At 41.6% G+C, this 115,343-nt stretch carries 107 protein-coding genes, 4 pseudogenes and 1 other annotated feature (2 of these 112 cut by a window edge); of the genes and pseudogenes, 21 read left to right on the top strand and 90 right to left on the bottom strand.

What is annotated here, in order from left to right; genetic code table 11:
• The 3 genes from K1I56_RS00835 to K1I56_RS00825 form a co-directional block, all read left to right on the top strand.
• On the top strand, positions 1-181 hold the 3' end of the coding sequence (locus tag K1I56_RS00835; RefSeq protein ID WP_223324705.1) for an APC family permease. The gene continues 1,178 nt to the left of window position 1, outside the view; 181 of the gene's 1,359 nt are visible here — the last part of the coding sequence; its start codon lies beyond the left edge, outside the window; it ends in the stop codon at positions 179-181.
• Positions 182-220: 39 nt separating this feature from the next.
• Positions 221-1,333 (top strand): agmatine deiminase, encoded by a 1,113-nt coding sequence (gene aguA / locus K1I56_RS00830; protein ID WP_223324704.1) that lies wholly within the window; start codon positions 221-223, stop codon positions 1,331-1,333.
• A 102-nt stretch (positions 1,334-1,435) separates the two neighbouring features.
• Entirely contained in the window at positions 1,436-2,248 is an 813-nt protein-coding gene (locus K1I56_RS00825; RefSeq protein WP_223324703.1) for a glycoside hydrolase family 2 protein, read from the top strand.
• 331 nt (positions 2,249-2,579) lie between these two features.
• Here the strand turns inward: K1I56_RS00825 and guaA are convergent, their stop codons facing one another.
• Entirely contained in the window at positions 2,580-4,145 is a 1,566-nt protein-coding gene (gene guaA, locus K1I56_RS00820; protein ID WP_223324702.1) for a glutamine-hydrolyzing GMP synthase, read from the bottom strand.
• 128 nt (positions 4,146-4,273) lie between these two features.
• Between guaA and K1I56_RS00815 the strand changes: the two genes are divergently transcribed.
• The 12 genes from K1I56_RS00815 (at position 4,274) to xerS (ending at position 16,627) form a co-directional block, all read left to right on the top strand.
• Positions 4,274-4,972 carry a GntR family transcriptional regulator gene (locus K1I56_RS00815; RefSeq protein WP_003007291.1) on the top strand — a complete coding sequence of 233 codons (699 nt, stop codon included), beginning with the start codon at positions 4,274-4,276 and terminating at the stop codon, positions 4,970-4,972.
• Between the two features lie 237 nt (positions 4,973-5,209).
• Positions 5,210-6,487, top strand: coding sequence for a glycosyltransferase (locus tag K1I56_RS00810; protein ID WP_223324701.1), 1,278 nt, complete (start codon positions 5,210-5,212; stop codon positions 6,485-6,487).
• The gene (locus K1I56_RS00805; RefSeq protein ID WP_223324700.1) at positions 6,484-7,461 is read left to right on the top strand and encodes an NAD-dependent epimerase/dehydratase family protein; all 978 of its coding nucleotides are present in this window, start codon (positions 6,484-6,486) and stop codon (positions 7,459-7,461) included. Before K1I56_RS00810 ends, K1I56_RS00805 begins: the two co-directional genes overlap by 4 nt.
• Positions 7,436-8,263, top strand: a complete 828-nt coding sequence (locus K1I56_RS00800) for an MBL fold metallo-hydrolase (protein ID WP_070674135.1) — start codon at positions 7,436-7,438, stop codon at positions 8,261-8,263. The genes K1I56_RS00805 and K1I56_RS00800 overlap by 26 nt, the downstream gene beginning before the upstream one ends.
• Positions 8,229-9,494 (top strand): F390 synthetase-related protein, encoded by a 1,266-nt coding sequence (locus K1I56_RS00795; RefSeq protein WP_223324699.1) that lies wholly within the window; start codon positions 8,229-8,231, stop codon positions 9,492-9,494. Before K1I56_RS00800 ends, K1I56_RS00795 begins: the two co-directional genes overlap by 35 nt.
• A gap of 12 nt (positions 9,495-9,506) precedes the next feature.
• A complete protein-coding gene (locus tag K1I56_RS00790) occupies positions 9,507-10,451 on the top strand; it encodes a 3-oxoacyl-[acyl-carrier-protein] synthase III C-terminal domain-containing protein (protein ID WP_223324698.1) in 945 nt (314 codons plus the stop codon).
• A gap of 80 nt (positions 10,452-10,531) precedes the next feature.
• Entirely contained in the window at positions 10,532-10,864 is a 333-nt protein-coding gene (locus tag K1I56_RS00785; protein WP_003001435.1) for a putative DNA-binding protein, read from the top strand.
• Between the two features lie 2 nt (positions 10,865-10,866).
• Positions 10,867-11,082, top strand: coding sequence for a 2-oxoglutarate:acceptor oxidoreductase (locus K1I56_RS00780; RefSeq protein ID WP_223324697.1), 216 nt, complete (start codon positions 10,867-10,869; stop codon positions 11,080-11,082).
• Positions 11,083-11,099: 17 nt separating this feature from the next.
• On the top strand, positions 11,100-12,671 hold the full coding sequence (gene ffh, locus K1I56_RS00775; RefSeq protein ID WP_024055635.1) for a signal recognition particle protein: 1,572 nt from the start codon (positions 11,100-11,102) through the stop codon (positions 12,669-12,671).
• A gap of 66 nt (positions 12,672-12,737) precedes the next feature.
• On the top strand, positions 12,738-13,505 hold the full coding sequence (locus K1I56_RS00770; protein WP_223324696.1) for an alpha/beta hydrolase: 768 nt from the start codon (positions 12,738-12,740) through the stop codon (positions 13,503-13,505).
• A gap of 105 nt (positions 13,506-13,610) precedes the next feature.
• Entirely contained in the window at positions 13,611-14,594 is a 984-nt protein-coding gene (locus K1I56_RS00765; protein ID WP_223324695.1) for an acetylxylan esterase, read from the top strand.
• Between the two features lie 962 nt (positions 14,595-15,556).
• Positions 15,557-16,627 carry a tyrosine recombinase XerS gene (xerS, locus tag K1I56_RS00760; protein WP_223324694.1) on the top strand — a complete coding sequence of 357 codons (1,071 nt, stop codon included), beginning with the start codon at positions 15,557-15,559 and terminating at the stop codon, positions 16,625-16,627.
• Between the two features lie 87 nt (positions 16,628-16,714).
• Here xerS and K1I56_RS00755 read toward each other — a convergent pair whose 3' ends face one another.
• From K1I56_RS00755 to K1I56_RS00430, 67 genes and pseudogenes are all read right to left on the bottom strand, one after another.
• A complete protein-coding gene (locus K1I56_RS00755; protein WP_223324693.1) occupies positions 16,715-17,356 on the bottom strand; it encodes a hypothetical protein in 642 nt (213 codons plus the stop codon).
• Positions 17,357-17,465: 109 nt separating this feature from the next.
• The gene (gene lplA / locus K1I56_RS00750) at positions 17,466-18,455 is read right to left on the bottom strand and encodes a lipoate--protein ligase (protein WP_223324692.1); all 990 of its coding nucleotides are present in this window, start codon (positions 18,453-18,455) and stop codon (positions 17,466-17,468) included.
• Positions 18,456-18,523: 68 nt separating this feature from the next.
• Positions 18,524-20,230: a dihydrolipoyl dehydrogenase gene (gene lpdA, locus K1I56_RS00745; protein ID WP_223324691.1), complete on the bottom strand. Its 1,707-nt coding sequence runs from the start codon at positions 20,228-20,230 to the stop codon at positions 18,524-18,526.
• Between the two features lie 39 nt (positions 20,231-20,269).
• Positions 20,270-21,313: a dihydrolipoamide acetyltransferase gene (locus K1I56_RS00740; RefSeq protein ID WP_223324690.1), complete on the bottom strand. Its 1,044-nt coding sequence runs from the start codon at positions 21,311-21,313 to the stop codon at positions 20,270-20,272.
• A gap of 331 nt (positions 21,314-21,644) precedes the next feature.
• On the bottom strand, positions 21,645-22,637 hold the full coding sequence (locus K1I56_RS00735; RefSeq protein ID WP_003011072.1) for an alpha-ketoacid dehydrogenase subunit beta: 993 nt from the start codon (positions 22,635-22,637) through the stop codon (positions 21,645-21,647).
• A gap of 16 nt (positions 22,638-22,653) precedes the next feature.
• A complete protein-coding gene (locus tag K1I56_RS00730) occupies positions 22,654-23,622 on the bottom strand; it encodes a thiamine pyrophosphate-dependent dehydrogenase E1 component subunit alpha (RefSeq protein ID WP_003014979.1) in 969 nt (322 codons plus the stop codon).
• Positions 23,623-23,841: 219 nt separating this feature from the next.
• On the bottom strand, positions 23,842-25,008 hold the full coding sequence (locus tag K1I56_RS00725; protein ID WP_223324689.1) for an ATP-grasp domain-containing protein: 1,167 nt from the start codon (positions 25,006-25,008) through the stop codon (positions 23,842-23,844).
• Positions 25,009-25,029: 21 nt separating this feature from the next.
• Positions 25,030-25,770 (bottom strand): esterase family protein, encoded by a 741-nt coding sequence (locus K1I56_RS00720; RefSeq protein ID WP_223324688.1) that lies wholly within the window; start codon positions 25,768-25,770, stop codon positions 25,030-25,032.
• A 39-nt stretch (positions 25,771-25,809) separates the two neighbouring features.
• Complete coding sequence (locus K1I56_RS00715) at positions 25,810-26,637, bottom strand: alpha/beta hydrolase (RefSeq protein ID WP_031573204.1); 828 nt, start codon at positions 26,635-26,637, stop codon at positions 25,810-25,812.
• A gap of 93 nt (positions 26,638-26,730) precedes the next feature.
• A complete protein-coding gene (gene trmFO / locus K1I56_RS00710) occupies positions 26,731-28,065 on the bottom strand; it encodes a methylenetetrahydrofolate--tRNA-(uracil(54)-C(5))-methyltransferase (FADH(2)-oxidizing) TrmFO (RefSeq protein ID WP_223324687.1) in 1,335 nt (444 codons plus the stop codon).
• Between the two features lie 141 nt (positions 28,066-28,206).
• Positions 28,207-29,160 carry a hypothetical protein gene (locus K1I56_RS00705; protein WP_223324686.1) on the bottom strand — a complete coding sequence of 318 codons (954 nt, stop codon included), beginning with the start codon at positions 29,158-29,160 and terminating at the stop codon, positions 28,207-28,209.
• A gap of 142 nt (positions 29,161-29,302) precedes the next feature.
• Entirely contained in the window at positions 29,303-30,007 is a 705-nt protein-coding gene (locus K1I56_RS00700; protein ID WP_223324685.1) for a DUF3307 domain-containing protein, read from the bottom strand.
• The gene (locus K1I56_RS00695; protein ID WP_223324684.1) at positions 29,991-30,668 is read right to left on the bottom strand and encodes a SatD family protein; all 678 of its coding nucleotides are present in this window, start codon (positions 30,666-30,668) and stop codon (positions 29,991-29,993) included. The genes K1I56_RS00700 and K1I56_RS00695 overlap by 17 nt, the downstream gene beginning before the upstream one ends.
• A gap of 98 nt (positions 30,669-30,766) precedes the next feature.
• On the bottom strand, positions 30,767-32,848 hold the full coding sequence (gene topA, locus K1I56_RS00690) for a type I DNA topoisomerase (RefSeq protein WP_049522998.1): 2,082 nt from the start codon (positions 32,846-32,848) through the stop codon (positions 30,767-30,769).
• Between the two features lie 86 nt (positions 32,849-32,934).
• Positions 32,935-33,783: a DNA-processing protein DprA gene (dprA, locus tag K1I56_RS00685; RefSeq protein ID WP_070665760.1), complete on the bottom strand. Its 849-nt coding sequence runs from the start codon at positions 33,781-33,783 to the stop codon at positions 32,935-32,937.
• A 72-nt stretch (positions 33,784-33,855) separates the two neighbouring features.
• The gene (locus K1I56_RS00680; protein WP_223324683.1) at positions 33,856-34,773 is read right to left on the bottom strand and encodes an ROK family protein; all 918 of its coding nucleotides are present in this window, start codon (positions 34,771-34,773) and stop codon (positions 33,856-33,858) included.
• Between the two features lie 3 nt (positions 34,774-34,776).
• A complete protein-coding gene (locus tag K1I56_RS00675; RefSeq protein ID WP_070665753.1) occupies positions 34,777-35,544 on the bottom strand; it encodes a ribonuclease HII in 768 nt (255 codons plus the stop codon).
• Positions 35,531-36,382 carry a ribosome biogenesis GTPase YlqF gene (gene ylqF / locus K1I56_RS00670; protein WP_070665750.1) on the bottom strand — a complete coding sequence of 284 codons (852 nt, stop codon included), beginning with the start codon at positions 36,380-36,382 and terminating at the stop codon, positions 35,531-35,533. The genes K1I56_RS00675 and ylqF overlap by 14 nt, the downstream gene beginning before the upstream one ends.
• Before the next feature lie 112 nt (positions 36,383-36,494).
• Positions 36,495-36,833 (bottom strand): ATP cone domain-containing protein, encoded by a 339-nt coding sequence (locus K1I56_RS00665; protein ID WP_049514815.1) that lies wholly within the window; start codon positions 36,831-36,833, stop codon positions 36,495-36,497.
• Positions 36,834-36,976: 143 nt separating this feature from the next.
• Positions 36,977-37,591: a hypothetical protein gene (locus tag K1I56_RS00660; RefSeq protein WP_070665747.1), complete on the bottom strand. Its 615-nt coding sequence runs from the start codon at positions 37,589-37,591 to the stop codon at positions 36,977-36,979.
• Positions 37,592-37,612: 21 nt separating this feature from the next.
• Entirely contained in the window at positions 37,613-38,548 is a 936-nt protein-coding gene (gene dapA / locus K1I56_RS00655; protein ID WP_195423255.1) for a 4-hydroxy-tetrahydrodipicolinate synthase, read from the bottom strand.
• Positions 38,549-38,800: 252 nt separating this feature from the next.
• A complete protein-coding gene (locus K1I56_RS00650) occupies positions 38,801-39,877 on the bottom strand; it encodes an aspartate-semialdehyde dehydrogenase (protein ID WP_223324682.1) in 1,077 nt (358 codons plus the stop codon).
• A 144-nt stretch (positions 39,878-40,021) separates the two neighbouring features.
• Positions 40,022-40,573: a LemA family protein gene (locus K1I56_RS00645; RefSeq protein WP_195423257.1), complete on the bottom strand. Its 552-nt coding sequence runs from the start codon at positions 40,571-40,573 to the stop codon at positions 40,022-40,024.
• Positions 40,570-41,571 carry a DUF3137 domain-containing protein gene (locus K1I56_RS00640; protein ID WP_155199049.1) on the bottom strand — a complete coding sequence of 334 codons (1,002 nt, stop codon included), beginning with the start codon at positions 41,569-41,571 and terminating at the stop codon, positions 40,570-40,572. The genes K1I56_RS00645 and K1I56_RS00640 overlap by 4 nt, the downstream gene beginning before the upstream one ends.
• Before the next feature lie 286 nt (positions 41,572-41,857).
• Positions 41,858-42,517: pseudogene (locus tag K1I56_RS00635) on the bottom strand (DNA alkylation repair protein).
• Positions 42,507-43,037, bottom strand: a complete 531-nt coding sequence (locus tag K1I56_RS00630; RefSeq protein WP_223324681.1) for a GNAT family N-acetyltransferase — start codon at positions 43,035-43,037, stop codon at positions 42,507-42,509. The pseudogene K1I56_RS00635 and the gene K1I56_RS00630 overlap by 11 nt, the downstream one beginning before the upstream one ends.
• A 367-nt stretch (positions 43,038-43,404) precedes the next feature.
• A pseudogene (locus K1I56_RS00625) lies at positions 43,405-45,075 on the bottom strand (right-handed parallel beta-helix repeat-containing protein); the annotation flags it as partial.
• A gap of 21 nt (positions 45,076-45,096) precedes the next feature.
• Positions 45,097-45,177: pseudogene (locus K1I56_RS00620) on the bottom strand (YSIRK-type signal peptide-containing protein); the annotation flags it as partial.
• Between the two features lie 190 nt (positions 45,178-45,367).
• Positions 45,368-47,146 (bottom strand): ABC transporter ATP-binding protein, encoded by a 1,779-nt coding sequence (locus K1I56_RS00615; protein ID WP_155199054.1) that lies wholly within the window; start codon positions 47,144-47,146, stop codon positions 45,368-45,370.
• A gap of 13 nt (positions 47,147-47,159) precedes the next feature.
• Positions 47,160-48,896, bottom strand: a complete 1,737-nt coding sequence (locus K1I56_RS00610; RefSeq protein ID WP_223324680.1) for an ABC transporter ATP-binding protein — start codon at positions 48,894-48,896, stop codon at positions 47,160-47,162.
• A gap of 177 nt (positions 48,897-49,073) precedes the next feature.
• The gene (locus K1I56_RS00605; protein WP_223324679.1) at positions 49,074-49,496 is read right to left on the bottom strand and encodes a hypothetical protein; all 423 of its coding nucleotides are present in this window, start codon (positions 49,494-49,496) and stop codon (positions 49,074-49,076) included.
• A gap of 105 nt (positions 49,497-49,601) precedes the next feature.
• Positions 49,602-50,051, bottom strand: coding sequence for a hypothetical protein (locus tag K1I56_RS00600; protein ID WP_223324678.1), 450 nt, complete (start codon positions 50,049-50,051; stop codon positions 49,602-49,604).
• A 108-nt stretch (positions 50,052-50,159) separates the two neighbouring features.
• Positions 50,160-50,612 (bottom strand): hypothetical protein, encoded by a 453-nt coding sequence (locus tag K1I56_RS00595; protein WP_061455578.1) that lies wholly within the window; start codon positions 50,610-50,612, stop codon positions 50,160-50,162.
• 147 nt (positions 50,613-50,759) lie between these two features.
• Positions 50,760-51,203, bottom strand: a complete 444-nt coding sequence (locus tag K1I56_RS00590; RefSeq protein WP_223324677.1) for a hypothetical protein — start codon at positions 51,201-51,203, stop codon at positions 50,760-50,762.
• A gap of 250 nt (positions 51,204-51,453) precedes the next feature.
• The gene (rplL, locus tag K1I56_RS00585; protein WP_003016256.1) at positions 51,454-51,822 is read right to left on the bottom strand and encodes a 50S ribosomal protein L7/L12; all 369 of its coding nucleotides are present in this window, start codon (positions 51,820-51,822) and stop codon (positions 51,454-51,456) included.
• A gap of 74 nt (positions 51,823-51,896) precedes the next feature.
• Entirely contained in the window at positions 51,897-52,397 is a 501-nt protein-coding gene (gene rplJ / locus K1I56_RS00580; RefSeq protein WP_003001722.1) for a 50S ribosomal protein L10, read from the bottom strand.
• 38 nt (positions 52,398-52,435) lie between these two features.
• Positions 52,436-52,570: a sequence feature (ribosomal protein L10 leader region), on the bottom strand.
• A gap of 61 nt (positions 52,571-52,631) precedes the next feature.
• Positions 52,632-53,429, bottom strand: coding sequence for a formate/nitrite transporter family protein (locus tag K1I56_RS00575; RefSeq protein WP_049472301.1), 798 nt, complete (start codon positions 53,427-53,429; stop codon positions 52,632-52,634).
• A 168-nt stretch (positions 53,430-53,597) separates the two neighbouring features.
• Entirely contained in the window at positions 53,598-54,302 is a 705-nt protein-coding gene (locus K1I56_RS00570) for a glucosaminidase domain-containing protein (RefSeq protein ID WP_021153281.1), read from the bottom strand.
• A 149-nt stretch (positions 54,303-54,451) separates the two neighbouring features.
• Complete coding sequence (yihA, locus tag K1I56_RS00565; RefSeq protein ID WP_070662235.1) at positions 54,452-55,054, bottom strand: ribosome biogenesis GTP-binding protein YihA/YsxC; 603 nt, start codon at positions 55,052-55,054, stop codon at positions 54,452-54,454.
• 11 nt (positions 55,055-55,065) lie between these two features.
• The gene (gene clpX, locus K1I56_RS00560) at positions 55,066-56,298 is read right to left on the bottom strand and encodes an ATP-dependent Clp protease ATP-binding subunit ClpX (RefSeq protein WP_003001797.1); all 1,233 of its coding nucleotides are present in this window, start codon (positions 56,296-56,298) and stop codon (positions 55,066-55,068) included.
• 208 nt (positions 56,299-56,506) lie between these two features.
• Positions 56,507-57,016, bottom strand: a complete 510-nt coding sequence (locus tag K1I56_RS00555) for a dihydrofolate reductase (RefSeq protein ID WP_223324676.1) — start codon at positions 57,014-57,016, stop codon at positions 56,507-56,509.
• 146 nt (positions 57,017-57,162) lie between these two features.
• A complete protein-coding gene (locus K1I56_RS00550) occupies positions 57,163-63,600 on the bottom strand; it encodes an LPXTG cell wall anchor domain-containing protein (RefSeq protein ID WP_411575279.1) in 6,438 nt (2,145 codons plus the stop codon).
• A gap of 30 nt (positions 63,601-63,630) precedes the next feature.
• Positions 63,631-65,829 carry a CshA/CshB family fibrillar adhesin-related protein gene (locus K1I56_RS10000; protein ID WP_411575278.1) on the bottom strand — a complete coding sequence of 733 codons (2,199 nt, stop codon included), beginning with the start codon at positions 65,827-65,829 and terminating at the stop codon, positions 63,631-63,633.
• A 204-nt stretch (positions 65,830-66,033) separates the two neighbouring features.
• Positions 66,034-66,873: a thymidylate synthase gene (locus K1I56_RS00545; RefSeq protein ID WP_223324675.1), complete on the bottom strand. Its 840-nt coding sequence runs from the start codon at positions 66,871-66,873 to the stop codon at positions 66,034-66,036.
• A 90-nt stretch (positions 66,874-66,963) separates the two neighbouring features.
• Entirely contained in the window at positions 66,964-67,923 is a 960-nt protein-coding gene (locus K1I56_RS00540) for an ROK family glucokinase (protein ID WP_223324674.1), read from the bottom strand.
• Between the two features lie 86 nt (positions 67,924-68,009).
• Positions 68,010-68,528 carry a hypothetical protein gene (locus K1I56_RS00535; protein WP_049496218.1) on the bottom strand — a complete coding sequence of 173 codons (519 nt, stop codon included), beginning with the start codon at positions 68,526-68,528 and terminating at the stop codon, positions 68,010-68,012.
• A 9-nt stretch (positions 68,529-68,537) separates the two neighbouring features.
• Positions 68,538-70,406 carry an ABC-F family ATP-binding cassette domain-containing protein gene (locus K1I56_RS00530; protein ID WP_223324673.1) on the bottom strand — a complete coding sequence of 623 codons (1,869 nt, stop codon included), beginning with the start codon at positions 70,404-70,406 and terminating at the stop codon, positions 68,538-68,540.
• The gene (locus tag K1I56_RS00525) at positions 70,403-71,614 is read right to left on the bottom strand and encodes a CCA tRNA nucleotidyltransferase (protein ID WP_155198922.1); all 1,212 of its coding nucleotides are present in this window, start codon (positions 71,612-71,614) and stop codon (positions 70,403-70,405) included. Before K1I56_RS00525 ends, K1I56_RS00530 begins: the two co-directional genes overlap by 4 nt.
• Positions 71,611-72,378: a 4-hydroxy-tetrahydrodipicolinate reductase gene (gene dapB, locus K1I56_RS00520; RefSeq protein WP_049496226.1), complete on the bottom strand. Its 768-nt coding sequence runs from the start codon at positions 72,376-72,378 to the stop codon at positions 71,611-71,613. Before dapB ends, K1I56_RS00525 begins: the two co-directional genes overlap by 4 nt.
• 10 nt (positions 72,379-72,388) lie before the next feature.
• A complete protein-coding gene (locus K1I56_RS00515) occupies positions 72,389-73,237 on the bottom strand; it encodes a DegV family protein (RefSeq protein WP_049496229.1) in 849 nt (282 codons plus the stop codon).
• A gap of 3 nt (positions 73,238-73,240) precedes the next feature.
• The gene (locus K1I56_RS00510; protein WP_009731099.1) at positions 73,241-73,615 is read right to left on the bottom strand and encodes a DUF1149 family protein; all 375 of its coding nucleotides are present in this window, start codon (positions 73,613-73,615) and stop codon (positions 73,241-73,243) included.
• A gap of 224 nt (positions 73,616-73,839) precedes the next feature.
• Positions 73,840-74,277, bottom strand: a complete 438-nt coding sequence (locus tag K1I56_RS00505) for a hypothetical protein (RefSeq protein WP_049493031.1) — start codon at positions 74,275-74,277, stop codon at positions 73,840-73,842.
• A gap of 129 nt (positions 74,278-74,406) precedes the next feature.
• Positions 74,407-76,383, bottom strand: a complete 1,977-nt coding sequence (locus tag K1I56_RS00500) for a PTS fructose transporter subunit IIABC (protein ID WP_223324672.1) — start codon at positions 76,381-76,383, stop codon at positions 74,407-74,409.
• Positions 76,380-77,291: a 1-phosphofructokinase gene (pfkB, locus tag K1I56_RS00495; protein ID WP_223324671.1), complete on the bottom strand. Its 912-nt coding sequence runs from the start codon at positions 77,289-77,291 to the stop codon at positions 76,380-76,382. Before pfkB ends, K1I56_RS00500 begins: the two co-directional genes overlap by 4 nt.
• The gene (locus K1I56_RS00490) at positions 77,288-78,031 is read right to left on the bottom strand and encodes a DeoR/GlpR family DNA-binding transcription regulator (RefSeq protein ID WP_003001800.1); all 744 of its coding nucleotides are present in this window, start codon (positions 78,029-78,031) and stop codon (positions 77,288-77,290) included. Before K1I56_RS00490 ends, pfkB begins: the two co-directional genes overlap by 4 nt.
• 229 nt (positions 78,032-78,260) lie before the next feature.
• Complete coding sequence (locus K1I56_RS00485; RefSeq protein WP_223324670.1) at positions 78,261-80,582, bottom strand: CAP domain-containing protein; 2,322 nt, start codon at positions 80,580-80,582, stop codon at positions 78,261-78,263.
• A gap of 137 nt (positions 80,583-80,719) precedes the next feature.
• Positions 80,720-81,436, bottom strand: a complete 717-nt coding sequence (trmD, locus tag K1I56_RS00480) for a tRNA (guanosine(37)-N1)-methyltransferase TrmD (RefSeq protein ID WP_223324669.1) — start codon at positions 81,434-81,436, stop codon at positions 80,720-80,722.
• A complete protein-coding gene (rimM, locus tag K1I56_RS00475; RefSeq protein ID WP_223324668.1) occupies positions 81,426-81,944 on the bottom strand; it encodes a ribosome maturation factor RimM in 519 nt (172 codons plus the stop codon). The genes trmD and rimM overlap by 11 nt, the downstream gene beginning before the upstream one ends.
• Before the next feature lie 36 nt (positions 81,945-81,980).
• Positions 81,981-82,763 carry an alpha/beta hydrolase gene (locus tag K1I56_RS00470; protein ID WP_223324667.1) on the bottom strand — a complete coding sequence of 261 codons (783 nt, stop codon included), beginning with the start codon at positions 82,761-82,763 and terminating at the stop codon, positions 81,981-81,983.
• Between the two features lie 74 nt (positions 82,764-82,837).
• Entirely contained in the window at positions 82,838-83,170 is a 333-nt protein-coding gene (locus K1I56_RS00465) for a MazG nucleotide pyrophosphohydrolase domain-containing protein (protein ID WP_045759501.1), read from the bottom strand.
• Positions 83,171-83,213: 43 nt separating this feature from the next.
• Positions 83,214-83,453 (bottom strand): RNA-binding protein KphA, encoded by a 240-nt coding sequence (kphA, locus tag K1I56_RS00460; protein ID WP_003001620.1) that lies wholly within the window; start codon positions 83,451-83,453, stop codon positions 83,214-83,216.
• A gap of 20 nt (positions 83,454-83,473) precedes the next feature.
• Positions 83,474-83,746, bottom strand: a complete 273-nt coding sequence (rpsP, locus tag K1I56_RS00455) for a 30S ribosomal protein S16 (RefSeq protein WP_003007475.1) — start codon at positions 83,744-83,746, stop codon at positions 83,474-83,476.
• 123 nt (positions 83,747-83,869) lie between these two features.
• The gene (pynA, locus tag K1I56_RS00450; protein ID WP_045759502.1) at positions 83,870-84,559 is read right to left on the bottom strand and encodes a pyrimidine 5'-nucleotidase PynA; all 690 of its coding nucleotides are present in this window, start codon (positions 84,557-84,559) and stop codon (positions 83,870-83,872) included.
• Positions 84,559-85,053 carry a YkgJ family cysteine cluster protein gene (locus K1I56_RS00445; RefSeq protein WP_045759503.1) on the bottom strand — a complete coding sequence of 165 codons (495 nt, stop codon included), beginning with the start codon at positions 85,051-85,053 and terminating at the stop codon, positions 84,559-84,561. The genes pynA and K1I56_RS00445 overlap by 1 nt, the downstream gene beginning before the upstream one ends.
• A gap of 84 nt (positions 85,054-85,137) precedes the next feature.
• On the bottom strand, positions 85,138-85,782 hold the full coding sequence (locus tag K1I56_RS00440) for a hypothetical protein (RefSeq protein WP_223324666.1): 645 nt from the start codon (positions 85,780-85,782) through the stop codon (positions 85,138-85,140).
• Between the two features lie 155 nt (positions 85,783-85,937).
• Complete coding sequence (gene lepA, locus K1I56_RS00435; protein WP_009731117.1) at positions 85,938-87,764, bottom strand: translation elongation factor 4; 1,827 nt, start codon at positions 87,762-87,764, stop codon at positions 85,938-85,940.
• A 66-nt stretch (positions 87,765-87,830) separates the two neighbouring features.
• Positions 87,831-88,268, bottom strand: coding sequence for a GNAT family N-acetyltransferase (locus K1I56_RS00430; RefSeq protein WP_021153308.1), 438 nt, complete (start codon positions 88,266-88,268; stop codon positions 87,831-87,833).
• 195 nt (positions 88,269-88,463) lie between these two features.
• Here K1I56_RS00430 and K1I56_RS00425 point away from each other — a divergent pair, with 195 nt between their 5' ends.
• The 3 genes from K1I56_RS00425 to pepT are packed head-to-tail and all read left to right on the top strand — an operon-like array spanning position 88,464 to position 91,260.
• Positions 88,464-89,219: a LexA family transcriptional regulator gene (locus tag K1I56_RS00425; RefSeq protein WP_061455229.1), complete on the top strand. Its 756-nt coding sequence runs from the start codon at positions 88,464-88,466 to the stop codon at positions 89,217-89,219.
• Complete coding sequence (locus tag K1I56_RS00420) at positions 89,216-90,037, top strand: Cof-type HAD-IIB family hydrolase (protein ID WP_223324665.1); 822 nt, start codon at positions 89,216-89,218, stop codon at positions 90,035-90,037. The genes K1I56_RS00425 and K1I56_RS00420 overlap by 4 nt, the downstream gene beginning before the upstream one ends.
• Before the next feature lie 2 nt (positions 90,038-90,039).
• Positions 90,040-91,260 carry a peptidase T gene (gene pepT / locus K1I56_RS00415; RefSeq protein ID WP_223324664.1) on the top strand — a complete coding sequence of 407 codons (1,221 nt, stop codon included), beginning with the start codon at positions 90,040-90,042 and terminating at the stop codon, positions 91,258-91,260.
• A gap of 36 nt (positions 91,261-91,296) precedes the next feature.
• On the opposite strand, the gene K1I56_RS00410 is transcribed toward pepT, so the two are convergent.
• The 13 genes from K1I56_RS00410 to K1I56_RS00350 all read right to left on the bottom strand — a co-directional run bounded on the left by K1I56_RS00410 (position 91,297) and on the right by K1I56_RS00350 (position 101,561).
• Positions 91,297-93,036, bottom strand: coding sequence for an ATP-binding protein (locus tag K1I56_RS00410; protein ID WP_223324663.1), 1,740 nt, complete (start codon positions 93,034-93,036; stop codon positions 91,297-91,299).
• A complete protein-coding gene (locus K1I56_RS00405) occupies positions 93,033-94,124 on the bottom strand; it encodes a carbamoyl phosphate synthase small subunit (RefSeq protein WP_223324662.1) in 1,092 nt (363 codons plus the stop codon). Before K1I56_RS00405 ends, K1I56_RS00410 begins: the two co-directional genes overlap by 4 nt.
• Positions 94,125-94,249: 125 nt before the next feature.
• The gene (locus K1I56_RS00400) at positions 94,250-95,173 is read right to left on the bottom strand and encodes an aspartate carbamoyltransferase catalytic subunit (RefSeq protein ID WP_003001617.1); all 924 of its coding nucleotides are present in this window, start codon (positions 95,171-95,173) and stop codon (positions 94,250-94,252) included.
• Between the two features lie 46 nt (positions 95,174-95,219).
• Positions 95,220-95,738 (bottom strand): bifunctional pyr operon transcriptional regulator/uracil phosphoribosyltransferase PyrR, encoded by a 519-nt coding sequence (pyrR, locus tag K1I56_RS00395; protein ID WP_003001719.1) that lies wholly within the window; start codon positions 95,736-95,738, stop codon positions 95,220-95,222.
• A 262-nt stretch (positions 95,739-96,000) separates the two neighbouring features.
• Positions 96,001-96,636 (bottom strand): Pr6Pr family membrane protein, encoded by a 636-nt coding sequence (locus tag K1I56_RS00390; protein ID WP_223324661.1) that lies wholly within the window; start codon positions 96,634-96,636, stop codon positions 96,001-96,003.
• Positions 96,637-96,860: 224 nt separating this feature from the next.
• Positions 96,861-97,196, bottom strand: coding sequence for a zinc ribbon domain-containing protein YjdM (locus tag K1I56_RS00385; protein WP_003016288.1), 336 nt, complete (start codon positions 97,194-97,196; stop codon positions 96,861-96,863).
• Between the two features lie 128 nt (positions 97,197-97,324).
• A complete protein-coding gene (locus tag K1I56_RS00380; RefSeq protein WP_223324660.1) occupies positions 97,325-98,077 on the bottom strand; it encodes an HAD family hydrolase in 753 nt (250 codons plus the stop codon).
• Entirely contained in the window at positions 98,052-98,456 is a 405-nt protein-coding gene (locus K1I56_RS00375) for a PaaI family thioesterase (protein ID WP_003016342.1), read from the bottom strand. Before K1I56_RS00375 ends, K1I56_RS00380 begins: the two co-directional genes overlap by 26 nt.
• Before the next feature lie 83 nt (positions 98,457-98,539).
• Positions 98,540-99,637, bottom strand: a complete 1,098-nt coding sequence (locus K1I56_RS00370; protein ID WP_223324659.1) for a hypothetical protein — start codon at positions 99,635-99,637, stop codon at positions 98,540-98,542.
• A 3-nt stretch (positions 99,638-99,640) separates the two neighbouring features.
• On the bottom strand, positions 99,641-100,345 hold the full coding sequence (locus tag K1I56_RS00365; RefSeq protein WP_223324658.1) for an ATP-binding cassette domain-containing protein: 705 nt from the start codon (positions 100,343-100,345) through the stop codon (positions 99,641-99,643).
• Positions 100,342-100,482 carry a hypothetical protein gene (locus K1I56_RS00360; protein WP_003001697.1) on the bottom strand — a complete coding sequence of 47 codons (141 nt, stop codon included), beginning with the start codon at positions 100,480-100,482 and terminating at the stop codon, positions 100,342-100,344. Before K1I56_RS00360 ends, K1I56_RS00365 begins: the two co-directional genes overlap by 4 nt.
• Positions 100,483-100,635: 153 nt before the next feature.
• Positions 100,636-101,103 (bottom strand): 8-oxo-dGTP diphosphatase, encoded by a 468-nt coding sequence (locus K1I56_RS00355; protein WP_070466046.1) that lies wholly within the window; start codon positions 101,101-101,103, stop codon positions 100,636-100,638.
• Between the two features lie 26 nt (positions 101,104-101,129).
• Positions 101,130-101,561, bottom strand: coding sequence for a hypothetical protein (locus K1I56_RS00350; protein WP_223324657.1), 432 nt, complete (start codon positions 101,559-101,561; stop codon positions 101,130-101,132).
• A 208-nt stretch (positions 101,562-101,769) separates the two neighbouring features.
• Here K1I56_RS00350 and K1I56_RS00345 point away from each other — a divergent pair, with 208 nt between their 5' ends.
• Positions 101,770-101,952, top strand: coding sequence for a hypothetical protein (locus K1I56_RS00345; RefSeq protein ID WP_173018716.1), 183 nt, complete (start codon positions 101,770-101,772; stop codon positions 101,950-101,952).
• Between the two features lie 126 nt (positions 101,953-102,078).
• On the opposite strand, the pseudogene K1I56_RS09985 reads toward K1I56_RS00345, so the two are convergent.
• The 4 genes and pseudogenes from K1I56_RS09985 to K1I56_RS00330 all read right to left on the bottom strand — a co-directional run.
• Positions 102,079-102,195 (bottom strand): annotated as a pseudogene (locus tag K1I56_RS09985) (NAD(P)H-dependent oxidoreductase); the annotation flags it as partial.
• A 13-nt stretch (positions 102,196-102,208) separates the two neighbouring features.
• Positions 102,209-102,772, bottom strand: coding sequence for a hypothetical protein (locus K1I56_RS00340; protein ID WP_070466051.1), 564 nt, complete (start codon positions 102,770-102,772; stop codon positions 102,209-102,211).
• Positions 102,773-102,785: 13 nt separating this feature from the next.
• Positions 102,786-104,774 carry an excinuclease ABC subunit UvrB gene (gene uvrB / locus K1I56_RS00335; RefSeq protein ID WP_070466053.1) on the bottom strand — a complete coding sequence of 663 codons (1,989 nt, stop codon included), beginning with the start codon at positions 104,772-104,774 and terminating at the stop codon, positions 102,786-102,788.
• 133 nt (positions 104,775-104,907) lie between these two features.
• Entirely contained in the window at positions 104,908-105,864 is a 957-nt protein-coding gene (locus K1I56_RS00330; protein WP_223324656.1) for a CPBP family intramembrane glutamic endopeptidase, read from the bottom strand.
• A gap of 261 nt (positions 105,865-106,125) precedes the next feature.
• Between K1I56_RS00330 and K1I56_RS00325 the strand changes: the two genes are divergently transcribed.
• Positions 106,126-108,309 carry an amino acid ABC transporter substrate-binding protein/permease gene (locus K1I56_RS00325; RefSeq protein WP_223324655.1) on the top strand — a complete coding sequence of 728 codons (2,184 nt, stop codon included), beginning with the start codon at positions 106,126-106,128 and terminating at the stop codon, positions 108,307-108,309.
• Entirely contained in the window at positions 108,309-109,049 is a 741-nt protein-coding gene (locus K1I56_RS00320; protein ID WP_201037485.1) for an amino acid ABC transporter ATP-binding protein, read from the top strand. The genes K1I56_RS00325 and K1I56_RS00320 overlap by 1 nt, the downstream gene beginning before the upstream one ends.
• 337 nt (positions 109,050-109,386) lie before the next feature.
• Here the strand turns inward: K1I56_RS00320 and K1I56_RS00315 are convergent, their stop codons facing one another.
• From K1I56_RS00315 to asnS, 5 genes are all read right to left on the bottom strand, one after another.
• On the bottom strand, positions 109,387-111,129 hold the full coding sequence (locus K1I56_RS00315) for an ABC transporter ATP-binding protein (protein WP_223324654.1): 1,743 nt from the start codon (positions 111,127-111,129) through the stop codon (positions 109,387-109,389).
• Positions 111,126-112,853 carry an ABC transporter ATP-binding protein gene (locus K1I56_RS00310; protein WP_223324653.1) on the bottom strand — a complete coding sequence of 576 codons (1,728 nt, stop codon included), beginning with the start codon at positions 112,851-112,853 and terminating at the stop codon, positions 111,126-111,128. Before K1I56_RS00310 ends, K1I56_RS00315 begins: the two co-directional genes overlap by 4 nt.
• Positions 112,854-113,272: 419 nt before the next feature.
• Entirely contained in the window at positions 113,273-114,472 is a 1,200-nt protein-coding gene (locus tag K1I56_RS00305; RefSeq protein ID WP_223324652.1) for an MFS transporter, read from the bottom strand.
• Positions 114,473-114,530: 58 nt separating this feature from the next.
• A complete protein-coding gene (locus K1I56_RS00300; protein WP_049496354.1) occupies positions 114,531-115,268 on the bottom strand; it encodes a DUF1003 domain-containing protein in 738 nt (245 codons plus the stop codon).
• A gap of 67 nt (positions 115,269-115,335) precedes the next feature.
• Positions 115,336-115,343 carry the final stretch of an asparagine--tRNA ligase gene (gene asnS / locus K1I56_RS00295; RefSeq protein WP_155199679.1) on the bottom strand. The gene runs 1,339 nt beyond the window's last position, so 8 of the gene's 1,347 nt are visible here — the last part of the coding sequence; the start codon falls outside the window, past its right edge; the stop codon is at positions 115,336-115,338.

Below are 115,343 nucleotides of genomic sequence, written 5' to 3'. Positions count from 1 at the left end.
TATTTTAAAAATTATGGTTGTAATTCCAATTGTTATGATTTTGATTTCGCTTTTATTTACAGCGTTCCCATTATCTTTTGATGAAGTAACATTGGCTGATAAATTACCTGTAACTATCGGTTCATTAGTTTGTCTTATCTTAGGTGAAGTTATTATTCGTATGAAAAAAATCAAAAAATGATAGTAACTAAATACCAATACAATAAAAGGAGGACTTGAGATGTCTAAACGTATTGTGGGGACAACCCCTAAAGTAGATGGATTTCGAATGCCAGGAGAATTCGAAGAACAAGAACAAATTTGGATGTTATGGCCATGGCGAAATGATAATTGGCGTTTAGGAGCCAAACCTGCTCAAAAAGCATTTTTAGATGTTGCCAAAGCCATTAGTGAATTTGAACCAGTTTCACTTTGTGTACCACCTCTTCAATTTGAAAATGCTATCGCTCGTGTATCTGCTCTTAATTGCGAAAATATCAGAGTAATTGAGATGACAAATGATGATTCGTGGATTCGCGACTGTGGTCCTACATTTCTTATAAATGATAAAGGTGAACGTCGTGCAGTAGATTGGGAATTTAATGCTTGGGGAGGTCTAGTCGATGGACTCTATTTCCCTTGGGATCAAGATGCGCTTGTTGCAAGAAAAGTTTGTGAATTAACAAATACTGATTCTTATAAAACAGAGGATTTCGTTTTAGAAGGTGGATCAATTCACGTTGATGGTGAAGGTACAGTGATGGTTACTGAAATGTGTCTTCTTCATCCAAGTCGAAACCCACATTTGTCAAAAGAAGAAATTGAACAAAAATTAAAAGATTATTTGAATTGTGAAAAAGTAATTTGGGTGAAAGATGGTATTGACCCATATGAAACGAATGGTCATATTGATGATGTAGCATGTTTTGTAAAACCTGGAGAAGTTGCATGTATTTACACTGAAGATGAAAGCCATCCTTTCTACAAGGAAGCAAAAGGTGCGTTTGAATTCCTAAGTGAACAAACAGATGCAAAAGGCAGAAAATTAAAAGTACATAAAATGTGCGTTACTAAGAAGCCGTGCTATCTAAAAGATGCAGATTCGATTGATTTTTCAGAAGGGGCTATTCCAAGAGAGGAAGGAGAAGTTGCAATTGCATCATATTTGAATTTCTTAATAGTGAATGGGGGAATTATTCTCCCTCAATATGGTGATGAGAATGATGCATTAGCGGTTAAACAAGTGCAAGCAATGTTCCCTGATCGTAAAGTTGTTGGAGTTGAAACTACAGAGATTGCATATGGTGGTGGTAATATTCACTGTATTACACAGCAACAACCAGCAACTAAATAACATATGCAGAGTCTGGTAAAGCAGACTCTGATTTTTCTAATATATCGCATTAAGTAGACGGAGGAATGTGAAAATAAATTGCTTTACAAAGAGGTATTAGAGATGAAAAATATTAAAGTGGAATATAGCTGGTTGAAAAATTCTGCTATAACAGGAGTCAATCAATTACCTGAACATTCTGAGCATTATTATTTTGATAAATATGTAGGTATAAATCAACTAGACTATTTTCAAATAGATAAGATACACTTAAACAATAATTGGACTTACATGAAATCAGATTTCAATGAAAAAAATGGTGATGACGAATCTACATTGGTAACTTTGTTTAATCATTTTAAAGGTGAAGATAAATTAATTACTAAAAATATTATCTTGAAAATGCAAAGCTTAAATCTGCCCGTGTATATTTGGATGAATGGGTGCTTTGTTGGATTTTCAAAGGGACTTGAACAGACTATAGAGTTTGAAATTACAAATCTACTACGTTTGGAGGAAAATGAACTTATAATTAAGGTATGCTCTATTGAAGAAGAAAAACAAAACAATAATGTGATGCTAGATTCAACGTTAGATTCAATCTTAGACAAAATTTCGGAGAGTATTATTTATAGTACTCCTAAACTACATGTATATGATTTTAATGCTGTATTAGGAAATAGTCAAAATTTAAATAAATCGACATTAACCATTAATTGCTTATTAAATGGATATTCTAATAGCGCTATAATTAGCGTTTATATATATGATAAAGAAAAAAATATTGTTTTTAAGGAGAATATAGATTATACTAATAAACTTGAAAAAAAATATGATTTAGATATAAATTATTTAGAGATTTCTTTTGTAGAGTTGTTGATAGTTGATGATGGAACAATAGTAGAAACAGCTATAACAAAAGTTAAGATAGTGTAGGAGAAGTTGTGTAAACATAAAAAGAAATAAATCCCTTATAGTAGAATTGCGAAACATTACTCTATAAGGGATTTATTTCTATGACACAATTTACTACATTATTGTTTAATTTCCCAGTCTCAAAACGAGATACGACGAATTTTTTCATTCTTCTTATAGTGGAGAAACTATAATTTGCGCTTTCACATCCTTAAAACAAAAGCACCCCATCAGATCAATTTCTGGTGGGGCTTTTGGTGGGGAACCAATCAATTTTGATTGATTTTTAACCTATTATAATAACCTAAAGTGCTGTTAAAACAACCATTTCACTTCAAATCATGTTTATAAATCATTCCCACTCTACAGTTGCAGGTGGTTTACTTGTGATATCATAGACGATGCGGTTAACGTGGTCAACTTCGTTTACGATACGGACTGAGATTTTTTGGAGAACTTCCCAAGGGATCTTAGCGAAGTCAGCTGTCATTCCATCGATCGAAGTGATAGCGCGGATAGCGATAGTGTAGTCGTAAGTACGGCCGTCTCCCATAACACCTACTGAACGAACGCCAGTGTTAACAGTGAAGTATTGCCAGATGTCGCGGTCAAGACCTGCTTTGGCAATTTCTTCACGAAGGATAGCGTCTGATTCACGGACTGTTTCGAGTTTTTCTTCAGTGATTTCACCCATAACACGGATCGCAAGACCAGGTCCTGGGAATGGTTGGCGCCATACGATGTGATCTGGCATGCCAAGCTCGGTACCGAGGGCACGAACTTCATCCTTATAAAGAGTGTTGAGTGGCTCGATCAGTTCAAACTGCATGTCTTCTGGAAGTCCACCAACGTTGTGGTGAGATTTGATGGTTTGAGCAGTATCTGTACCAGATTCGATGACGTCAGTGTAAAGAGTTCCTTGTGCCAAGAACTTCACATCTTTTAGTTTGCTTGCTTCATCGTCAAAGACATAGACAAATTCGTTCCCAATGATCTTGCGTTTTTGTTCGGGATCAGACACACCAGCCAATTTATCAAGGAAACGTTTAGCAGCGTCTGCTTTAACAATGTTCAAACCAAACTTGCCACCAAGCATCTCCATAACTTGATCTGCTTCCCCTTTACGAAGAAGACCGTGGTCTACAAAGATACAAATCAATTGATCGCCGATTGCTTTTTGAAGGAGAACCCCAACAACGGAAGAGTCAACACCACCTGAAAGGCCAAGAAGGACACGTTTGTCTCCGACGGTTTCACGGATTTTTTTGATCTGCATGTCAATGAAGTTGTCCATGGTCCAGTCACCTTTAGCCCCACAGATGTTCAAGGCAAAGTTACGCAAGATGTCATAACCGTGAACAGAGTGACGAACCTCAGGGTGGAATTGGATCCCGTAGATTTTCTTGTCTGGATTTTCAATCGATGCAAATGGACAGTCAGCAGAAGTACCTGTACGGATAAAGTCAGCCGGAATTTCTGTAACAGCATCTCCATGGCTCATCAAGACCAATTGTTTGTCTGGTGTGTCCGCAAAAAGAGCAGAAGATTCTGTCAAGCTGAGTTCAGATTGACCATATTCACGGTTACCAGCGTCACCTGCTGGAACGACCTTCCCACCCAATTTATGGGTCAACAATTGCATCCCGTAACAGATTCCAAGGATTGGAATACCGAGTTCAAAAATTTCAGGATCGATATCAAAAGACCCTTCCTCGTATACTGAGTTTGGTCCGCCTGAAAGAACGATCCCAACTGGATTGATTGCACGAACTTCATCAGCAGAAATCTTATGGCTCTTCAATTCTGAGAAGACACCAATTTCACGAATTCGACGTGAAATAAGCTGATTGTACTGGCTACCGTAGTCAAGCACGATGATTTTTTCAACATCATGCAAATCAGTTGATAGGTTTGTCATCTTATCCCCTTCTTATAGAAATTTACTTTCCTCTATTCTAACACAAAAGCCATGTCTTTACCAATCTCTGATTGAAGAAATAGGAATTTTACGCTACAATAGAAGTAACACAGAGAAAGAGCAAGGTTATGATTCCAGCTTACATTCAAATTCATGATCAGATTAAATCTGAGATTGATCAAAAAATATGGAAAATTGGAGAGCGGCTTCCCAGTGAACGCGATCTAGCTGAAAAATTCCAGGTGAGTCGGATGACTCTTAGGCAGGCCATTACCCTTCTGGTCGAAGAAGGAGTACTTGAAAGACGGGTAGGAAGTGGTACCTTTATCACTAGCACGCGCGTCCAAGAAAAAATGCGAGGCACAACCAGTTTTACAGAAATTATGAAATCGCAAGGCAAGGAACCTTCTAGCCAAGTGATTTCTTACCGTAAAACCATTCCTAGCCTCCAAGAAGTGGACAAATTGGGCATTGATAAGACAGAAACCATCATTCGGATGGAGCGGGTCCGGTATGCCGATGGGATCCCTGTTGTTTATGAAGTGGCCTCTATTCCAGAGAAATTTATTAAGAATTTCAATCGTGAAGAGGTTACCAGCCATTTCTTCCAAACCTTGGAGCGTCATGGCTATAAGATTGGAAAGTCGCACCAGACCATCTATGCGCGATTGGCCAAGGATAAGATTGCGGAGTACTTACAGATTTCAAAAGGGCAGGCTATTTTAGGTCTGACACAGGTTTCCTATTTTGAAGATGGGACGGCTTTTGAGTATGTAAAAAGTCAGTATGTCGGCGAGCGGTTCGAATTTTATTTAGAAAATAACTAAGCTCGCAAATCGTAAAAATAGAAAACTCTTCAAATGTGTGAGAGGCTCACTCTCTTTGGCATTTGGGAGCTTTTTTTAGGTTGAAGTCATTCTTTCTAAATAGTGATAGTACGGTCAAAAATAAAAGATTTAAAAAAATTTAAAAAATTTTATTTTTTCTTCAATTTTTGATTTTTTTTACGAATTAATAGATAGAAGCTAGTTTTAGATCTAAAAAAAGATATAAGGCAGGAAAAAATGAAAAAAATTAAAATCGATGTGGTAGTTGTTCCCTTGAGTGGGCATCTGTACCCAACTTTAAATCTCGTTAAACCCTTATTAGATGATCCAACTATGGAAATCCGAGTTTTCACGGGTCCTCAGAAAAAAGCCGTCGCAGAAAGTCTCGGCTTCACGGTCGTCCCGATTCTAGAGAACAAAGTAGAAGAATTTGAACGCGCGGCGAATAACGATAAAAAACACAATCTCTTTTCAGCTTATCGGCAATTGTCTAGGAGTCTTGATTTGATTAATCACGTATCGGATCAATTGCTAGAGGAGTGGCGTGTCAACCGTCCAGATATTGTCATTGCTGACTTTATCACTCTATCAGCTGGTTTTGTGGCAGAACAGTTAGAAATTCCTTGGATTACCACCATGGCGACCCAATTTGCAATCGAAACTCCTTATGGTCCTCCTTGCTTCTTCGGAGGGATGGGAGTCGCGCGCACAAAGAAGGAAGAGAAGATCCAAGCACTATGCCGTAAACTCACGCGCATTGGAAAATACTGTGGCGCCTTCCTCTTACGCAAACGCTTAAAACGTTACAATTTCAAGTTGTACAATCAAAATGGAGTGGAGACCATCTACTCTCCTTATGCCATCTTTGGAATTGGTATGATGGAGCTTGAGTTGAAAACACATTTCCCTCATCAATATGCCTGGCTTGGCCCTTTGGGGACTTCTCTTGAAAAAGCTGAAGATTATCCTTTAGATCTCCGTCCTTACGACGACAAGACGAAGGTACTCGTGACATGTGGAACCCAGTTGCCTTGGGCAAAGGAGAATTTGCTAGAACAAACCAAGCATTTGGCCAAAGAGCATCCAGAATGTCACTTTTTCGTCACCTTAGGTGATGGGGCAAAAGACTTTTCTGAAGAAGAAGTAGCACCAAATGTGACGGTTGTCTCATATCTGCCCTACAAAGAATATATTCCGCAGATGGACTATGTCATTCATCATGGAGGAGCTGGAATCTTTTATCAATGTATCGAATTTAAAAAACCAGCCTTGATCTTGCCACATGATTATGACCAATTTGACTATGCGATTCGAGGAGTAGAAGCAGGAATTGCTTTTCAAGCTCATCGCAATCGCACCGAAGAGATTCAAGCAGGTTTCAATGCCCTATTAGAAAAAGAATCTTGGGAAAAGTTAGAGAGACTAAACAAACTTTCAAAAACCTACAAGCCGTTGGACACCTTGGAGTTTGAGATTCAACGGTTATTAAGACGTGGAACGGATGGAAAACTATGAAAATTCTTGTAACAGGTGCGACTGGCTTCCTTGGAAAATACGTGATCGAAGAGTTATTAGATCACGACTATTCCATTGTAGCTTTTGGCCGAAACGAAAAAAATGGGAAGGCTCTGGAAGGTGAGCGCGTTCAATTTATCAAAGGGGATTTGACCTCTATTGAGGAATTAAGACAAGCCTTTCAGTCTGTTGATGCTGTAGTTCATGCAGGAGCTTTATCCACTGCCTGGGGACCTTGGAAGGCCTTCTATCAGGCGAATGTAGTTGGCACTCAAAATGTCCTTGAATTGTGCCGTGAATATGCGGTAATACGCTTGGTTTACGTATCTTCTCCTAGTATTTACGCGGCTGGAAAAGATCAATTAAACATCATGGAAAGTGATGCTCCAAAAGAAAATCACCTCAACAATTATATCCGAAGCAAATTGGTGTCTGAAAAACTTTTTTCTGACTATCCGGATGTGCCAAGTATCATCTTGCGTCCTAGAGGATTATTTGGTGTGGGGGATACCAGTATTTTGCCTCGGGTTTTACGCCTCAGTCGAAAAATTGGAATTCCTTTGATTCGAGGAGGAGAGCAGCTCATGGATATGACCTGCGTGGAAAATGTTGCCCTAGCCATTCGCTTGGCTCTGGAAGCAAAAGAAGCTCACGGACAAGTTTATAATATTACAAATGGGGAACCAAAGTCCTTTAAGTATTTGATCGAAACAACATTAAAGGGATTGGGAGAACCGATTCGCTATCGGAAAATTCCGGCAGGTCTTGTAGCAGGTGCGGCCTATAGCCTTGAAGGGGTATATCGTTTATTCCATCTGAAAGCTGAACCTCCATTGACTCGCTATACCTATTATCTCCTTCGATATAGCCAAACCCTCGATATTCAAAAGGCCCAAACCGAACTTGGCTACTATCCAAAAATGACTATTGAAGAAGGGATTGACAACTATGTCCAACATGATCAAGCGCATTGATTATTTTCCAGCAGGCTATTGTAGCAGTCATTCTGGTCTCTTATTTAAAGGAATTCCAAATGAAAAAATGCAATTTCCTGCAGGTGTCTTTTTGATTCAGCACCGTGAAAAAGGTTATATTTTGTACGATACCGGCTATCACTACGAGATTAAGAAAAAAGCTCGGTATTTCTGGTACCGTCTAGCCACCCCAATGCAGATGAAAAAAGAAGACCAGATCGATTATTTATTGCATGAGCGTGGGATTGACCCGGCATCCATTTCCTATGTGATTCTTTCGCATCTGCACCCTGATCATCTCGGCGGAGCAGCCCTTTTCCCAAATGCTCATTTCTTTGTCACCCAGGAAGTCTATGAGGTGTACCAAAAACCGAAGTTTAAAGATCTGATTTTTAAAGAGTTTTTGCCAGCTGACTTCAAGGATCGGGTGACTTGTCTCAAAGCAAATCAAAGGCATCCAGCTTTCCCTTACCGCCCGACTGCGGATCTTTTTGGGGATGGGAGCATTCTTGTTTCGTCCATCGATGGGCATGCGAGAGGGCAAGGCTGTCTTTATCTGGATGAGCTCAAGCTCTTTATTGGAGCAGATCTTTCTTGGGGAGTGGACCTCTTGCCTTACACACGGCAAATGCGACTGATCCCTTCCTTGGTTCAGGATGATAAGAAGGCTTATTTAAAAGGAGCTGATTTTCTGGAGACACTCTTGCAAGATGGTATTCAAGTTGTTGTCAGCCACGACCCGCAAGATCGGATTGAAAGGATTTTAAATGAAAAAAACAGTCTTTCTGAAAACCTTTATTGAAACCAGATGGTGCCACCGATTCCGTTCAAAAGAGGCCTTGAAGCGATACCAAGATAAGCAATTGGCACGCTACCATGCATTTATCACTTCTCAATCTCCCTATTTTCAAACCCATTCTCCCGAATCCTTTGGAACGATGGATAAATCGTTTATGATGACACATTTCAATGAACTCAATACCCTAGGGGTGGATCGAGATCAGGCTTTAGAAATGGCGATTCGCGGAGAACAGACGCGAGATTTTACTGAGATGAATGGAGAAGTAGCAGTAGGTTTGTCTTCTGGGACTTCAGGCCACCGAGGAGTTTTTGTCACCACAGAAAAAGAAAGAAGTATGTGGGCTGCAGCGATTCTAGCCAAGATGCTACCGAAAGGAAAACTGTTTGGTCATCGCATTGCCTTTTTCTTACGAGCGGACAATGAACTCTATCAAACCATTAATTCAGGCCTTATTCGCTTGGAATATTTTGATATTTTCAAGGATAGCAAGGAGCATTTAGAGCGTCTCAAAGACTATCAACCAACCATTGTGGTTGCACCAGCTTCCACCTTGATTGAGTTAGCTAACTATGTCACTAATCAGCAACTTGCGATCCAACCCGTCAAGGTTGTCTCTGTCGCAGAGATCCTAGAGGATAGAGATGCTCAGACAATAGCCAGAGCCTTTCAACTAGAAAAAGTTGATCAGGTCTACCAAGCGACAGAAGGGTTTTTAGCTTGTACTTGTTCAGAAGGTAATCTTCACCTCAACGAAGATATTTTGTATGTCGAAAAAGAGTATCTGGATGATCGACGCTTTTATCCGATTATTACGGATTTTAAACGAACGAGTCAACCCATCTATCGCTACCGACTCAATGATATTTTAGTAGAAGAAAAGTCTCCCTGTCCTTGTGGATCCGTTTTTACTCGAATCGCGAAAATCGAAGGACGATCGGACGATATTTTCTATTTCAAAAAAGTTGATGGAAACAGCCAAACCATCTATCCGGATTTTATTCGCCGGTGCATTTTATTCGTTGAAAATATTCAGGACTATCAAGTGACTCAGTTGACAGATGGATCTATTACCATCGCCTTGAGTCATCGTTCCGACTTTATTGAGAAAGCGATCTTTGCCCAATTTGAACTCTTGGCTCAACAAAAACAATTCATCCTCCCAAGTATTCAATTTATCGATTACCAATGGGACCCAACACGTAAATTAAAACGTGTTCAACGACTTCAATAAAAGGAGAATCCTATGACTACAGTAAAAAGACATCTACAAATCAAAGGCTATGGAACAGCGCTTCCAGCTCATACAGTAACTTTCAAAGACCAGACTCGTTACCGCGTGAAAGAAGGAGAAGAAACACAGATTGATCTTGCAGCACGTGCAATTAAAGCTGCTTTAAAACATGCAGGGCTTGAGATGACAGATATCGACTGCCTGGTTTCGGCTAGTGCGGTTGGCGTTCAGCCTATTCCTTGTACGGCTGCTTTGATCCATGAGCGCGTGGCCAAGGGACTGACGATTCCAGCCATGGATATTAATACCACCTGTACTAGTTTTGTATCAGCCTTAAGCACCATTTCCTATCTGATTGAAGGTGGTGAATACCAACGGGTTCTCATTGTATCCAGTGAAGTAGGAAGTCTTGGCCTTAATCCTAAACAAAAAGAGAGTTTTGAATTATTTAGCGATGGAGCAGCTGCCTTTATTTTTGAAGCAACAAGCCAAGACAAAGGAATCATTGCTAGCATGCAACGTACCTGGTCTGAGGGAGCCCATGATACTGAAATTCGGGGTGGTTTGACAGCTTATCATCCGAAATTGTACTCTGAATCAACCAAGACTGATTTCATGTTTGACATGAAAGGGAAGAAAATTCTCTTACTTTCTGCTCGTGTTATTCCAGAAATGTTCCAAGAATTCCAAGAGAAATCAGGCATTTCTAAAGACGCTGTAGACTATATTATTCCCCACCAAGCCAGCCGGGCCTTGCCACTCGTCATGGACAAATTGGGAGTTGGAAAAGACAAGTATCTCAATATTGTCAGCGATTATGGCAATATGGTTTCGGTAGCCGTGCCTTTCGGTTTAGCCTATGCGCTTGATCACGGCTATGTGAAGGAGGGAGATACCATCTTCTTGATGGGAACTGCAGCAGGGATGACAGTCAATATGTTAGCACTAAAACTCTAATGATAGATCCTCTTATTTCAAGCTCAAAAAGCATCAAGTCCCGCTAGTCTTTAGCGGGCTTTTTTGATATAATGAAAGGTATGGAAATTGAGAAAACCAACCGAATGAATGCGCTCTTTGAGTTTTATGCAGCGCTCTTGACGGACAAGCAAATGAACTACATCGAGCTTTATTACGCAGATGATTACAGCTTGGCTGAGATTGCGGAAGAGTTTGGAGTGAGCCGTCAGGCGGTCTATGACAATATTAAACGTACAGAAAAGATTTTGGAGGACTACGAAATGAAACTCCATATGTATTCCGATTACATTGTTCGTAGTCAGATTTTTGATCAGATTTTAGAACGCTATCCGGAAGATACTTTTCTACAAGAGCAGGTTGAAATTTTATCAAGCATTGACAATCGGGAGTGAATATGGGCAGTCTCGTCATTTATCAAGGAATACCTTGCAAACTATTAGTCGCAGAGGGAGTATTTCCTACTCGACTACAAATTATCTCGCCCAATGATATCTCCAAAGCTATGCAAATAGGTTTTAGCTGTTGGGGATATCCAAATGAAATCATGAAAGAAGTCACACCCGAAGAACTAGAATGTTTGCTACATTTCGGACGATTTCCACTGAATTGAAAAAATAGGAGAAAATAATGGCATTTGAAAGTTTAACCGAACGTTTACAGAACGTCTTTAAAAATCTTCGTAAGAAAGGGAAAATCTCTGAAGCGGATGTCCAAGAGGCAACCAAAGAGATTCGTCTAGCCCTCTTAGAGGCCGACGTAGCCCTTCCTGTTGTAAAAGACTTCATCAAACGCGTCCGCGAGCGGGCTGTAGGTCATGAAGTCATCGAAACCTTGAACCCTGCCCAACAAATCGTGAAGATTGTCGATGAAGAATTGACAGCCATTTTGGGTTCAGAAACAGCAGAAATTATCAAATCTCCAAAGATTCCAACCATTATCATGATGGTCGGTCTTCAAGGGGCTGGTAAAACAACCTTTGCGGGTAAATTGGCCAACAAATTGGTCAAGGAAGAAAACGCACGTCCTTTGATGATTGCGGCCGATATCTATCGTCCAGCAGCCATCGACCAGTTGAAGACCCTTGGTCAACAGATCAATGTTCCTGTCTTCTCACTTGGTACAGAAGTCCCTGCAGTTGAGATCGTTCGTCAAGGTTTGGAGCAGGCGAGAGCCAATCACAATGATTATGTCTTGATCGATACGGCTGGTCGTCTGCAAATCGATGAAAAACTTATGGGCGAGTTGCGGGATGTTAAAGCCCTTGCCGAGCCAAATGAAATCCTCTTGGTTGTCGATGCCATGATTGGTCAAGAAGCAGCCAATGTGGCGCGTGAGTTTAATGAACAACTCGAAGTAACCGGGGTGATCTTGACAAAGATTGATGGGGATACCCGTGGTGGTGCAGCCCTTTCTGTCCGTCAGATTACTGGGAAACCAATCAAGTTTACTGGTACTGGTGAAAAAATCACGGATATCGAAACCTTCCACCCAGACCGTATGTCTGGCCGGATCCTCGGTATGGGGGATATGCTGACACTGATCGAGAAGGCTTCTCAAGAATACGATGAGAAACGCTCTCTTGAGCTCGCTGAGAAGATGCGGGAAAACACCTTTGACTTCAACGATTTCATCGATCAGTTAGACCAAGTTCAAAACATGGGACCAATGGAAGATCTGCTCAAAATGCTTCCAGGGATGGCCAACAATCCAGCTATGAAGAACCTCAAGGTTGATGAACGAGAAATTGCTCGCAAACGTGCGATCGTATCATCCATGACCCCAGCTGAACGGGAAAATCCAGATCTCTTGAATCCAAGCCGTCGTCGTCGGATTGCTGCTGGATCAGGGAACAGCTTTGTCGAAGTCAATAAATTCATCAAGGACTTTAACCAAGCCAAGCAGATGATGCAAGGCGTCCTCTCTGGCGATATGAACAAGATGATGAAACAAATGGGGCTCAATCCAAATAATATGCCGAAAAACATGCCTGGTGGAATGCCTGATATGTCTGCCCTCGAAGGCATGATGGGACAAGGTGGGATGCCTGACTTGTCAGCTCTTGGCGGAGGCGCTGGAATGCCTGATATGAGCCAAATGTTTGGTGGTGGTCTCAAAGGAAAAGCCGGTGAATTTATGATGAAACGGGCGATGAACAAGATGGCCAAACAAATGCGCAAAAATAAGAAAAAACGGAAATAATCGTTTCTAATAAGGGCCTAGGACACACTGTTCTGGGTTCTTTTAGAAACTACTACTAGAGGAAAGATGTTAAAAAAACTATTTCAACAAGTCATTCGTTTCTTTGCAAGATTGTTTTCTTCGCACAGCAAGCCCTTTGAATTCCCAAAAGGGTCGAAGAAACCTCCGATCAGACCGATTCTCTTTGTCCCCGGGAGTTCAGCTAGTATCCAGCGATTCAATGGAACCATCCGTATGCTCCATCGCTTTTCTAGAAAAAAGCAAAGTCTTTTAAAAATTAAGGTCAATAAAGATGATTCTATAGAGATGGAAGGAAGACTGAATACGAAAGAGCCGAATCCGATGATTGTGATTGGCTTTGAGAATAATCGTGATGGCTACAGCAATATCAAGCAGCAAATCGAATCCCTTAAGATCGCTCTTACCTACCTTCTTGATCACTATCATTTTACAGAGTTTAAGGCAGTCGGGCACTCCAATGGAGGATTGGTTTTGACTGGTTTACTGGAAAGTGGCTTTTTAGAAAAGAAAAAGCTGACCGTGAGCAAGCTTGCTATTATTGGCAGTCCTTACCGTTTCAATCAAGAGATGTATGACGATTTTCAAACATGGAAGCATCGTCTGGGAAAAGAAGTAGAAGTTCTTAATTTTGTTGGTAGCTTTGCTGGAAAATCAGATGGCATCGTTCCTCTCTCTAGTGCACAAGCAGCAAAATCTATTTTTGAGAAACAAGCCTATACAGAAGTGAATTTAAACGGTCGTAAGGCTCATCATTCAGCTTTACCCACTAATCCAGATCTAGTGAAACAATTAAGTCTATTTTTGAATCTATAATGAAATTACATAATTTCGGTTATGTAATTTTTATTTGTCTCTTGCAATCCTTAAGTAAATATGGTACATTTTTGATAGCGATTACACATACCTAAGGAGGATTTAATGAAAGATCCTAAATTACTAGAGACAATGAAAGTTTACAAGGGACTGGATGACGTTCCCGAAGATTTTGATAACTTTTGGAATCAAGCCCTAGCAAAGATGACTGAACTGCCTGAATACAAGCTCGAAGAACGAGATTTCAGCATTCCAAATGTGATTTGTTATGAATTAACCTTTAAAGGAACACGAGATGGGCTCGTTTATGCGCGGGTTGTTTTTCCAAAAACGGATCAAAAGGTTCCCGTCATTTTCCATTTTCATGGCTATATGGGTCGTTGTTGGGATTGGGCTGATATGCTGGCTTATACAGTAGCCGGCTATGGTGTTGTGTCTATGGACGTGAGAGGGCAGTCAGGCTATTCAACAGACGGTGACCGCTCACCACTTGGAAATACGGTAAAAGGACAGATTATCCGTGGAGCCGTGGAAGGCCCTGATGAGCTCTTTTATAAGGATGTCTACTTGGATCTTTACCAGTTAATTGAAATTGTAGCCAACCTTCCTCAAGTAGATGACAGCAAACTTGCCAGCTACGGAGCCTCTCAAGGTGGTGCCCTGGCCCTGATTGCTGCTGGATTAAATCCCCGAATCCAACGAACAGTCGCCATTTATCCATTCTTATCGGATTTCAGACGGGTATTAGAGATCGGAAATACCAGTGAGGCCTATGACGAGCTTTTCCGTTATTTCAAGTTCCATGATCCATTCCATGAAACGGAAGATCGTTTGATGCAGACTTTGGCCTATATTGATGTGAAAAATTTTGCCCATCGTATCAAAGGACAGGTTCACATGATTACAGGTCTAGATGATGATGTCTGTTATCCTGAAACGCAGTTTGCCATTTATAATCGATTAGAAGGTCCAAAAGAGCATTTAATCATGCCAGAATATGCCCACGAAGCTATGAATGTTCAAGTCAATGATCGAGTCTATAATTGGCTCTGTGGTAGCAAGATTCCATTTCGATATGTAGAAAAATAAGTTAGAAAAGAAAAACAATCAGTAAATCCATGAGATTTGCTGATTGTTTTGTGTTTAAAAGGGATCTAGTATAGAAAGAAAACTAAAAGTTTATGTACAATTGACTTAACATGAGCTAAACAATTGATACAACTGAATTAGAAGCATAAAGTACATTCTTTAAGGAGTGTACTTTATTTTTGTTTTGTACATTATTCTGGAGTGGTATTTTGTATGTTTTCTAGTACATAATATCCTCTAATCTGAGAAATTAATTTGTAGATTATTTTCAATGATAATCAATGTATAATAAAAAATTTAAAGTTCAAATTCTGAAACTACTTTCACATATAAATAATTGAATATAAATTGCTGTAGACCTATAATAAAGATAGGGATAATAAGAATTCTTCATAGAAAGGAGTATACTGTATCCTAAGGGTCAGTATTATTAATAAATCATGAAAAAAATAATTATTTTTATCTTGTTAATCTTCTTAATCCTTTCTATTATTGCAATTTATACATACTACGTGTTCTAAAAAATAAAATAAAGAGATATTTTTGACACATAAACTCCCACGTAATATAATCAAATTGTCGAATAAACAGCTCAAGGATACACTAAATCCCTAGAAGACAACAGTCCTCTAGGGATTTTTTACGTCGGTTTTTGATTAAAGTGTATTCTGGAGCTGAAAATGGTTTATCCTTTTTGGATTATGGATAATTGAAAAAATTTTTAGTTTTCACTTAAATAAAGTACATTTTCGCATGGATTGAGAGTGGTTAAAATTTCCAGTGTTCACATGAATAAAGTACATTTTGGACCGATTTTTGCCCGAAAAAATTTTTTAGTTATTCAAAAAAAATTTTTGTTAACCTATAGATACCCTATAACATCTTTCCGAAAAACTATAATTTTCTTGAAAAATATACCTGGTTATGCTATACTACTAGTATAGATAGATTTGGAGAAAAACATGAAACGCGAGATCTTATTAGAACGGATTGATAAACTCAAACAAGTCATGCCCTGGTACGTATTGGAATATTACCAATCAAAACTGACCGTTCCATATAGTTTTACAACCTTGTACGAATACTTAAAGGAATACGATCGATTTTTCACCTGGGTCTTGGAATCTGGTATATCGGATGCTGACACCATGGCCGAGATCCCTTTAGACGTCCTGGAGCACATGACCAAGAAAGACATGGAATCCTTTATTCTTTACTTACGTGAACGTCCTCTGCTTAATGCCAATACGACAAAAAACGGGGTTTCCCAAACGACCATTAATCGTACCCTTTCTGCACTATCTAGTCTCTATAAGTATTTGACCGAGGAAGTTGAAAACGAGCAAGGGGAACCTTATTTCTACCGTAATGTCATGAAAAAGGTTGCTACCAAGAAAAAGAAAGAAACCTTGGCTGCTCGAGCTGAAAATATCAAGCAAAAACTCTTTTTGGGTGATGAAACAGAAGGTTTTCTTAACTATATCGACCAGGAGTACCCGCAAACCCTCTCAAATCGCGCCTTATCCTCCTTTAATAAGAATAAAGAGCGAGATTTAGCCATTATAGCACTCCTTCTTGCCTCTGGTGTCCGTTTATCTGAGGCAGTCAACTTGGACCTTCGTGACCTCAATCTTAAGATGATGGTGATTGACGTCACTCGAAAAGGTGGAAAACGAGACTCGGTTAATGTTGCTGCCTTTGCTAAGCCTTATCTGGAGCAATATCTTGCTATTCGAGACAAACGTTACAAGACTGAAAAAACTGATACAGCTCTCTTTATAACCATGTATCGAGGTGTTCCAAACCGAATTGATGCTTCTAGTGTTGAAAAAATGGTCGCCAAGTATTCAGAAGACTTCAAAGTCCGCGTGACGCCCCACAAACTACGCCACACCCTTGCAACCCGTCTCTATGATGCAACCAAATCACAAGTTTTGGTCAGCCATCAGCTGGGACATGCTAGTACACAAGTTACAGACTTGTATACGCATATCGTTAATGATGAGCAGAAAAATGCCTTGGATAGTTTATAAAATTACATAACGTAAATTATGTAAAAAGCATTCTAATAGAAAAAGAGCGTAAGATTTTTTATGGAATCTTACGCTCTTTTATACTTTCTATAAAAATTCGATCCAATAATTACGGTGTGGCTCAATAATGACTGGTTTTCCCCAAAATGATTTTAGATAGGCCAGATTTGCAGGGGTGACCGGTCTTTTTTCACCATTGTACTTCTCTGCACTCTCTTCTGTTAAAAAGCATTTAACAGCTTCATATGGCGTACCATCGCTCGCTATTCGATCAATCCCTAAATAAGCAATTTCATCACCGGCCTTCGGAAAATCTGTAAATAGTTTACCAATAAAATAAACCGTCTTATCTTTCATTAATTCATAAGCTTTACTATTTTCCAATCTGTTATTCGCTGCAGCGTACATAATACAAAAGCTGTCCACGATATCTTTCAAATGCATTAATTCTTGTTCGCTAACGATTATTTCCTCAGGAGCAAGACCTCCAATGATTAAGTTTTCATAATGAGGTTGCTGGATGACGTTATCTAAAGCCATTCCTAATGGTAGTTGGACAGCTTGATAGCCTAATGGTTCTAGCTCCTGTTTTTTCTGGTCAACATGTTCTTGTGTAATACTGACATACAAATCATAAGGACTTGAAGATTGTTGTTTGCTAAAAAAAGCCACTACTATACGATCTAACTGTTCAAATAGACCAAGATTTTCAACTGGAATTTTCATCATCGAATATAATCCCCTTTTGTGTTCAGATTTCCTCTATATTGTACTCTCATGGTATTTAAATATCAAGTTTAAGATAAAAGATATCCATGTTAAATGGATATCTTTTACTTTATTCCACCACTGCTTCAGCAATTTCCTCTGCAGTGATTCCTGCGAAGTAACGACCTAGATTAATGGTTTGAAGGGCTTTGAGGATGTCTTCACGTTCATATTTGACACAACGAAGAACGTCTTCTACTGCTGCAACATCTTCGATACCAAAGAAGTCTCCATAAATCTTGATGTCTTGGATTTTGGATTCAATGACGTTTGCGAAGATTTCAACCTTACCGCTAGGGAATTTAGTGCCACGACGGACATTGTATTCAGGAGACTTTCCATAGTTCCAGTCCCAGGTACCGAACTTGGTTTCCTTGATACGATTGATTTCAGCCAATTCTTCATCTGAGAAGACATATTCTGTCATCTCAGGGTATTCTTTCTTCATGTAGTCCAAAAGCAAGTCACGGAACTCTTCAACCGTGATTTTTTCTGGCAATTCATCGATGATATTGGTCACACGAGCACGAACCGATTTAACTCCTTTAGACTCAAACTTGTCTTTAGACACCTTGAGAGCATTGGCAAGGACTGACAGATCCACGTCAAATAGAAGACAACCGTGGTGCATAATGCGTCCGTTGATATAAGCTTGGGCATTTCCACAGAATTTCTTACCATCAATTTCCAAGTCGTTACGACCTGTGAATTCAGCCTTCACTCCAAGCTGAGCCAAGGTGTTGATCACGGGAGTTGAAAGGCTCTTGAAGTCAAAGGCCTTATTTTCATCTTCTTTTGAAATGATGGTGTAGTTGAGGTTGTTCAAATCGTGATAAACAGCCCCACCACCACTGATCCGGCGAACCACTTCAATCCCATGCTCCCGAACATAGTCACGGTTGATTTCTTCGATGGTATTTTGGTGACGACCAACGATAATCGAAGGTTTGTTAATCCAAAGAAGGAAGATTTGATCCTCATCTAACAGATGCTTAAAAGCATACTCTTCTAAAGCAATATTAAAAGCAGTATCATTTGAATAATTAATAATGTATTTCATAAGATTCCTTTATATACGATAGAGACTGGTCCAGCATTTGCTGTCCAGCCATTCTATCATTTCAAATACTATTTCTTCTTAGGTGAGTGAACTGCCAAGCCAAGTACATCCGCAAAAGCTTCGTACATCACTTCTGAGAAGGTTGGGTGCCCGTGGATGGTCTTGAGCATTTCTTCTACAGTGATTTCCATCTCAATGATGGTTGAAGCTTCGTTGATCAATTCAGCTGCTGCTGGACCAATGATGTGAACCCCAAGAACTTCTCCATATTTCTTGTCTGCAATGACTTTAACAAATCCTTGAGCCGCATCTGATGCAATGGCACGTCCGTTTGCGGCAAAATTAAATTTACCGATTTGGACATCATATTTCTCACGAGCTTGTTCTTCTGTCAAACCAACAGCCGCAACTTCTGGAAGGGTGTAGATCGCTGCAGGAGTCAAGTTCAATTTGGCAACAGCATGATTTCCCTTAAGAGCATTTTCGGCCGCTACTTCACCCATACGGAAGGCAGCATGAGCCAACATCTTGGTACCGTTGATATCACCTGGTGCATAGATACCTGGAACAGACGTTTCCATGTATTCGTTAACTTTGATCCGTCCACGATCCAATTCAAACTCGACTTCACCGATACCTTCAAGGTCTGGAACACGGCCGATTGAAAGAAGGGCTTTGTTGGCGATGATATCATCTTTTCCTTCGACCTTGATACGGAGTTTACCATCTTCTTCAATGATTTCTTGCAATTTCGTATCCGTCAAGATGGTCATACCCTTGCGTTCAAGGATTAAACGAAGGTTCTTAGATACTTCCGCATCCATAGCTGGAACAATACGGTCCATCATTTCGATAACAGTAACTTTTGAACCGAAGGTCATGAAAGCTTGTCCAAGTTCGATACCGACAACCCCACCACCAATGATCACAAGGCTTTCTGGAACTTCATTCATTTCAAGAATATCGTCACTGGTCATGACAAGGGATGATTCCATACCTGGAACGTTAATCTTGCTAACTTTTGAACCACCGGCAAGGATGATTTTCTTCGTTTCAAGCAATTCAGAACCATTAACCAAGACATTCTTATCTTTCGTAATGGTACCGATACCCTTGTGAACATCCACTCCGTAGCTGCGAAGAAGTCCTGCAACACCACCGACGAGGGTATTTACGACCTTGTTCTTGGTTTCAAGAACCTTATCCATATCTACTGAGAAACTTGGATTTTCAATGATAATACCACGGTTTGCTGCATGACCAATATTTTCAATAATTTCAGCATTGTGGAGGTAAGTCTTAGTTGGGATACATCCGCGGTTCAAGCATGTTCCACCAAGTTCAGATTTCTCAACAAGAGCAACTTTACCACCTAGTTGAGCTGCCTTAATAGCAGATACGTAGCCAGCAGGGCCCCCACCGATTACTACGATATCATAAGCGTCATCGCTCTTATTGTCATCGTTTGAAGCACTTGCTGCAGCTGGTGCTGGACTCGCTTCTGGTGCTGCTACTCCAGCTGTAGGGATGTTTTCCCCTTCTTCACCAAGATAACCGATTACTTCTGTGACAGGAACTGTTTCGCCGTCTCCTTTCAGGATAGCGATCAAGTAGCCGTCTTCTTCCGCTTCCAACTCCATGCTGACTTTGTCTGTCATGATTTCAAGGAGTACTTCTCCTTCTTTTACAAATTCGCCGACTTTCTTATTCCACTGAACGATTTGTCCTTCGGTCATATCTACGCCGGCTTTTGGCATAATTACTTCTAAGGCCATTTTATTTCCCTCTTTTTCTTGTTTCTATTCTCTCGTTGATTAGACCAACATTGAAATCGGGTCTTCAATCAAGGCTTTCAAGTCTTTCATGAATTTGGCACCAGCCATACCATCGACAACGCGGTGGTCGATGGTCAAGCCCAAGCTCATGATTGGACGAATAACGATTTCACCATTCACAACCACTGGTTTTTCAACCGTTGCACTAACTCCAAGGATGGCAGAGTTTGGTTGGTTGATAATCGGTCCAAATGATTGAACGCCAAACATTCCCAAGTTACTGATGGTAAAGGTTGAGTTTTGCAATTCACTTGGAGCAAGCTTACCATCCAAGGTACGTCCGATAACGTCCTTGAAGGCGACCACCAACTCTGACAAGGTCATCTTTTCAGCATTGTAGACAACTGGAGTCATCAAGCCATTGTCCATCCCAACTGCCATCGCTAAGTTGACATAGTTATGAGTAATGATGGTTTTGCCATCTTCTGTCAATGACGCATTGATGTATGGGTGTTTCATCAAGGTCTTAACAACTGCTAGAGAAAGCAAATCTGTTACAGTGATTTTCTTGCCAGTGGCTTCCATGATTGGATCCAATACCTTCTTACGAAGGGCCAACATTTGAGACATATCAACGTCATAGTTCAATGTAAAGGTTGGTGCTGTTAAGTAAGATTCCACCATCCGTTGAGCGATTACCTTCCGCATTGGTGTCATCGGAATCCGCTCAATCTCACCATAAGGTGTCACATTATCTGGAGCTTCCTCCACCTTCTCGATTTGAGCAGGTGACTTAATGGTCTCATTCTCGATATTTTCAGGAAGGAAAGCAAGGACGTCCTTCTTCATGATCTTACCACGATGACCAGTTCCTTGAATCTCTTGCCAAGCAATATTGTGTTCTAAAGCAATTCGTTTTGCAAGTGGTGAAATGCGAACCACATTTGTGTCTTTATATGTTTCCACGTCTTCTTTGTGGACACGACCGTTTGCGCCTGAACCAGAAACATCATAGAGGTTGATCCCAAGATCATCCGCTAATTTTCTAGCCGCAGGAGTCGCTCTTAGCTTATCATCAGCCATGACTTCTCCTATTCTATTACAAGATATTAAGGACGTAGAGGACAAAGAAAAAATAGGAGATTGACGCTGTGTTACATGAACACGAGGAAATCTATCTTTTTTTCACAGTCCTCCGTCCGGATTCAGTTACAAGATACTAAGGGCGTCAAAAGTCTCAGTGAAAATAGGAAACTTGACGAAGAAAGTTTAGTTTCTAGGAAAGTTTATCTTTTTCAGCCAGACTTTAGCCCGTGCTCTAATTTAAGATATCAAGGACGTAGAGAACTTTGCATCAATAGATACAAAGTTTCCTCGTCTAATTTAATAAATATTACATAATTTAGGTTATGTATTATTCTTTGTTGTATGTTTTACGAATAGCATCTTTGATGCTTTCAACTGTTGGAATCATTGCATTTTCAAGGTTTTGTGCGTAAGGCATTGGCACATCTTCCCCCGCACAACGGCGGATTGGTGCATCCAAGTAATCAAATGCTTCTGATTCAGAAATAATAGCTGAAATTTCACCAATATAGCCACTTGTTTTGTGGGCATCATTGACAAGGACTACTTTTCCTGTCTTCTTGACAGAATTAATGATGATCTCTTTATCAAGTGGAACCAAGGTACGTGGGTCTACTACTTCTACTGAGATCCCTTCTTCTGCTAATTCTTCAGCAGCTTGCATCACGCGACGAAGCATTTTTCCGTAGGTTACGACAGTGACGTCAGTTCCTTCACGTTTGATTTCTCCGACACCAAGTGGAATCGTGTAGTCTGGATCAACTGGCACTTCCCCTTTTTGGTTGAATTCTGATTTATATTCAAGAATGATAACGGGGTTGTTGTCGCGAATAGAAGACTTAAGCAGTCCCTTCATATCCGCTGGCGTACCAGGAGCAACAACTTTCAAACCAGGAATATGAGTAAACCATGATTCTAACGATTGGGAGTGTTGGGCTGCAGAACCAACTCCATTCCCAGCAGCACAGCGAATAGTCATCGGCACTTGACCTTTACCACCAAACATGTAGCGAGTTTTAGCAGCTTGGTTGACAATAGCATCCATGGCAATTACTGAGAAATCCATGAAGGTCATATCAACGATTGGGCGAAGTCCAGTCATGGCTGCCCCTGCTGCCGCACCTGAAATCGCGGCCTCAGAAATCGGACAGTCACGGACACGTTCTGGACCAAACTCTTCCAGCATCCCTACAGAAGTTCCGAAGTCTCCACCGAAAACTCCGACATCTTCTCCCATCAACAATACATTTTCGTCGCGACGCATTTCCTCAGACATAGCAAGGATAATGGTATCGCGGAAAGACATTAATTTAGTTTCCATAATTCTCTACTCCCCCTTAGTCTGCGTAAATATCTTCGAAAGCTGATTCAAGTGGAGGGAATGGGCTTTCTTCCGCAAATTTCACTGAAGCTTCCACTGCTTCTTTCACTTCTTCTTGGATTTGATCCAATTCTTCTGCGCTCGCAATCTCATTTTCAAGGAGATACTTGCGAAGGTTTTCGATTGGATCTTTCTTCTTCCACTCTTCTACTTCTTCACGAGTCCGGTATTTACCAGGGTCAGATGAAGAGTGACCAAGCCAACGATAGGTGACACTTTCAATCAAGACAGGTCCTTTACCAGAGCGGACGTGTTCAACAGCTTTTTGGAATCCTTCATAGACATCGATAACGTTATTTCCATCAGGAATAAACATTCCAGGAATGCCGTAAGCAGCACTACGTTCGTGGATATGCTGGATATTGGTCATTTTCTTGATGTCAGCAGAGATTCCATAACCGTTATTGATACAGTAGAAAATTACTGGAAGATTCCAAATAGAAGCCATATTCACCGCTTCGTGGAAGACACCTTCATTGGTTGCACCATCGCCAAAGAAGCAGACGACAATCTTACCAGTCTTTTTCATTTGTTGAGTAAGGGCAGCACCTACTGCAATTCCCATACCACCACCAACGATCCCGTTAGCACCAAGGTTACCAGCATCGAGGTCAGCGATATGCATGGAGCCACCCTTCCCTTTACAAGTACCCGTATACTTACCAAGGATTTCAGCCATCATGCCATTCAAATCGATTCCTTTAGCAATGGCTTGTCCGTGTCCACGGTGGTTAGATGTCAGCAAATCATCGTCGTTTAAAGCCAACATGGCTCCAACGTTAGCTGCTTCTTCCCCAACAGAAAAGTGCGTCATTCCTGGCACTTTCCCTTTTTTTACTAACTGTGCAATTTTTAAGTCCATGCGACGGATTTCTTCCATTTTACGGAACATTTCCAATAAGAGACTTTTATCTAATGTTGCCATCATTTCGCCTTTCTTAGCATTTATTCATTCTCTTTCATTCTAGCCAAAAATGAAAGCACTGTCAAAAATAATGCTCATATGATTTCACAAACTTTATTCCTTGGAAGAAGGTTTTATAAGCTTTTTAAAATCCAAATACAATATTTCACAATCTTTTCTCTTCTTCCTTTGCTATACATATAAAAAAACCGATAGGATCCTATCCTACCGGTCGTTATCTTATGATTGGCGTTGGCCAAAGTCATGAATCATTTGTTCCAATTCTTCACGACTAGGTGTTGTAAGCATATAGAGGTAATCTCCCTGAAGTTCCGCAAAGGCTGCAGGCATGTCTTTCTTGACACGGAATTGATCATGGTATTTAGCCAAAACTTCTTCTTCTGACAGAACATAGGCTGCATTGGCACGGCGTGAAGTCGCCAAGCAATATAGGGGCTCAAATTCAGAAGCTGGGAAAGGTTCTCCAGCTACGATAGCAGCATAGCCACGGTACAAATCAATCGAGTGGGCATAGTTGTAGACGTCAATGGTAAAGCCACCTGCAGGGCGATTATTGTACTCGATCGCAATATAGTCATCCCCATCGCGGAAGAATTCGATGTGGAAGAAACGTTCTTTCATGCCAAAGGCTTTGACAATCGCTTCCCCGTATTGACGCAATTTTGGATCCATCTTTTTGAGAACATAATAAGAGTTGTCCATCTTGTAGAGCATCAAATCGAGTGGCGTATAAGCATAGTCAAATGTAGTGGAGAAGACAATGTTGCCATCACGATCAACCAGACCATCAAAGGTACAAATCTCACTAGAAGTGACAAATTTCTCAAAGAAGTACTCTGTATGGCCATCCCATTCTGCCTTGAAATGGTCCACATCTTCTGGCGTTTCGATCTTGAAGGTCGCTGCTGCTCCTACCCCATTGTCAGGCTTAGCAATCAAAGGCAACCCAATCTTCTTCACAGCTTTATCAATGTCTTTTTCTGTTTTAACCACAGCACCAGGTACGACTGGGACTCCAGCTTTCTTGAAGAGTTTCTTCATTTCGGATTTGAACTTGGTTTTCTTCAAATCTTTTGGCTTAGCCCCGAAGACATTGAATTGCTCCCGAAGCGCTGCATCCAATTCCAACCAGTATTCATTGTGGGATTCGATGCGATCGATTGGCCCGTGTTTGTAGAAAAGAAAGGCTACTGCTCGCTTCACTTCGTCTAGATTTTCCAAATTTTCAACTCGGAAATATTCTGTTAAGCTGTTGCGCAAAGGCGCATCTAACTGTTCATATGGCTCTTGACCAATTCCCAAAACAGTGATCCCTTTATTAGCCAACTCGATTGTAAATTGTTGGAAGTTTTGTGGGTAATATGGTGAAATAACGATATAATTCATTGAGGTCTCCTCCCTTTTTACTTATAGATACATTTGGCCTAGGAAATATGGCATTTGTTTGCGCCACCATTCCCAATCGTGGGCGACATCATGCCCCCATTCAGCGAACCATGCAGGAATTTTTTTGTGATCAAAGGCTTCTTTCAGTTTGTAGAAAGATGGAAGTCCATCTTGTTCCCAAGCCCCTAAACCAGTACAAACAACGATTTCAGCCTGACGGTAACGATCGATAAACCAGCCATCGTTTTGGTTCCAAATATAATCAGATGGCGAGTTTTGGTAAATTGCTTCATCGCCTCCAAAGTCACCAACAAAGAAACGAGCGTCATAGACACCACTCAAGGCAATCACTTTGTTAAAGACATCTGGATGTTGCAAGAAGAAGTTGAGCGCGTGGTAGGCTCCCATAGAGCAACCAGTTGTCATCATCGGATCAAACCAGCCTGTTTTGTGTTTGATAAAAGGAATGGCTTCTTCAATCACATAGCGTTCATAAGCTCGGTGCATTTCTGCTCGATCGTGAGGATTCTTCCAATTACAAAGCCAGCTATCACTATCCACACTCGAAAGGGTAAAGAATTGAACTCGTCCTTCTTCGATAAACTGAGCACAAGCATCAATCATACCAAAGTCATAATACTCGTTATGGCTTCCACCTGATGAAGCAAAGACCACAACAGGAATACCTGCGTGTCCATAGCGGTTCAGATACATTTCACGGTTGAGTTGGCCACTCCAGTGGCTTAAATGTTCAATATTCATAAGTTCCCTCTTTCCTTTATTTCTTCAATTTACAGTCTATTAATCCCATTTTTCTGCCAAAAAGCGAAGGCATTCTGGTAAATGTTCGGCCCATGCTTCTTCGTGGTGAATAGCCCCAGATTGAATCCGAATGGCAATATTTTCCAAAGCCACCCCTTGTTGAATGACGTCGTGATAATAACGAAGAGATGAATCGATATAGGCTTGCTTGATGTTTCCTGCCATCAAAGTTTTATCCGTATCATCCGCCTCTTCAGTTCCTACATAGATGTAAATCCGTTGGTCTGCATACAATTTTTTGCGTTCGATATAATGATTGAAGGCATCTTGGTGAAGCCAGTTAGCAGATGAAAAGACCCCTAAACATCCGATTTGATCTTGGTACTCTAAGCCCAAAAATTGGGTAATATTTCCCCCCAAGGAAGAACCAATCATGGCCGTATGTTCTCGATCAGCAAGAGTCCGGTATTCTTGGTCGATAAAAGGTTTCACCACCTCCATGACAAATTCGCCGTACTCAACTCCCTTGCCACCAAATTGCATGCCAGGAATATTGGATTCCTTGTACTTCCAGGCAGAGTATTCATTCATGCGTTGGAAACCATCATTATCGATCGCAACAACAATCATGCGACTAATATCTGGATTCCGCTTAATGGCTGGAATCACCTTCCAGGAATGACCCGCATAAGCTTCCTTGCTATACAAGACATTTTGCCCATCGTGGAAATAAACAACAGGGTAACGTCTATCTGTATCCGTTTCATAATTCTTAGGTAATAAGACTCGCACACGACGGAGTTTTCCGGTATAAGGCACTTTCAACTCGTGTGTCTTCATATCTAAATAAAAATAGGATTTGTTCATTGTCAGAAAACTCTCTATATTCTAAATTTTATTCATTATACCATTTTTAGAAGAAAAAGTCTGGATTTTCTCCAAACTTTTTCCTTTATTGGGTTATTTTTCCATAAACTGAGACAAATCTTGTAAAGAACGTTCGGCAATTTTCTCATACCGTTCCTTTTTATCCCGAATGCGTGGTCCTTCTAGCTCCTTGATAATCCCGAAGTTGACATTCATGGGTTGGAAATGTTTGCTATCGGCATGGGTGATATAGTGAGCCAAACTTCCGATAGCTGTTGTTTCTGGGAAAATCGCTGCTTCTTCTCCTTTGAAAAGGCGAGCGGCATTGATTCCAGCTACCAAACCTGAGGCAGCTGACTCAACATAGCCTTCTACCCCTGTCATTTGACCCGCAAAGAAGAGGTTTGATTGTTTCTTCGAACGGTAGGTTTGTTCAAGCAGATTTGGAGAATCCATGTAGGAATTGCGGTGCATGACACCATATCTCACAAATTCCGCATGTTCCAAACCTGGAATCATTTGGAAGACCCGTTTTTGTTCGCCCCATTTAAGGTGAGTTTGGAAGCCAACGATATTGTAAAGGCTGGCAGCCGCATTGTCTTGGCGCAATTGGACTACCGCATAAGGGGTCTTAAACTCCCCATCACGTTGCCCTTTGTAATCATCAGGATACTCGAGCCCAACTGGTTTCATAGGGCCATAGAGCATGGTTTTGATGCCTCGTTTGGCCATGACTTCAATGGGCATACAACCTTCAAAATACTTTTCTTTTTCAAAAGAGTTGAGCGGGGCTTCTTCCGCATTGACCAAGGCCTCGTGGAAGTCCATAAACTCTTGCTTGGTCATCGGGCAGTTGAGATAAGCTGCTTCTCCCTTGTCATAGCGTGACTTGAGATAGACCTTGTTCATATCGACAGTATTGACATCGATGATTGGAGCTGCTGCATCATAGAAATAGAAACCATCGCCACCATTAAGGGCATGGATCTTTTCTGCCAAGGCATCACTGGTTAGAGGGCCTGTTGCGACCACTGTGATGGCATCTGTCGGCAATTCCGTAATTTCATCACGAATGACTTCAATGAGTGGGTGTTGGGACACCTTCTCCGTCACTCGATTAGCAAAACCTTCTCGGTCCACAGCAAGTGCTCCACCGGCTGGTACCCGAGTCGCTTCAGCTGCTTCAAGGATGATAGAACCCAGACGGCGCATTTCTTCTTTGAGGAGCCCGACAGCATTGGTCAGAGAATCCCCACGAAGAGAGTTGGAACAAACTAGCTCAGCAAAGTTGTCTGTTTTGTGTTGCGGAGTGGATTTGACTCCACGCATTTCGTAAAGCTTGACCGGAATTCCCTGTTGGGCAATCTGGTAAGCTGCTTCCGAGCCTGCAAGGCCTGCACCGATCACATTGATATAAGATTGAGACATGACACTAATACCTCTTTGGGTATCAAAACACCCCACTGGACTGTTAGACACCCACAAATCTTTCTAATTAATACTTGGTCCATTATACCAAAAAGCTAAGTAAAAAGACAGACAGGAGGATTCCTGAATGTCTTTCCAAAATTATTTTTTCTTGAAAATGTATATCTCCTTACCCAGTTTTCTTTCATCTTTTACACTCAAACGTACTTCAGTATTCTTAGGTAATTTTTCAATTTCAACTATTTGAGCAAGCAAATAGTTAAAATCAGAGTTTGTCCAATTGTCAATATCTTCATTAGTTACTTGGAGGTTTTGTTTTCGTACCTCTTTTATATTAATGAATATCTCAATACTAAAAGGCGAACGATTATCAACAACTCTTTTTAAGAGTATATCTCGATTACGGACGAGTGTCTCTTCATCAAGATTGTTGACTCTACTTGAGTCTAAATCCTCGATTAAGGGAGTGAGTTCTTCTACATCCGTCTTCAAAATTTCTTCTCTTTTTTCTCTCTCTTCAAGACGGATTTTAGGGTTATCACTGTATTCTTCTTTCGGTTCCAAAGAATAATTGAACCAAAAGTGATAGTGATCCAATTCAACTGAATTTTTAATGTAAAGTTTCCTAAGCGCATCATCGCTTAAATATGTTGAAGTCAAGCTAGCACTTTGAAGTATCGTATTGTAAGCTTTTTTAAATCGGTCATAGTCGTCATCACCAGAATCATACTCCATTTCTAAACGATAGACTGTTTTCTTAGGAAAAACAAAGAAAATTTTCTTTTCAACTTCTTTAAGCTCCGGATTGTATTTAAGGACTGGAGTTTTCTCAACATAGTCTTTTTCAAAATCCACATAGACATCAACTACTTTTCTAGTTCCTTTAATGTAATTCGGATATCTCTTATAATCAAAGGCAGCTGTCGAGTATTCTTCTGCTTCTAGTCCTGCAGCTTCTACTACTGAACGGATATTTGAAATAGCTGTTTTAGCTAAATCACGATCGATTCTGTAGTTGTTACGTGTCGATAAAATAAATAACGTGAGAATAGGCAACAGTACGCCAATTACTTTCTTAATCACTTTGCTTTTCATTTCCCCTCCTAGCATGCAATTTTAAAAAAATCTTTACGATGATTATTTTCGTTCCAGTAAGAATCTTAACGGGATCAATTTCCTGTTGATTGGTGATCTTTAAAAATTTTATAATTTTTTCTGACCTAGTGTACTTCCAGATTTATTGACATAACCAGGCTGCTAAGAGGGCAGATAAGATACTGAATAAGGACCCGATCAAGTAATACTCTGCAAAGGCTGGATTCTCGGAAATTTTATTGTAGCGGGCGATGGACTTGGCTGTAAAGACCAGGCCGATAGAAGCAAATTGCCCATAGACGAGACATGCACCGATCACCAAACGCTCTAAAAAGCCAATCATGGAACCAGCACCAGTGATCGTATCCATTTTCTTCTTGCTGGTGGGTTGATACTTGGTAAACAGAATTTTAAAGGCAATATTGCTCGGTTTCCCAACTAGGAGGACATAAAAGATTAGATTTAAAGTGTCCAGAGGCAGATAGGTCGAACCATTCTTCGCTCCTAAAAGGATTAGACACGTCAAGATGCCAATATGCAAGACTTGATCCAAGGCAAAGGTCCATGCGGTTGGTAATTTCAATTGCTTCTGCACGATCGGTTTTAAGAAATCTATTCCAGCATGAGTCAGTAAAATGACCAAGCAAATCCACCACAAATCTAGATGAAAGAGAGAAACCACGATCAGAGGCAGAGCTACATATAGAATGTGAAGCCCGAGAACCTTCTTATCCTGATCCTTGCGATCCGCCATCTTCTGACTTTGAAAATAATAATCCGATAACAAATGACAAATCAACAAAAGGATTAAGTATGTATTCGTTACGATACTAGACAATCCGCTCATGGGCCTCTCCTTTCTCTAAGCTTTGAATACAAGCTAGTGCTGCTGCTCGTCCCCGTAAATAAACACGAATACTGCTACTCTTTAAGCGCTTGGACAGGGCACTAGGGTTGAGCTCTAGCGATTGGGCCAAATCCTGCTGGCTAAAGCTTTCACTATAGACAGATCTCTTTAGCAGATTGAGCAGGATCTCTTCTTGGCTCTCTCTCCAACCCGAACGTATGGCCTCTCCGGAAGCGATGAGGGCATTCACCACTAAGTCCTGGCTGTCATTACCGCTCAAAAAATAGATCTGAGTGCTGCCATAATCATTTTTCTGATGGACCAGATTAATAGCTGCACGAGCATTCCAATAGGCCGGTCCATCTGCACCGATACTTTGCAGGGGATCGATATCCGTTACAATCTCACCGAGGCCAATGCCGAAACGAAGTTGAGTCGGCTTTAGTTCTGAACGCAGGGTATCAATGATTTGAAAAACCGGAGCCTCCACTTTTAAAAGCGCTTGAAACTCATCCCCCAAAGTTAGGGTAAAAGCCGATGCTAGGCAGTTTTTAAAAAGCTCATTGATCTTTTGAAGCGTTTTTTCCAATTGTTTTTGCAGGTCAAAACGTTCTTGTACGATTTTGGAATCAATCACATCTGCAATCAAAGCAAGATACATAAGCCCACCTCCTTATGTCTATTATAACGAAAAAAACAAAAAATGTCTATTATAACAGACATTTATAAAAATTGCTGTTATAACAGACATTTAATAACTTATTTCACTTTTTCTTCTTCGTAGTCACCATTGCTACATACGACTTGTTTGCCACCGCCACGGACTTTCTTCTCAACTAAGTAATGACCACATTTTGGACAATCCCGGCCGATTGGCTTGTCCCAAGAAGTGAATTCACAGTCTGGGTAGCGATTACAGCCATAGAAAATACGATTTCGTTTGGTTTTACGTTCGATGATTTGTCCCTGATGACAGTCAGGACACTCCACACCGATTTCTTTGACAATCGCTTGGGTATGGCGACAATCTGGGAAATTACTACAAGCATAGAACTTACCAAAACGTCCTAATTTAATCACCATCGGGCTGCCACAGACTTCACAATCAAAACCAGCCGGTTCATCTTTGATTTGGATTTTTTCCATCTCTTCTTCAGCTTTTGCGACTTCTTTGGAGAATGGTTTGTAGAAGGCATCAATGACTTTTTGCCACTCTTCTTTTCCGAGTTCGACATCATCGAGTTTCCCTTCCATCTCCGCTGTGAAGGTCACATTGACAATATCTGGGAAAAACTCAACAATCAGTTTATTAACGATCTCCCCTAATTCCGTTGGTTCAAAACGTTTAGCTACCAGCTTCACATAATAACGTTTTTGAATGGTCTCAATCGTCGGAGCATAGGTTGAAGGACGACCAACACCGTTCTCTTCCAAGGTCTTAATCAAGGTTGCTTCAGAATAACGGGCCGGTGGTTGGGTAAAGTGTTGCTCCGGCTTGCTATTGACTTGCTTGACGATATCACCTTCTACCATGTCCGGCAACATCTTGTTCTTATCTGAATCATTATAAATCGCCAAATAACCATCAAACTTCACCTGGCTCCCATTTGCCGTATACTGAACCCCATTTTGACCTAAACGGACATTCATGGTATCAAAGACAGCTGCTGTCATTTGACTAGCCACAAAGCGGTTCCAAATCAAGGTGTAGAGTTTCAATTGGTCTTTGTCCAAGTATTTAGCAATGCTTTCAGGAGTATTGAAGACGCTGGATGGACGAATCGCTTCGTGGGCATCTTGGGCACCAGAGGCGTTTTTCACACGGCTTCCATGCTTAGAATATTTCTCACCGAAGCGATCCACGATAAAGTTAGCTGCCTCATTTTGCGCAACCGGACTAATCCGTGTGGAGTCGGTACGCATATAGGTAATCAAACCTTGAACACCAGAACCAATATTGATTCCTTCGTACAATTGCTGGGCGACCATCATGGTCTTGCGTGTACGAAAGTTGATCTTATTGGCAGCATCCATCTGCATAGAAGATGTGGTGTAAGGAAGGGGAGCATTGCGACGACGTTCTTTCTTTTCAACTTTTTCAACGGTAAAATCTTTGCCATCTAAGCGTTCAAGAACAGCTTTCACCTCTTCATTGGTGTTGAGCTTCATCTTCTTGCCATCAATCCCATAGAAGCTAGCTTGGAATTGTTTGGTCCCTTTTTTGAAGACACCATCAATGGTCCAGTATTCTTCCGGCTTGAAATCATTAATTTCGTTTTCACGATCAATGATTAATTTGAGGGCAACAGATTGCACGCGCCCTGCAGAAAGTCCTTTTTTGACCTTTTTCCAAAGAATAGGCGAAATTGAATACCCTACAATCCGGTCCAAGACCCGACGTGCTTGTTGGGCATCAACCAAATCCATATCGATTTGACGCGGTTCTTTAAAGGCATTTTTTACGGCATCCTTGGTGATTTCATTAAAAACCACGCGGTTCTTTTCTTTGGCATCCAAGTTCAAAATATGAGCCAAATGCCAAGAAATAGCTTCTCCTTCTCGGTCCGGGTCACTTGCGAGAAAGACTTGTTTGGCTTTTTTAGCTTCTTTTTTCAAATCATTGATCAAGGGACCTTTTCCGCGAATATTGATATACTCCGGTTCATAGTTATTGTCGAAATCAATCGACATGGTTGATTTTTTCAGGTCCCGAATATGGCCAACACTGGCCATGACTTTGTAGTTACGACCAAGGTATTTCTCGATTGTTTTCGCCTTCGCAGGAGACTCCACAATCACCAAATTTTTCTTGGTTGTACTGCTTTTCTTTTTTGTTACCACGTTTTATCCCTCTGTATTGTATAAATCTCATTGAGTTTAATACATTTTAAGAAAGATGTCAACTAGGAACTTCTCCTATAGGAAAATCACAATTCGTATTTCAATTCATCAAGAATGTCCTGGCCTGAGGTGACAAGCTTTGCGCCTTCTTGAATCAGGTGATGGCAGCCTGCAGATTTACCATCTAAAATATTTCCTGGAATAGCAAAAACGTCTCGTCCTTCTTCCATAGCACGCTCACAAGTAATCAAACTGCCTGAACGGAGTCGCGCCTCTGCCACAATCACAGCCTGACAGAGACCTGCAATGATGCGATTTCTCTCAGGAAAATGAAACTTAAGAGGAGCCTGTCCTGGACCATACTCGCTCAAGATCAGATGGTGTTCTCCCATATGGGTCTGTAATCTCTGATTGTTCTTAGGATAAAAGACATCCAGTCCCGTTCCAATCACCCCGATGGTCTTGCCACCATTGCGGATACTGGCATAATGAGCTGTCGCATCAATTCCCTTAGCAAGTCCACTAACAATGACCAATTCATTACCAAGTTCCTTAATAATCTTCTCTACAGAACGAACCCCTTCTCGCGTGGTCTCCCGAGCTCCAACAACTGCAATCTTCGGTCTGGTTAACAGTTGCAAATCTCCCTGGTAAAAAAGGAGTACAGGAGGATTGTAGATCTGTAGCAATTCCTCAGGGTATTCAGGATCAAAAATGGATAGAGATGGGAACCGTTCAAACTCCTCGTGTAAATGGTCTTCATCTAGTTGTCGGTATTTGTCTACAAAATGAAGGATACTGCGACAGCGAGCGATCCTTGCTATCTCTTCTAAGCTTGGTAAGACTTGCTCTTTCCTACAGTAGTCCAAGACTCTCAAGACTTGCTCATTTGATAAACCGGCTTCTTTTAATTTAAAGATTTCAAATTTCTCCATGGTCACCTTCTACTTCCTCTCACTTATTTATTCGAAAAAGAAAAGGAAAAAGCTCTATTTCTAGAACTTTTTTTAATGTGTCGAAGAATAAAAGTAAGATGCAGCACCAATCAAGTTACTTTCATTGTGGAAGCGAGCCGCTTGAATGGGCAAAGCTTCAAATTGTTTATGCCCTTTTTGAGAGAGTAGGTCATGGTATTGTCGACTGATCTCATCGATCAGTAGTGGTTGACTACTAATGCCCCCTCCAATCGTCACTTTTTCAAGCAAGAGCAAAGATTGAAGATTAAAAATCAGAATAGCAATATCATGGCAATACTCCTGAAACAAGGATGTTAGCTCCTCATGGCCTCCTTGATCAAGAGCTTTGAAAACAGCTATACCGTCTGTCTTTTCTTGGTTCAAGATGTGACTAGCCTTCTCAACAAATTGAACAGCTGAACCGGTGTTTTCCAAAAGATTGGAAATGCCTTGCAAAAAGAGTTCGCGATGAAAGCGGCGATTTTCTGGTGTTCTTTCTGCCTTATCAATAGACCGAATGTATTCTGTCAGTTGCCATCCTCTCAATAGGTCACCATTAGAAAGAAGAGCGAGACCTACTCCTGTCCCCAAGACCAAGGTCGCACCACATGGACAATCTTTTAGATTACCAAGCCTTGCTTCCGCTAGACCAGCGGCTTCTCCATCATTAAGAACAGTGACTGGCACTTGAAATGTTTGTTGCAATCTACTAGCTAGAGGAATTCCGCGTAAATATGGGATGAGACCACCTCGAAAGACAAAGCCAAGGCTCTTTTGGATCTCACCAGGGCATGAAATGGCGATTCCCTCGATTTCTTCCCGTACAGGAGCAACGATTTCTTCTAATCCTTGCCAAAAGTCCTCAATCGTAGATGGTGTTGGGATCTTGTCTGTACGGATCAATTGATAGTCTGCGTCCATCAGACCGTACTTTATAAAGGTCCCTCCGATATCGATGGTAAATAGCATAGCCTAATCCTCACACATTGATTTGACGGGTTCAAATGAACGTCGATGGATCGGAGTTACTCCCAACTTTTGGAGCCCAGCCAGATGCTTAGCTGTTCCGTAGCCAGCGTTCTGCGCAAAATCATACCCCGGATATTCTCGATCAAACTCTTCCATCATTTGATCCCGAGTCACCTTAGCTACAATAGAGGCAGCAGCAATGGATAAGGAATTAGCATCTCCTTTGATGATACTAGTTTGGGGAATAGAAAGATCCAACTTCATGGCATCAATCAAAAGATGCTGGGGTTGAGGATCTAGCTGACCAATGGCCTCCATCATGGCTAGTTTCGTAGCTTCATAGATATTGACCTGATCAATCACTTGGTTGTCCTTGACGCCGATGCCGATCGCAATAGCTTCTTGGAGCACAGCCTCATAGATTTCCTTGTGTTTGGATTTCGGAATCTTTTTACTATCGTTGAGCCCTGGAATCTTAGAGCCTTTGGGTAAGATCACAGCAGCTGCAACAACTGGTCCCGCTAATGGGCCACGTCCCACTTCATCCACTCCTGCAATGAGCTCAATTCCACGTGCATAGCATTCCTTTTCATAGGCCAGCATTCCTTCCAAGCGCTCATCTTCATCTAAACATTTTTGGATTTCTCTTTTTCGCTTTGCGATTGCTTGGATAACACCAGATCGGCTATCCTGTTCCAATTCAGCCAATAAAGGATCGTCTAACTGCTGAATGTCTGCTAATTGTTCTTTAATTTCCTTAATGGTTGCCATCAATTTCCCCTACGCGATCCAGCGTATACCGTCCTAATTTCCCATCGCGCACATCTTTAACAAAGAGTTGGTAAAAACGGTCGTAATCCTCGCGAAATCCCAATTTCTGAGTCATCTCCATAATAATTTCAGGAGCTTCATGCTCCAGGTCCATTTGTTTAAAACGCTCTTGTAAAACTGCTGGATAGTGCTCTTTAAAATAGTTAAGGCCAAAGATGGTCACTTCATCCATTGGAAGCAACTGATCCTTGATAGCTCCTGTTAAGGCCAGCTTTAAGGCCACTTCTTCATCTTCAAATTTGGGCCAAAGAATCCCAGGAGTGTCCAAGATTTCGAGATCCTTATTGGTTTTCAACCATTGTTGCCCCTTGGTCACCCCTGGTTTATTGCCAACAACAGCAATCTTTTTCCCTGCTAAGCGGTTCATAAGAGTGGACTTTCCAGCATTTGGAATCCCAATAATCATGGTTCGAAGGGTTTCAATCTGAATCCCACGTTCCTTTTGACGAGCAATTTTATCGGCCATCAAGCTCTTAGCAGCATCTGTGACCTTCTTAACCGTCGACTGCTCTTTGGAGTTGATCGCCAAGGTTTTGATGCCTTGCGATTCAAAATAGTCCTGCCACTCTTTTGTTGCCACAGGATCTGCTAGGTCTACCTTGTTCAGAATCATCAATTTAGGCTTTTCGCCAACAATTTTTGTTAACATGGGATTTTGGCTCGATAGGGGCAATCGAGCATCTACCAGAACCGTCACAAAATCCACGAATTTTAAATTTTCTTGTACTTGTCTTCTAGCTTTGGACATATGTCCAGGAAACCATTGAATAGTTGCCATAATCTCACTTCCTTTCCAGTTCAATCCCCTCTATTATACCATGTTTTCTTGAATTCTCAGTGATTAATAAAAACACTAAAAAGAAGCTACCGAAGTAACTTCTATTAGTATTCTAGCGAATTTGCTCAAAATGCAAATGCACGGCGATATGATCACCATAGCCACTCCGTTCCAAATCACGTTGCAAGCGATAAGAAATGTAGTGTTCTGCAATGGTAATATAACCAGCACCAAGTAAACGGTGCTCAACCATTGATTGGATCATGCTGATGGTTGCGCGTTCTACTTGTGCTTCATCCAAATCCATAGCAACTTTCTTGGTCACTTGAGCTAGGTTTTGTCGCAAATCATCTGTCAAAACATAGACAACTTGCGCAGCTTTCAAAATAGCTTGGTAAATTTTATCTGGGTTGAATTCAACCACTTCTCCACTACGTTTAATGACTTCCATCGGAGTCTCCTTTATGTTTAAATTTTCATGAATACTCCATTTCCCTTAGAAAGAAATGAAGACCTACTACTTTATTATATAATTTTTTTGCCAAGAATCAAAGCTCTTTTCAGGACTTAGAGTAGATGATTGGATGAAAAAATCTAACGATCACTTTTTTCCATGACCACATCTTCTTTTTTATAGCTGTAGGTCAATCTCCAAAGATTGTCAGAGACATGATCCAAACGGAAGGTCTTCAAAATCTTCTTCAGAGGTAACTTCTCCATCTCTACTTTTCTAATGAGTTCCACTAATAGTTCACCACCAGCATTGACAGCAATCAGCTGATCTTCGTCACTATCATATTGGAGAAGGATAGTTTTAGTCGGTTTATAGAGAACATTATAGAGATTATAGGCTCTATCAATTTCAAAATGTTTATCCTTATCAGCTTCTCTTGAGTAGCGGTGTATTGTAAGGGGACCAATTTGAAAAGCCCCTGCTAAACTAAAAATGAATCCTAAAGCTGCTATCGATTCCCAAAGAAGGTTGAGGAGCTTGGAATCGAAGTCAAATATGAAATGAAGGAGCAACAAAATAATTCCTGTACCAAATCCAATTAAAAGTAAGAGTGCACCGATGCATCCAGCTTTTTCGCCTGTTTTAATGGTCGGTTTATCATAGATTATCACACCATCTAACTTATCAAGGCTATGACGTTCTTTAAATTTTTCTAGTTCTGATTTTTCTGAATCCGTTTTTTCTAACTCTGACATACATTCCTCATGACAATTTTATTAATAATCCGGACGAAGAACTCCCGTAATGATTTCTTTGGTCGCGTGGTAATCCCCATCCACTACAACCTTGATAATGCGCTTCGCTTCCTCAGCAGGAGCTGGCACTAATGGTAAACGAGTTGGCCCTGCTTCAAAGCCCATATAGTTCAAGACTGCTTTGACAGGAGCTGGGCTTGGATAAGAGAAGAGAGCATTGACTTTAGGGATAAATTGACGTTGGATAGCCGCAGCCTTTTTAATATCGTTGTGTTCAATCGCTTGGAACATCTCATGCATTTCATCTCCATTTGTATGAGAAGCCACTGAGATCACTCCATCAGCTCCAAGGTTCATCGCATGGAAAGCATCTCCATCTTCCCCTGTATAGATGAGAAATTCTTCTGGCTTGTGTTCAATCAAATAGGCCATATTAGCAAGGGTTGTACACTCTTTGACCCCGATGATATTTGGGTGCTCTGCCAAACGAAGCATGGTTTCAGGTGTCATTTCTACTACCACGCGCCCTGGAATATTGTAGATAATAATCGGAAGATTAGATGCATCCGCAATCGCTTTAAAGTGTTGATACATTCCTTCTTGAGATGGTTTGTTGTAGTAAGGGACGATAGCCAATCCTGCCGCAAAGCCACCAAAAGCATCCACTTCTTTCACGAACTCAATTGAGTCGCGGGTTTCATTGGTTCCGACACCAGCGATCAAAGGAACTCGGCCATTGACAATCTTTTGAACGGCCGCAAAGAGTTGCAATTCCTCATCGTGGGTCAGAGTTGGACTTTCTGCAGTCGTTCCAGCTAAGAGAATCCCATCTGTATGATGTGCCAAGAGGTGCTCGATCAAGTCAGGAAGAGCGTCAAAATTAATGCTCCCATCTTCATGGAAGGGGGTGATAAATGCAGTGATGATTTTACAATCTTTTAAATCATTATAAGACATAGAAAAACCTTTCTCTATATAAGAAAGAGGCTGGGGCTTCCTTGCCTTTGCCTCATGATCTGTTCATAAAACAAGTTGATTCGTTAGAAAGCTGAGGAAGAAATCAAACTCTTCGAGTTGCAGATTTCTGAATCGTGACGCAGTGGTTGATTGGAACTACTCATGTTTGCAACATTCGTACTTCCTAATCAACTGTGCGGGGGAAAAACTACGAAATCAAACTCTTCGAGTTACTGATTTCTGTTTTTCTCCCTATTTCAATTCAAACTTCAATTCAGCTGTTGGACGTACGAGTCCACGTTCGTGAAGGGTTTCTGCGATTTGGACTGAGTTCCAAGCGGCACCTTTAAGAAGGTTATCTGAAACAACCCACATGTGGATCCCTTTTTCAGCATCCAAGTCTTTACGAATCCGTCCAACGAAAGTATCGCGTGAACCTACCGCATTAACCGCTTGTGGGTAAATTTGGTGAGCGACATCGTCTTCAAGGACGGCACCTGGGAAGGCAGCAATCGCAGCTTTCACTTCGTCAATTGGTGCCACTTCTTTTGTTTCGATGTAGACTGACTCTGAGTGAGCTGACAAGACTGGAATCCGCACACAAGTTGCTGAAACGGCAATGCTATCATCTTCCATGATTTTCTTGGTTTCATTTGTCATCTTCATTTCTTCGTATGTGTAGTAATTATCTGTGAAGACATCGATTTGTGGAAGAGCGTTGAAAGCAATTGGGTAATGTTTTTTATCACCACCACATGGCAAGATTTCCGCTTTGACATCGCGTGGGTTGACTCCGTCATTCAAGACTTCCTTCAACTCACGTTGGGTTTCAAGAATAGCTCCCATACCAGCACCTGAAACAGCTTGGTAAGTAGACACGATGATACGGTCCAAGCCCCATTTTTGACGGACTGGTTCAAGCGCTACCATCATTTGGATGGTTGAACAGTTTGGACAAGAGATGATTCCGTTGTGAGCATCAAGCGCATGTGCATTGACTTCAGGAACTACCAATGGGACATCCGGATTTTGACGGAAATAAGAAGTGTTATCAACCACTACTGCGCCTGCTTTCACCGCATAAGGTGCATATTTGGCAGATGTTGAACCACCAGCTGAGAAAAGAGCAATATCAACGCCTTCAAAAGCATCTTCAGTCGTTTCCTCAATGGTCACGTCTTGCCCTTTAAATTGCAAGACTTTTCCTGCAGAACGTGCTGACGCAAGGTAGCGAATTTTATCGATTGGAAGAGTAGATTCTTCCAACATTTTGATCATTTGAGCACCAACGGCACCTGTAGCACCGACAACAGCAACTGTGTATCCCATAGTAAATCCTCTTTCAAAATTTTCTAAAAATTGAGTATTTGTACTATTATACAATTTTTTGGCATAAATGAAAAGTACCAACAGTAGGAAAAAATCCTGATTCTAAGACCAGGATTTTTAATGGTTATTTATCATAAAAGCTCTTTAATTCAGGTCATAGTTCAAATCACTTAAATCTTTCTTACCTTGTGTTTCTTCAGCAAGAAATGGAACTTGATGGATCCCCTTTACACCTGCTACGATAGACGCTGGAAAGGAAACAATTTCTTGATTGATGTGGCTGACATTACTGTTAACAATTCGCTTCGCTGCAGCAAGATCTTCATTTTCGTCAGAAATTTCCTTTTGTAGGGCCAAGAATTGGTTAGAAGACAAGAGCTCTGGATAGTTTTCACCCACTGCACGAATTTGTGCCAAGACATCATTTTGATTGGTAATGACTTGGTTAGATTCTTGGATAGATGCTCCTTGACGTAAAGCAACTAAATCAGTGAAAATCTGTTGTTCATGTTTGGCATAGGCTTTGGCTACTTTTAGCATTTCCGAAATGGTATCATAGCGTTTTACGAGAACGATATCGACCGTTCTCTTTGATTCTTCAATGGTCACTAGATAGCGATTGAGACGATTTCCTACACTAATAAACCAAATAGCCAATAGGGCAACAAATATGATTAAGCCGATAATGAGATTCATGATGCTTCTCCTTCAAAAATTGCTGTTATTTCTTTAATTAAAGCTAGTTCTCTGCATAATTTATGATATTCAGATACCAAAGATAGTTGATCAATATCTTCTGGTTTTTGGGGCGTCGGAAAGATATAGCGATCGGTATACAAAGAAATAAATAGTTTCTTGTCTTTCAAAAAAACACACATGGCATTTTGAGAAATTTGTCGATCAAACCATTCCAACATCTTAGGGGTGAGAAATTTACGGGCAGACAATTCATCCGTGCAGTAGATATTGTAATTTTCGTTATTGCGAATATCCTCGGTTTCAATCTGCACTTCATCCCCTCTGGCTCCAGGATAAACCCCATTCACCTCCCTCTTAAAAAGAAAGGATTTCTTGGTCGGAACCACCCGAAGATGACCCGAGAAATTGATCGGTAGACATAAAGAGAACACTTGTCCAAGGAAATCTGTAACTTCCACATGTTCCGTCCTCGTATGACCATTAGATGTCCGGTAACGAGTCTCTGTATGATGGGCATAGAGATTTGACACCGTCAGCTCTTTGTCATCATGAAATGATAGCTCTTTGAAACACAGAAAATCAGTCGACCGAGGACATAAATGCGAGAGAGCTTCAGAAGGGATGGAACCGTCCTCTTTGATCGAAGCCTTAGGAAAAACTTCCTTTAATACAGGCGACAAGATATCATCAAGATAGATTTCATCGTTCGAACGAATTCGATCCCCAAACAAGGTTTTTCTTTTTTTATATTGTGGCCAATAATACAAACCAACCACTAAAAGGATCAAAGGAATAGCTGCAAAACGCAATAAAATGAGAGACAGTATGGCGCAAATAATACCAAAAGATCGCAAAACATTCCACTGAAGATTGTTCTTCATCTGTTCTCGGATCAATCCGATGGCATCCTGAAATTGTTTGGAGTTTTCAAGCTCTTCAATTTTCTGCGAATAGTCTGTAGATGCTGAATCATTAGAATGATAGAAATCTCCCAATCAACTCCACTCCTTTCTGACACAAGGCACTTTACTATATTATAACACCAACATAACTTTGTAGCAACTGTATTATAATAGTTTTCAGTTCTTTGAAGACACAAAAAAATCCTGATCCGAAGACCAGGATTTGAGGCACCTTTCGGTGAGAACAGCAGGTTCACACAACTGTTCAAGGTCCGCTCCTGCGTTACAATTGAATGTAGACCTCCTCAGCGCAAAAGACTCCAAAGGAGCCAATCGACTCATCGCATAAATCTAGTTTACCATGAACATCCACAAACTGTCAAGAAGGTAAGTACTTGCTTCCTTCCCGAATGCTTAAAGGTGACAATTGATCTCGATAGTGGTCGATAAAGGCCCCTACCCAATCCGGATTAACCTTGGAATAATTGCGTAAACTCCAGCCGATTGCCTTATTTATAAAGAACTCGCTTTGACCTAGATTATTGAGGATCACTTTTTCTAACAAATCCATATCTGTTTTTTCTTTCCTCATAAGCTGGTGATCAATGGCAATCCGCCTCAACCAAAAGTCCTGATCCTTACTCCAATCCAGCATAACCTGCTTGGTTTCTGGATAGTGAAAAGTAATCTCTCCGATGATAAGGTCCAATTGATCTATACTGTCCCACCATGATTTGGTTTGAGCCAATTCCTTTAGCTTTGGAAAATCTTCAGGTCTAAGTTCCTTCTTCTTTTTATCCAGATAATCCATAGCAATATATTGGAACTCACGGTACGGTTGCTACCAACACTCTTCCACAAAAGCCCAACCAATTGGATCCTTTATGAAAGGCTTAAAAAAATCTCTTTCAATTTTTTTGAGAATTGGTTTTTGAACGCCAAGAAAGCTGAATTTATTTTTCATATAAGCTTCCATTGCTGGGACTTTTTCAGGAACTGTTGCTGCATCTAAAATGGGAATTAAGTCTTCAATCTTCATCTTCTTCCTCACATTTCAAGAGTGTTACCGGCCCTTCGATTGTCTTTTGCATCCATAAGATATCGTGCCATTTGTTGAACTTATAGCCAATCTTTGGGAAATGAGCGACTTGAACATAGCCCCGCTTTTCATGCATGGAGATGCTGGCTTCGTTAGGGACTGCAATGCAGGCCAGAAAACGTAAGTAACCTCGTGCTTGTAACTCTTCTTCTAAGGCATTATAAAGGGCTGATCCAATCCCTTGTCCACGCGCTTCTTTTGCTACATAAATAGACAATTCAGTGGTCCAATCATAGGCAGCGCGTGCATAATAGGTCGAGGCATAGGCATACCCCACAACTTTCCCATCCACTTCTGCGACCAAATAAGGAAATTGGGTCAGCGTTTTTGTGATGCGGCTTTCAAACTCCTGGACAGTCGGTACATCAACCTCAAAGGTAATGGCTGTCTCTGTTACATAAGGTTGGTAAATCGCTCGGATAGCTGCTGCATCGCTGAGCTGAACGGGTCGAATCATCATGGAGGCCTCCTCATTAGATTATACCTAGTATACCGATATGCCTCCTCACTGTCAATGAAAGTCTAGCAGCAAGCAAAAAATCCTGGAATTATATCCAGGATTTCCATCCTTCTTAAACTGTTTGACTTAACCCCATCATCCGATAAAGGAATAAAGCACTCGGAGCTTTCAAAAAGCTCTTTTGCTTGGAATTTGTTGCTTTTAAGACATAGTTAGGTTTGACTGTTTTAGTGACTGTCTTTGCTTGTTTAAGATTCAGACCGGTTTGTTTTTTAGACGGTTGAACTTTCGATGGTTGATGGGGGACTTTCACGGCACTTACTTGAAGTGGTTCTTCTTTCACTTTCAAGGCTTGTCCAACTGATTTTGAAGCAGGAGCAGATAATCCTGCTTGAGCTGGACGAGAGAGTTGACTCATGGTTTGATTGTTCCTGACTTCGACATGGTTTAGGATGCCACCGTTTGGATTGAGGTGATCGGTCACACCTGTATCAAATGGCGCTACAAATACATTGTCCTCAATGGTGATATTTTTAATATCTCCATAGCGCGTTTCAACATCAATCGATCCACGATGCTTGTTGTAGATATCACTCTTCGTTCCTGTACGCTCCAAGAGATTGTGGTGAACCCGAATTCCTTCTTCATTCAGATCAAAGTTATGGCCTTTAAAGACAGTCGTCAAGCGAATTCCGGCATCACCGATATTGTCTTTAATCCGATTGTAGGCGATCTCATGGCCTTTTCCACCAAAGATCCCAACACCACCAGCACGCCAACCAAGTTCAATCGTATTGTGCAAGAATTTATTGTTTTCTGCTACTGCTGATTCTGTTCCATCCGCAATACTTGACCAGCTGGCTAGTCCGTCATCTCCATTCCCACGGATACTAGAATTGCGGACAATCGAATTCTTAGTCCCTTGGGCAAAGTTGACTCCGTCAGCCAGGTTATTGCGCAAACGGACATTTTCTACTACTAGACCATCTGTGTACTTCATATCATTTTTTCCAGCATAATCGCCAATCCACATGCCGACTTCAAAATGTTCGGCCCAAATATCGTGAATATGAGAGTTCTTCCCTGGCGTTCCAGAAATGGCCTTGTACTGAGCATTTTCACCATAGCGTGAACGAAGGTTGGAGGACAGATAGACATCGCTAAATTCAACATGGTTGTCTTGGTGAAGGAAGTCAAATCCACCGCCACCAGCTTGGTCACTAGTAAAATGCAGTTGGGTATGCCAGATACCAGCCCCTGAAATCTTCATATCAGAAGCATCGATACCGACTTTTCGATTGAGATTAAATCGCCCAGCTGGGATATAGACATTCTTTCCGGTTTGTTTAGCTTCATAAATCGCATCATAGAGGGCCTTGTTGTCATCAGTATCGTCGTTTGGCGTAGCTCCTTTAGAAACAATATTGATAGCATTGTCCCCTTGAGCAATCGGGTCTGGAGCTTGCTCGAATTCCACAAAGTCAAGGCCATAATGGACGTCGTCTGACTTGTTTTTCACCAGTGAAACCACATCTCCTTTTTGAAGCTGAACTCCTGGAAGTAGGCTGTGTACTTCATCAAATTGGAACCGAGCGAGTGTATCCGCCTGGGAACTATCGTGTACACCTTTGTCATTCAAGTACTGCCAGTTAGACGTAGATGAAAGATCCAATTGTTGAACACTGTGACCATTCACCTGTACATCAAGTTGTCCACTGGCACCATCTGGTACTGTATAGCGTACAGTTAAGGCATTGGCTGGTTCATTGACCTTAAAGGAAACACCATCTCCTTTTTCTTTTAAAGCGACATAAGTCTGATCAGAAGCTTCAATAGCTGTTGAGTGACTATCTTGAGACTGCTCTACCTCTGCCTTTCCAAGGAGGTTCCCTTTGTCTGCCTCATAACGGATGTAAGGCATAGATGCTCCATATTGGCTGGTATCTACTTGAGAGCTTGCGGGATCAGAGGTTGTCGCTTCTTGCCCTTGTGTTTGGACTTGGGCCTGCTCTCCAGCTTGATCAGCTGCCACAGATTGTCCAGTTAAAAAACAAGCCCCCATGATCGCAATCACGACAGAAAAGACTCCAAGCTTAGACTTACGAATGCCAAAAATGATATCTTTGTTTAAATGATTCATCACACATTTCTCCTTTTATTTTTTACAACGATTCTATCCTAATAAAAATTATCATGACAAACAAGGTGAATTGTGTGAATATTCTGTATCAATTTGTTGCAGAAATGTTAACCTTTTTATGTAGTAATAAAAGTGAGTAAGAAAAAAGAGGCTGAGAATGCTTTCTCAAACCTCTTTCGATGACACAAGCTTATTCCGCTTTTTTATTTGAAAATTGGCTATTGTAGAGCTCATAGTAGAATCCTTTATCTGCTAACAAGGATTGGTGATTTCCTTGCTCGATGATTTGGCCATCTTTGAGGACAAGGATTTTATCTGCTTCTTGAATGGTAGACAGGCGGTGAGCAATAACAAAGCTAGTCCGGCCTTTCATCAAATTCTTCATCGCTTTTTGAATCAAGAGCTCTAAACGCGTATCGACAGAAGACGTCGCTTCATCCAAAATCAAGATTTTAGGATCCGCTAGGAGCGCACGCGCAATGGTTAGGAGTTGCTTTTGCCCTAGAGAAATATTGCTAGACTCCTGGTTCATTTCCATATTGTAACCACCAGGGAGTGTCCGGATAAAGTGATCGACATTGGCTGCCTTTGCAGCTTCCACAATTTCTTCATCCGTTGCCTCGAGATTACCAAAGCGAAGGTTTTCTTTAATGGTTCCTTCATATAACCAAGCATCCTGAAGCACCATTCCAAATTGCTTGCGGTAATCTTGGCGAGATAGATGACGAATATCATGACCATCCACCGTAATCGATCCTGCAGTCACATCGTAAAAGCGCATCAGCAAATTAATCAGGGTTGTTTTCCCTGCTCCGGTTGGTCCGACAATGGCCACCATTTCACCTGGTTTGACTTCTAGGTTGAAATCACGAATCAAGGGTTTGTCCGCTACATATTGGAAATCCACGTTTTTAAAGCTGACTTGCCCTGTCAAATCTCCAGAGAGGGTTTCTGTCACATCTGCTACTTCATCTGGCTCATCCATGACTTGGAAAATCCGGTCTAGAGACGACTTAGCACTTTGTAGCTGACCTGCCAATTGGGTCAAGTTTTGAATCGGTTGGTTGATCTGCCAAACATATTGAACGAAGGCCTGCATATTCCCGACAGTCAAACGACCTGCTATCACTTGCAAGCCACCAAACAAAGCGATAATGAGATAAGTCAAATCTGAAATCCCATTTAAAATCGGCATCATTAAGCCAGAAATGAAATTAGCCTTGAACCCTACTTTTTGAAGGTGATGGGTAATATCATGAAATTCTTCCTGAGAAGATTTTTCCCGAACGTAGAGCTTAAGGACGTTAAAGCCTGTTAAATTTTCTTGCACAAAGCCGTTCATTGCCCCCAAAACATCTGCCTGCTCTTTAAAGTAAGGCTGAGATTTTTTCATGATAAATCGAGCACTGAAATAAGTGATCGGAATGGACAAAATGACCACTAGCCCCAGTTGGATGTTTAAGTATAATACCATGCTGATGACAAAAAGCAAGGTAAAGATCGCGTTAACAATTTGTAAGAAGGACTGTTGCAAGGCATTCGAGACGGTTTCGACATCACTAGTAAAACGTCCCAGCAAATCTCCGAACTGATGCCGGTCAAAATAAGAAACAGGAATGTGGTTGATTTTATGAGACAAATCATTTCGCATGTCCTGAACGGTCTTTTGAACAGCATTGGTCATGAAATAGTTGGAATAATAAGATCCCAACTCATAGAGGACCCCACGGAATAGATAGAGCGTCATAATGATCGCGATATAGGAGGTATTAAGACCAGCTCCCGCAAGACCTTTTGCCATATCCATGAGATTTTTTGTCAACTCCGTAATGGCAAGCCCCAAAACAAAGGGTTCGATAACACTCATGACGACACTCAGGATTTTTAAGAAAATGGACAAGCAAACTTCCAAGCGATAGGCTCTCAAGTAAGTCCATAGTCTAGAAAAACTGTTTTGTTCTTGTTTCATCTGCTTCTCCTTTCTATTCCTCTGTTAATGATGGACTATCGAGCTGCGAATTGGCAATTTCACGATAGATCTCATTGCTTTTCATCAATTCATCGTGGGTTCCTCGACCGACGATCTCCCCTTGGTCCAAGACAATAATTTGATCCGCATCCATAATGGTTCCCACACGTTGCGCTACGATCAAGACGGTCGCATCTCCTGTAACTTCTTTGAGACGCTTCCGCAAAGTGGCATCCGTCTTGTAGTCTAGGGCAGAGAAGGAATCATCAAAAATAAAGACATCTGGATCTTTGACAACAGCACGAGCGATGGATAAGCGTTGTTTTTGACCACCCGAAAGGTTGCTACCACCTTCTGCTAAATGCGTGTCGAAGCGTTCCTCACGGCTGTCGATAAATTCCTTGGCTTGGGAAATATCAGCCGCTTGTTCTAATTCTTCGACAGATGCATCTTCTTTCCCATAACGAAGGTTTTCAGCAATGGTTCCTGTAAAGAGCAAGGCCTTTTGTGGAATAAAACCAATCTTTTGGCGAAGGGCTTTCAGATTGTAGTCGCGAACATCCACACCATCGACCAAAATTTTCCCTAGGGTGACATCATAGAATCGAGGAATTAACTGTACTAGCGAAGATTTCCCAGAACCCGTCGAGCCGATAAAGGCAATTGTTTCACCAGGTTTGGCCTGAAAGGAAATGTTGTGAAGAACTGGACTCTCCGTCTCACCTGGATAAGCAAAGGTGACATTGTCAAATTCCAAATAGCCACGAGATGCTGTCTCTGTGACACCATTCTCATTCGGATCAATCGAAATGGGCATGTCCATGATTTCCTTGAGTCGACGGCTAGAAACCGCAGTCCGAGGATACATAGTAAAGAGATTGGCTAAAAAGAGGAAAGATAAGAGCGCGTGGAAGCTATACTCAATAAAGGCAACCAAATCTCCAATTTTCAAACTACCGTCATGAAGAGGATCCAAGGCAAACCAGACAATCGCTACAATCATCGCAATGATGATCTGCACAAACAGGGGTTCTGTCAAACCAGTTAGTTTGAACAATTTATTCGAGTTTTCCGCATAGACTTCATTTTCAGCTGCAAATTTATCCTCTTGGAATTCTTCGCGGGCAAAGGCACGAATCACTCGGAGACCTGTCAAATTTTCACGCGCAAACTGATTGAGATGGTCAAGGGTCTTTTGTTGCTTCTCAGAAAGTGGACGTGTCTTGACTGCTACATACCAGACAACGACGGCAAGAAAGGGTACAGATACTGCTACAATCCATGCTAGAGAAGGACTGGTTGTCAGAATCAAGAGAACGCTGGAAACCATCATCAAGGGTGTGATGACGCCCATCTTCAACATAGAATCCGCAAACTGCATCAAAACAAATGCGTCCGAAGTCAAGCGAGTGACCAATGACGATACCCCAATTTGCTCATACTCACGATGCGAGTACTCCTGTAACTTGGCATAGAGGTCATTGCGCATATCGCGCACCATGGTCGTCGTTAGCTGGCCAACCGCGTAAGATAAGATAATTCGACCCACAATCCCTAGCAAAATAATCGCAAACATGACCCAGCCCCAGAAATAAAGCCTATCCACATCACGTGGGTTAATCCCCTCATCAATCATGCGAGCCAAAATCGTTGGCAAACCTAAATTGACAATGACAAAAAGGACGGCCGAAAATAGATTCAGGGCTAGCCACTTGGGATACTTTTTCAAGTAAGACCAAATATATTGCATAGATGATTCTCCTTTTCCATAAATAATTTCCTTGATCACACAGAAAAGAGGGAGCGAGACGAAATCATTTTCAAAGAAAATCATTCCTGCCCCAGTCCCATCTGTAGTCTCATTCATTATACCAAACCAGCCATGAAAGTAAAGCAAAAGAGCAGGTTTCCCCGCTCTTCAGTCGCTTTATTTTGTGCGCTTGAGTTTTGCATTTTTAAGAATAAGAAGGTTCGCTTGGTCGCTAGAACTTAATTTAGATAAATCAAATGTCAATTCATCACCTTTGATGTTGTATTTCAACTCCATATCACCATAAGAACGTTTTAATGATTTTTCCTTTTGATCAACTTTTAAATCTAATTTTATTGGTACTTCATTACCAGCTACCTTCTGAATAATTTTTAATTCCCCTTTTGAATCTTTAATAGTCAATTCAATGGTAACTTTCGCATCTTTCAACACTTCAGATTCAGAATCTTGTCCCAATAACTGATTAATATTCGTTTCCATTTTGTAGGTCCCGTTATCACTTTTGGCACCGCAAGCTACTAACAGAAAAACTGCAAAAATAGCAACAAAACCTAAAACAAGTCGTTTAATATTTTTCATAATCAATCTCCTAATTACTTTATAATCAGATTTTACCATTATTTTAATACTAATTCAAGATATTCTAAAAAGAAAAAAAGCAGGTTTCCCCGCTCTTCAGTCGCTTTATTTTGTGCGCTTGAGTTTAGCGTTTTTGAGAATCATAAGATCCCCTTGGTTGCTATTACTTAACTTAGAAAGATCAAATGTCAAATAGTCACCATCGACCTTGTATGTAATTTTTTCTCCACTACCATCTTTTGATGCAATTGTTTTCTCTTTTTGATCGATTTTGACTTCATAAGATCGCTCATTCTTTTGACCAGCGACTTCACCCGCGATGCTGAAGGTTCCTTTTGAATCTTTGATCTTAATAGAAACTTCAAAATTAATAACGTCTCCAATAGACTCTAATTGACTACCTGATAAGCCTTGCTCCTCAAGAATTTTCTTGAGTTCAGTTTTTGATGGTTTGTAGACATAAGTCCCATTATCACTTTTGGCACCACATGCCACCAAGAGGACTGCTGCAAAAACTGCAACGAAAGCTAAAAGAATACGTTTAATATTTTTCATAATTCATCTCCTAATGTACTTTATAATCAGATTTTACCATTATTTTAATACCTATTCAAGATATTATAAAGAAGAAAAAGAGCAGATACTCTCTGCCCTTCTCTTGTATTATTTTGTGCGCTTGAATTTAGCGTTTTTGAACATTTCCAAAGCTGCTGCGTGATCTGAACTTTCCTCTCCAGATAAATCAAAAGTGAATACATCGCCAGAAACTTTGTATTTAACCTTTTCACCTTCACCTGTTTTTGATTGAAGAGTTTTCTTTTGTTGGTCAACTTTCATATCAAATGATTGGTCTGTTTTTTGTCCCATCATTTCACCTTTAATTTTAAGGCTACCTTTTTTGTCTTTAATGGTTACTGAAACTTCCAATTTAACATTGTCGATCAATGCATCTACGCTTGAACTTGGAGCACCTTGTTCTTCAAGGATCTCCTTCACTTCAGATTTTGTAGGTTTATAGACATAAGTCCCATTATCACTTTTGGCACCACATCCCACCAAAAGAACTACTGCAAAAACAGCTACTACAGCCAAAAGAATACGTTTAAAGTTTTTCATAACTTCTCCTTTTTAGTTAGATTAAACCTATTATAACAACAATTTCAATGCACTGCAATGAAAGATTATAAATGTCATATTCTTGTAATATTTCTTTCATAAACAAAGAAAAATAAAAAGGCAGGATATAAATCCCGCCCTGATGGATTATTTAACCTTTTTGAACTTAGCAATTTTCATATAGTTATTAAACATGTCTGTGTCACCCATTAACGAATTCTTCACATCCTTAATCGTTAACACATTTCCTGAAACTTGATAAGTAATTTCCGCTTTCCCATACTCATTTTCTGAGACAAGAGTTTTAGCTTTTTGGTCTACTTCCAACTCAATCACTTGATTAACATTTTGACCACCTGCATTCGTGTCTACTTTCATCTCACCTTTCTTATCCTTAATTGTAATAGAAATAGTGAATGAGTAATTATCACCTATCAAAGATTGAAATTCACTTGGCATAATTTCTTTGATTTCATCTTTAGTAGGCTCAAACACGTAAGTCCCATTATCGCTTTTAGCGCCACAGGCTACCAAAAGGACGGCTGCAAAGACAGCTACAACAGCTAACAAAAGACGTTTAAAATTTTTCATCATCTTCTCCATTATGATATGATTTATAGCCATTATAGCAACAAATTAGCAACATCTCAAGGGAATATAGCAAATGTAAAATCATTGTAACATCATTAAAACTGCACTATTTAGTAGGTTTAGAGAAAATAAAGAGAGCTACACATGTTAGCTTTATAAAAGCCCTCTATTCACATTCTATTATCATTATTTTCAACGACAAAAAAAACCGAGGCCTAAACCTCGGTTTTGATTTTGATTGGAAACTCTATTATTTAAGAGTAACTGAAGCTCCAGCTTCTTCCAATTTAGCTTTGATTTCTTCAGCTTCAGCTGTAGCAACACCTTCTTTGATAACGCCAGGTGCACCATCAACAAGTTCTTTAGCTTCTTTAAGACCAAGACCAGTGATTTCACGTACAACTTTGATAACGCCGACTTTCTTGTCGCCTGCAGATGTCAATTCGATATCGAATGAATCTTTAGCAGCACCAGCGTCAGCAGCACCAGCTGCAGCAACAGCTACAGGAGCAGCTGCAGTTACACCAAATTCTTCTTCGATAGCTTTTACAAGGTCGTTCAATTCAAGGATTGAAGCTTCTTTAATTTCAGCAATAATGTTTTCAATGTTCAATGCCATTGTTATTTCCTCCAAATAAGTTTTAATTTTATGTTTTATTTTTTTGTAGCTAGGCTACGCTGCGTAGCTTAAGATTAAGCTGCGTCTTCTTTGTTGTCTGCAACCGCTTTGACTGCAAGAGCAACGTTGCGCACTGGCGCTTGAAGTACAGAAAGGAGCATAGAAAGAAGTCCTTCGCGGTTTGGAAGAGTTGCAAGTGCAAGAATCTCTTCTTTAGATGCGACAGCGCCTTCGATTGCACCACCTTTGATTTCAAGTGCTTCAGCGTCTTTTGCAAAATCGTTCAAGATTTTCGCAGGTGCGATAACATCTTCGTTAGAAAATGCTACTGCAGAAGGTCCAACGAATACAGATGCAAGATCTTCAAGACCAGCTTTTTCAGCTGCACGACGCAAGATTGAGTTTTTGATAACTTTAAACTCAACTTCGCTTCCGCGAAGGTTGCGACGGAGAACTGTATCTTGCTCAACTGTCAAACCGCGAGAATCTACAACGACGATTGATGCAGCAGCTTTCATTTTTTCAGCTACCACGTCAACAAGTTCCGCTTTTTTAGCAATAATTGCTTCACTCATTAGTGTGTTCACCTCCGTAATTATTTTGCTTGGGGAATTTTTCAAAAAGAAAAACGCGCCCAAACCTAGACACGAAAGTACAATACGCTTCTTTTAATTGATACGTTTTGTCCTCGGTAGGATTTTTATGAGTCGAGCTCCCCTACTGTCTTAGGCAGTTTTTTCAAACCGTTAATTAGTTTATCACATATAAAAAAAGAATGCAAGTACTTTTGCAAACTTTTTTTATATTTTTTAGTCGTTGTAAAGACTCTTGATATTATTCAACCAAGCATAGGCTAGTCCCATTAGGACTCCTCCTCCTACCCAGTTGGCAAAGAAGGTTACGCTATAGTGACGTAAAATATTTAAAAACTCAAAATGTGGCAATTGGCTAGAAACTGAATTAAAGCTCAATAATGAGAAGGAAGCAAAGTTTGCAGCCAAGTGTTCATTGGTCATAAAGACAAACATATAAATAGCAGAGAGGGCTAAGAGCACCTTGGCTGTTTCATCTTTGAAATATAAATAAGAAAGAATAGCAATATTTACAAAGATATTGGCAATAACCCCTTCAAAGAAAACCACTTGATTGCTTCGTTGGAGTTTATTTTCTGCCACCGTAGCTAGGAATCCTTTTGGATCGATATGAGCAAAGGCTGTGGTTTGATTGAAAAGAAAAGCGACGATTAAAGCACCAATTAAATTAAAGAAGGTACAATAAAGAAGAATTTCCAGCGCTTTCTTCCAATTAATTTTCTTTAGATAGGTCCCCGCCGTCAAATACATCATATTTGAGGTGGTTAATTCCGCATTTAAGAATAAGAGGTATACCAAACCCCAGGCAAAGATGAATGGAAATAGAAAACGACCAGATCCAGGTACAAAGGTATTTAATAAGTCAGCTGCAACTGCTCCGACCGCCGTACTTAAAGTAAGAAATCCTCCAGCAAAAATAGAACGGACTGCATAGCGCGTTTTAGATTTCTGATAGAGATCTTCCTTCTTATTACACGCCGCTCCAACCTTTTGAATAAAATTAGATTCAGACATACTATTCTCCTTATATAATGTTTGTGAACAAAATCATTATATCATAGAGAGAAAAGTTTGAAAAGGTTTTCAGGAAGAAATCTTAAACTTTCACCATATACGTTTTATATCGAACAACACTATTTGCTAAAAAAACAACAAAAAAACAGGCATCTGCCTGCTTTAGTTTTAATAATTTAAACGGTTCGCCCAAGCGATATCCAAATTCAAGATTTCTTGTGAAGTGAACTGTTGGCGATATGGATTGTATACGGAACCTGTAATACCACCTTGAACATTTGGTGAATCGTATTGAGTCAAATTATAAGTTTCAATGATGTTATTAAGTTTTGCATAGTAGCTTGTGTCTGTCGCATAAACACCTGTCAAAGCTGCTGTTGCATCTTGGTAACTAGAGGTGTTGCTCTTCCATGCACCTGCAAAATGTCCTTGTTTCAAAACAGCTACATAGTCTTGCAATGATTCATAGTAAGATGGGTAAGAACGAAATGCGTCATTAATCGTATAGGCATTTCCAGCACCATCATCTTCCCAAGTTTGCATTACTGCAGATTGACCAGCATAACTTCCTTTTATCCCGAAAAGGTTGTAATGCGGATAAGAAGACAAGCCAGACTGACCTGATCCACTTTCAAGAATGGCTTGTGCGATCATAACGGAAGCATAAAGGTCATTCTCTTGACCGAGCTGACGAGCTGACTCACCAATTTGTGAGATGAAAGCTTCAGTAGGGTCTGAATAAGCTTGGTAAGTTCCATCATTAGCACCAACTGATGTGACGTGCTCGCTCATAGCAGCAGCAAATGTCCCCACTGCTAATACAGAAACGAACAAACCAAATAATTTCGTTTTATTCCGTATTTTCTTTTTCATAATACAATTTATCTCCAATTAATTTTTTATCATCTTTTATCTTTATAGAGATTATACCATATAAATAGAAGAAAACAAAGGCACTTATATTACACTTGTATTACAATTGCGAGATAAATCCAAAACAAAAATGACATTTTCATGTCATTTCAATTTATTTCGTAAAACGCATTTTCTAAAATAGCATCCCATGACTTCTCTAGTCCTTCTTTGGTGACCGAAGAAAAGACAATAAAGGTGTCAGCTGGATCAAAATCTAGTTTTTTCTTGATAATCGATTCATGTTTATTCCATTTTCCACGCGGAATCTTATCTGCCTTGGTAGCAACTAAGATCACAGGAATCTCATAATATTTTAAGAACTCATACATCTGAACATCATCTGCAGAAGGTTCATGACGAAAATCGACTAGGCTAACGACTGCTTTTAAGTTCTCACGACTAGTAAGGTATTCTTCGATCATCCGCCCCCACTTCTCGCGCTCTTTTTTCGAGACTCGTGCATAGCCATAACCAGGTACGTCTACCAAACGGAGTTTATCATCGATATTGAAGAAATTGAGCAATTGGGTTTTTCCTGGTTTCCCAGATGTTCTGGCCAGGTTCTTTCGATTTAAGAGAGTATTAATAAAAGAAGACTTGCCGACATTGGATCGACCGGCAAGTGCAACTTCTGGAATCTCATCTTGAGGATAATGACTCTTATTTGCAGCGCTTAAGAGGATATCCGCATTATGTGTGTTAATTTCCATATTTTATCTTTCTAGGCTGTTTCAAGAATTGGTTTTTCAGTTCCGTCTACAGCTTCTTTTGTGATTCGAACAAGTTTGACATCTTCTTGACTTGGGATTTCAAACATGACATCCATCATCGTTTCTTCGATAATCGAACGAAGTCCACGAGCTCCTGTTTTTCTTTCGATGGCTTTATTAGCAATCTCTTGAAGGGCTTCATCATCGAATTCCAATTCAACATTATCATAAGAAAGCAAGGTTTGGTATTGTTTTACCAAGGCATTGCGTGGCTCTTTTAGAATACGGACAAGATCGTCAACTGTCAATTGCTCAAGAGCAGCAAAGACTGGAAGACGTCCGATCAATTCTGGGATAATCCCGAATTTTTGAATATCTTCTGCCACGATTTCTTGCATGTAAGAGCTTGATTCATCAATGGCTTTATTGTTCTTACCGAAACCGATGACTTTTTCACCGAGACGTTGCTTAACAATTTCTTCGATCCCGTCAAAAGCACCACCTACGATGAAGAGAATATTCTTGGTATCCACTTGGATCATCTCTTGTTGTGGGTGTTTGCGTCCCCCTTGAGGTGGGACACTAGCAACAGTTCCTTCGATAATCTTCAAAAGGGCTTGTTGCACTCCTTCACCAGAAACGTCACGTGTGATAGAGACGTTTTCACTTTTCTTAGCGATCTTATCGATTTCATCGACATAGATAATGCCTCGTTCAGCACGTTCAATATTGAAATCAGCTGCCTGAAGAAGCTTCAAGAGAATGTTTTCAACGTCTTCTCCTACATATCCAGCTTCAGTCAAAGCAGTTGCATCTGCAATGGCAAATGGGACATTCAAGCTACGTGCTAAGGTTTGGGCCAAGAAAGTCTTACCTGAACCAGTAGGGCCAATCATGAGGATGTTTGATTTTTGCAATTCAACATCTGTCTCATCTTCACGCGTATCGTGGAAGTTGATACGTTTGTAGTGGTTGTATACCGCTACAGCAAGGGCACGTTTAGCACGATCTTGACCGATCACATAGTGGTTCAAGATATTGAGCAATTCGATCGGTTTTGGAACTTCGCTAAGGTCTGCAAGAACTTCTTCTGCTAGCTCCTCACGGATAATTTCTTGTGCTAACTCTACACATTCATTACAGATAAACGCGTTGTTTCCTGCAATGATTTTTTGGACTTCATCTTGACTCTTTCCGCAAAATGAACAATAAACCATCATATCATTATTTTGATTCGTTGGCATGTATTTCCTCTTTCTGTCATTTTCTGTTTCTATTTAGTTTAAAATAAGGTCGTGTAAAAGGCGTGAATGGAATTCACAAGATTGGTAAAAGCATTTAGTAAGAATAAAATAGCGAGGCCAAACCGTTTTTTACGAAAGGTTTGTAAGGCGCAAATCAAACAGATGACGCATAAGACAGCTGTAAAAAAACCAAAGACACTTCGCTCCATTAGTCTAAATCCTTTCTCTTATAATAGTTGACCGTAAAATCATATGGATTCTTCTCATCTTTCGGATGATGGACTTGACGGACTCTTTCATAGCGGTTCTCTTCAAATTTTGGTGCCAATGTATCTCCATCAATCGTTACATGAATCATGGTCTGGATCAATTCTTCTAACTGGTCAGAGAAGAGCCTTAAAATCTGACTACCCCCAATAATATAAAGATTCTTCTCTTGGTTCTGATACCACTCCAAGACTTCTTCCTTGCTGTGCATGACGAGTACAGCATCATTTTCAGGATCATAGGCTTGATCTTGCGTTAAGATAATGCTAGTCCGACCTGGTAAAACCCGCTTTTTCATTCCATCAAAGGTCACTCTTCCCATGAGAATCGCTTGCCCCATGGTTGTTTCTTTGAAATGCTGAAGCTCCGCTGGCAGATGCCAAGGCATGACTTGGTCCTTTCCAATAATGCCATTTTCAGTTTGCGCCCAGATACCAATTATCTTTTTCATTCTCTCATCCTTTACACTGATACTTCTATTTTATCAAATTTTCTTATAAAAGACTGATTTCAACTATCTAGTTTGGAGGATATTTTTTCAAAAACAAACAGAAAAAACCGCGAGATTTTCGCGGTTTTTCTTAGCCACAAGTTAGCTTAGTCTTCTTTTTTGCGTTTTGCAAATCCGAATAATGAGAGACCTGCTAAAGCACTAAAGATTGCAAGACCAGCAGTAGAAGATTCTTTTGTTCCTGTGTTTGGAAGTTGTGCAGTAGGATTTTGTGGATCGATATACTTCACTTCTTCTTTCATTTCTGGAACGACAGGAATCGTTGGTTCTTCTGGTTTTGGTTGTGGAGTAGGTTGTGGTTGTGGTTCTGGTGTTGGTTGCGGTTGTGGAGTTGGCTGTGGCTGTGGCTCTGGTGTCGGAGTTGGATCCGGCATTGGAGTTGGTGTCACAGTCTTCTTGTAGATATGTTGAATGTTTCCATCTTTATCTACAACAGTCTTCACGAAGTCATAACCTGGGATATCTTTCTTCGGTTGTTCCCCATCTTCTGTTGGGTTACCTGGGATTGGGTCCCCATTTTCGTCTACATATGAAGTCGTCACTTTTTCATAGACGTGTTCAGTATCACCATTAGGCAATTTCTTCGTTTCCACAAAGCGGTAACCTGGAATTTCAGCTTTTGGCTCTTCTCCATCAACTGCAGGATATCCTGGGATTTCCTTACCTTCTTTATCAACAAACTTAGTGATTGGAAGGACAGTTGGTGTGTAAGTTGCAGAAGCTTTTGTTCCGTTCACATCTTCACGAACCACTGTTACAGCTGGTGCTGTTCCAGTGAATTCAGGTTCTGGTGTGAAGGTTACAGTTCCATCTGCTGCTACTGTGTATGTACCAACACCTGGAATTGTCTTCGTAGTTGAACCATCTTCAAAGGTTGCTGGAACTCCGTCATTCATTGGTACACGGCTATCGCCTTCTGTGAAGGTTGGTTTGCCTGTTTGAGTGGCACCCTTCTTACCAATTGAAGTAGCTGGTTCTGCAGTTGGTGTAACTGGTGTTACAGTTGGTGTGTAAGTAGCGGTAATTGGTGTACCGTTCTTATCAACACGTTTCACTGTTACGCCTGTACCGGTTCCTGTGAATGATTTTTCTGGTACGAAGGTAACTGTTCCATCTGGAGCTACTGTGTATGTTCCTTCACCTGGAATAGTCTTAGTTGTTGAACCATCTTCAAAGGTTGCAGGTGTATCATCATCCATTGGTACATCTGGGTTACCAGGCGTGAAGCTTGGTTTGCCTGTTTGTGTTTGCCCTTGAATATCTGTTGATGTTGCTGGTTCTGCTGTTGGTGTTACCGGAGTTACAGTTGGTGTGTACTTAGCTGTAACTGGTGTACCGTTCTTGTCAACACGTTTAACAGTCACGCCTGTTCCTGTTCCTGTGAATGATTTTTCTGGTACGAAGGTAACTGTTCCATCTGGAGCTACTGTGTATGTTCCTTCACCTGGAATAGTCTTAGTTGTTGAACCATCTTCAAATGTTGCTGGCACATCATCATCCATCGGTACATCTGGGTTACCTGGTGTGAATGTTGGTTTGCCTGTTTGTGTCTTACCTTGGATGTCTGTAGATGTTGCTGGCTCAGCAGTTGGGGTAACTGGTGTTACAGTTGGTGTGTAAGTTGCAGTAACTGGAGTACCGTTCTTATCAACACGTTTCACTGTTACGCCTGTACCTGTACCTGTGAATGATTTCTCTGGTACAAAGGTTACAGTTCCGTCTGGAGCAACTGTGTAAGTTCCTTCGCCTGGAATGGTCTTCGTAGTTGATCCATCTTCAAAGGTTGCTGGAACATCATCATCCATTGGAACATTTGGATTGCCTGGTGTGAAGGTTGGTGTACCTGTTTGCGTTTGACCTTGTTTGTCAGTAGATGTTGTATCTTCTGCAGTTGGTGTAACTGGTGTTACGGTTGGTGTGTAAGTTGCAGAAGCTTTGGTTCCGTTCATGTCTTCACGCACAACTGTTACCGCTGGAGCAGTTCCAGTAAATGATTTCTCAGGAACAAAGGTTACAGTTCCGTCTGCTGCTACTGTGTAAGTACCAACACCATCTACAGTCTTCGTAGTTGATCCATCATCGAAGGTTGCTGGAACATCATCGTTCATAGGTACACGGCTGTCACCTTCGGTGAATTTAGGTTTACCAGTTTGAGTTGCACCTTGGATATCTGTTGATTCAGCTGGAGTAGCCGTTGGAGTTACTGGTGTCACAGTTGGAGTGTACTTCGCTGTGATTTCAGTACCGTTCTTGTCCACGCGTTTCACTGTTACGCCTGTAGCAGTTCCAGTGAATGATTTTTCTGGTACGAAGGTTACGGTTCCATCTGGAGAAACAGTGTAAGTTCCTTCACCATCTACTGTCTTAGTGGTTGATCCATCTTCGAAGGTCGCTGGAGTATCTTCATCGATTGGAACATTTGGATTACCTTCTGTGAAGGTTGGTTTACCAGATTGTGTTTGACCTTGAATATCTGTCGATGTAGCATCTTCAGAAGTTGGGACAACTGGAGTAATCTTCGGTGTATAAGTTGTTTCTACTGTAGTTCCATTTGTATCAGCTGCTTGAACCTTAACTGGGACAACATCACCTGAATAAGATTTATCTGTCGGTGTGAAAGTAACTACACCTGTATCTTTATCAACTGTGTATGTACCGATTACATCACCTGCTGGTGATTTAGCTTCTACTGATGCTGCTGGTTGACCATTTTCATCAAGAAGAGTAATCGAATCCTTATTAATTGGAGCTACTTCATCACCTTCAGTAAAGGTTACAGTTCCAGTTTGAACAAGACCTTGAGGTCCAGTAGATTCAGCTGGTGTTGCTGTTGGAGTTACTGGAGTTACAGTTGGTGTATACGTTGCAGAAGCTTTAGTTCCGTTCTTATCTTCACGAACAACCGTTACGGCTGGTGCTTTACCTGTGAATGATTTTTCAGGGACAAAGGTTACAGTTCCGTCTGTTGCTACTGTGTATGTACCAACGCCTTCTACTGTCTTAGTTGTTGATCCATCATCGAAGGTTGCTGGAACATCATCGTTCATTGGCACACGGCTGTTGCCTTCAGTAAATTCAGGCTTACCTGTTTGAGTTTGACCCTGTTTACCAGTTGTTTCAACTGGTGTCGCAGTAGGTGTTACTGGAGTTACAGTTGGTGTGTAAGTTGCAGAAGCTTTTGTTCCGTTCTTATCTTCACGAACAACCGTCACTGCTGGAGCAGTACCAGTAAATGATTTCTCAGGTACGAATGTCACTGTTCCGTCTGTTGCTACTGTGTATGTACCAACGCCGTCAACTGTCTTGGTAGTTGAACCATCATCAAATGTTGCTGGAACATCATTGTTCATTGGCACACGGCTGTCGCCTTCAGTAAATACAGGTTTCCCTGTTTGTGTAGCACCTTGGATATCAGTTGTTTCAGCTGGTTTCGCAGTTGGTGTTACTGGAGTTACAGTTGGTGTGTAGGTTGCAGAAGCTTTGGTTCCGTTCTTATCTTCGCGCACAACTGTTACCGCTGGTGCAGTACCAACAAATGATTTTTCTGGTACAAATGTAACTGTTCCGTCTGCTGCTACTGTATAAGTACCAACGCCGTCAACAGTCTTGGTAGTTGAACCATCATCAAATGTTGCTGGAACATCTTCATTGATTTCTACTGTTTTCTCAACGCCATCAACTGTTACGGTTCCACCCTTGAATTCAGGTTTACCAGTTTGTGTAGCACCTTGAATATCTGTTGTTTCAGCTGGTGTAGCTGTTGGAGTTACTGGAACAATTTCAGGTGTGTAGGTTGTATCTACCTTGATACCGTTTGAGCTTTCAGCTTGAACCTTAACAGGCGTTACTTTACCAGTATAAGATTTGTCAGTTGGTGTGAAGGTTACTTGTCCAGTTGCTGGATCAATTGAGTAAGTACCGATTTCAGTTGTTCCATCAGCAGCATAAGCTGGTGTGCTTGATACTTCATTACCATCCTTATCCAAAAGCGTGTAGCTGTTATCTTTAATCGTGATCGCTTTATCTTCACCGTTGACTTGAACAGTTTTTCCTGCAAAGGTTGGTGTTCCAGTTTGTGTCGCACCTTGGATATCTTTAGATGTAGCTGGATTAGCTGTTGGAACAGCTGCTACAACTGTTGGTGTGTAACTTGCATCTGAAGTGATGGTTGAAGTCTTACCGTCTGCATTGGTAATCGTCGCAGTTGCTTGGACTTTCACGCCAGTTGCAGTTCCGACAAAGTCTTTTTCAGGAGTAAAGGTTACTGCTCCTGTAGTAGGATCGATTGTGTAAGTTCCTTCACCTGCTACTGTTACAGTGGTTTCATCGGTTGGTTGACCTGTTGCAGGGTCAATCAATTTCTTACTTGTAATTTGAGCAGTTTCATCATCACTCAATGCAAATGTAGGAGTTTCTGTTTGAGGAACATTTTGAATGTCTTCAGAAACTTTATTTGTTGGAGTAAGAGTGACTGGATTTACAGTTGGTGTGTAAGTTGCAGAAGCTTTGCTTCCGTTCATGTCTTCACGAACGACTGTAACTGCTGGTGCAGTACCAGTAAAGCTTGGGTCTGGAACAAATGTAACAGTACCGTCTGCTGCTACTGTGTAAGTACCAACGCCATCTACTGTCTTAGTAGTTGAGCCATCATCAAATGTTGCAGCAACATCATCGTTCATTGGTACACGGCTGTTGCCTTCAGTGAATACAGGTTTACCAGTTTGTGTCGCACCTTGAACACCTGTTGATTCAGCTGGGGCTGCAGTTGGCGTTACTGGAGTTACAGTTGGTGTGTAGGTCGCTGAAGCCTTAGTTCCATTCATGTCTTCACGAACAACAGTTACAGCTGGCGCTGTACCGATGAATGTTTTTTCAGGAACGAAGGTTACGGTTCCATCTGCAGCTACTGTGTAAGTACCCACACCGTCAACAGTCTTGGTTGTTGAACCATCATCGAAGGTTGCTGGAACGGCTTCATTGATAGCTACAGTTTTCTCAACACCATCAACAGTTACTGTTCCACCCTTGAATTCAGGTTTACCAGTTTGTGTAGCACCTTGAATATCTTCTGTTTCAGCTGGAGTTGCTGTCGGTGTGACAGGAACGATTTCAGGTGTGTAGGTTGTATCTACCTTGATACCGTTAGAACTTTCAGCTTGAACCTTGGCTGGTGTCACTGCACCAGTGTATGACTTGTCTGATGGAGTAAAGGTTACTTGACCAGTGGCTGAATCAATTGAGTAAGTACCAATTTCAGTTGTACCATCAGCGGCATAAGCTGGTGTCGTTGAAACTTCGTTACCATCTTTATCTAGCAATGTGTAGCTATTGTCTTTAATGGTAATAGCTTTATCTTCACCGTTTACTTGAACAGTTGTTCCTGCAAAGGTTGGTGTACCGGTTTGAGTTGCCCCTTGAACATCTTTAGAAGTTGCAGGGTTTGCAGTTGGAACTGCTGGCACAACAGTTGGTGTGTAGGTCGCATCTGAAGTAATGGTTGCAGTCTTACCATTAGCATTTGTAATAGTAGCAGTTGCCTGAACAGTTACTCCTTTTGCAGTACCGACAAAGTCTTTTTCTGGCGTAAATGTTACTGCTCCAGTCGTTGGGTCGATTGTATAGCTACCTTCTCCTGCTACTGTCACTGTTGTTTCATCAGTTGGTTGACCAGTTGCTGGATCCACCAATTTCTTGTTAGTGATTTCAGCAGTCTTATCATTACTCAAATCAAAGGTTGGTGTTTGGGTTTGAGGAACGTTTTGAACATCAGCAGAAACTTTGTCTGTTGGAGTGATGGTAATTGGAGTTACAGTTGGAGTGTACTTAGCGGTTGCTGTCTTAAGGTATTCATCACGGACGGTACCGTCTTTATCTTTTCCGACAGGTGCTGTTACTGATACGGTAACACCTTGAGCTGTACCTGTGAATCCTGGTTCTGGAACAAAGGTTACTTTACCAGTTGCATCGTCAATGCTGTAAGTTCCTTCACCTGCTACTGTTACAGAGGTTGCATTGGTTACTTGACCAGTCGCTGGGTCCACCAATTTAGCAGGGTATTCCAAGCTTGGAGTGACAGAGATCTTTTCGCCATTAGCATTCGTTGTAGTTGTGTTAAAGGTTGGTGTACCAGTTTGAGTCGCACCTTGGACATCAGTTGAAGTATTATCAACCCCTTCAATTTCCGTTGGTGTAACAGTTGGGATATAAAGACCATCCATAGTATTCAAAACAGTATCGACATTGGCTTCATCAGCTGGGAATTTTGTTGACCAACCCGTATCGTAGCCATTGCTGTCTGTACGACGGATAGAGATACCGTCAGCTGTTCCAAGGAAGTGATCTTCAGGAATGAACTCAACATCCACAGAAGTTCCGTTTGGAGTGATCTTGTACTTCCCTTGACCAGCTACAGCATAGTAGCCATCTGCGCCAGGTGTAACGACTTGCCCTGTACGGTTATCTATCATTTGTGGAGCTACTGTTTCATCAATTTTTGCTGGCTCAGTTAGGCTATAGCCTTGCAAACCACGAGCGGTAAAGGCTACAGTTGCAGTTTACTTCGCACCTTGAAGGCCAGTTGTTTCTTTAAATTCCCCTTTTGGTGGGTGGGTGATTTGAGTCTTAAAGTCCTCCACTTCCCCTGAGAAGGCCATTCCTGTCGGGCTTTCAATTTGATCAGCATCCTTAGCAATCCGGACACGAACACCTAATTCATTGACGCTAGGATCAATATAGGTTTTACTCTTTGTAAATCTTAACGTAGCCGTTCCATCTTGGGTAATGGTTGCTAAATCAGAGCGTTCGTCTTCATCAAAGGTACCGTTTTGGTTAAAGTCAACCCAACCATAAATATTGGCTTGAGGCGCCCCGTCTGTATGAGCTTCAACAGTAATCGTATAATTTCCTGGTCTTGTACGATCCATCTTGATCAACTCATTGGTTTTTCCTTTAAGATCATCTGGAAGCAATTGGTCGATGCCTTCATCCGCAGTGGTCGCCTTGTCATCACCCGTCCAATCAAGGGTATTGTTTTCATCCATATCGGGACTCAAGTGACCAAGATATGGTTGGTTGACTTTTTTACCTGTTATCCCATCAACCGTTGCGATAGAGTGGGTAGCCTTCCCATAAGAAGCTGGTGCATCCCCTTCATCAAGCGGGAAGAAGCCCAACATAGCTGACTGTTTACCACCTGAAGCAATGTAAAGACCAATCTCAGAAGCCCCCTTTGTCATAACAAGAGGAACAGCAAATTTACTAGCCGATACGTTTGGTCCAAAGACACCAGTTCCAAGTCCACTAGTTGTTTGATCAGCACTTTGGAAATACTTCCAGGCAACTGCTTTTTTGTCTGGTCCCGCTTGCGTGGAATCACGAAGTTGTTGTGTATTCCAATTTCGAATTTCAATTCCTTCAACCGGAACTGGTTTATGATAACTAAAATTATTCGCTGGGTCAAAAAAATAAGTAAGATCTTGTGGGGCATAAGTTCTAGTTGACTTATCACCATTCTTATACCATTCACCAATGTGTTGCCATCCTTCTCCGTTGGTGGTGAACAGTACCAATTCACCTGGGTTAGCGGACTCGCCATCTGCCATGACAACGGCTGGTCTGACTACTTTCCCGCGGAAAGTAGCGGAGACTTCAAACTGAACCCCAATATTACCGCCGTTCAAGTCGGAACTGATGGTTGTTTTTTTAGTACCAGTATTGATGCCTTCTGTTCGTACTTCTGTCCAGCGATTTTGAGCTTCAGCAATAACTTTGGCTTCCTCACCAGCAGCAAATGCAGCTTTGGTAGTCCTATCAGAACTCCCATTCACATAACCATTTCTAGCATTGGGGTCATAGGTAGCTTTTTCAGCTTCTGTAGCTCCTCGTTCTTCTAACCGCTTTTTGTAGATTTCTGTCGCTTGGAAGGGTTTCAAAGACTTAACCTTGATGGTTACCACATAGCCCGGCATAATTTCTTTAGTATATGTAGCACCAACTTGAAGTGCAAGTTTGCCATCTGACGTTGTCGTAGCCCCTGACCAGTTGGCTGTATCGCCAAAGTCTAACCAAGAAATTTGGCTGGCCAAGTCTGCAGCTTTGATATTTGTTGTAAAGCCTGGTTTTTCTACCTTTGGAGTTGAAGTTGCATCGACAACATCATCCCCAATCAAGTTTGGATCATTTGCGTCACCGACAGCACGACGACTACGTTTTTTACCAGAAGTTTGGGCTGTCTCTTCTGTTGCTACTGTATTGTTAGTTGTTACACCTTGTCCAGATGAAAGAGTTGTTGCTTCTTTTTTATCTGCAGTTGTTGAAGCTGCTTCTGGCGCCTTGTTTTCTGGCGTAGCCGCTTCTAGGCTTGGTGCAGTTGATGTTGCTGGTGCAGTTGAGGCAGCGGATGCTGCTGTGCTTGTGCTACTTGCTTCACTAGTTGAAGCAGGTGCTGTTGATGTTGCTGCAGCAGTTGAAGTCTCTGGTGCAGTGATTGCTGCGTTTGCATCATAAGTTGTAGCTGCTGTACTAGTTGTTGCAGCGGTTGATGCTGCTGAAGTAGCTGTTGAAGTTGCGGGCGCTTCTGACGCTGTTGCAACTGCTGCTACACTTTCACTTGTCGTATCTGTCTTTTCTTCAGCGGCTGCACTTGCGGCTGTCCCAACCATGACAAGTGTTCCCAACAGTACTGAGCAAACACCCACATTCAATTTACGAATTGAGAATCTGCTAATACGATCATTAAATAAGTCTTTCCCCATCTAATGGACCTCCATTTTTATCTATAAATTAACATTCTTTTTAAAATTGTCTAGTTTTTTCCAAACCTTATCTATTTTAACAAAACCCGAACGATTTTCAAAACATTTTGACTCAAAAATGAGTAAAAATTTTTAGCTAAAATTGTTTTAATTTCAAAAGGATTTTACCAATTGATCAAGGCATCAAAAAACCTTGATTTATTACTAAATGGCAAGATCAAACTTCAATTGTGGCTTCACTGGATCGTAATCGACCAGTTCAAAATCTTCTGGTTTGATGTCAAAGAAATTGGTTCCATCTGGTACATTCAAAACCAAGTGTGGCTGACAATCTGAAGGCTCCCGACGAAGTAATTCTTCAGCCTGTTCAAATTGATTATCATAAATATGAAGGTTATTAATAAAGTAAAAGAACTTTCCGACCTTCCAGCCAAAATGCTTGGCAATCATCATCTGAAGAGCTACATATTGCATGGCATTGATATGGTGGGCTACCAACATATCATTTGAACGCTGGGTCAGGGTCGCATCTAGATAAATCTCTTTATCAACCCGACGCACGTCAAACATGGTCTGAAAAGCACATGGTAAGAGTCCGTCGGTCTCCTCAAAGGCATCATAATCCCAGAGCGAGATGATGTTGCGGCGATTCCAAGGATTGGCTTCTAATTGTTTGAGGATTTTATTGGTAATGTCATGCTTTTTGACCACAGCACCATAGCGCTGTCCGATGGTACGACTATTCCCTACTTCCCAGTCATTCCAGTAGTGGACATTGTATTTATCTTCTAACAGGTCTAAGCTATTCGACTGATCCTGGTAGATCCAGAGCATCTCTTTGATGGCTGATTTAATCGCGATGGGACGAAGGGTCGTGATAGGAAACTCGCCTTTTGAGAGGTCGAACTCCATAAAGGCTCCCGTGATGTACTTGGAGTTGGCCGTTCTACCATCCTTATACTTAGGACGCGCCTGCTCTGACCAGACCCCTTCTTCCATGATTTTTCGAATGTTTTCTTTAAAAATTGTATCTGCTTTTGTCATATACTCTCCTTGAATCCAGTTTTGTCTTCATTATATCACAGGACACAGAAAAAAAGGAGATCCTAGCACGAGCCAGATCTCCTTTTCATCTTATTGTAATACAAGGGATGCAGCACCGATAACACCGGCGTCATTTCCCAAAGTAGCAAGCGCCAATTGAGTAGATTCACGTACTTGTGGGAATGAGTTTTCTTCAAAGACCTTGCGCACGCCGTCCAAGAGGAAGTCTCCAGCAGCGGAAACCCCACCACCGATAACAATCTTAGATGGGTTCAAGGTTGAACCGATGTTGGCAACAGCAAGTCCAAGGTAACGTGAGAAGTTCTTGTAGACGATCAAAGCAAGAGCATCGCCTTCTTTTGCCAGGTCAAAGACCGTTTTAGCCGTTACTTCTTCTCCGTTGTCAATCAAGACTTTCAATTGAGAGTCCCCTTCGTACTCATCGGAATAACGACGAGTCAAATTGACGATACCAGTTGCTGAGGCAACCGTTTCAAGACAGCCTTTTTTACCACAGGTACATTGGATTGGATCATCAAAGTCAACAGTGATGTGACCAAGCTCACCAGCAGCTCCACGTACACCGTGCAAGAGACGACCTTCAGCGACGATCCCACCGCCGACACCTGTACCAAGGGTCATGAAGACAACATCTGGTTGGTTTTCACCAGCCCCTTTCCAACGTTCACCCAAAGCAGCAACGTTGGCATCATTATCGATAAAGAATGGAATATGAAGGGCAGTTTCGATCTTTTCTTTGACTGGTTGAAGGATCTTCCAGTTCAAGTTGTAGGCACCGATAACTGTACCTTTTTCACGGTCAACGACACCAGGTGAACCCATTCCAATTCCTTGGAACTCAGAAGCATCAAGTTCAAGCATTTTCAAACGATGCGCGATGGATTCGATCATATCATCTACGATATGGCTACCTTCATCCAAGATATTTGTTTTAATAGACCATTTTTCTTGAACTTCCCCATCCAAAGTAAGGATGGCAAACTTAATTGAAGTTCCCCCAAGGTCAATCCCAATAATTTTTTTAGACATCTGTAACTCCTTTCAAACTTGTAAACACTTACAGATCTATTATATCAGACTTTTTATCAAACGCAAAGGTTTGCACGTAACTTTTCTTAACTTTTTAACAAGAGACTAAAGGATTGAAATCCTAGAATGAGGAAAATCAAGCCAATAATATTTAACAGAAAGACACTTATCGAGAGTGGACTAACGATTAAGAATAAGCCGATGAAGAGCTGTAGCAAGGCAAAGAAAATATAACGCTTGGACAGTTCCTCAACATTCCTCGAGTAGAAATTGGCTTTTCGGAAGTTTAAAATCGAACGATAGATCAGCCAAATTCCTAAGGTAACTGGAAAGACAATCGGCAAGGTCTTGTAGCCATAGAGCAGTAAATAGACCGCAAAAACCAAGGCGACCATACTGTGAAAGAGCTGTTGCTGCTGAATGATACCAGCCTGACGCAATCGGTAATAGCGTGAAAAACGCGAAAGGGAGATTAAAAAGAAGCCACAAGATATCAACCAGCTAAACGAGCCAATGTGCTCAATTGGATTGATAAACAAGACGATACCGATAATGGTAAAAATAGTGGCTGAAATCCCAAGGGATATCCGGTTCAATTGATTCATAGGGCCTCCTTATTCATCTAATTCGCTCAGATATTCATAGCGATCGTACTTCTCAAGTAGTCGCTCATTTTCCTGATCCAATTCCTTTTGAAGAGCTGACAATTTGCCAAAGTCAGAGCCGTTTTCATTCATCTCCACTTCAATCTCTGCAATCCGATTTTCAATGGCTTCGATATCTGCTTCAATGCTTGCCCACTCCTGCTTCTCCTTGTAGCTCATGCGTTTCTTCTCTTCTTTTGGCTTAACAGGTTTCTCTTTTTCAACCTTGTGACTGGCCGTTACTTGAGCTGCTTCAAAGGCTTTTTCATCCAGGTAATCCGTATAATTGCCAAAGAACTCACGAATGCCCCCATTTTCAAAAGCCAGGATCTTGCTTGCGACCTTGTCTAGGAAATAGCGATCATGGCTAACGGTAATGACTGGCCCTCCAAAGTTTTGAAGAAAGTTTTCCAAAACCGTCAAGGTAGCGATATCCAAGTCATTGGTTGGCTCATCGAGGAGAAGCACATTGGGTTTTTCAATCAAGAGTTTTAAAAGAAAGAGGCGCTTCTTCTCACCACCGGAGAGTTTTTCGATCAAGGTTCCGTGCATGGAACGTGGGAAGAGAAATTGCTCCAAGAGATCTGCGATCGAAGTTGTTCCGACAGTCGTCTTGACTTCCTCAGCAACTTCCTGGAGAAAATTAATCACGCGCTTACTCTCATCCAACCCATCAATCTGTTGTGAGAAATAAGCCACGCGCACGGTTTCCCCGATGATGACTTGCCCAGACTGAGGCTGGAGTCGCTCGGCGATCAGATTGAGTAAGGTGGACTTGCCGACGCCATTATCCCCAACGATCCCGATGCGGTCCTTGTTTTGCACCAAGAGGTTAAAGTCCTGTAAAATCGGCTTGTTTTCAAAAGCAAAACTCACATCTTTAAACTCGATGACTTTCTTTCCGATTCGGCTGGTCTCAAAGTTCATCTCCAAATCCGTCTGGTTGCTTTGACCAGACAAGTCTTGCTTGAGATCATGGAATCGATTGATCCGCGCCTGTTGCTTGGTCGCACGCGCCTGAGGTTGACGCCGCATCCAGGTCAACTCCTGCTTATAGAGTTGCTGCTTCTTATGAAGAAGGGCCGCATCACGCTCATCCTGCTCAGCCTTTAAGCGGACATAATCCTGATAGTTGCCCTGATACTCGATCAAGCTAGCTCGATCCAACTCAAAAATCCGTGTCGAGATATTATCCAAGAAATAGCGATCGTGGGTAATGAAGAGCACGGTTTTCTTAGAGTTCTTCAAGAAATTGGTCAACCATTCGATTGTATCAATGTCTAGGTGGTTGGTCGGCTCATCTAGTAAGAGCAGATCGTGGTGAGATAGCAAAACCTGTGCCAATTGCACCCGACGACGCAAGCCCCCAGATAGATCCCCAACTTTGGCATTCAAGTCTTCAATCCCAAGTTTTGAAAGGACTGTCTTGACCTGACTCTCGATCTCCCAAGCATTGAGCGAATCCATCTCCGCCATGACCTTTTCAAGACGTGCTTGGTTCTCTTCTCGGTAATCCGCCATCAAGAATTCATAATCTCGAATCAGTTGCATTTCACGTAAATCGCTAGATAGCACCGTATCCAGAACCGTCTTTTGATCATCAAAGTCTGGTTCCTGCGTCAAATAGCCAATTGTATAATCACTCTTGGCAGAAAAAGGACTCACATCTCCATCAAAGCCAGAGCGACCCGACAACACATCTAACAGCGTAGTTTTTCCAGTCCCATTGACCCCGATCAATCCGATCCGATCCAAGTCGTGAATGATAAAGGAGATCTCACGAAAGACGGTCTTATCTCCGACAGATTTGGTTAATTTATCGACAATAAAATCGCTCATTTTTCCTCCTCTTTTGCTTGCTGGATATAGGCGATGATGGCCTCTTTCTCATTGGCCAGTTTCCCATCGACAATGGCATATTCAATTTTTGTCAAAATCTCTCCCAAGGCTGGACCTGGTTGAAAGCCGTAGTCTTTGATCAGCATACCACCATTGACCACCACTTCATGCTTATCATGAATGGTCAAGCTATCATAAACGCGCTCAATGGCCAAATAATCCACACTCAAGGCATACGCTTCACGGAGCTCTTCAGCTAGTAGCAACAAAGGCTTCTCATACTTGTAGCAGGCACGCTTGTCTAGACTTCCTTTTCCTCGGAGCTTTAGAATCTCCACGATCTGCTCCACCGTCTTGGCAAACTCTCTAGACGTCTTCCATTTCTTAAAGAATTTTGGAATATCTTGAATCTCTAGTGCTAAGACCAAAGCAGCCCAGGCTTGCTCAGAAGTTGAAAAGGTATATTCCAACTCTATGTCAAACAAACGCTCGATCGCTTCTTTACGATCCTTCATCTCTGGCAGATAGTGATAGGCTCCACTGGCTAGCATGGCCTCCAAGCCTTGTCTCCAGTATGGGGAAAGCAAGAGTTTATCAAACTCGATGAAGGTACGCTCTACTGAAATCTTCTCTAGTAAGGGAGCACACTCCTTCATAGCATCAAAGGTTGCCTCATCTAATTCAAAGCCGAGACTGGCTTGAAAACGAAAGCCTCGCATGATCCGGAGTGCATCTTCGTTAAACCGTTCGTGAGGAAGCCCAACGGCCCGAAGGACCTTGTTTTCCAAATCTTCTAGTCCATGAAAGAGGTCAACAATTTCTCCTTTTTCATTTAAGGCAAAGGCATTAACCGTAAAATCACGACGCTTGAGGTCTTCTTCTAGCGAGCGTACAAAAGACACGGAGCTTGGACGGCGATAATCGACATAGACATCCTCTGTCCGGAAGGTCGTAATTTCATATTCTTGACCATTTTCAAGAACCAAGACGGTCCCGTGTTCGATACCGATATCTACTGTTCGATCAAAAATCGCCTTTGTTTCCTCTGGATAAGAGGAGGAAGCGATATCGACATCGTGAATCGGACGATCCAGGAGAGCATCTCGGACAGATCCTCCCACAAAATAAGCCTCAAAACCAGCTGCTTTAATCTTCTCTAATATTGGTAAAGCCTCCTGAAACTCAGAAGGCATCTTTTTTAATCTCATAGTAAGTGTTCCAAACCATAAACAAGCTCATGACGCTTGACAACTTCTTTAATCCCTAGATTTACTCCTGTCATGAAGGAACCACGATCATAAGAATCATGACGGAGAGTCAAGCCTTCGCCTTGGCTACCAAAAATCACCTCTTGGTGAGCCACTAGGCCAGGCAATCGAACCGAATGGATGCGCATCCCTTCAAAATCTGCCCCTCTTGCTCCAGGCATCAACTCTTCTTCATCTGCTGCACCTTGCTGGATTTTTTCGCGCTTCTCAGAGATCAGCTCAGCTGTCTTAATCGCTGTTCCACTCGGTGCATCTTTCTTCTTATCATGGTGCAATTCGATGATTTCCACATTTGGGAAATACTTGGCCGCTTGCGCTGCAAATTGCATCAAGAGCACAGCTCCAATAGCAAAGTTCGGAGCAATCAAGCCACCCAAATCCTTTTCACGCGAAAGGTCTGTCAATTCTTGGATCTGCTCAGGCGTGAAGCCAGTCGTTCCCACAACAGGAGCAAAGCCATTTTCAATTGCAAAGCGAGTATTCTCGTAAGCAACCTTTGGCATGGTAAAGTCCACCCAAACATCTGCTTCAAGACCCACGACATCTTCTTTGCGGTTAAAGATAGGGACCCCTGCGACGTCAGTCTCATCTGTGAACGGATCGATCAAGCCAGCTAATTCTAGCTCAGGATCTTCAGAAACCATCTGGTAGGCTGCTTGTCCCATTCTTCCCTTGAAACCTGCGATAATGACTTTAATTGACATAGAATTCTCCTTAAACGATAGGGATATACCCAACTGCTAAGCTATGGTCACCTAAGTGCGTCCCAATCACGCCTCCAAAGGTGGCAAAAGGAATTTCTCCCTCTACCCCTTCAGCCACCAACATTTGACGAAGCGCTTCGGCTTTTTCAGGTACATTGGCATGGATGATAAAGACTTGGTAATGCCCTCCGGTGAGTCCTTCATCAACGATTTCCACCAAACGTTTTATGGCTTTCTTTTCCGTACGGACTTTTTCAAAAACTTCGATGACACCTTGGTCATTAAAGTGAAGGATCGGCTTGATACTCAAGAGATTGCCAATGATGGCAGCGCCATTTGACAGGCGTCCCCCCTTGACCAAGTGATTCAAATCATCGACCATAATATAGGCAGTGGTCCCATCAATCTGGTGTTGGACATTGGCCACAATCTCATCAAACAAACGACCTTCACCAGCCCATTTCAAGCAATCTTCTACCATCATTCCTAATGGAGCGCTAGTGATTTTTGAGTCAGGAAATTCGACGGTCAAGCCTTCAAATTCGTCCTTCAAATATTGGATATTTTGGTAGAATCCGGAGATGCCTGATGACAAGAAGAGACCTAGAGCATGCGTATAACCTTTAGCTGTCAAACCAGATAAGAGTTCTTCTAACGCTGCCACACTCGGTTGGCTAGTCTTTGGTAATTCCTTAGACGCAGCCATCTTTTGGTAGAACTCGTCGTGTGTCAGATTCTTCCCTTCCACATAGGATTCTCCATCGATATAGATCGGAATGTCTAAAATAAATAAGTCGTCGTGATGGAGAAGGTGCTGCGGTAAATAGGCAGACGAATCTGTAATCACTGCTAATTTCATTGATTAAAACTCCAAATTAATACCCGGTAAATCAAGGGCAATTTCTGTAACTTCATAAGTCAAACGGTTGAGCATATCCAAGCAAGGACGAGCCAATTCTTCCACTTCATCTTTGCTGAATTCGCTTGGTTCATTGACATAACGACCAAACAAGTGGTTAATTTGAGTGATAGTTCCACTGATCACAAAACCGTCAAATACAATCATGTAGCTCAAAATCACAATCAAAGACGTTGTGTTTTGTTGTTGATCACGATTGATTAATTGAAAGTTTACATCTACTTTTGTTTCGGGAATGCCATTTTCTTTTTCCCACTCAAAATTACGAGCGTCATAGTGGTATTGGCTGACAAATTCTTTTTCACGTTGAATATCCATTTTTATTCTCCTAAAAATATGCGTTATGCTTATTATACCATAATTCGGCTCAAGATACCAATGTAGAATGAGGTGAATTTTTCGCTAGTACAAGAAGAAAAGTCCGGGGAAGTCTGGCCATTTTTTAGATAGAGGATAACTATTTCTGATCAATTATTAACTTTTTTGGCTTATGATCCTTTTGTCATGCTCGAAAAAACAAGATAAAGGCTTTTGAATGACGATTAGTCATAATAATACCAACCGCCATCCCTATAAATTCTTACCGGTTGCATCTCATAAATTCCAAATTCCTTTGGTGTGCTGTTAGCATTATCTAAAGAAAAACCAACCATGAATTTCGTTTGTTTATTCTGATTCACCTTTCCTCTCAGTGTTAACATATAGCCACCACCATGAGGTGTCCCATTGCCTACCTGACCAACTTCCATACTATCCCAATCAAACTGGACACTATCAACTTTCGGGCTCATCGATTTTACAAAATCGGCCATATCTTTTTCGTGTTCCTTTAAATAAGCTAGTTGCTTCTTTCTAGCGCTAAGTTGCTTACTTGGGTGCGTGTCATTTGAAAAGATATTTTGTTTTTGACTAGCGATAATCACACCTCCTGCTAATACAGAAGTGATTGCTAAAAGAATGACCAATTTCCCTTTTTTCATGATCCGTCCTCCTTGAAAAGGAAAAGTTATAATAATTGTATCGAAATCTATAGAGATAAGCAACTTCATCACTAGTTGGTGTTTTTACGCAACAAAAAAGGTTGGGAATGCCCAACCTTTTAGTTATGTTTAATTTTTAGGTTTGCGAAGCAATCCGAACAAGATACCACTTACGACTGCACCGATCAATACGAACAAGATGTAAAGAAGTGGATTTGATGTAAGGGCGATTACGAAGATTCCTCCGTGAGGAGCCATCAATTTCAAGCCTGCAAGACCAACAAGGGCACCTGTCAAAGATGAACCTACGATGAAGCTTGGAATCGCACGCGCTGGGTCAGCTGCACCAAATGGAATGGCACCTTCTGTGATGAAGGAAAGACCCATAACAATGTTAGTCAAACCAGAATCGCGTTCTTCTTTAGTAAATTTATCTTTGAACAAGACTGTAGCTACGAATACTGCCAATGGAGGAACCATACCAGCTGCCATAACGGCTGCCATAACGGTTGAACCACCGCCAGAAAGAGCTGAAGCTGTCAACGTACCTGTACCAAATACATAAGCTGCTTTGTTAACTGGTCCACCCATATCGACAGCCATCATACCACCGACAAGAAGACCAAGAAGAACTGCTGAACTTCCTCCAAGATTTGTAAGGAAAGTATTCATTCCAGTATTAATTGCTGACATTGGAATGTTCAATACAAACATAATTGCTGCGGTAAGTCCAACACCAAGCAATGGCAAGAGAAGAATTGAACGGATACCGTCTAGTGAACGTGGAAGGCCTGCAAGAACCTTACGAAGAACAAGAATCACTCCACCTGCAAGGAAACCACCAACCAAGGCTCCAAGGAAACCGGAACTTTGCGCGGCAGGAATAGTTGCTTTAGTAGCTCCGTATGCAACATTTCCAAGGGCTGCACCACTATCAGCAATAGCACCAGCTACAAAACCAGCAACCAAACCTGGTTTTTCTGCAATAGAGAATCCAATAAATCCAGCTAGAATTGGCAACATGAAACCAAAGGCAGCTTTACCGGCAGTCATGAAGTAAGCAGCAGGCTGGTTATAAGAACCAAGTTGTTTCAAAGACTCAAGGTCAGTTGGCACACCCATGATTTGATCAATCAAGAAGGCAAGGGCGATCAAGATCCCACCACCGATAACGAATGGAAGCATTTGAGAAACCCCACTCATCAGGTGTTTGTAGAAGGCTCCACCTAGGCTCAATTTTTCTTGGCTAGCTCTAGCTTCTGCAGCATTTTCAGCGTGGAAGACATCTGCTTTGCCATCCAAGATGGTTTGGATCAATTCTTCTGTTTGACGGATACCAGCTGCAACAGGTTTAGAGATCAATTTTTTGCCGTCAAAACGAGCTGTTTCAACTGCTTTATCCGCTGCAATGATGACCCCTTCAGCTTTGGCGATTTCTTCAGCTGTCAAGCGGTTGCCGACACCGGATGCACCGTTTGTTTCAACGCGGACCGTAACACCCATTTCTTCACCTTTTTTGATGAGGGCTTCTTCTGCCATGTAAGTGTGGGCGATACCAGTTGTACATGCTGTAACAGCAACGATGAGCGGTTTGTCAGATGAAGCTGCTTCTTTGACTGCTTCTGCTTTTTTCGCTTCTTCTGCTGCAGCTACTTGCTCTTCCGCATCAAAGGCTGCGATCACTTGCTCAGGTGTGCTTGCTTGGCGAAGTTTGTCCGCAAATCCTGGTTTCATCAAGTACTTAGACAATTCAGCAAGGGCTGCCAAGTGAGTGTCGTTTGCGCCTTCTGGAGCTGCAATCATGAAGAACAAGTCTGTTGGTTGACCATCAAGAGATGCGTAATCCACACCCTTGTTTGATTTTGCAAACAAGACCGTTGCTTCTTTGACAGCTTCATTTTTGCTGTGCGGCATAGCAATTCCGTCACCCAAACCAGTTGAAGTTTGTGCTTCACGGTTCATAATCCCAGCTTTGAAAGTTTCAAAATCTGTCACCACACCATTGTCAACGAGCGATTGGATCATCTCATTGATCACGCCTTCTTTATCTGTTGCTTGAAGATCAAACAACATCACGTTTTTATTTAAAACGTCTTGAATTTTCATAGTTTTTCTACCTCTACTTTTTCATAAGTTTCTTTAATATAGTCCGCTGTCGCCAAATCATCTGAGAAGGTGGTCGCTGTGCCACAAGCCACGCCCCATTTGAAGGCTTCGATAACGTCTCCTGTCGTTGCGAGCTTCCCTGTGAAGCCTGCTACCATGGAATCCCCAGCTCCGACTGAATTCTTCACTTGCCCTTTGATTGGTTTTGCGAAGTAAGTGCCACTTGGACTGACAAGGAGAGCACCATCACCTGCCATGGAAATAATGACGTTTTGTGCTCCTTTGGCCAAGATTTCTTTGGCATAGCGTTCAATTTCTGGCAATTCCGTCAAGGTCACTCCAAAAATATCTCCCAACTCATGGTTGTTTGGTTTGACCAATTGCGGATTGAATTCTAAGGAATCAATCAAAGTTTGCCCTTCAAAGTCGCAAACGACTTGTGCACCTGTCGCACGAGTTGCTGCGATCAATTCTTTGTAAACAGCATTTCCAAGTGAAGATGGGGCAGATCCTGCAAAGACTACCACATCATCTGCTGTTAAGCTTGATAGGATGCTGAGTAATTCTTGCAACTGCGCTTCCGTTACTTCTGGGCCGTTCCCATTGATCTCTGTTTCTTGATCGGCTTTGATCTTGACATTGATCCGGGTATCCTGATCCACTGTCACAAAGTTGGTTGAAATAGCTTCGCTAGTCAGTACGTCTTCGATGAAGCGTCCTGTGAAACCACCGATAAACCCTGTCGCTGTGTTCTCAATATCGAGCCGCTTCAAAACACGACTGACATTGATCCCCTTACCACCGGCGAATTTATCTTCCGAAGCCATCCGGTTGACCGCCCCGGTCTCTACATGATCGAGACGGACAATGTAGTCAATGGCTGGATTCAGTGTTACTGTATAAATCAAACCTCTATAACCTCCGTTTTTTCTTTTAAAACCTTTAATCGTTGCGGTTCACATTGATTGGTGATAATCATGGCTCGCTTGATCGGAGCCACTTTGACAAAGGATGTCACTCCAATTTTTGAATCATCCGCTAGGATATAGGTTTTTTTTGCATTTTCGATAATCGCACGCTTGACAGATCCTTCTTCCAGGTCTGGAGTGCTGTAAAATTCATCATCGATTCCATTCATTCCAAGAAAGGCCTTGTCAAAATTCAACTGACCGATTTGATTGAGCGCAATCCCTCCGATACTAGCATCTGTAGAAGATTTTACCTTTCCACCGATGATGACCGTCGGAACATTTCGCTCGACCAACTTGGTCGCATGGTGAATCGAATTGGTCACCACAGTTACCGTTGGATTGACAATTTCTTGTACCAAGAGTTCATTAGTCGTCCCAGCATCGATAAAGATGACATCATGATCTTTGATCAACTCTGCTGCTTTTACCGCAATTTTTGACTTAACTTGAATGTTTTTGATAGATTTTTCTTTATTACTTTCTTCCTCTTGAAGAAAATGCAGGCTTTCCGCACCGCCGTGAACCCGGCGGAGTTTGCTTTCAGCTTCTAGCTCATCCAAGTCTCGACGAACGGTTGATTCAGACGTTCCCAGCTCTTGCACAAGGGTTTCTAAGGAAACAAACTTTTCCTTTAATACCTTTTCGAGGATAAATTGTTTTCGTTCAGACTTGAGCATTACTCCTCCTTTTGCAATCGATTACAAAAACCATTATACTCTTTCTTCAAAAAATGTCAACAATTTTTTATCATTTTCTGTCACTTTCTTTCAAAAGTTTCAAAAGAGTACAAAAAAAGAGCGGAATGAACTCATTTTGTTAAAAGAGTTCTTGTCCCACCCTCATAAATTTTCTCTAAAGATTTTAAGCAATAAAGTGTCTATGCATCCACTCTATTCTCAGTATGTCTTAATCATTATTTGAAGATTGTTTCTTTTTCTTGAAACCAAACAATCCGGCAAGTAGCCCAACGACTACACCTGTTGTTGCTGCTGCATATTTGGAAGAATCTACACTTGCCACAGCTTGGCTGTTTTCTTTTTTGGGTTTGATTTCTTCTACTTTGGCTTCTTGTTTTGGAGCTGGAGTAGCTTTTGGTGCTTGCACTTGCGGACTATTGGTACTTGTTGGAAGAACTGTTGGTCTATCCGAAAAAGTGGTTGGATTGCTTGAGCGGATATCCATTGGCATATCTGCTGCTTCTAAAATAGCTGGATCCATTCGTGACGCAAGATCTTCATATTGAGAATTCAACAGTTCCACGACACTTTGATAAGATTGAAGAGTTGTGAATTCAGCTTCTAATTTTTCTTTTTTATTTTCTAAATTAGCCACCGCAGCTGATAAAACTGATTGGGCTTTGACCAATAATTCTGGAGCATTTTTAAAGTCAGAAAGACGTTTTTCAGCAGCAACCAGGCGCTCTTGCGCTGCCTTCAAGCCCTCATGCGCTTCTTGAACGACTTGGGCTTTTTCTGCTTCTTCCGATTTTAAAAGATCTAATTTCTCACGCGCAGCTGCTAACAAATCTTTCGCTTTTTGAAGCGCTGCTTCTTTCGGTTGGATAGCTGCGTCAATCCGACCTCGAGATACATCAAGAGTCGCTTTTGCTTTTTCAACCGCATGATCTTTGCTGACAAGAAGAATTTTGTAGTTTTGGATGGTCTTTTGCACATTGGCCATTTCTACTTCTACATTTGAATTAGTATGGCGGGCATCTTCTAATTTGCCTTGCAAGATAATGATTTGGGACTCTTGATTGGCCTTGTCCAGCTTGAGGTTAGCGACTTCATCAGATTTTGCTTTCACATCTGATCTTGTCGTTGTAGCACCAGCTCCCTGACGCAATTGGTAAGCAAGTGCATTGGTTGACACTGCTGAGGTAACTGGACTGTGTAAGAAAGCTGCTTCTGACATGGCATTACTTGGGTCATAAGCCACTGACAAAGCCGTTGCTTTGTTGTCTACCATTTGGAGGTAGTGACCAACCTTAGCAAAGGCCTCAGCCCCAATCTTCATATAGATGTCGTTGGCATCGATTTGAGTTTCGTCTGTTGGTAGACCGTATTGAGCCGCCACCTCTTGATAAGCCGCTTTTTCATTGTACCAAAAGTCTACTGCACCAGCAGGTGAGAAACCATAAGCAATATTTTCGTTTGGCAAATACTTAAACATATGCCAGTTAGCCTTTTTGAAGTATTCTAACTGAACTTGACTGGCAGGAAGGGAATAAGGATCCAGCTCCAATTCAGGCAAACCTGCATTGCGACGATAGTTATTAATGGCATCTGCGATTTCAAGGGCTCGAAGATTGGCTTGCAAGGATCCAGACTCTCCAACCGTCAAGCCGTCTTCTTCACGACCACGCTTGTAAAGGGCTAAAGCACTTGCTGCAGCTTCATTGCCATTGTCAGCCAAGTGTTGCAAGTAGCCTTCGTAGGTTGCTTGACTCAACTGGACAGGGCTATTGGCCGCTGCTTGTTCTAAGGCTGCCAATTCTGCTTCCTTGGTTGCGATGACCGCTTTCAAATCTGTCAGACGCGTTTGAGCCAGTTGAATATCGCTCTCAATTTGAGCCACTGTGTCAGCCCCATTCTGCTGACTCGCTTGCAAGGTCGCGAGATAACTCTGAGATTCTCGAATACTTTGCTCGACTTGGCTTTGCTCCAACAAGGCCTGGTTTAGCACATTCTCATCATTAGAAATTGGCGCTTTGGCTTGGTTCAATTCATTTTGTGCTACATCGACCAAAGATTCCTGAGCTGTAACCTGATTTTCCTGTTGACGAACAGCCTCTACAACTTGATCATGTGCAGCTTCCGCCTCTCGAACCTTATTTTCTTCGATGGTCACATAGGCTTGCGCCACCTTGACGTCATTTTCTGCATTCTGAACTTGTGAATTTGAAGTCGTTGCGATCAGGTTTTCCGCATCCGTTACATCTGCTTTCTTTTCTTCCAGTTCTTGTCCAGCAGCCTTGACTTCCGTTTGAGCATCGATCACTTTTTGCTCTTGGTAGTGGACATCTTTCACCACTTGCCCTTTTTGAGCTGTAATTTGCTTCAACTCATCAACTGTAATTGGTTTTTCGACTACTTCCGTACTGTTGGTTTCTGCATTTTCATTTTGCTTGACCTCTTCCGCACTAGCCTTATGATGAAACATTCCAGACAGTACCGTTGTCGCCGCAACTCCTGTCGTAAAAACCGATTTTCCTAATTTCTTTCCCATTAAACTCACCCCCAAAACTGAATCATTTCTTGAAGTTTCTCTACCCCCTAGCATACCACATTTTGTTACCAATAACTAGTAGGTTTAAAAAGTTTTTTTCATAAAATTTTGGAGCAAAAGAAAAACAGCTGACGCTGTTAGTCTTCTTGTTTAATTTGTTCCAACATCTTCACTTCTTCTGCTGTCAACTCATAGTTTTCTAGCAAGTCTGGCCGACGTTCTAAGGTCTTTTTCAAACTCTGATAGAGGCGCCACTGACGGATATTTTCATGATGACCACTCATGAGAACATCGGGAACTGTCATTCCTCTGTATTCATAAGGCCGTGTGTATTGAGGGTATTCTAGAAGACCCGACGAGAAACTATCATCCTGGTGACTAGACTCTTTGCCGATCACTTCTGGAATCAAGCGGACTGTCGCATCAATCATGGTCATGGCAGCAAGTTCCCCACCTGTCAGGACATAATCCCCCAGTGAAATCTCATCCGTTACCAAGCTCTTGATCCGCTCATCGTAGCCCTCATAGTGACCGCAGATAAAGATCAATTCATCTTCTTGAGCCAACTCTTCTGCGTAAGATTGATCAAAGGTCCGACCAGCAGGGTCCAGTAAGATCACGCGCGGATTCTTTTTCTCAATCGCATCAAAGGCATCGAAGATGGGCTGAGCACGTAAGAGCATGCCTTGCCCGCCACCATAGGGTTCATCGTCCACATGGCGCGCCTTCTCCGCATTTTCACGAAAATTATGGTAGTTGATCTCAAGGAGTCCCTTTTCACGCGCCTTTCCGACAATCGAATGCTCCAAAGGCGAAAACATCTCTGGAAAGAGGGTTAAAATATCAATCTTCATCGTCTAACCCTTCTAAGATTTCTACATCCACCCGATTTCCTGGGATATCGATATTGAGCACCACTGGCGGAATATAAGGCAAGAGAAGGTCGCGTTTGCCTTTGCGTTTCACGACCCAGACATCATTGGCTCCTGGTTGCAGGATCTCCTTGATCTGACCGATCAGTTGGTCATTTTCGTAAACATCAAGGCCGATGATCTCATGGTAATAAAACTCACCCTCGTCCAAATCCGTCAAGTCTTCTTCCGCAACTTTGAGGCTAAAGCCTTTGAATTTCTCGATGGCATTGATATGGTACATATCCTTAAACTTGATGATATCAAAGTTCTTATGCTTGCGGTGACTAGCAATGGTTACCGTTTGGACAAAACGATCCTTTTCATCAAAGAGAGCCAACTCTGCTCCTTTTTTAAAGCGCTCTTCCGCAAAGTCTGTCACAGACAAGACCCGCATCTCACCTTGTAAGCCTTGGGTATTGACAATTTTCCCAACGTTAAAATAATTCATTTTATTCTTTACATTCCTCTTTTAATTAGTTTATCTCTACAAGTCCTTAATAATAGTTGCAATTTTTTCCGACTCTGACCACTGTAGATAGTGGTGATTTCCACCTAGAATGAGTCTTGTTTTAGTACTCCAATATTCTGAATCTCTGTACTCTTTTTCTCTATACGCCTGACAAAATATGAAAATAGGAATATTATCTGCTAAGGACAAACTATCAAAATCTTCAGCAGTAATATTTACAGATATCTGAAAACCAGGAACTTGCTTTTCCAACTCTAATCCCTTTGCTTCCATCAATTCCCAAATCAGTCTATCAGTTTCAAGGTCAAATGCTGCTTGAGTTAATCCCTTGAAATAATTTTCAGGCCCACATTCTTCAATCATCCTCATTTGATCTTCCATTTCTGGATAAGGATTTTTGGAAAAATCAGCAAACATTATATTTTTCGTTGTCGGTTCAAGTGCTATCAATGCTTGACACTTAATTGGTTTACTCATCAACTTTAAAGCCAAAACACCACCTAAACTATGAACACATAGTATATAATCAGAAATTCCCAATCCTTTCAGAATTTTGTATACCGTATCAACCAGATTGTCCAAATTAAGTCCTGTCTGATTATGAATAGAACTCCTTCCTGTATTTGGAAAATCAATTGTAAGGTAGCCCATTGAAGAAGGAAGTTTTTCAAGTATTGGTAGAAAATTTTCATAAGTTGGAATCAAACCAGCACCATTTAAACAAACTAGTACTCTATTTCTCTTTTTATAAGTAACAGAGAGACAACCAATCTTTGTAGTTACTTCAAATCGGTTCATATCAAAACCACTCATTCTATACAATAATTCACTAAATATTCTTATGTTTATTTTATCACGTTCAAGGGATTTTCTCAAATGGACTTATCTGCTAGAAACTGCTCCAAATCCCGCTCGTGCTGGTATTTAACTGCTGCTGTTTTATCTTTTTCAAAGATGGTTTTAGTAAGGTCGATCTCATTGATAGCAGCGATGGCAACCGTATAGTGAATGATATCAGCGAGCTCTTTAGCCAATTCCTCATTCGAATCCTGAACACCTGCTTTACGTCCAGAACGTCCATTTAAGACTTCAGCTACTTCCCCAACCTCTTCAACCAGTTTGATAAACAGCCCTTCTTCAGTTCTGGTGTCCTGGTAATGTTCTTTTAAATAGGCTTGTAATTGCTGAATGGTCACTTCTTTCATTCCTTCTCCTTTCAACAAAAAAACGGGACCAAGTCCCGCCTTTTTATTTTTCGTCAATAACGATTCTTACTTTTTTATCTTCAGTTGGGACAGAGTAGACAATCGTTCTTATCGCAGAAATGGTGCGACCTTTTCGACCGATTACACGACCAACATCGCTAGGATCAAGGTCAAGATGGTACTCCAAAAATTCAGGAGTATCTTCGATCTTGATGGTTAAAGCATCCGGTTGTGAAATCAAGGGTTTCACAATTGCAATAATGAGATTTTCAATCGTATCCATACATCAACCTACTTAAAAAATTATTTTGAGAATTTAGAATCGTGGAATTTCTTCATAACACCAGCTTTTGAAAGGATGTTGCGAACTGTATCTGAAGGTTGAGCTCCATCAGCCAACCATGCAAGAACGCGGTCTTCTTTCAAAGTTACTTGGTTTTCTTCAACAAGTGGATTGTAAGTTCCAACTGTTTCGATGAAACGTCCATCACGTGGTGAACGTGAATCTGCTACGTTGATACGGTAGTAAGGTTTTTTCTTAGAACCCATACGAGTCAAACGAATTTTAACTGCCATTTTTATAAGTCTCTTTTCTATATTTTAATTTTTCGGTGAAATAGACAAGCTATTTAGCACATGATCTATTATAACACATTTCATCAACCTGTCAAGAAAAAAACTTGACAGTATTTAATTTTTTTATTTTATCAGTAAATCGGCGATTTCTTGATAGTTGCTAACGGTATAAGTCGGCACTACTTGGCTGGTATTTTCCTTGTGATCTGGATTATACCAGACGGTATCAATCCCCGCAGCATGGCCTCCTGCGATATCCGCTGTCAAGGAATCACCGATCATAAGGGTCTCTTCCTTGCTAAAACCTGGAATCAGTTGACCAACTTTGTCAAAAAATGCAGGTTCTGGTTTCTGAGTGTGAAGCTGTTCAGAGATAAAGACCTCTTTAAAATAAGGTGCGATGGTAGAATGAGCTAAGCGTCCTTCTTGAATGGCGGTCACTCCATTCGTTGCGCCATAGAGCTGGTAACCAGCTTTTTCAAGTCGGGCCAGTAAGTCCTCTGCCCCCGGGAAAGACTGCCCTTGAAGACTGATGTAATCTTGGTAGCGAAGAGCCATCTCAGCCCCGTCAACCGTGATCCCAAAGTGGGCAAACCCAATCGCAAACCGACTGTCTACGAGCTCTTGTTTAGTGAGCTTCTTTTGTTCTAAATCCTTCCAGAGCCCTTGGTTCATAGGTTTGTAGTAATCTTTAAAGGCCTTTACATCTGGAAAATTCATGTCTTCTAACATCTGCGTCAAGGCTGTTTCTTCAGCAGATTCAAAATCCAACAAGGTATGGTCCAAATCAAAAAGTAAAAATTTATATGCCATTACAAACGATCTTTCAATTTTTCTACAAATAAATAAGCTGCTGGGCAGGTGAGCGTATTTTTGATGGTCAGATGGTTGATCTGATAGATCTTCTTGCGATCGGTGTGAGGGAATTCCCGACAAGCTTTCGGCCGAACATCGTAGATGGAACAGAGATTGTCGCCACCAAGGAAGGGGCAAGGCATGGATTTAAAAACCTTGTCCCCATCTTCATCGACTTGAAGAAATTCCGCCTCAAAGGCAGGAAGCTTCATCTTGAAATATTTGGCGATGCGTGTGATATCCGCTTCCTTAAAATCAGGCCCTAAGGTTTTGCAGCAATTGGCACAAGCCGTACAATCGATTTCTTGGAAAACTTCATCGTGAATTTCTTGCGCTAGTTTATCTAAATTCTTAGGTGGCTTCTTCTTGAGATTTGCCAATACCTTGCGGTGCTCCTTTTGCTTTTGGAGAGCTAACTGATGGTATTTTTCAATATCAATTTCCTGTGTCATCCTCTATTTCCTCTTCTAAACAATAGAAAGATTATACCACAAAGACTCTAAAAAAAGATATATCCTGAGATCTATCTCACTTCATCAATCCGTTACGGCACCTGTTCCATCCAGACTCCAAGTGTCTTCGATGTATGGGATAAAGGTTTTCAAGGTTTCTGCATCTCCTTCAAAAGAAATGGTATAAACTTTTTCACCCTTCTGGAAGATCCAAGTAATCAGGTATTGACCAGATTTCATGACAATTTGAAGCTGGTAAGCGTCCAGACCTGCGACTTTAGTCCGCGCTCCCGTCATCTTATCAACATCCTGGTTATCTTGCCACATAACGGCCAGTTTCTTGGCTAGAAATTCAGCATTAAATTCAATATCAGCAGGAACTTTTGCTTTTTCCCGCGTAAAGCTGTTCAAGGTGACAATGTTATAGCCACTCCCATCCGTATACTGGATAGCTTCTGTCCCATCGATATCCGTGAACTTGATCCATTTACTTGGAATATCGATGTAACCATAATCTGCATTTCCAATCCGCTTGGTTTCTTGATTGGTAGTACTTTTCTTTGTAGAAGAAGCATCCTTTGACGAAGAGCTGCTTGTTTTCTTTTCGACTTTGCTGCTACTTTCTTTTGTAGAAGAAGCTGCTGTATCTTTTTTTGTGGTGTGACTACAGGCCATTAGTGTGCAGGCAGAGAGAATCGTAAGGGATGCGACTAGTAATTTGTGTTTCATGCTCAACCTCCTTGTGAACGTTTTCCGTCCTTTAGTCTACCATAAACGAGGGTATTTTAAAATAGGAAAAGTGTTACATCTGATACAATATCTCTAATCCAGTTCATTTCTTTCAAACATAAAACAAAAGTGCCCTCTAGGGGGCACTTTCTTTCTTATTCTTCATCCATTGACAATACGGACAAGAAGGCTTCCTGCGGTACTTCTACCGAACCGATAGCTTTCATCCGTTTCTTACCGGCTTTTTGTTTTTCAAGAAGCTTACGTTTCCGTGAGACGTCCCCTCCATAACACTTGGCCAAGACGTTCTTACGAAGGGCCTTGATATCTGTACGGGCCACGATCTTATGACCGATAGCTGCTTGGATGGGCACCTCAAACTGTTGACGAGGGATAATCTTCTTAAGCTTCTCAACGATCAACTTACCACGTTCATAAGCAAAGTCCTTGTGAACGATAAAGCTGAGGGCGTCGACAGTATCGCCATTGAGGAGGATATCCATTTTGACCAATTTAGAGGGACGGTATTCAGACAACTCATAGTCAAAGCTCGCATAGCCACGAGTGGAAGACTTCAATTTATCAAAGAAATCAAAGACAATTTCCGCAAGTGGGATTTGATAGATGACATTCACCCGATTTTCATCGATGTAGTCCATGGTCACAAAGTCCCCACGTTTGCGTTGGGCCAATTCCATGACAGCTCCGACAAACTCTTGTGGCACCATGATCTGCGCTTTGACATAAGGTTCTTCGATTGAAGCGATCTTGGTTGGATCTGGGAACTCAGATGGGTTAGACACATCCAGTGCTTCGCCATCTGTCAAATTAACCTTGTAGATAACAGACGGTGCTGTCATGATCAAGTCAATATTGAACTCACGCTCTAAGCGCTCTTGGATAACGTCCATATGAAGAAGTCCCAAGAAACCACAACGGAAACCAAAACCAAGGGCTTGAGAAGTTTCCGGTTCAAATTGAAGACTAGCGTCATTCAATTGCAATTTTTCCAAGGCTTCACGAAGATCATTATATTTATTAGATTCGATTGGGTAAAGACCAGCAAAGACCATTGGGTTCATCTGCTTGTACCCATGTAGTGGCTCACTTGCTGGATTGGTCGCTAAGGTCACAGTGTCCCCGACACGGGTATCTGCAACGGTCTTGATAGAGGCCGCAATATAGCCAACGTCTCCAGTTGCAAGGAAATCACGTCCAACTGCTTTAGGAGTAAAGATCCCAACCTCAGTCACATCAAAGGTTTTTCCATTACTCATGAGCTGGATCTTATCGCCTGGTTTGACCATTCCATTGACAACCCGTACCTGAAGGATCACCCCACGATAGGCGTCATAGACGGAATCAAAGATCAAGGCTTGAAGTGGAGCTTCAACATCACCTGTCGGAGCAGGAACTTTCTCAACAATCTGCTCCAAAATCTCTTCAATCCCAATACCAGCCTTGGCAGAAGCTAGGACTGCTTCACTGGCATCCAAGCCGATGACATCTTCTACTTCTGTGCGCACACGTTCTGGATCTGCAGCTGGTAAGTCAATTTTGTTAATAACTGGCAGAATCTCCAAATCGTTGTCCAAAGCAAGGTAAACATTGGCTAGAGTCTGGGCTTCAATCCCTTGAGCCGCATCTACTACAAGAATGGCACCCTCACAGGCAGCCAGCGAACGCGAAACCTCATAGGTAAAGTCCACGTGTCCCGGTGTGTCAATCAAGTGGAAGATATAGGTCTCCCCATCTTTAGCCGTGTAGTTCAACTCGATGGCATTGAGCTTAATGGTAATCCCACGTTCCCGTTCCAGGTCCATGCTATCTAGGAGTTGGGCTTGCATCTCCCGACTAGACACGGTTTCGGTTTTTTCTAAAATTCGATCGGCCAAGGTTGACTTTCCGTGATCAATATGGGCGATGATCGAGAAGTTCCGAATCTTCTCTTGTCGTTTTTTTAATTCTTCAAAATTTGGCATAATCATCTTCCTAGTAAATTTAATCGTACTCTTCATTATAACAAAAAAGATAGGCCTTTGCCTATCTTAATTCATTATTTTCAAAAATCGCTTCTGCGTTTTATTTCCCTCATAGCCCAAGCGTTCGTAAAAGATATGGGCTTCTTTTCGATGAGATGCAGAATTTAAACGGATAAAAGCAGAATGCCTGCTTTTGGCAAGTTCTTCAACTCGCTCCATCAATTGGCGACCGATCCCACGTCCTTGAGCAGATGGAAAAACCGCTAGCCCCAAAATATTCAAACCAGCGTCACTATAGAGACTTTCGTAAACTTCTGCTTCCACATAACCAAGAATATTTCCTGTTTGGTCCTCTTCATAAACAAAGCAAAAATGATCCGAATCTGGCGAATTAAATTTATCAATCTGAGCTGCCACTTTTTCAAGGGTCGAATCATACCCCAATGCTTGGTGACATAAATCTCTAATTTGACCTGCATCTTTGACTTGAACGCTACGAATCATAGCTCCACCTCCATGAACTCTTTGCTTTTATCTTAGACCTTTTTCCTCAAAAAGTAAAGGAAGATATAATAAAATTCAAAAAGAAAATCTGATTTATATCGAATTAATCTTTTTTCGCATTTATCAGTGATTTCTATTTACTTTTTCGATTTAATTCATTATAATAGAAAAGGTAAATACAAGGAGGTGAGTACGTTGGCCAGAGGTCGTGGAAAAGCAAGTCCTCAAGACAAAGAGGCATTACGGATTATATCGGAAAAGATCAGAGAATTACTGAAAGAACAAGGCAAAAAACAGATCGAATTATCTCGTATTACTGGAATTCCTGCTAGCACTTTGACTGGTTATGTAAAAGGAACTTCTCTTCCCGTTCCTGAAAATTTGGAGAAGATTGCTGCCTTTTTTCAGGTATCAGTTGCTGAAATTGACCCTCGATTACGAAATGATTTTGTGGTCATTGATTCAGAGATTGAGAGATTGTACAAACAGCTCGATGAGGGAAATCAAGAAAATCTTCTTTCTTATGGAAAAAGTCTCTTGACCCATCAGAAAGAAAGACAGAAGATTGAAAAGCAATACCACTCTTATTCTGTCTATGATTCTTTTGCATCTTATCAAAATCAGAAACAGGCTGATATCGTCTGGTTTGATCAAAAGATCTCTTACGACTTGGCTTTTTGGATTCATACGGATTCCCTAGAGCCCAAATATGAAAAAGGAGCCGTTGTGTTAATCAAGCAAACCTACTACGATCAGGCAGGGGCTATTTATGCCATTGATTTTGATGGGCAAACGTTGATCAAACGTGTCTTTCGTGAGGCCAACGGGGTACGACTCGTTTCCCTCAATAAGAAATATAGTGATCAGATTATTCCACTAGATGAGGAACCTGGGGTGATTGGAAAAGTGATTGATGGCTTTGTTCCTCTTGATTTGGAGGAGATCAAATGATTCAATTAATCGCGATTGACTTGGACGGAACTCTCTTGCATGAAGATAAGTCACTGTCTAAAGGCAATATCGAAGCTCTTCATAAGGCCCATGAAGCGGGCTATGATATTGTGATCTGTACGGGACGTCCCTTAGCGGGGGTCCGTCCCATCTTTGAAGAGATCGGTCTTCCGGATGGCAACTATTATATGATTATCAATAACGGCTGTACAACTTTGTCTACTAAGAATTGGGAAATCATTGGTAAGGAAGAATTAAGCCTTGAGGACATGCACCGGTTGCATGTTTTGACGAAAGATTCAGACGTCCAGCTGACCTTATTCGACATGGATCATTACCTAGTAGTCGCACCTGAAGCCAGTGAACTGGTTACGATGGATGCCGGCATCGTAAATAGTAAACCAACACCTGTCTCAGAAGAGGATCTACCCAACCTTGTTCCTATTTTTCAAGCTATGTATGTGGGAGATCCTTCTGCTATTGATGCCTTTCAAGCTCAGCACGAGGCTGCATTAGAAGCTGATTTTAACACTGTTCGTTCACAGAATATCCTATTTGAAATCCTTCCTAAAGGTGCGAGCAAGGCATCTGCTCTTCAAGCATTAAGCCAAACATTAGGCTACAGCAGAGACCAGGTTATGGCTCTTGGAGATGCTAATAATGACCTTGAAATGCTTCGTTTTGCTGGCTATAGCGTCGCTATGGGAAATGGCAATGCTGCTGTCAAGGAAATAGCTGACTTCATCACCTTGACTAATGATGAGGATGGCGTGGCCCATGCTATTCACAAATTAATTGAAACTGAAAAAGGAGAATGATTATGAAATACGCAAATCTGTTGGACCGTTTTATTACCTATGTAAAGGTCAACACACGTTCAGACGAAAACTCTACAACCACTCCAAGTACCCAATCACAAGTTGATTTTGCAACCAACGTCTTGATTCCTGAGATGAAACGCGTGGGTCTTCAAAACGTCTACTATTTGCCAAACGGCTATGCCATTGGGACACTTCCAGCTAATGATCCAAGCTTTACACGCAAGATTGGATTTATCTCTCACATGGACACCGCTGACTTCAATGCTGAAAATGTCAATCCACAAATCGTTGAGAATTACGATGGGGGTGTCATTGCTCTAGGGGGTTCTGGTTTCACACTGGATCCAGCTGATTTTGCTCATTTGAACAACTACAAGGGACAAACCTTGATCACGACGGACGGTACTACTCTTCTGGGAGCAGATGATAAATCTGGTATCGCTGAAATTATGACGGCTATCGAATACCTGACAGCGCATCCTGAAATCAAACACGGGGAGATCCGTGTCGGCTTTGGTCCAGATGAAGAAATCGGCGTCGGAGCAGATCAATTTGATGCAGAAGATTTTGATGTAGACTTTGCTTATACGGTTGATGGCGGTCCTCTTGGGGAGCTTCAATACGAAACCTTCTCAGCAGCTGGAGCTGAAATTACCTTCAAAGGACGCAATGTCCACCCAGGTACAGCCAAAGGTCAAATGATCAATGCCCTTCAATTGGCCATTGATTTCCATAACAAACTACCTGAAGGAGCACGTCCTGAATTAACCGAAGGCTATGAAGGCTTCTACCACTTGATGAACATTGAAGGTACTGTTGAGGAAGCAAGTGCCAGTTACATCATTCGGGACTTTGAAACCGAAAGCTTTGAGAAACGCAAAGACCTCATGACATCTATTGCGGATCAGATGAATGCGGAGCTCGGTAGCGAACGCATTCTCCTCACCCTCAAAGATCAGTACTACAACATGAAGCAAGTGATTGAAAAAGATATGACGCCGATTACCCTTGCTAAAGAAGTCATGGAAGATCTTGGCATCACTCCAATCATTGAACCGATCCGCGGTGGTACTGATGGGTCTAAAATTTCCTTTATGGGAATTCCGACACCAAACATCTTTGCCGGTGGCGAAAATATGCACGGTCGCTTTGAATACGTTAGCCTCCAAACCATGGAACGCGCTGTTGATACCATTATCGGTATTGTGACCAAAAAATAAGAAACAAAAAGGATTCGGATAGATTGTCCGGATCCTTTATTGTATGTTAGAAAGCTTGACAATATCTTTTACCTGATCAATGGACTGAATTAGGTTAAGGCTTGTCTCATTGATAGGAAGATAATAGACTTTATCTGCCAAAGATTCTGTAAAAGGACAATTGGTGACTAAGATCACCTGTTGTCCTTTTTCTTTTAACTCTTGTCCCTTCTTTCGTACCTTTTGGTAAAAACTCGGGTCCCGAATTTCTAGATCATCCACCAAGACACAAGCAGCATCCAAACCGAATGACTCATTGGTCCCATTTTGAGTCAGATAATAGGCCGCCCCTTCTTTGACCTCATATAAGCCAGCTGATGGCTCAACCGGAAGAAATGCTGGACTTGTTGCAACTTCTGCTGCTTTTTCCATCGCTACAAGGTTGGCAAGGACCTGCAAATAAATCGGTGCTAATTTACTTAAATCCAAGAGTTCCTCAAACTCAAAACCACGTTTCAGAGCCTCTAAGATATAGAAGAGCCGATGGGGCATATGACGAGCTATTTTTTGGATTAACTCATCATCGCTCATTTCTTCAGGAAAGACAGTCAGCAGTTTTTTATCTTTAATGGTTTCTAAGGCCTGTTGGTAAGCTTCATCGATCCTCTTTCCAAATCCATAAACTGCCCCATAAGAGTGAATTTGGGTATTGAGGCGGGCATTTTTAGCAGCATCAGAAAAAATCGGAATCTTAAAGAATATATAGTCTAAACTCGGTTCGTAAACAGCCTTTAGATCCTTTAATAAAGGGTGAGGCAAATGCTCGAGAGAACGCCCCAATTGTAGCTGAACTCCTTGCTCAAACAAGGAATAGCCCAAGCCCATAGAGGCCATCGAGATACTATCGGAAGCAAATGGATTAACTTCTAGGATATAAAAAGCATAGCTCGTCGGATCAAGAGCAAACTTGATCGAAATGGCTCCTGTCAGCTTCAAATAGCGACTGATGTGGATCGCTGCTTCACGAAGATTTTGAAACTCCCGGTCAGTCAGGGTGACAGCTGGCATAAATTGATAAGAGTCACTAGAGTGGATCCCGACAGGATCAATGCTTTCGATAGAGGCTGCCAGGTAGTGATTGTCTTCGCGATCCCGCATGACCACAAAATCCAGTTCCTTAAAACCATAGGTCGAAAATTCTAGCAAACACTGTTGACTTGGAGAGACCGAAAGTCCCGTTTCTACTGCTTCGCACAGGTCATCCAGGTTATGAGCAATCTTTCGTCCCTGCCCTTGCTTACTCGCTACCGGCCAGATCATAATGGGAAATTGAATGCCTTCAGAAAACTCAATGGCTTCTCGAACAGAACCAACCAGTGCGGAAGCGGGTACTTGATAGCCCAACTCTTGAAAGAGACGTCGTTGATCCGCCTGCTGATAAAAGGTCCGGTAGCGTTGGAGGCTCGGTCCGATAATCCTAATCGATGCGTCTTTGAAAAATCCAGTTTCCTCCAAACGAAACAAGAGATTCAAAATCTGTTTATCCGCAAAGGCTAAGAGCAAGTGAGATCCAGTATAGGAAAGAAGAGTCGTCCTAAGAGCATCCAGCTTGAGCTTGCTGACCACAACCTGTTCTCCAGCTTCTTGGGTGATAGTATTTTCTTCGCCCAGATAAAGGACAAGAGCATTTCCATCCTTGGCATTAAGTTTTTGTGCTTCATTTACCGCAGCCAAGAGGCTAATATCCTGATAAGAATCTCCACATAGGAGAAGCAATTTCTGGTTTTGTTTCATCATTCCTTCTCCCTTCTACTTTCGTGAATTTTGGCATCAATCAACTCTAAAAATTCATCGTAAAAATAGAGATTTTCCCTTGGCCCTGGACTCGCATCCACTTGGAATTGAACCCCTAAAATCGGTTGGTAACGATGACGAAAAGCTTCAATACTATGGTCATTGACGTTTTCATGCGTGACCAATAAATCATGAGGTAGACTATCGCGTGCGATACTATACAAGTGATTTTGACTCGTTATCTCGATTTTTCCTGTCGCAATTTCACGTACAGGAATATTTAATCCGAAGTGTCCAACTTCCATGGGAGCTAGCTCAGCCCCGTATGCTTGAGCCAGCAGCTGGGCTCCCAAGCCCATGCCCCAGATTGGAATCTGACCATTGAGCTTTTTGATCAAGCGGCAGAGTTTTTTTACCTGATGGGGATCGCCAGGCCCACTGGATAAAATAACGCCATCGGGTTGCTGCTCCATCAGTTCATCATAAGAGATATCATAGGGATAGACAGTGACATTACAGTCCCTTTGACTCAGCTGGCGCAAGACAGAGTGCTTGACACCTAAATCAATCAAGGCAATACTCTTTCCAAAACCTGGTACAGCATAGGCCGTTTTTGTCGACATTTGACGCACTTGGTCCTTAGGAAGGACCGTTGCCCGCAACTGATCCAAGATATGTTCTATCGAGTCACCCTTGTTAATCACAGTCGCTTTCATCCGTCCATACTTGCGGACAATTTTTGCAACCTGACGCGTGTCGATTCCCATAATACCCGGGATTTTTTTTCGCTTCAAGAACTCATCCAAGGTCATCTGTTGCCGCCAATTGCTCGGCATCTCCACCAAATGCTGAACCACCACTGCCAGACAAGTCGGTGTAATGGATTCAGAATCATCCCGATTGATCCCTGTTGCGCCAATAACTGGAAAGGTAAAGGAGAGGATCTGGCCACTAAAAGCCTGATCCGTAATCAATTCTTGATGGCCTGTCATGGCAGTCGTAAAGACCAATTCACCAGTCACATATAAGTCTGCACCAAAGGCTTCCCCTTCAAATACAGTCCCATCCTCTAGGACCAATAATCGTTTCATCGAACCCCTCCCTTCTTTTTACACTAATCCAATTTTATCATAGTTCCTCAAAAAAAGGAAAGTCAGATTCCATGTAGCTGTCTACTCTGTCCTCTTCCTTTCCTTTCAATGAATTGTCAGTTATCTTATTTTGCACCGCGACCTTTAAGGACGGCTTCAATGATGGCCATACGGACAAAGACACCGTTGGTCATTTGTTCTACGATACGTGATTTAGGAGCTTCTACCAAGTGGTCCGCAATTTCAACGTCACGGTTGACTGGTGCTGGGTGCATCAGGATCGCTGTATCTTTCATACGGTCATAACGTTCTTGAGTCAAGCCATGAAGACGGTGGTAGTTTTCTTTAGAGAAGAGTGATTCGTAATCATGACGTTCGTGTTGCACACGCAAGAACATCATCACATCTACTTCTTCAATGACTTCATCGATAGTGACGAAACTTCCATAGTCTTCAAATTCCGCACTTCTCCATTCGTCTGGACCTGCAAAGTAAAGGGTTGCTCCCAAACGTTTCAAGATTTGCATATTTGATTTTGCCACACGTGAGTGATCCAAGTCCCCAGCGATACAAACTTTCAAGCCATCAAAGTGACCAAATTCTTGGTAAATAGTCATCAAATCAAGCAAGCTTTGGCTTGGGTGTTGACCTGAACCATCCCCACCATTGACGATAGAGGCTGTGATCGTTGGGCTTTCAACCAATTCTTTGTAGTAGTCCACTTCAGGGTGACGGATGACGCAGACATCTACACCAAGAGCTGACATGGTTAAGATGGTATCGTAAAGTGTTTCCCCTTTGTTCACAGAGCTTGTCTTCACATCAAAGTCAAGGAGATCACATCCCAATTTCAACTCTGCCACTTCAAAGGCTTTGTGGGTACGAGTTGAAGGTTCAAAGAAAAGGTTTGAGATGATATGTTGGTCTTCGTAGGATGCTTTAGCTCCGTTTTTGAACTCAATCCCACGTTTGATCAATGCCATTACTTCTTCATTGGTAAGAGTTTCCATTGAGACAAGGTTTTTAAGAGCGATTTGATTTTCAGACATGTTGATTCTCCTTTTATAATGTGAATGCAAATAGTTTACAATTTGTTTAAGCTTCTTTGATGAGGACGCGGTCTTGACCGTCTAGCTCCACCATCTCGACAATGATTTCCTCTGACTTACTTGTCGGGATATTTTTCCCAACAAAGTCCGGACGAATCGGCAACTCCCGATGCCCACGGTCGACTAGAACCGCCAGACTCACTCGAGCAGGACGACCGTGACTGACCAGATTGTCAATGGCAGCGCGAATCGTGCGACCTGTATAGAGGACATCATCGATCAAAATGACTTCTCTATGAGCGATATCAACTGGTAAGACCGTTGTATCTTCTGTCGCCTTCATGTCATCTCGGAAAGGCTTGGTATCTAGTTCTGCTACAGGGACATCGATTTGTTCCAGCTGAGAGAGGCGTTCTTGGATCCGGCGAGCGATGTAAACACCACGCGTCTTGATCCCCACCAGCACAATCTGGCTCAAATCTTTGTTTCGTTCAATGATTTCGTAGGTGATGCGGGTAATGGCCCGTTTCATCGTCAAATCATCAACGACTTCTTTGGTTTTCATTCAGTCCTCCTTAGTTGTAAAAGAAAAACCTCCTTTTTCAAGGAGGTTCAGCAAATGAATGGTCTAAGAGGATAGAGTCTCGCCCTATGGTCCTAGCCATTGTTTTTCACAGTCTCCTTGCCTGCCTCACGGGACAGGATTAAAGGATTTATTTAATTGAGATAACTATATCACAGTTTCAAACGACATGCAAGAAAAAACTCAACATTTTTCAAAAAAATTTAAAAACTCGACTTTTTGTCCGAATAACGTTCGGTTTTTACTAAGAAACGGCCGATTTTCGCTTGATATTTTTGATCCCATAGAGCACATAGCCAGCCAAGAGGTAAGCGATAAAGATGATCACCACCCATTTTCCAACAAAGGCCCAGCCGTATTTATTAACATTGATAAAGAAATAGGCAAAGGGACTATCTTTTGCACCTGGAATTGGCCACTTCAAGACCAATCCATTGAGAAGGGCAAAGAGCATGTAAGCCAGTGGAATCAAGGTCCAAAGGAAGGGATCGAGCTTACGGTATTGCTTGGATTTGTCAATCACTAGGGTATCAAAGAAGAACATCAAAGGAACGATGTAATGACAGAGGAAGTTTTCCAAACGATAAAACTTCTCTGGTGTCGCCAGAGGCGCCAACATAAAGTGGTAGATGACAAAGGTAATCATAATAGCCATAGTCACTGCCCCCTTCATGCGAAGGTAGCCTTGGGTCTGGGTCGAACGACCTCGAAACATGCGCCAGACCATATCTCCCATGAAGAACATGACCAACATGTTAGATAAAATGGTGTAATAGAGCATCATGCCAAAGCCACCATGCTTGGTCAGTTGCAGATAAACGCCGATTACACTTAAGATAAACAATAGAAAACGATAGCTAAATAATAGTTTGAATTTCATAGTATTCTCCTGAAAGAAAAGGGGGTAGCCCCTTCAGTTTAATCAGGAACTTTCCTTAAGTGAGGACGGACGTCAGCGAACTTCTACGAAGTTCCATGACTTAGTTTTGAACCTAAAGTTTCAAAACTCCCGAGTACTTGAATCAATACTGTTTCAAGTACTTTTCTCACAGCGGAAAGTTCCATTATAAACTTAAACAACTCTATCAATTTGTGTACTGTTCTTTAGATCTTCTTCACAAATTCTGATTTGAGCTTCATTGCACCAAAGCCATCGATCTTACAATCGATGTTGTGGTCTCCTTCCACGATACGGATGTTTTTCACGCGCGTACCTTGTTTCAAATCTTTCGGTGCACCCTTGACTTTTAAATCTTTGATCAATGTCACTGTATCGCCATCAGCCAATTTGTTTCCGTTGGCGTCAATCGCTACGACACCCTCTTCTTCTTCGACCTCAGCTGGGTTCCATTCATACGCACACTCTGGGCACACCAAGAGCGCTCCATCTTCATAGACGTATTCAGAGTTACATTTTGGACAGTTTGGTAAGTTATTCATTTTTATCTCCTTATTCAAATTAACTTTCATAGTATACCATGAAAGCGAAAATTTGACAAATCCTGTTCTACTGTAGCATTTTCATGGAAAAAGGAGGCGACTTGGCCTCCCTATATGGATGATATTTTTCAAAATTCCTGCAATTCTCGAATATCTTGAATCACGCGCACGCCTGCTTGATTCTTCTCGCGCAGTTCAGCATCAGAATAGGGGAAGGTATTGATCAAGATGCTCTCCATCCCGATACTTTGGGCAACAGCGACATCTGTCGTAAAGTCATTCCCCACCATGACCGTTTTCTCAGGGTTTAACTGGTGTTCTTTCATCACTTCCAAGAGAAACTCTGGCTGAGGTTTGCGAATACCTGCATCAGATGACAAGTAAATGGCATGGAAAAGCTCTCTCAAACCAACCAAATCAATCTCCGGATTGGTAAAATCTGCTTGGGCATTGGATAAAAGAAAGATTCGGCAACCTTCAGCTTTCATATCCTCTAACACTTCTTTCGTGTGAGGATAGAGCTCCAACCGCTTGCGAGAAAGGACACGGAAAGTCCGCGCAATCAAACGTCCCCACTCTTTGAGGTGGGCAACACTATCCCCACTTGGATGACCTTCTAAATACAATTGTACAAAGATAACCGTCAGATCAATCTCTGGGTAGGCAACTTGTTTTTCCTTAGCCAAGTCTTCTTCGGCTTGTTGCACCAACTCTTTATAACGCAGGCGCAGACCTTCTCCTGTGTAGCTTGCCCCGTAGGATTGGTAGATCTGAGCCATGGTATCCCATAAAATGGGACTCGACTCATCCGTTTCGATGTCGACCAAGGTTCCATAAAAATCAAAAATATAGTTTTTAAATGCGTACTTGTGCGGATTCATCTCTCACTCCCGTAACAAACATCGTAAAGGTTGCCTTGCAGACATTGGCCCCATCTTGATTGGTAATATCAACATCCACAACTCGAGTCGTCCGTCCACTGTGGACACATTCGCCATGGATGGTCAGGACATCACCCAGACGCCCTGCTTTCAAGTAATTGATTGAGGATTGCAAGGTCACCCCATCGACACCTTGAGAAACCACGACCAAACCACTGACTTGGTCACACAGGGTAAAGAGATAGCCTCCATGCGCATTTCCATAATAATTGAGCGATGATTCTACGACCTTGGTTGTCACCACTACATGGCCATCTCTCATCTTTTCGATTTCATAATTTTCAAATGCAGCAATTGCATCAAAGTGAAAATCTTTCATATACTTGCCACCTTTTCTAGCATCTTTTCAACTCCTCTATCATACTACAATTAAGGAGTAGATACAAGCGAAGGGGCAATTCCTTAGAAGCAGAAAAGGAGACTCCAACTGAGTAAGAAGACGATACTAGGCACAATATATTTTCTTGGGTGCTTCCAACATTCTCTCTTTAAATTCCATTTTCTTAAAGGGAAATAGATTTCAATCAGTAAGTGCAAAGCAGCTTCCACTACTGCTAGAATCATCACTCCTAGTAAAAATAGGATCCCCAAGTCAGGCATGACCACCATTTTTAATAAAAGAGCAACAAATAGATTCACAGATAGGAAATAGGTCAGCAATACACGGTAATACATCAAGTAAAAGAACCGACTCTTAGGTAGGGACTTGACATGATCGATCAAATCTTTATCAGCGGAAATGAGGGTGGTTAATGGCGTATTGACAGAAGCAATTGTTAACAGGATGATGATTTTTAATGGAGCATCATAATCCTGTATCAAAATGAGAAAGAGGAAAATGAGAGTAAATACAAAATTGATGGAAAAATAACGCTCTTGAAACAAGGAAATCCAAAAATAATTGCCACTTCTTCTCTTTGCGACGAGCAACTGATCATGTTTTGAAATCGCGATCAAGTCCTCATTTTTAAAAATAAAGATAGCAACGAGGGCTGAAAGTAAGATCATATAGGACACTTGTTGGACCCATAAAGAAGATCCTGTAAGAACAATCGTTACAAAAATGAACACTCCTCCTAGAAGACTAGGCCTTGTATTGAACTGGATAAAGACATAAAACGCACTTAATACCACCAGTAAAGAAAGGAGGACGAGCTTAAAGGATTGTAGCAGGTCTAACCTGACTCCTAAAAAGAGGATCAATAATAGCACGCGCTCTAGTAAATTGAGAAGAAAGGTTACCGTCAGAAAAGACCCTTTGAAATGATTGAGAGACAAAGGAAGTTGGTAGTAGGCCTGGACCCTGTCCATCGAAAAGTAGGAATACAGTAATTGAAAGGTTGATATAGCAGTAACAATAGCCGTACTGATCAGCAAGACTTGAAAGCTCGTAGAAAATTTTGCCCCAACAAGATGGTAATAAAGAGCAAAGGTTAAGGAAGTTAAGAACAAGAAGAGCCGATTTTTGGATACCAAATCTCTAAAAATTGCTAGTAGCATGCTCTACCCCCTCTGACGATTGACGTCACGAAACCAATCTTCTAAATTCGATTCGATCGCGTCTAGGTGACCATCTTCAATAGAATAAGCTGTATCACACACCCGAACGATACTCTCTGCGATATGCGAACTCATCAGAATAGAGCCTTCTTCTTTATACTGCAATAGCAAACCATATAGAAATTCTGTCGCATCAAAATCAAGGCCATCAAATGGTTCGTCCAAAATAAGGAGGGGAGGTTTGAGATAAAAAGCTGTGATCAAGAAGACTTTCTTCTTATTTCCCGTTGACAAACTACCGATATCGGTGTTGAGAAATTCTTCAAAATGGAATCCTGAAATCAAGTCCTGTAATAACGTATCATCTCTCTTTCGATGATATAAACGACAGACAAAATTAAAATAGTGAACAAAATCCCAGTTTAAAAAACTATTGTTTTCAGTAAAAACTGTATAGGTACGGCTCTTATAGAAATTCGTATGAAAAGAGGTCGCCTTGTCTTCTATGGTAACAGTCTCAACTGCATACTGCCGATGATCAAAGACACTACTTAAAGCTTTTAGCAAGGTTGTCTTCCCTGCTCCATTTCGACCAATCAACCCGACTACAGAATGATTGGGTACAAGCAAATTCGTATCTTTTATAATGGGCTTGCCTTTTTTATACCAAACGTTTAGCCCCTTGATGTTTAAACAATCACTCTTCATCGACGCACTCCTTTATAAAGGTAAGAAGCCCCAACCAAAAGCAACAGCAAAGCGTATAACCATTCCTTTTGAAAGGCAAAGACTAAGGCACCGATCAAGAAGCAAATTCCTATAAGGATTCTAAATTGTAATTTCATATCTTGCCTTCTTTCTATTCACAGTATGAAAGATTACAATTGTATTTTATGCTTATACTATAGTACTTTTTTTAAGCAGATTCAAGCACGAATGGAATATTCTTACTTCTTTTACCTTGCAAGCAAAAAAGCTAGATACCTCTAGCCCTTTGCTTAAAATCTTAATTTTTCCCAATCATCGTCTGTCCGTTTGCGATAATAGAACTCAGACAAGTCCGGGTCTTCCATCACTTCCAGCAGAGGAAGCATATCGTAGGACAAGTCCAACTTTTCTAATTGATCCTTCTCAACCCAATAAACTTCTCCTTCTTCAGACGATCTTAGCTGGCCTGTAAATTCTGTCGCTTTGTAGCAAAAGACGATGTAGCGGCCGCCCTCATCTTGTGGCCAGTCTTTGACTGCGACCAGTTTTGGATTTGTAATTGTAAGTCCTGTCTCTTCGTAGATTTCACGAATGACGGATTCTACAAGGCTTTCTCCTTCTTCGATATGGCCACCTGGAAAAGCATAGCCAGCCCAGTGAGTCTTTTCAGGTGAGCGGTATTGGAGGACTACTTTATTCGTTGAACAGTCTTCAATCAGACATAGATTTGTTAAAATGGTAGATGTTTCGCGTGACATAAATTTCCTTTCTATGATATTAACAATTAATCAACATAAACATTCTTTTGTATCTCTTCTTTCATGACAAAGGGATTCACCAGCTCATGGTATTCATCGAAGGCATCTAAAAGGGAGCCTCTATGAAAGACAATTGACTTCTCTTTTAAATAATATTCCGAGTGAATCGTCACCGGACCATGGACATCAAAGGTAAAGAACAACTCAATGAAATATACTAGAATCACCATAGCAAAGAGACTCAAAAGAACACTAACAAGGTTCTTCCAATTTGGAGTATGTTTTCGATAGAAACGATACCAAATGTGACTAATAGCCGTCACTGCTCCAAGATACAGCCAGGGATTCCAAAGAAGTGGAGTAAATGCGTAGCCAAAGAATCCTAAAAGAAAATTAGCTAGCATGAAAAGTAAAAGAATAAGATACAGGATCCTAAACAGGTACAAATACTTTCCCATAATTGAGCTCTCCTATGTAAACATTGGTTCAAAGCTTAAAAAAACAGTAATCTTCTTATCTTAGATTATGATCAACAGAATATGGACTGCCAACCGTAGCCAATGATCAATTAGAGGCGTATCCGGATCACTTTTTTTGCTGTCTAATAATAGACTTAGTGATAACAATAGTAATGCAAGGGCAATAACAATTTTCAGAGATAGCATCATGCCGCCAAGAACAAGAGAGGCTAGAAAGCCAAAAAATGGCAAAGGAGAAAATAAAAATGCCAAAAAACTGAAATACATCATAATCAATGATAAAACCAATAAACCAAAGACGACAATCTTCGTAAGAATTGAGACTCTTTTCCCTTCTCTTTTCATTTTTGATAGTGAAAAAATGACATAGATCATATAGATAAAAAGTAGCATATTGAATCATTCCTATGTTTTACAGATAATATTAATAGTTTAACTAAAACCTATTCAAAATACAACTAAAGACACTAACTTATCAGTAGTAACCCATCTCTGATCAAAGTCTCTTCACTTCTGCTGCTACCTTCTGGAGATGCTGTTCTCGCATGCTAGCGGTGTTCACATCCCGGCCAACAATAACATTGCCAAGTGAAATACGTAAATCTTTGATGCCCCTTTTAAAATTTTCACATCCTAAAGTTGTCATCTAACCCTAGCTCCCCTATTAATTTATTTGTTGCTTCTGAAAGTCTATTTTGTTGTGAGTCAAAATCTTTCAACTTCATTATAAACCAATATCTAGGGCTAACTGCAACAGAAGTAACATCATATTTAATTTGTGTGGCAAGTAACACAAAAATCGCCATCGTTCGATATTCGTTTTGATTAATTTGTGTAACTGCGGCCTCATAGTTTTCTTTTTGCATTAACGAAACAATCTTAATAGACTCTTTTGAACCGTATGAGTATATTATATTCATTATCTCTTTAAAGTTTTTCAAATTTTCTTCTTGTTTTCTTTCTTTATCCTTAGTATTTTTTAAAGAATTATTTTCAATCATCTCATCAAAAAGCGACAAAACTCTATACGGTATTTTTGACATATTATCCAAAGCTAAAGTATCCCTATTACGCTTAAGTTCATTTTGAAAACTTTGTTTCATTGAGTAATAAGTTACCCTAAAACCTACAATTGAAATTATACTAGGAATTAATACACTTATAATTGTTGTTAATGAAGCTTCATTCATTTCTATCACCTCCTTAATCCAAAGCCTTGACTTCCAACATCATATCGCGGATTTGCGCTGCCAACTCGAAATCAAGCACTTCGACAGCTTCTTGCATTTGACCTTGCAGTTTCTTGACCAGTTCCTTGCGCTCTTGGCGGTTGAGACTGGTGATATCTACTTCCTTGTCCTCTTCTTTGGCCACCGCCTTGGTAACAGAGATCAGGTCACGGATTTCCTTCTTGATGGTTTGTGGTACAATACCATGCTCTTCATTATAAGCCATCTGGATTTTCCGACGACGGGCTGTTTCATCGATGGCTTTTTGCATTGACTGGGTCATGGTGTCCGCATACATGATCACGTGACCCTCACTATTACGGGCTGCACGACCAATGGTTTGAATGAGGCCGCGTTCATTACGGAGGAATCCTTCCTTATCCGCATCAAGGATGGCAACTAAGCTTACTTCCGGTACATCTATCCCTTCGCGAAGGAGGTTAATCCCGACCAAGACATCAAAGACACCCAAACGCAAATCTCGAATAATCTCCGTCCGCTCCAAGGTCTTAATGTCCGAGTGCATGTATTTGACCTTGACACCCATTTCCTTGAAATAGTCGGTCAAGTCTTCTGCCATCTTCTTGGTCAGGGTGGTGACAAAGGTCCGCTCTCCACGTTCTACACGCGCATTGATCTCACCTAAGAGGTCGTCCATTTGACCCATGGTCGGACGCACTTCCACCTCAGGATCGAGAAGACCTGTCGGACGAATGATCTGCTCGATGATGGTATCGGTTTGTTCCATCTCATAGTCGCCTGGTGTCGCAGACACATAGACAATCTGATGGACATGGCTTTCAAACTCCTCACGACGCAGTGGCCGGTTATCCAGAGCAGACGGCAAACGGAAACCATAGTTGACCAGCATTTCCTTGCGCGAGCGGTCTCCATTGTACATGCCCTTGATCTGTCCCATAGTCATGTGGCTTTCATCGATCATGATGAGGAAATCTTCTGGAAAGAAGTCAAGGAGAGTGTAAGGAGGCTCACCTTCACTCCGGCCATCCATGTGACGAGAGTAGTTTTCGACCCCATTGGTGTAGCCCATCTCCCGCAGCATTTCAATATCATACTCGGTCCGTTGTTTTAGACGTTGGGCTTCTAAGAGCTTGCCTTCTTTTTCAAAGACTTTCAACTGCTCTTCTAGTTCCGCCTGAATCTTGGCAATGGCCACTTCCATATGGTCATCATTGGTCACGAAGTGAGTAGCTGGGAAAATTGCTAAGTGGTCCACATCTCCCAGAACTTGGCCTGTCAAAGCTTCAATCTCCCGAATCCGCTCAATCTCGTCCCCGAAAAACTCCACTCGGAAGGCATGTTCATCACGCGAAGCTGGGAAAATCTCGACCACATCTCCACGAACACGGAATTTCCCCCGTTGAAAGTCGATATCATTGCGCTCAAACTGGATATCCACCAGGTCATTGAGCAGTTTATCACGAGAAATCTCCAGACCTGGACGCAGACTCACCACGCTATCGGCATATTCCTTCGGCGAACCCAAACCATAAATACAAGAGACGGAAGCTACAACGATGACATCGTTACGCTCCAACAAAGCTGAGGTTGCGGAGTGACGAAGTTTATCAATCTCATCATTGACCGAGCTATCCTTTTCGATATAGGTGTCGCTCGATGGCACATAGGCTTCTGGCTGGTAGTAATCGTAGTAAGATACGAAGTACTCGACCGCATTTTCAGGGAAAAATTCCTTGAACTCCCCATAGAGCTGGCCCGCTAGCGTTTTATTATGGGCGATAACCAGGGTCGGTTTATTGACCTGGGCAATAACCTGGCTCATGGTATAGGTCTTCCCCGTACCAGTCGCTCCCATCAGGATTTGCGCCTTCTCACCACCCTCGATGTTATCCACCAGTTGCTCAATGGCCTGCGGTTGATCCCCAGACGGTTGGTATTTCGATACTAGTTTAAATTTGTTATCTGTTACTCGATTAATCATACTTTCTTCCTTTGATTATACTTCCCTTATTTTACCACAATAGACAATATTTCACTGACTTTTGGGGATAGAATCCTCACATAGAAAAAGACCGGGCTCAAGTCCCGGTCTTCATTTTTATCATCAATTCTAGTCAATCATGATACACTTGTTCATTATCAACTCTTTCTTTCCTTTCCCCTAAGCGATAAACAATCACTAGGGATACAAGAAGAACCAAAGTGGTAATGATTGATCCTTCTGCTCCAAATGTCCCTCCGGTCAACCAGTCGGGTCCAGATCCCATGGTAAAGCTAAAGATAGACGCATCTGCGCCTGTGCCACTGACTTGAAAACCAAGGAGATTTCCTTGTACATAGTTCCAAGTGCCGTGTTGGGCGACCACTAGCCAGATACTATCCGTATAGATAAAAAGCAGACCAGCCAGCACTCCATCGAGGATGATATTCAGAACGGATAAGAAAGTCACTCCTGCATTTCCCATATGCAGAATGCCAAAGAGACTACTAGAAATCACGATCGCTAAAGGCAGATTAGTTCTTGCAGCAATCCGAGTCAGAAGCCAACCTCGCGTCGCTACTTCTTCCGTCCCCCCTTGCAGAAGCCAAAATGGAAATAATCCTAGGATAAAAAGCAAGGGCTCTAAACTGAGCTCATTTAACACAAAAGACCCGATGCCACTTACTTGGTAGACAAGCGCGATCACTCCCATTTGAACAAGTGAAATCATGATCCCCCAGACTAGATACTTGAGCCAATTTCTTTTTACAAAGCCTAAGCTTGATAAAGCATTCTTCTCTATGACCTTCACCCAAAAAATAAAGAGAAATAGTATGATTACAAAACTGAAGAGCTCATAATAGAGAAGATAATGGTAGAAAAATTCTTGAATACTTGCTGTCCCATTTCCTGGCGAAAAGAACTCCACTAGAAAACCGATCCCTAAGGAAAATGGTCCCACCAATTCACTACTAAGCCATAGTCCCCCTTCTATAAAGAAGGAGGCTAAAAATACATAGAATAGTGTAGAAATAAGAACTGGCATAGATGTGTTTGTTTTTATATCCTGAATGATCTTTCCTTTCTTCATGATCAACCTCCATTTATCTGATAGGTCCATTGTAGCAAAGAAAATCAAGAGCTGCAATATCGTTTCATGTTAGAAAACCTAACATCAAAACTCAATTTTTCTTGCATAGCAAAGTCTTTTTTGATATAATAGCTTTTGTAGAAAAACATAAGACCATTCATACTCGTTTTGGTATGAATGATTTGTTTTTTTAAGGCCATCCTTTAGTCAATGTGCTCATGGGTTAAATACCCTAAGAGAAAGAATTAGAAGGAGACAGAAATGAAGAAAAAATTACTAGCATGTTTGCTTTTCTTATTTCCATTCGTTGCATTCGCTGGTCATGCTCATGCTGAAACGATCAAGGTCGTTTTTGACACAGCATATGCACCGTTTGAATTTAAGGATTCAGATCAAACCTATAAAGGAATTGACGTAGAGATCTTGGACAAGGTCGCTGAAATCAATGGCTGGGATTTGGACAAATCCTTCCCGGGATTTGATGCAGCGGTCAATGCAGTTCAAGCTGGTCAAGCAGATGCCATCATGGCCGGGATGACCAAAACAACAGAACGTGAAAAAGTCTTCACCATGTCTGATACTTACTATGATACAAAAGTTGTCATCGCGACTACGAAAGCCGATAAAATCACGAAGTACAGCCAATTAAAAGGGAAGACAGTCGGTGTTAAAAACGGAACTGCAGCCCAACGCTTCCTCGATAAAAACAAGGACAAGTACGCCTACAAGATCAAGACTTTTGATACCGGTGATCTCATGTATAACAGTTTATCAGCTGGTGCAGTGGATGCAGTCATGGATGACCAACCTGTTATTCAATACGCCATCCAAAAGGGTCAGGACCTAGCTATCAATATGGACGGGGAAGCAGTCGGTGGCTTTGCCTTTGGTGTTAAAAAAGGTGGAAATCATGAAAAGTTGATCACTGAATTTAACAAGGCTCTCGCTCAAATGAAAGCTGATGGAACACTTGATGAGATCATCAAGAAATGGACAGGTGAAAGTCAATCATCAAGTAACAGTGCTGTTCCAGAAACCACCACTCCTGCTGGTCAAAAAGCAACTCCTAAAAAATCAAAATATAGCATTTCAAGTGATTCTTCCTTTGCACCATTTGTCTTCCAAAATGGAAAAAACAAATACACAGGGATCGATATGGACTTGATCAAGGCTATTGCCAAAGACCAAGGATTTACCATCGAGATTAATAATCCTGGATTTGACGCAGCAGTAAGTGATGTCCAATCCGGCCATGCGCAAGGAATGATCGCAGGGATGACCGTAACAGATGCTCGGAAAGAAACATTTGATTTTTCTGAACCATACTACACGGCCAATTCTATTCTAGCCGTTCAAGAAAGCAGCAAGATTGATTCATATGATGACCTAAAAGGAAAGACAGTCGGTGTTAAAAACGGTACTTCCTCACAAAACTTCCTTGAAGAAAACCAAAAGAAATATGGTTACAAGATCAAAACCTTCTCTGACGGAGCTTCTATGTACGATAGTTTGAATTCTGGTTCTGTCGCAGCGATCATGGATGACGAACCTGTTATCAAATACGCTATTAAACAAGGACGTAAATTCAAAACACCTATCGAAGGAACTCCAAGTGGTCAACTAGCATTTGCCGTTAAGAAGGGTGAAAATCCTGAATTGATCGAAATGTTCAATAACGGTCTTGCAAACTTGAAGAAAAGCGGTCAATACCAAAAGATTCTCGATAAATACCTTAAAGCAGATAGCAAATCAAGTACTTCAAGTACAACAGCAGATGAAACAACGATCTGGGGCTTGCTTCAAAACAACTACAAACAATTGTTAAGTGGTTTGGGTGTCACTCTTGCCCTTGCCCTTCTCTCTTTCGCCATTGCTATGGTGATCGGTGTTATCTTTGGGATGTTTAGTGTTAGCCCTTATAAATGGCTTCGCTGGACTGCTGAGATCTTTGTCGATGTTATTCGTGGGATCCCACTCATGATCCTCGCCGCCTTCATCTTCTGGGGAATTCCAAACTTGATTGAATCGGTCACAGGTCATCAATCCCCAATCAACGACTTTGTTGCAGGTACCATCGCCCTCTCCCTCAATGCTGCTGCCTATATTGCAGAAATTGTTCGTGGGGGGATCCAAGCTGTACCGATTGGACAGATGGAAGCCAGCCGAAGCCTTGGGATCTCTTATGGCAAGACCATGCGCAAGATCATCTTGCCACAAGCAACCAAACTCATGCTTCCAAACTTTGTTAACCAATTCGTCATTGCCCTGAAAGATACGACTATCGTTTCTGCGATCGGATTGGTAGAACTCTTCCAAACTGGTAAGATCATCATCGCTCGAAACTACCAAAGTTTCAAGATGTATGCGATCCTTGCCGTCTTCTACCTCGTGATTATCACCTTGCTAACACGATTTGCAAAAAAATTAGAAAAGAAGGTTAACTAATGGCTAAATTAAAAATTGATGTCCATGACCTCCACAAATACTATGGTGAAAATGAGGTCTTAAAAGGAATCTCAGCAAAATTCTACGAAGGGGATGTGGTCTGCATTATCGGACCGTCTGGTTCTGGTAAATCGACCTTCCTTCGTAGTCTCAATCTCCTCGAAGAAGTTACAAAAGGTCAAATTACAGTTAATGGATATGATCTAACCGATCCAAAAACCAATGTTGATTTGGTCCGTGAAAATATTGGGATGGTTTTCCAACACTTCAACCTCTTCCCGCACATGAGCGTCCTTGAAAACATTATGTTTGCGCCAGTAGAGCACAAACTGATGACTCGCGAAGAAGCTCAAAAAGTCGGAATGGAATTGTTGGAAAAAGTTGGACTCGCAGATAAATCCGATGCCAATCCAAATAGTCTTTCCGGTGGTCAAAAACAACGTGTGGCTATCGCACGTGGACTTGCCATGAATCCAGATATTATGCTCTTTGACGAACCTACTTCTGCCCTTGACCCTGAGATGGTTGGAGATGTATTGAACGTTATGAAAGAGTTGGCAGAGCAAGGCATGACCATGATCATCGTTACCCACGAGATGGGATTTGCCCGCCAAGTAGCCAACCGCGTCATCTTTACCGCAGACGGTGAATTCCTCGAAGACGGCAAACCAGACCAAATCTTCGACAACCCACAACACCCACGTTTGAAAGAATTCTTAGATAAGGTTCTAAACGTTTAAAAATAGTGGTTTCTGAAGCATCTAGCAATTTTGCTAGATGTTTTTTTAGATGAAAAAAGCATTTTCAAATCTGAAAATGCTTAGATTGAAGATAAAGACATATTAAAAACTTTCCTTAGGTGAGTACGGACGTCAGCGAACTTCTACGAAGTTCCATGACTTAGTTTTGAACCTAAAGTTTCAAAACTCCCGAGTGCCTGAAACTAAATTGTTTCAGGCACTTTTCTCACGGCGGAAAGTTTTAATGTTCTCTTAATTCGTTATACAAATTAGGTAGATATTTATTTCTTTACAGAATCACTTTACTTATTTACTTTAAAAATAGTTTGTCTACATTCTAACTAATCTGTTGCTGAGCTGTCTGCATCTTGTAGTATACACCTTGCGCTTGCATCAGCTCTTCATGAGTGCCATGCTCAACAATATCGCCATCCACCATGACAAGAATCATATCGGCATTTTGAATGGTCGACAAGCGGTGAGCAATGATAAAGCTGGTCCGTCCCTTCATGAGCTGATTAAAGGCATCTTGAATCAAGACCTCAGTCCGAGTATCGATGGAGGATGTCGCCTCATCCAGGATCAAAATCTTAGGAACTGAAAGGAAAACCCGAGCAATCGTTAAGAGTTGGCGTTGACCTTGGGACAAAGACTCTCCAGCATCTGAAAGATAGGTATCGTACCCTTGTGGCAACTGCCGAATGAAGAAATCTGCATTGGCCGCTTTGGCTGCTTCTATGACTTCTTCTCTAGTTGCATCTGGACGAGAAAAGGCGATATTTTCATGAATGGTCCCAACCTTGAGCCAGGTTTCTTGCAAAACCATACCAAACTGTTGGCGGTAAGAAGCACGGGTGTAGTCCGTAATTGGTACCCCATCAATCGTGATCTCTCCAGAATTAACAGGGTAGAAACGCATGAGCAAATTAATCAAGGTCGACTTTCCTGCTCCTGTAGGTCCTACAATGGCAACCTTACTGGCAGCTGGAACCTGAATGGTTAAATCTTTGATCAAGGTCCGACCCAAATCATAGCCAAATGTGACGTGTTCAAAACCAATCGCACCTTTAACATCCTGACTTTCCAGAACCCGTTGCCCTGTCTCTTCGACCTCAGCTTGATCCAAGACGCTGTACAAACGCTCTGCACAGGCAAGGGCACTTTGGAGTTCTGACAAGACAGAAGAGATATCATTAAAAGGCTTGGTGTATTGGTTGACATAATTGAGGAAGGTCACCAATTGACCGACAGTAAAGTGAGATCCCGAAATAATACGAACCGCACCAAATCCAGCCACTACCGCATAAATCAAGGCATTCACAAAGCGAGTGGCAGGGTTGACAGTTGAAGAATAAAAGACAGCGGATTGGGAATAATTGGCATAGCTTTCATTCGTCCCCTTAAAAGCCGTACGGAATTGATCCTGAGCGTTAAATGACTGGATCAAACTTTCCTGGGTCAAGGACTCTTCGATCAACTGAGTTTGAAGACCACGCGCCTTGGTCTGCTTTTGGAAAAGCGTATAAGAACGCTTGGCAATAAAACGAGCAATCAACAGGGATAAAGGGGTCAAGACCAGAACCGCCATCATCATAAAGAAATCCAATTCTGCCATGGTCACGATGGTGACAAGAATGGTTAAGAGGCCAACAAAAAACTGGTTAAAGACCATCAGAAGACCACTATTGAGTTGCTCTACATCGGTCGTGAGGCGACTGACGAAGTCCCCGCTCCCTTGTTTATCTAGATAAGACAAGGGCAATCGGTGTACTTTTTCCATCACTTCTGCTCTCAGGCTTTGGCTAAACCGATAGATCAATTGATTGTAGAGAAGAGGATTGATCCATTGGATCAGGGTATTGGCCACAATGACCAGAACCATTTGGATCAAAACGGGCCATAAGACTGTCATCCCTTGAGGATTGATGACTAAATCAACTGCATGTCCGATCAGGATCGGTAACAAAACCGTTAAGGCCACTTGAGCGATGGTTCCAAGACTGGCTAGAATCAGGAGCCCGGGATGGTGAGCAAAATTTCTAAACAGACGTTTTACATAACTAGAACGTTTTTGACTCATGCTTCCTCCCTCCCGTGTTGTGAATAATGAATTTCTTGATAAATCTCATTGGTAGACAAGAGGAAATCATGATTTCCCAGTCCTACTTGATGTCCCTTGTTCAAGACCAAAATCTGATCAGCAGACTTGAGACTATTGGTTCGTTGAGATACTAAGATCAAACTTGTATCACTCAATTCTTCTTTAATCGATTTTAAGAGACGAGCTTCCGTCAAATAATCCAAGGCGGAGGTTGAATCATCCAAAATTAAGAAAGGAGCCTTCTTCAAAAGGGCACGCGCAATGGTCAACCGCTGGCGTTGGCCACCTGAGAAATTTCGACCAAAGGCTTCCACTGGTTCATCAAGTTGTCCTTCTTTTTCACGGACAAAATCAGCCGCCTGAGCTGTTTCTAGCGCCCACCACAAATCATCATCCGATAGATTTTCTTCCATTCCAAGTAAGAGATTCGAGCGGATGGTTCCTCTAAAGAGCTCTGCCTTCTGTGGGACAACAGCTACCCACTCCCGCCACTCCTTGAGAGTTTTAGGAGAGTGACCTTGATGATAGAGGGCTAATTTCCCTTGACTCACGGTATACAAATGACTCAATAACTGAACCAGGGTGGATTTCCCAGATCCTGTACCACCGATAATTCCCAACATCTGTCCATGATCCAGATCAAAGGAAATATCTTCTAGAGCTGGGCTTGAAGCCGTTGGATAAGTGAACGAAACCTTCTGGGCGCTGATCGCTTCTTGCTCTGTTGCAGTTTCTACTGGCAAAGCTTCAAGGAGGTCTTCTTCCTTCAAATCAAAAATCTCTTGGACACGCTTGGCAGAAATATAGCTGACATTTAAAGACGTGACCAGCATAGCCAGCTTGATCAATTCTGTTAAAATCTGTAATAAATAATTGACCAAAGCGACCAACATCCCTTGGGTTAGAAGACCAGCAGAGATATTCAATTGTCCTTGCCAAATGACACAAACCAAGGTCGTATTGACCACAAGGAAGGTCAAGGGACTTACCAAACTAGACCAGATACCAGCGCGAATTTGCCAGATCTTGTAGTCCTGATTGACCTCTCTAAAATCTTCTAATTCTCCAGACTGTTGTCCAAAGGCCCGAATCACCCGCATCCCTTGAAATTGCTGACGCGTCACCGTGACCATTCGGTCTGTGATTTTCCGAATCTTGGCAAAAAGAGGATTGACAATCCGAGACATGATGACAATAATCAGGGTTAAAATCGCCACCATCCCCAAGAACCAAAGGGTAAGTTTAGGACTGATGGTGAAGGCCATGATGATAGATCCAAAGACAATGATCGGTGCCCTCAAAAAGAGACGCAAGAATTGGTTGATCCCAACCTGAATTTGATAAGTATCAGAAGTCAGGCGGGTTACCAAACTAGAAGTACCGATCCTATCTCGCTTGTCCTTTGGAAGTGATAAGATCTTATCATACAAATCCTTGGTCATCTCGCGGGTAAAGCCGACAGCTGCTTTAGAAGAAAAATACTGGGCCGTAATAGCTACGACAACACCAAAGCTCGCAAATAAAAACAAAACACCGACCGTCATCACCACTGCGCTCGTTTCCTTTTTCGGAATGACCTGATCGACTAAGTGGGCGATGATTAAAGGGACACACAATTCAAAAATAGCTTCTAAAAGCTTAAACACGGGCCCTAGAAAAGTTTCCCATAGATAGCCCTTAAAATACTTCAATAATGATTTCATACAACTCGATTCTTTTTAAATAGGATATACCTATTTTACCACAATTATAACTGACAAAAAAACTCTCCCTGCCAAGCAGAGAGTATGAGAACGTAGACAAACTGCTCTTTTATACAAATTTATTAACTTCTATAAAGATAAAATAATTTTATTTGTTAGAGCTATTCAATCATCTACTGAAACTTTCCGCTGTGAGAAAAGTGCTAGAAACACTATTGTTTCTAGCACTCGGAATTATTGAGACCTTAGGCTCAATAATTAGTCATGGAACTTCATAGAAGTTCGCTGACGTCCGTCCTCGCCTAAGGAAAGTTTCTAAGATGAGTTTGTCTTCAATCTTACTATTCCTACATAGCATAGAAGGATTGTTCAGTTTTTCTGCTATTTAAATCTTGTTAGACTCAAGAACCCTATAAGTTTTATTCAGTCTTTGTCACCTCGCTTAAGGTCTTGCCCATTCTCCCTAAACCAATCAGTAAGAGAGGGAAAGATAGGAATGTTATAAGGCCTAGCACAAGAAAGACTGCTACAAATCCACAAGTATCGATTAACCAACCAGTCAGTGGGAAAATCACGATCATAGATAAACTAAACATCATGGAATTGATACTCAGCATGGTTGCTCGCACACTGGATGGCAGATATGCTTGTAAATCATTGTAGTAGATGGGTTGGTAAACGGCATAAAGAGCATTGGTCAAGAGATAGACACACAGATAGGCGAATGGAGTCTTTACACCTACCAAAAACAAGGCCAACCCAGTCAGTGCAACCAGAATCGGAAAGACTTGATTACTATTCCATTTTTTCCCGATTTGACTGGCCAGATAAACCGCCAGGAGATTGAATCCACTACCAATTAACATGATAAGCGAAACTTGCCAACTGGCTAAGTCACTAATTTTCTGTTGGTAGTAAAAATAAAACATACACATGATGGTCCCTACCAACTGATAGGTGAGCATCCAGTAAAACAAGACTGGTTTGTCCTGCCATTCTTGTTTCACTACCTCCAATATCCGCTTTAAGGTCAAGTGACTTCGTTCATCACTCTTGCTCTCTGGCTCCTTCATGAGAAAAATCAAGAGTATGGAAAGCAAGGAAAGGCCAATGGAAATATAGTAGGTCCAAGCCAATGCTCCGTGAATAAAGAAGCCTGCCACAACTGTACCTAAAGTTCGGGTGACTTCGGCCACACCAGACAAGAAGCTAGAAATCTGAAGATAACGGTCTTTTTGACCTGCTTCCACAGCTGAATCAAATAAGAAAGCTGTACTGGTCCCCGAGTCAAAATTATAAGACCAAGCATTGATTATCATAGCAATGGCATAGATCCAAAAATTCCCCTGACCAAATAAAATCAAGATCGAGGATCCAATACTGGACAAGCGAGCCAAATAGAGATTGGTCTTGTAGCTAAAGCGATCTGCTAACATACCAGACGGGATCTCACACAAGAGACTCGTCCCATGAAAGATACTCTCTAATAAACCAATCTGAAGCAAAGAAAGGCCATTCTGAATAAAAAAGAGAATCCAAAAACTGGTGATTCCAAAATAAGATGTAAATTCCAAACCTGCTAGGAGTGAAATATTGCGTTTGTAAGTTCTTTTAAACATTGTTTTTCCTCTTTCAATAGATTATATAAGTGTTTCTAAAAGACTTACTTAGATTTGCCTACATCTTCTCCACCTCCTTCAGTTTTTCTTGATTCATTTCTTGACGCAGCTGGGCCACTTGATTAGACAAGGACACCAACAATTCGGTTTGCAACTTTTGAATTTCCAGTAAATCCGTCTGGTCTTGTTGCACCATATGGTCAATCTTCGTATGCAGTAAGCGAATTTCTCTTTCTGACTCCATATTGACGTTAAAGTCATTTCGCGCTTGCAGGCGATCATAATCTGCTGCCCTGTTTTGGCTCATCATAATCAAAGGAGCTTGAATCGCCGCAATCGTAGAAAGCGCAAGATTGAGCAAGATGAAGGGATAAGGATCAAAATTCCAGCCAAAGGGATGCAAGACATTGATCAACATCCAGATAGCCATCATCAGGATAAAACTAATGATAAAAGTCCAAGAACCACCGAAGCGCGCAACAGAATCCGCTACCCTCTGACCGAAGGTATAGCTGGCTGTCAAGCGGTCTTCAACGTTAAAGGGGCGCTCGCTTTCGGGCATGACACCTGTCACCTGCTGTTTAATGGCTTCGTTTTTATCATTGGCACGCTCAATAATCTGACCTAGATAATCCATGCAATATTGGCTCAAATTTTTATACGTGATAAAATCATCCATTTGACTTTCCGGGTAGGATGTCTTGAGCATCTGTTGAATGCTATGGTCTAGATCTGCGATCAAAGCCCCCTGACCATCCTCGTATTCTTTCCCATCGATGATATCTATTTTCAGCATTGAGTTTCCTTTCATAGTTTTTGGAGCAGATAAAAGTGAAAAACGCCTAATGGCGTTTTTACGTCTATTAAGGTT

The sequence above is a fragment of the Streptococcus parasanguinis genome (assembly GCF_019929185.1).
In the GTDB taxonomy this organism is placed as follows: domain Bacteria; phylum Bacillota; class Bacilli; order Lactobacillales; family Streptococcaceae; genus Streptococcus; species Streptococcus parasanguinis_O.
Note: the sequence above shows the minus strand (reverse complement) of the source record. Positions and strands in the feature narration are given on the sequence as shown.

Excerpts from the sequence above, each read along its gene's own strand:
- aguA (WP_223324704.1), top strand. The coding sequence starts at position 221 with ATGTCTAAACGTATTGTGGGGACAACCCCTAAAGTAGATGGATTTCGA.
- K1I56_RS00825 (WP_223324703.1), top strand. The coding sequence starts at position 1,436 with ATGAAAAATATTAAAGTGGAATATAGCTGGTTGAAAAATTCTGCTATA.
- guaA (WP_223324702.1), bottom strand. The coding sequence starts at position 4,145 with ATGACAAACCTATCAACTGATTTGCATGATGTTGAAAAAATCATCGTG.
- K1I56_RS00815 (WP_003007291.1), top strand. The coding sequence starts at position 4,274 with ATGATTCCAGCTTACATTCAAATTCATGATCAGATTAAATCTGAGATT.
- K1I56_RS00810 (WP_223324701.1), top strand. The coding sequence starts at position 5,210 with ATGAAAAAAATTAAAATCGATGTGGTAGTTGTTCCCTTGAGTGGGCAT.
- K1I56_RS00805 (WP_223324700.1), top strand. The coding sequence starts at position 6,484 with ATGAAAATTCTTGTAACAGGTGCGACTGGCTTCCTTGGAAAATACGTG.
- K1I56_RS00800 (WP_070674135.1), top strand. The coding sequence starts at position 7,436 with ATGTCCAACATGATCAAGCGCATTGATTATTTTCCAGCAGGCTATTGT.
- K1I56_RS00795 (WP_223324699.1), top strand. The coding sequence starts at position 8,229 with ATGAAAAAAACAGTCTTTCTGAAAACCTTTATTGAAACCAGATGGTGC.
- K1I56_RS00790 (WP_223324698.1), top strand. The coding sequence starts at position 9,507 with ATGACTACAGTAAAAAGACATCTACAAATCAAAGGCTATGGAACAGCG.
- K1I56_RS00785 (WP_003001435.1), top strand. The coding sequence starts at position 10,532 with ATGGAAATTGAGAAAACCAACCGAATGAATGCGCTCTTTGAGTTTTAT.
- K1I56_RS00780 (WP_223324697.1), top strand. The coding sequence starts at position 10,867 with ATGGGCAGTCTCGTCATTTATCAAGGAATACCTTGCAAACTATTAGTC.
- ffh (WP_024055635.1), top strand. The coding sequence starts at position 11,100 with ATGGCATTTGAAAGTTTAACCGAACGTTTACAGAACGTCTTTAAAAAT.
- K1I56_RS00770 (WP_223324696.1), top strand. The coding sequence starts at position 12,738 with ATGTTAAAAAAACTATTTCAACAAGTCATTCGTTTCTTTGCAAGATTG.
- K1I56_RS00765 (WP_223324695.1), top strand. The coding sequence starts at position 13,611 with ATGAAAGATCCTAAATTACTAGAGACAATGAAAGTTTACAAGGGACTG.
- xerS (WP_223324694.1), top strand. The coding sequence starts at position 15,557 with ATGAAACGCGAGATCTTATTAGAACGGATTGATAAACTCAAACAAGTC.
- K1I56_RS00755 (WP_223324693.1), bottom strand. The coding sequence starts at position 17,356 with ATGATGAAAATTCCAGTTGAAAATCTTGGTCTATTTGAACAGTTAGAT.
- lplA (WP_223324692.1), bottom strand. The coding sequence starts at position 18,455 with ATGAAATACATTATTAATTATTCAAATGATACTGCTTTTAATATTGCT.
- lpdA (WP_223324691.1), bottom strand. The coding sequence starts at position 20,230 with ATGGCCTTAGAAGTAATTATGCCAAAAGCCGGCGTAGATATGACCGAA.
- K1I56_RS00740 (WP_223324690.1), bottom strand. The coding sequence starts at position 21,313 with ATGGCTGATGATAAGCTAAGAGCGACTCCTGCGGCTAGAAAATTAGCG.
- K1I56_RS00735 (WP_003011072.1), bottom strand. The coding sequence starts at position 22,637 with ATGGAAACTAAATTAATGTCTTTCCGCGATACCATTATCCTTGCTATG.
- K1I56_RS00730 (WP_003014979.1), bottom strand. The coding sequence starts at position 23,622 with ATGGCAACATTAGATAAAAGTCTCTTATTGGAAATGTTCCGTAAAATG.
- K1I56_RS00725 (WP_223324689.1), bottom strand. The coding sequence starts at position 25,008 with ATGAATTATATCGTTATTTCACCATATTACCCACAAAACTTCCAACAA.
- K1I56_RS00720 (WP_223324688.1), bottom strand. The coding sequence starts at position 25,770 with ATGAATATTGAACATTTAAGCCACTGGAGTGGCCAACTCAACCGTGAA.
- K1I56_RS00715 (WP_031573204.1), bottom strand. The coding sequence starts at position 26,637 with ATGAACAAATCCTATTTTTATTTAGATATGAAGACACACGAGTTGAAA.
- trmFO (WP_223324687.1), bottom strand. The coding sequence starts at position 28,065 with ATGTCTCAATCTTATATCAATGTGATCGGTGCAGGCCTTGCAGGCTCG.
- K1I56_RS00705 (WP_223324686.1), bottom strand. The coding sequence starts at position 29,160 with ATGAAAAGCAAAGTGATTAAGAAAGTAATTGGCGTACTGTTGCCTATT.
- K1I56_RS00700 (WP_223324685.1), bottom strand. The coding sequence starts at position 30,007 with ATGAGCGGATTGTCTAGTATCGTAACGAATACATACTTAATCCTTTTG.
- K1I56_RS00695 (WP_223324684.1), bottom strand. The coding sequence starts at position 30,668 with ATGTATCTTGCTTTGATTGCAGATGTGATTGATTCCAAAATCGTACAA.
- dprA (WP_070665760.1), bottom strand. The coding sequence starts at position 33,783 with ATGGAGAAATTTGAAATCTTTAAATTAAAAGAAGCCGGTTTATCAAAT.
- K1I56_RS00680 (WP_223324683.1), bottom strand. The coding sequence starts at position 34,773 with ATGCTATTTACCATCGATATCGGAGGGACCTTTATAAAGTACGGTCTG.
- K1I56_RS00675 (WP_070665753.1), bottom strand. The coding sequence starts at position 35,544 with ATGGCAACCATTAAGGAAATTAAAGAACAATTAGCAGACATTCAGCAG.
- ylqF (WP_070665750.1), bottom strand. The coding sequence starts at position 36,382 with ATGGCAACTATTCAATGGTTTCCTGGACATATGTCCAAAGCTAGAAGA.
- K1I56_RS00665 (WP_049514815.1), bottom strand. The coding sequence starts at position 36,833 with ATGGAAGTCATTAAACGTAGTGGAGAAGTGGTTGAATTCAACCCAGAT.
- K1I56_RS00660 (WP_070665747.1), bottom strand. The coding sequence starts at position 37,591 with ATGTCAGAGTTAGAAAAAACGGATTCAGAAAAATCAGAACTAGAAAAA.
- dapA (WP_195423255.1), bottom strand. The coding sequence starts at position 38,548 with ATGTCTTATAATGATTTAAAAGATTGTAAAATCATCACTGCATTTATC.
- K1I56_RS00650 (WP_223324682.1), bottom strand. The coding sequence starts at position 39,877 with ATGGGATACACAGTTGCTGTTGTCGGTGCTACAGGTGCCGTTGGTGCT.
- K1I56_RS00645 (WP_195423257.1), bottom strand. The coding sequence starts at position 40,573 with ATGAATCTCATTATCGGCTTAATCATATTTGTTGCCCTATTGGCTATT.
- K1I56_RS00630 (WP_223324681.1), bottom strand. The coding sequence starts at position 43,037 with ATGATGATTCGACCCGTTCAGCTCAGCGATGCAGCAGCTATCCGAGCG.
- K1I56_RS00615 (WP_155199054.1), bottom strand. The coding sequence starts at position 47,146 with ATGAAACAAGAACAAAACAGTTTTTCTAGACTATGGACTTACTTGAGA.
- K1I56_RS00610 (WP_223324680.1), bottom strand. The coding sequence starts at position 48,896 with ATGCAATATATTTGGTCTTACTTGAAAAAGTATCCCAAGTGGCTAGCC.
- K1I56_RS00605 (WP_223324679.1), bottom strand. The coding sequence starts at position 49,496 with ATGAAAAATATTAAACGACTTGTTTTAGGTTTTGTTGCTATTTTTGCA.
- K1I56_RS00600 (WP_223324678.1), bottom strand. The coding sequence starts at position 50,051 with ATGAAAAATATTAAACGTATTCTTTTAGCTTTCGTTGCAGTTTTTGCA.
- K1I56_RS00595 (WP_061455578.1), bottom strand. The coding sequence starts at position 50,612 with ATGAAAAACTTTAAACGTATTCTTTTGGCTGTAGTAGCTGTTTTTGCA.
- K1I56_RS00590 (WP_223324677.1), bottom strand. The coding sequence starts at position 51,203 with ATGAAAAATTTTAAACGTCTTTTGTTAGCTGTTGTAGCTGTCTTTGCA.
- rplL (WP_003016256.1), bottom strand. The coding sequence starts at position 51,822 with ATGGCATTGAACATTGAAAACATTATTGCTGAAATTAAAGAAGCTTCA.
- rplJ (WP_003001722.1), bottom strand. The coding sequence starts at position 52,397 with ATGAGTGAAGCAATTATTGCTAAAAAAGCGGAACTTGTTGACGTGGTA.
- K1I56_RS00575 (WP_049472301.1), bottom strand. The coding sequence starts at position 53,429 with ATGTCTGAATCTAATTTTATTCAAAAGGTTGGAGCGGCGTGTAATAAG.
- K1I56_RS00570 (WP_021153281.1), bottom strand. The coding sequence starts at position 54,302 with ATGAAAAAGAAAATACGGAATAAAACGAAATTATTTGGTTTGTTCGTT.
- yihA (WP_070662235.1), bottom strand. The coding sequence starts at position 55,054 with ATGGAAATTAACACACATAATGCGGATATCCTCTTAAGCGCTGCAAAT.
- clpX (WP_003001797.1), bottom strand. The coding sequence starts at position 56,298 with ATGCCAACGAATCAAAATAATGATATGATGGTTTATTGTTCATTTTGC.
- K1I56_RS00555 (WP_223324676.1), bottom strand. The coding sequence starts at position 57,016 with ATGAAAAAGATAATTGGTATCTGGGCGCAAACTGAAAATGGCATTATT.
- K1I56_RS10000 (WP_411575278.1), bottom strand. The coding sequence starts at position 65,829 with ATGGGGAAAGACTTATTTAATGATCGTATTAGCAGATTCTCAATTCGT.
- K1I56_RS00545 (WP_223324675.1), bottom strand. The coding sequence starts at position 66,873 with ATGACAAAAGCAGATACAATTTTTAAAGAAAACATTCGAAAAATCATG.
- K1I56_RS00540 (WP_223324674.1), bottom strand. The coding sequence starts at position 67,923 with ATGTCTAAAAAAATTATTGGGATTGACCTTGGGGGAACTTCAATTAAG.
- K1I56_RS00535 (WP_049496218.1), bottom strand. The coding sequence starts at position 68,528 with ATGAATCAATTGAACCGGATATCCCTTGGGATTTCAGCCACTATTTTT.
- K1I56_RS00530 (WP_223324673.1), bottom strand. The coding sequence starts at position 70,406 with ATGAGCGATTTTATTGTCGATAAATTAACCAAATCTGTCGGAGATAAG.
- K1I56_RS00525 (WP_155198922.1), bottom strand. The coding sequence starts at position 71,614 with ATGAGATTAAAAAAGATGCCTTCTGAGTTTCAGGAGGCTTTACCAATA.
- dapB (WP_049496226.1), bottom strand. The coding sequence starts at position 72,378 with ATGTCAATTAAAGTCATTATCGCAGGTTTCAAGGGAAGAATGGGACAA.
- K1I56_RS00515 (WP_049496229.1), bottom strand. The coding sequence starts at position 73,237 with ATGAAATTAGCAGTGATTACAGATTCGTCTGCCTATTTACCGCAGCAC.
- K1I56_RS00510 (WP_009731099.1), bottom strand. The coding sequence starts at position 73,615 with ATGGATATTCAACGTGAAAAAGAATTTGTCAGCCAATACCACTATGAC.
- K1I56_RS00505 (WP_049493031.1), bottom strand. The coding sequence starts at position 74,277 with ATGAAAAAAGGGAAATTGGTCATTCTTTTAGCAATCACTTCTGTATTA.
- K1I56_RS00500 (WP_223324672.1), bottom strand. The coding sequence starts at position 76,383 with ATGAAAATTCAAGACGTTTTAAATAAAAACGTGATGTTGTTTGATCTT.
- K1I56_RS00490 (WP_003001800.1), bottom strand. The coding sequence starts at position 78,031 with ATGCTCAAGTCTGAACGAAAACAATTTATCCTCGAAAAGGTATTAAAG.
- K1I56_RS00485 (WP_223324670.1), bottom strand. The coding sequence starts at position 80,582 with ATGGGAAAGAAATTAGGAAAATCGGTTTTTACGACAGGAGTTGCGGCG.
- trmD (WP_223324669.1), bottom strand. The coding sequence starts at position 81,436 with ATGAAGATTGATATTTTAACCCTCTTTCCAGAGATGTTTTCGCCTTTG.
- rimM (WP_223324668.1), bottom strand. The coding sequence starts at position 81,944 with ATGAATTATTTTAACGTTGGGAAAATTGTCAATACCCAAGGCTTACAA.
- K1I56_RS00470 (WP_223324667.1), bottom strand. The coding sequence starts at position 82,763 with ATGAACCGATTTGAAGTAACTACAAAGATTGGTTGTCTCTCTGTTACT.
- K1I56_RS00465 (WP_045759501.1), bottom strand. The coding sequence starts at position 83,170 with ATGAAAGAAGTGACCATTCAGCAATTACAAGCCTATTTAAAAGAACAT.
- kphA (WP_003001620.1), bottom strand. The coding sequence starts at position 83,453 with ATGGATACGATTGAAAATCTCATTATTGCAATTGTGAAACCCTTGATT.
- rpsP (WP_003007475.1), bottom strand. The coding sequence starts at position 83,746 with ATGGCAGTTAAAATTCGTTTGACTCGTATGGGTTCTAAGAAAAAACCT.
- pynA (WP_045759502.1), bottom strand. The coding sequence starts at position 84,559 with ATGGCATATAAATTTTTACTTTTTGATTTGGACCATACCTTGTTGGAT.
- K1I56_RS00445 (WP_045759503.1), bottom strand. The coding sequence starts at position 85,053 with ATGACACAGGAAATTGATATTGAAAAATACCATCAGTTAGCTCTCCAA.
- K1I56_RS00440 (WP_223324666.1), bottom strand. The coding sequence starts at position 85,782 with ATGAAACACAAATTACTAGTCGCATCCCTTACGATTCTCTCTGCCTGC.
- lepA (WP_009731117.1), bottom strand. The coding sequence starts at position 87,764 with ATGCCAAATTTTGAAGAATTAAAAAAACGACAAGAGAAGATTCGGAAC.
- K1I56_RS00430 (WP_021153308.1), bottom strand. The coding sequence starts at position 88,268 with ATGATTCGTAGCGTTCAAGTCAAAGATGCAGGTCAAATTAGAGATTTA.
- K1I56_RS00420 (WP_223324665.1), top strand. The coding sequence starts at position 89,216 with ATGATTCAATTAATCGCGATTGACTTGGACGGAACTCTCTTGCATGAA.
- pepT (WP_223324664.1), top strand. The coding sequence starts at position 90,040 with ATGAAATACGCAAATCTGTTGGACCGTTTTATTACCTATGTAAAGGTC.
- K1I56_RS00410 (WP_223324663.1), bottom strand. The coding sequence starts at position 93,036 with ATGATGAAACAAAACCAGAAATTGCTTCTCCTATGTGGAGATTCTTAT.
- K1I56_RS00405 (WP_223324662.1), bottom strand. The coding sequence starts at position 94,124 with ATGAAACGATTATTGGTCCTAGAGGATGGGACTGTATTTGAAGGGGAA.
- K1I56_RS00400 (WP_003001617.1), bottom strand. The coding sequence starts at position 95,173 with ATGTCTGAAAATCAAATCGCTCTTAAAAACCTTGTCTCAATGGAAACT.
- pyrR (WP_003001719.1), bottom strand. The coding sequence starts at position 95,738 with ATGAAAACCAAAGAAGTCGTTGATGATTTGACGATGAAACGGGCCATT.
- K1I56_RS00390 (WP_223324661.1), bottom strand. The coding sequence starts at position 96,636 with ATGAAATTCAAACTATTATTTAGCTATCGTTTTCTATTGTTTATCTTA.
- K1I56_RS00385 (WP_003016288.1), bottom strand. The coding sequence starts at position 97,196 with ATGAATAACTTACCAAACTGTCCAAAATGTAACTCTGAATACGTCTAT.
- K1I56_RS00380 (WP_223324660.1), bottom strand. The coding sequence starts at position 98,077 with ATGAATCCGCACAAGTACGCATTTAAAAACTATATTTTTGATTTTTAT.
- K1I56_RS00375 (WP_003016342.1), bottom strand. The coding sequence starts at position 98,456 with ATGAAAGATTTTCACTTTGATGCAATTGCTGCATTTGAAAATTATGAA.
- K1I56_RS00370 (WP_223324659.1), bottom strand. The coding sequence starts at position 99,637 with ATGCTACTAGCAATTTTTAGAGATTTGGTATCCAAAAATCGGCTCTTC.
- K1I56_RS00365 (WP_223324658.1), bottom strand. The coding sequence starts at position 100,345 with ATGAAGAGTGATTGTTTAAACATCAAGGGGCTAAACGTTTGGTATAAA.
- K1I56_RS00360 (WP_003001697.1), bottom strand. The coding sequence starts at position 100,482 with ATGAAATTACAATTTAGAATCCTTATAGGAATTTGCTTCTTGATCGGT.
- K1I56_RS00355 (WP_070466046.1), bottom strand. The coding sequence starts at position 101,103 with ATGTCACGCGAAACATCTACCATTTTAACAAATCTATGTCTGATTGAA.
- K1I56_RS00350 (WP_223324657.1), bottom strand. The coding sequence starts at position 101,561 with ATGGGAAAGTATTTGTACCTGTTTAGGATCCTGTATCTTATTCTTTTA.
- K1I56_RS00345 (WP_173018716.1), top strand. The coding sequence starts at position 101,770 with ATGCCGCCAAGAACAAGAGAGGCTAGAAAGCCAAAAAATGGCAAAGGA.
- K1I56_RS00340 (WP_070466051.1), bottom strand. The coding sequence starts at position 102,772 with ATGAATGAAGCTTCATTAACAACAATTATAAGTGTATTAATTCCTAGT.
- uvrB (WP_070466053.1), bottom strand. The coding sequence starts at position 104,774 with ATGATTAATCGAGTAACAGATAACAAATTTAAACTAGTATCGAAATAC.
- K1I56_RS00330 (WP_223324656.1), bottom strand. The coding sequence starts at position 105,864 with ATGAAGAAAGGAAAGATCATTCAGGATATAAAAACAAACACATCTATG.
- K1I56_RS00325 (WP_223324655.1), top strand. The coding sequence starts at position 106,126 with ATGAAGAAAAAATTACTAGCATGTTTGCTTTTCTTATTTCCATTCGTT.
- K1I56_RS00320 (WP_201037485.1), top strand. The coding sequence starts at position 108,309 with ATGGCTAAATTAAAAATTGATGTCCATGACCTCCACAAATACTATGGT.
- K1I56_RS00315 (WP_223324654.1), bottom strand. The coding sequence starts at position 111,129 with ATGAGTCAAAAACGTTCTAGTTATGTAAAACGTCTGTTTAGAAATTTT.
- K1I56_RS00310 (WP_223324653.1), bottom strand. The coding sequence starts at position 112,853 with ATGAAATCATTATTGAAGTATTTTAAGGGCTATCTATGGGAAACTTTT.
- K1I56_RS00305 (WP_223324652.1), bottom strand. The coding sequence starts at position 114,472 with ATGTTTAAAAGAACTTACAAACGCAATATTTCACTCCTAGCAGGTTTG.
- K1I56_RS00300 (WP_049496354.1), bottom strand. The coding sequence starts at position 115,268 with ATGCTGAAAATAGATATCATCGATGGGAAAGAATACGAGGATGGTCAG.